Below are 115343 nucleotides of genomic sequence, written 5' to 3'. Positions count from 1 at the left end.
ACCAATCCCGGCCACCATAAAGCCAAGCTGATTATTGAGCGAGAAGGATAGAACGCGCCGCAAATCGTTTTCGATCACAGCAAAGAAAACCGGGAACATCGTCATTGCACAACCGATCCAAATCAGAAGGTCAGTCCCCGGGAACGCCCGCGCCAACGCATAGATCGCAAATTTGGTCGTAAAGCTGGCGAGGATCACTGTCCCAGTAATGGACGCTTTCGGATAGGCATCTTGCATCCACATGTGCAACATCGGGAAGCCCGCTTTGATGCCCATAGCAATAAGCAGCAACCACGCGCCCGGCGCGTCGAGGCCAATATAACCAAAGGTGAAATCACCGCCTTTTGAGCCCGCATAGATCACCGCGCCCGCCAGTAGCAAAACGCCGGACAGCACTTGAATAACAAGATAGCGAACGCCCGCCGCATAGGCATGTTGCCCGCCCTGCCACACCAGAAAGACCGAAGAAATCGCTGTGAGTTCCCAGAACAAGAATAAGGTCAGCATATCGCCGGCGAGAACCCCGGCAATCGCCGCGCCCGTATAAACGAGCGCCGAACTATCCGTGATCCATGACTTTTCATGCAGCGCGTAGATCGCATTGATCAAGCCCGCCAGACAGAAGAGATAACCCCAGACGACAGAGAGATTATCAATCCGAAGTGTAGTCAAGGTCACGCCGCCAATTTCAAACTGTCCCGCCAAAACTTCCGTGTTGTCGTAAATATTGAAAATCATCACGGCAGCAAAGACCGGCGCGGCAATGGCTAGAACTTTGCGCAATGAATTGGCCGGCATCAACGCGCAGACAAGTCCTGCGAGGATCACCCAGAGACCAGGGTTGATCTGGTAAAGATCAATCATGATGCGGAACCCCTGTCACGTCAGGATCAGTCGAGATGGCTGGATCAGGCAGACCGCCCTCCCCATAATAATTTTCCGGCTTCGCGAGCAAGCGAAACAGAACCGGCGCCATGAAAACGATAAAGCTATAAGCGAGAAACCCGAAGATCGCCCAGCTACCCGGAATGGGCCAATCCCCGATCATTTCGAACGGAGCCGGATGTTTCTGCGGATGAATGACTCCCAAAATGGAGGCGATAATCAAGCCCCCAAGCGGGAACCAGATGAAGTTCCGCTTCACCTTGGTATCACCAAGGAACAGAAATGGCTTGGCGGCGGGATGAACGTCATCCGCGTGATGCGGGTCGTCCAGATGGGTATTGGGAGTCGTCATAGGATCGGCTCCAAGAATTGAATAATCCACGGCGCCGCGAAGAACAGCACCAGTGTGCCGAACGCGGTCAACACGGGTGGGATAACGACCCAACGATGTTTACGGGCTTCCAGCGCGATGATGTCATCGGCAGCTGGATCCGCGGAAGGCTTCATAAAGCCGCGAATGGCAATCGGCATGAGGTAGAGAATATTGAGCAAGGACGAGATGATCAACGCGCCCATCAAAACGGCCTTACCCGAGTCGAGCGCCCCCCACATGAGATAGAATTTCGGCCACGAGCCGCCAAAGGGTGGAATACCAATGAGACTAACGGACGCGACAAGGAACGCCCCGAACACCCACGGCAATTTACGGCCCAAACCGTCGAGCTGGCTGACATTCGTGCGATGCGCAATTGTGTAAATCGCACCGGCGACCATGAAGAGCGTAATCTTCGCCCACGCATGCATCACGATTTGCAGACCCCCACCCAAGACTCCCCACGACGTCGCCAACATCGCGCCAAGCGTAATGTAAGATAGTTGCGACACGGTCGAATAGGCCAGTCTTGCTTTTAGATTATCCTGCCGCAATGCGATTACGGAGGCTGCGATAATAGAGAAAGCCGCAATGTAAGCGAGCCAACTCGAACTCGGTGTAATTTGGGTCAGATCAGTGCCAAACGTATAGACGACGACCTTGAGCATGGTGAACACGCCCGCCTTCACAACCGCCACGGCATGCAGCAGCGACGAAACAGGTGTTGGTGCGACCATCGCGTTTGGCAACCACGGATGGACAGGCATCAGCGCGGCTTTGCCAATCCCGAAAGCGAACAAGACGAGCAGAACAGACGTCGCCAACAAAGAGACATCCGGTCCAAACACACCGCCAAGAACAAAGTCCGTCGATCCCGCAATGACCTGCGTCCCAATAATGGCCGGAAGCAGAAGTCCCAGTGATGTACCCATCAGGATCAGCGTATAAATCGTCAGACCGCGCCGGGCTTTGGCGTCACCCTTATGCGACACGAGCGGAAAGGTTGAAATCGTCAGTGCTTCATAGAATATGAACAGCGTGATCAGATTGGCCGACGCGGCGATACCCATGGCCGAGGCAATCGCAATCGCGACGAACGTATAAAAGCGCGTTTGGTTTTGTTCCTTATTCCCGCGCATATAGCCCAGCGTAAACATGGAATTCACGATCCAGAGCGAACTGGCAATGGCGGCAAAGACCGCGCCAAGCGGTTCCAGCTTGAATTTGATTTCAAACATACCGGCAAAGCTGCCGATCAAAAGCTCTGGACGCTGCCCCGCAGACACAAGGTTGCAGAGATAGATGACATTGGCGAGCAGCAGCCCCCCCGCAATAAAAGTCACCGCTTCGCGTAGGTTTGGCGAGCGCCCGCCAACAATCGGAATGAGCACCGCCGCGGCGAGCGGGATGAGCATCATGAGCGCGAGCGCCATTTCAGGACCGTAGCTCATAGCCCGCCTCCGGGAATGAGGACTCGGGCCGCGTTCTCAGAAATATCCGTCAGGATGACATTCCCGCGCAGACCAATCAGAATGGACATCATTGCGAGGCCCACCAAGGGGATGAGCATCAAGATGGGCGCTTCGCGGCGAAGAACTTTACCGTCCTCACGTAAACATTCCGCGGGTGGTGGACTGAAATAGGCCACCATCATCATGCGGCCCATATAGAAAAGCGCGATGATCGACGTCACCATGATGACGGCGACAGCCCACCACCAGCCTTTTTCAGCCGCGGCTTCGGCCAGTGCGACCTTGGACACGAATCCGGCGGTAAACGGCACACCGATGAGACTGAATGCGAGAACGGTGAATGCGGCCGTTGTAATCGGCATAGTTTTGGACAGACCCGCCATATCGCTAATGCGGGTGATCCCGAATTGATACCACATCGCGCCGAGTGCGAGGAACAAGCCGCCTTTGACAACGGCGTGATTGATCAGGTGCAAATAGCTCCCGGCCAGTCCAGCCACGGAGAGAATGCCTATCCCGAGCAACATGTAACCGACCTGCGCCACAGAGGAGAACGCTAAGGTCCGCCGCGCATCGGTCTGGAAAAAGGCCTGCAACGAAGCGAAAATCATACCTGTGACAGCCAACCCGGTCACGACATAGGTCAACACCACTGCGACATACTCAAAGCTTGGGTCGAAGACGGTGAAGCAAAAACGGTAGAGCAGATAGAGCGCCGCTTTGGTCGCCGTCGATGCGAGGAACGCCGTCACCATCGTCGGGCTATAGGCATAGGCACCCGGCAACCACGTATGCAGCGGGAACATCGCGAGCTTTAAACCAAGGCCCACAACGATAAAGCCGAACGCCACTTGCGCGACTCGTGACCCGCCATCCAGATTTGCGAGAATAGCGCGCATGTCTTCCATATTCAGCGTTCCGGTTTCTGCGTAGAGGAAGCCAACGCCAATGACGAAGAACGTCGCGCCGATAGAGCCCAAGATCAAATAATTGAAGGCGGCTGTTAAAGCCCGGCGATCCCGGTTCGCGCCCATGGCGACAAGCGTATATCCGCTGATTGAACTCACTTCGAGGAAGACGAAGACGTTAAACGCATCGCCCGTGACAACCATGCCCATCAGCCCGGCAATGCAGAGCAGCATCGCGGCGTAGAAGGGTCCGCGTTTCTTAAGCTCCACTTCCGCATGGGTCGCAGGCTCCGCATAGACAAGTGAGAGCACGCCCATCGCAGCAATCAGGAGTAAGATCGGGGCATTGACCGCGTCCAAGCGCAGAGAAATACCGTGAGGCGGCGCCCAGCCGCCCATTTCATAGACGATAACACCAGCGTCTATTTGTGTTTGCAAGACAATGAAGGCGGTCGCGCAGACAGCGATAGCAACCAGTGTCGCCACGGCCCACGCCAATCGGCGAACAGACGGCAACAGCGCGACAACGGCGGCCATCAGCAAGGGCAGAACGATGGCGAATGCTGCACCATGAGTAGAGAGCCAGCTCATCATTATGTCGTCAATCTATCGTCAGTGGGCTGATCGGAGGCGTCGATACCTTCCAGATTATATTGGAAGTCCTGTGCGCTGATCTCGTCCATTTCTATGGTCTGATAGACTTCGCGTATCCGCACGCTTAGCGCCAAACCAATCGCAAGCGTCGCAACGCCCACAACAATCGCCGTGAGAATCAACACATGGGGAAGCGGATTAGAATATAGAATTTCGCTGCCTTGCCCCGGCAACGCATAATTGACGCCTGACGCGGCCAATTGAACCGTATCGATATAGGCGCTGTGATCATCATAGCCGGTCGGAGAACTGCTATCCTTGACCAAGATTGGCGGTTGTCCGCCCGAGACCTTGGCCAGCGTGATATAGAAGAGAAAAACGGATGTCTGAAACACGCTGAGCCCGACCAGTTTTTTGATTAGATTGCGCGACGCAAAAACGACATACAAACCCGTCATCATCAGGATAATGACGACGACATAATTAAAGTGTGAGAATAAGTAATCCAAAGCTACCAATCCTCATCACTAATTTCGGGCTGGCGAGAGCCGAACGCGTAAAAAATTGCGAGCATGACCGAGGTCACAGTTGTCAGAACCCCAAGTTCGATCACCAAAATACCCCAATGCTGCCCATGAATAGCGTCATGCGCCAGCACACTATAATTCAGAAACTCACCGCCCATCATCCACGCCACGACGCCTGTGCCGCCATAAAGCAACACGCCTAGGCTCATCCCGACACGAATGAGCGCAGGCGGGAACGCCCGCTTGGCTTCATCCAACCCGAAAATCAGCGCGTAGAGAATGACGGATACCGCCAAGATCACACCCGCCTGAAATCCGCCGCCGGGACCGTAATCCCCGTGAAATTGAACATAAAAAGCGAATAAAGCGATCAGCGGAATCAGGAATTTCGCGATAACGCGCAGAATGACGTGCGGATCACGGATTGGAGTATCGGGCGTCATAATGTGCCCTCCCCATATTGTGTGATCGAAGGCGGGACACCCGACGCATTGCGCGCGGTGCCCCCGCTCACCTCATCCGGCTCAGCGTGCTTCGCAGAGCCGGACGGCGCGGTCGCCGTCGAGAGGCGTCGCCCCTTCACATCGGCCCTGAAATGCCCAGCATTTCCGTTCAAACCGAGGAGCAACAACACGCCCAAGCCCGCTGCAAAAATCACGACGGCTTCACCAAATGTATCATAGCCCCGATAAGACGCGAGAACCGCCGTCACCACATTAGGCATGTCGACTTCTGTCGCTGTTTTGGCGAGATAATCTGTCCCGACATAGCTATTCGCAGCAGAGTTGGCGTCGCCATAGGCGGGTAAATCAGGAACCGCATATAGCATGGCTAAACCCGCAATAATGACCACGGCAAGCGGCCCCCACTGGCGGTTCATCGGAATAGGCTTTGATTCTCGGTCAGCCAGCAACATGGCGGCGAGCATCAACACGGTCGAAACGCCCGCGCCGACGGCGGCTTCGGTAAAGGCGACATCAACGGCGTCCAGCGTGACAAACCACGCCGCCGCGACGAGCGAATAGACGCCTTGCAACATGACAATCGCGAAGAGCGAGCGCATCCGGACGATGGCGAACGCGACGATCACGAGCAAAGTGAGCAAGCCGATATCGAGAAGTAATGTCGAGATGAGCGGGGATGCTGGGGCGGCTTGGATTGGTAGGGCGAGGATCATGAAAAGACCTCATCGGGGACAGAAAAATCTTCGGTATTGATGAAATCTGATCGCCACGTAGATGCACGTCCACGGCCGGAAAGTTCATAGAAAATAAAAATGCCCGCGACCCAAGGCATGACAATGCTCAACGTTGGGATCATCTCTAATACGTTGCCTGTACCAGAGCTCCAGAGCCACGACTCAAACCTACTCATGCCGTAAAAACCACACATTTGGATCAAGTCTATCACGCCTCATCCTCCAACGCCGGCGCGCGCCAGCGTCCGAGCAACGGCTTTTCGCCGGCTTTATATGCAGCGTATGCGACGGCGTGGGTGGCGGTCGGGGATGTGACGAAGAGGAAAAACGCGACCAGCAAAAGCTTGGCAATCACCTGCCACCCATCCGCCTGTAGGATCAAACCAAACAGGATCAATTCGGCGCCGAGCGTATCGGTCATACCCGCCGCATGAAGACGGGTATAAAAGTCCGGCAAGCGGATCACGCCGACCGCACCCGCCAGCACAAAAAACAAACCGCCCGCCAAGCTCATCACAGTCAGGACATTCCGTATAAAACTCCAGACGACAGACCAGTCGACACTCGCCGACGCAGCCTCATGGACTACCGGCTCCGCCGCCATGATGAGCTGTGCGAACATCACTGGACCTCCTCAGTAGAGACATCGGCAACGTCCCGCAGATCAACGGCTAGTGCTTTGTAACTAAAGAATTTTAAGACGGCGATAGTGGCAATAAAGTTCATCAGCGCATAGAGAAGCGCGATATCAATCCCATCCGGACGATCAATAATAAAACCGAACACACAGAGAAACAGGACGGTCTTGGTCCCAAAACTATTGACCGCCAATAAGCGATCATACAGCGAGGGCCCGCCAATCAGGCGCGTTAGCATCAACACCATCCCAACGATCAGGAACAGCGCTGTGGCCAGCATGATATAGGGCATAGGATCACCCATTAGACTCGTCCTCGCCAACGGCCCACGCCGAACGATCACTCATCTCTTCGAAATCCGCCGGATCGCTCATCTCGGAGAGAAGCGCATGAACGAGGATATAATCCTCTGCCATTTCCACCGCGACAGTCCCGGGCGTCAGCGTTATCGAGTTAGCGAACATGGTTTTCGCCAAATCAGATTTACCTGAGATCGGAATTTTCGTCATGGTCGGAGAAATTTCAAGATCGGGTGACATGACCGCTTTCACAACCGCGACATTGGCCTTGATGATTTCAACAAACAGCCAACCGAAATAAGCCAGTGTTTGCGGTAATGTTAGATAAGGAGCCGTTTCGCGATCTAAAATCCGCATCCTCGCACTCATCAACAACACGATCGCGATGGAGATGCCGCCGAGTGTCAGCAGCAAGGGTTTCGTAAATCCAGACAGCACCCACCACGTCGCAGCAAGCGCAAGGGTCAGAATTATGGCAAAACGAAACATTAGGCGAACCGTTATCAAAAGCTTACCCTGCGTTAAAGTGGGTAAAGCGGGGAAAATAGCCGCACCCGACTGAGTTGCTCCCCTGTTTTGGCGAACCCTGTGCATAAGTGGCAAGCGAAACGCGCCGACCTTGTCTATAAAGCCGATATGGAGCCCTCTCTCCGATCCTTGCTCGACTGGTACGAGCGTGTAGGCGTGGAAACGCCCGACATACCGCTCACCCGGTCCGTGCGGCGCGTTCAGGCGAAGCCTAAGCCGGAGGCGCGCGCCAAACCGGCCCCTAGCCCTAAGGCTTTTGCCGCTGCTGACCCCGCACCGATTGCCGCCACTTGTAAAACGCTCATGGCCCTAAAAACCGCCTTAGACACGTTTGATGCGGGCGCCTTGTCTGATGGGGCCCGCCAAGCCGTTTTTGCGCGCGGGAATTCGGACGCCGACCTCATGGTGATTGGGGAAGCCCCTGGCCGCGACGAGGATCAAGCCGGACAGCCCTTCATCGGCCGATCGGGGGATCTTCTTGACAGAATGCTCGGGGCTATCGGACTCAGCGAGGACGAAGTTTATATCGGGAATGTCTGCTTTTGGCGCCCGCCTAATGACCGCAAACCCACCCCTGAAGAACTCGACCTTTGTCGCCCGTTCGTCATGCGCCAGATTGCGTTAGCAAAACCCAAGGTGATCCTGCTCACAGGCAGCACTTCCATGCACGTCATGACAGGCGTCACCAGCATCATGAAGAACCGTGGACAATGGCAAAACCTCACAATTGAGGGCACGGATATTCCGACACTGCCGATCTATCACCCGACCTTTCTGCTCCGTCAGCCTGCGCTAAAAGCAGAGGCTTGGCAGGATTTACTAACATTGCGCGAGACGCTCGCCGCCTTATCGTGACAGCTGGCCTGTCGTTTGCTAGCCCGCCCTATAAGGTCCCTTCATGACACGTCTTATTGGAGTTCTTACGGTGAAACACCTTCTGATTCTTACGTCCGCGCTTTTAATCGCTTGTAACAATGACGCGGCAGAGCCTGTTCAAAAATCAGCCGACCCTGCCCCAGTCGCCGACACATTTCTGGCCCAAGTTCAGGCCGATTATCCGGTGACGCTGTCACCGGTTGCCGAAGGCGTTTGGGTGCACACGACGAATTATCGCCTCCCCGGCCAATCGCCGATTCCCGTCAATGGAATGGTCGTGGTCGATGGAGAAGACGTCATTTTACTTGATGGTGCATGGGGCGAATTGGCGACCGTATCATTGCTGGAAAAAATCCGCGCGGAAACGGGCAAGCCGGTCACAAAAATGATCGTCACGCATCACCATGCCGACCGCACCGCAGGCGTCGATGCCGCTGAACGCGAAGGCATCGAAGTCTTCACGCATCCCACCACACCGATGCTGGCCGCGCGCGCAGGATGGCCCGCGCCCAACACATCCGTCGCAGCGCTAGAAGCCCCGCAAGCGCGCATTCTCGTCGGCCGGGTCGAAGTCGCCTACCCAGGTCACGGACACGCGTCTGATAACCTGATTGCCTACCTGCCGGCTGAGAAAATTCTCTATGCGGGTTGTGCCGTACGCGGCGCAGGGTCAGAAACTCTTGGCAATGTCGAAGATGCGGACCTGCCGAAATGGCGTGACAGCTTGCTCTGGACCAAAGCTACTTATCCCGAGACACAAACCGTCGTTCCCGGTCATGGCAAAGGCGCGAATTTATCCCTCATTGATGCAACGATTGCCTTGATTGATGACGCGACGACGAACGCGGACTAACGTTCCGTTTTCCACGCCGCCAATCCCTCAGCATCATCCACATCCGTGAGTGTCCTGAGTTTTGCAATGGACCCGTTCAAGCGCACCTCAAGATCACTGAGTGTGTTCTCGCTCGACCAGCGGACTCCGTCGAACACGCTAGGTTTAAGCGGCGCGACAGCCCCCATAAGCCAAAACCCGCCATCGCTCGCCGGTCCAAATACGAACGGCGCTTTCCGCAATGCTTTGATCGCGTCGGCGATATCGCGCGCAGATATTTGCGGGCAATCTGTTCCGATGACTAGCACCGGACGCTTCGCGCCTGAAAAAACTTCCGCCAATCGCGGTGAGAGCGACCCCGTGGGTTGCGGTCGCTGCGGGATACCGTCCCACGCCGGGACAGTCCCAATCGCGCTGGCTGGCGCAACGTAAAGTGATGTGCCCCAGCGGGGGTCCGTAACATTGCGCAGGACTTGGGCGGACATGGCCCGGCAGACCCGTTGTGCATGTGTCGTCCCGATATCGCGCGCGAGACGGGTCTTAGCCGCGCCCATGCCGGGTTTTTTCGCGAAGACATAAAGCTGAGGACGACTCATTTTGTATAAGCTTTCAGAAGCTCAGACACGGTCGCACCGTGCTTATAGCGCCAGAGCAGTCCGAGATTACGAAGACCGCGACGCCACAGTCCATCCTGCCAATGTTTCGAGACGTCCGTCGTCAGCGCCAGTGGAAGCGGTCGCACTGTGGCGACTTTCTTCAATCGTTCGATCAACTCCACATCCTCGAACAACGCCATTTTGGCGTGCCCGCCGACCCGTTCGTAAAGCGCGCGCGAAATTAGCAGGCCTTGATCGCCGTAGGGAAGTCCGAGCGCCCAACACCGAAGCGCCACCATCCGGTTCATAAAGAGAGACTTCAGTCCTGACGCATCGGCCTTGAATCGAAAATAACGCGGCGCGTCCTGCTGCATGGCGTCATGCACGACATCGCGCCACCCGTCTGGCAATTGCGAATCCGCATGTAAGAATAAGTACCAATCGCCCGTCCCCCCGGACAGAGCCGCCAATTTCGCGCCCAGTTTAAGCTGCGCGCCGCGCCCGCGCACACCAACGGCGAGAACCGCGCCTGCGCGCACGGCACAAGTCAGCGTATCGTCCGTTGATCCGCCGTCGCTAACAATGACGCGTTGGCCCAGCAGCTGTGGTAACACGCGCATAAGGGCCTGCTCGGCCTGAAAGGTGGGAATAATGACGGTTAGCACACCGCGCACTTAACGACCTTGCACGCAAAGAAAAAGCCCGGTCACAGACCGGGCTTGATCATTTAAATGTCAACGAGCGACTAGTTAGCGCTTTCGAGCTCACGTTGGGTCATCGCTTCGAGTTCAGCTTCAAGCTCTTCGCGAGTCTTTGGGGCTGTCTTCTCGGTCAGATAAACGTAGCAGTAGCTGTCGTTGAAAGACGAAATTTCGTTCGGGAATGTGCCATTGTCGGAACAACGAATGACACCCATGCCCATGCCGTCATAAATTTGTGTCGCGGCTTCTTCGCCCCGAATTTGAATGAAACAGGCTGTGCCATCTTGAAGCGTTTCGACAGAACCGCCTTCATAGGTACAGCTGGCTTCGTCTGTGACGATACCTTCCGTTGACGGCGTATTGATTTTCTCAGCGGTTGCGAGCGTCTCTGCATCGGCTGTGATCTCTGGTGCGTCAGGTGTCGCAGCGTCTTGTGCAAAAGCGCTTGTTGAGAAGGCTAGTCCGGCAATTGCCAGAACTGCCGTGAGTTTCATATTAGGCATGGTTGTCTCCTGCGGAAATCCAGTTAGGACTCTGTATTCAATTTCAGTCGGCCCGGAAAGGCCTGCAAACATAAGGTTTTGCAGGTCCCGTGCCAAGGTTTACGAAGGTCGCCCGCCCCCATGAGTCCAGATCGTGCGCACTATGACGCCGTCAGGTCGCGCGGCTATGCGCGCATCTGCGGCGTGGATGAAGCTGGGCGCGGTCCCTTAGCGGGGCCTGTTGTCTGCGCGGCAGTCATCCTTCGTGCGACATCCATTCCCGTAGGGTTGAACGACAGCAAGGCCCTATCGTCCGTACGCCGTGAACGAATGCTGAACGCCTTGCTTGAGACAGCAGAAATTTCGATTTCCGTAATAGAACCGCCGGAAATCGATGAATTGAACATCCTGTGGGCGAGTATGGTCGGCATGAGTCGCGCTGTTCGGGACTTACGCGCCGACTTTGCCTTGATCGACGGGAATCGCCTGCCGCCCGATTTACACTGTGACGGAGAGGCCATCGTCAAAGGCGACGCCAAGAGCCTGAGCATTGCCGCCGCCTCAATCGTCGCGAAAGTCACACGAGACAGGTTAATGGTCGACGCTGACCGGCGCTATCCGGGATATGGCTTGGCACAACATAAAGGCTACCCGACGCGCGCGCATATGGCGGCCATTGAGCGCCTCGGCCCGACGCCCATTCACCGCTGGAGTTTTGCGCCCGTTCGAAACGCGCAGCGATGACGTGAAATCGGCTACCCGCAGGTAATTTCCTCGACATAGCCATCCCGATCGAGCGAAATCGTAAGGCGAGCGTCATTTTCAGGCCGGATTGTGATTCGATCTGTGATGTTTGCCGTCGTCGGCGCGTAAAGTTGCTGCCCGGCCTGATACGTCTGCACTTGGACATATGTATCGCCCATCATTTCCCCATTGAGGAAGTCATTCTCTGGGCCTTCGAAGACAGCCGGACGAATGATGCGTTTTAAACCCGGCAGGCCGGGAATATAAATCGCGCCCTCATTCACGCCCACTAAAGTCTGATACATTTGCGATTGGCATGTATCGACAGCGGGCAAGCGCGGGTTTGGAGTCGGCACGAGCCAGTCTGGCCGGACATATTGGCCTTGTCCCGGTTGCGGTTGAAAAGCGGCATTCGGCCCAACGGTGCTCATCGCGCAGGCCGAAAGGCCAAATATTACGGGGATGACGATCAGGCAGCGCATAATGTCCCCGGTGGCGGATCAGGGTTAACGCCTTGCTAACGAAGCTGTGACCGACTTGTGATCCCACAGCGAAGCAATATCAGCTAATAACGAATCGAGCGACGTCGGATTCCCCTCCCTTACCGGCCTCGCGATTACCCGAAGGGCGATGAACGGACCCCCCAACCGTTCATCGCCCTTCCCCATTTCCCTTCAAGTCATTACAGGCCCGCGCATGAGCGCCGTTCCTCCTATTCCGTGGCATGCCACCGTACTGACCCTCTATCCAGACGCCTTTCCCGGCGTTTTAGGGGCGTCAATCATTGGCGGCGCTGAAAAAAGCGGCCTATGGCAGCTTGAGACGGTTGATATTCGCGACTTTGCCGTTAATAGGCATCGCACTGTTGATGGCACTCCGGCAGGAGGCGGCGCGGGACTCGTTCTCAAACCCGATGTTTCTGCTAAGGCGATTGATAGTGTGGTCTGCCCAGATGATTCCTCTACTGGAAACATTCGGGATGACCGCCCGCTACTCTACATGACCCCTCGGGGCCGGCCCTTGACGCAAAAGCGCGTGAGGGAGCTTGCTGCCGGGCCGGGTCTTGTTTGCTTTTGCGGACGGTTTGAGGGCCTCGACGAACGCGTGATCGAAAGCCGCAATATGGAGGAAGTCTCCATTGGCGATTTTGTTCTTGCGGGCGGAGAGGTTGCAGCACAGGCCATGATCGAAGCGTGCGTGCGCCTACTCCCCGGAGTCCTTGGCAGCGCGGATAGCCTCGAAGAAGAGAGTTTTGAGACGGGCTTGCTAGAGTATCCACTCTATACCAAGCCCCGCGAATTTGAAGGTCGGGAAATCCCGGCCGTGCTAACCTCAGGCGACCACGGAGCCGTGGACCGCTGGCGGCGCGCACAAATGGAAGAGATTACGAAGGCGCGTCGACCCGATCTGTGGGCGGCGCATCTGAAACGAAAGAATAGCCCAGAGACCTAAGTCTCTTTGGCAAGAAAGTGAGTCGCTATGAACGTGATTGAAAAACTCGAAAAAAATGAGGCCGAGCGCCTTTTGTCATCGGGCAAAACTATTCCTGATTTCGCCGCTGGTGATACGCTGATCGTTCAGGTCCGTATTACTGAGGGTGAACGCTCCCGCTTGCAGGCGTTTGAAGGCGTCTGCATTGCCCGCTCCGGTGCTGGCATCCACGAGAGCTTCACCGTTCGCAAAATCAGCTACGGCGAAGGTGTCGAGCGCGTATTCCCAGTCTATTCTCCGCTCGTCGAAGATATCGAAGTCAAACGCCGCGGCCGTGTCCGTCGCGCCAAGCTTTACTATCTGCGCGAACGTCGCGGTAAGTCTGCTCGTATTGCTGAACGCACAACGGGTCGCGGCATGGAAAAGGGTCGGGCTAAAAAATAGTCCCCGACTTGGAATCGTCCCACGGGACGCGTCTTCCGGCTTAAGAAACATCGTATAAAAAAGTCCGCCGCTGGCGGGCTTTTTTGCGTTCCCACTTCGCCGTTTTATATTTTCACTCGTATAATGCGTTGCCGCTGCTAAACTCTTACTCAAATTCTGTTTTAAGAAGGTGAGTGTGATGAAAAAATGTTCCTTCACAATTGCGGTATCGATGGCAGCGGCGTTTCTTATCGTCAGCCCCGCACATGCCGATGGCTATCGCCTGCCGCCCGCTGAAATAGCTGATATTGTCATGAGGCCGCCAGCGCCATCCGTCAGCGTCTCACCGGATGGAAAAAACCTCCTTCTACTCGAACGGGAAAGTCTTCCGCCCGTATCGGAACTGGCGAAGACCATGGAGCGACTTGCGGGGCAGCGACTCGACGCGGCGACCAACGACAATTTCAACCCGCGAAACTTCGTCGGCCTGTCCCTGAAGGACATTGACACTGGCGCAGTGCGCAAGGTTGTTTTGCCGGACAACGCGGATATTGCCGATCAGAGCTGGTCGCCGGACGGCCGTTATGTCGTCTTCACCAATACAACGACCGATGGCATGTCGCTTTGGACTCTCGACACGCGTTCGGCCAAAGCGCGCCAAATTTTGAAAGACGGTATCAACCCGATTTTTCAGGAGCCACGCTGGCTTCCCGATGGCCGCCTACTTGTGCTGACCATTCCGAAAGACCGTGGCGACAAGCCCATGGCCTCACTGACACCCGCCGGGCCTGCCATACAGGATGCCTCTGGCGGTCAAGACGCACAGACGCGGACCTATCAGGATTTATTGAAGACACCCCATGACGAGGCGCTCTACACATGGCTGGTCGAGAGCCAGCCCGTGATTATGCGTCCCGACGGAAGCCGCAAAAAAACGCTTGGCACGCCGCGTATTTATATTGACGCATCCGCTTCGCCCAATGGCGATTATATCCTCATGGAATGGATCAACGAGCCCTTCTCCTATCAAGTCCCTTGGTCCCGTTTCCCAAAAACGACGGCGGTATGGACCATGGATGGCGAGGCCGCCGCCGTGATTGCCGAGCAACCGCTTGCCGACAGCCTGCCCGTGCAAGGCGTCGTCACGGGTCCGCGCAATATCGCATGGCATCCGACCGCACCGGCCACCCTGTTGTGGGCCGAAGCGCAAGACGGCGGCGATCCGCGCATGAAGACGGATCACCGTGACGCGCTAATGACCCTGTCTTCCCCGTTTACGGACGAAGCAAACCGTCTCCACACCTTCGAAGACCGTTTCTCAGGTTTTATAGGCTTGGACGGCGATGATGACATTATTGCCTATGACTATGATCGGGATACACGCGAAATTCGTACAGCGCTGATTGATGTCATGGGCTCCCATGCGCCACGCGTCATTGAAGTCCGAAACGTTCAAGACGCCTATGCCGATCCCGGCGATCCGGTTCGCACGCTGACCGAGTCCGGCTTTTCGGTCGCGCGCGTCCATGATGGCCAGTTGTTTTTGTCCGGCAATGGCGCATCGCCAGACGGGGCTCGGCCCTTCCTGCGACGGTTCGATCTCGCCACATTCGAGACGACAGAACTGTGGCGCAATACAGGTGAGGAATATGAATATATTGTCGATCTGGCGGCTGATGACGGCAGCGCCTTCGTCACCTATTATGAAAGCCCTGCCCTCCCTGGGAACTACCGCCTGCATAATTCTGACAGCACGCGCTTTCTAACGGATTTTCCTGATCCGCATCCGGAACTGACAGACATCAGCCGCGAACTTATCACCTATAAGCGCAAGGATGGGGTCGAGCTTTCATCGACACTGTATCTGCCGCCCGGTTATGAAAAGGGCGACACACTCCCTGTCGTCGTCTGGGCCTATCCACGCGAATTCAACGATGCGGCAACGGCGGGACAAGTCCGGGATTCGAAACATCGGTTCACGCGGATCGGTGGCTATTCACACCTCTTCTTCCTGACACAAGGCTATGCGGTGATGGACCGCGCCGCCATGCCGGTGGTCGGATCCGACCCTGAAACCGTAAATGACACATTTATCGAACAGATCGTAGATTCAGCCCAAGCCGCCGTTGACGAGTCCGTCCGCAGAGGCTTTGGCGACGGCGTTCAGGTCGGCGTCGGGGGCCATTCCTATGGCGCGTTCATGACCGCACACCTCTTAGCGCAAAGCGACATTTTCCGCGCCGGGATCGCGCGTTCAGGGGCTTATAACCGCACGCTGACGCCGTTCGGCTTTCAGGCGGAACGCCGGATTTTCTGGGATGCACCAGAGACCTATTTCAAACTTTCGCCTTTCATGTCCGCAAATTTGATCAACGAACCGATGCTGATGATTCATGGGGCCAAGGACAATAACTCTGGCACTTTCCCGCAACAATCCGAACGAATGTTCGCCGCTGTTAAAGGCACAGGCGGAACTTCGCGGCTGGTTATGCTACCGCATGAGGCCCACGGCTACCGGGGCCGCGAATCGGTCCTGCATACACTGGCGGAAATGGTCGATTGGTTTGAAACCCACGTGAAGAATGCGGAGTCGGACGTCGCCTCTGGAGAGGAATAAGAGGCGCGGGCGCGCGACCCTACTTCACTCCACTGGACTAAAAAGGTCGCTACATTGCGTCTTTCAATTTACGCCGCCGTCCCAGTTCCTCTGCAGACCCCGCCAGCCAAAACGGGTTGGTCAACCGTTCCGCCGCGACCGTCGTCGGCACGGTTGGCTCGCCGCGCGCGCGCATCGCTTTGGCGCGGTCGAATGCCGCCAGCACGTCGGCATTATCGCCATCGACACTCACGGCGAATTTAGCGTTGCTGAGCGTATATTCATGCGCGCAGTAAAGTTTTGTCTGTTCGGGCAGCGCCAATATCTTACTGAAACTGCCCCACATTTGCGCCGGCGTTCCTTCGAACAACCGTCCGCAGCCCATCGTAAAAATCGTATCGCCGACAAAGCAGGCCTCTGCGGCCGCGAGGTATAAAACGATGTGTTCATTCGTATGGCCCGGTGTTTCCATCACGCGCACGGGATGGCCGCCAAAATCAAACGTGTCGCCCTCGCCGAGCTTAATATCGATGCCGGGAATACGGCCTTCAATCAGGCCGGGACCATAGATCGTCACGCCAAAGCGGTCCTTGAGCAGCATATTGCCGCCCGTGTGATCCGGATGCCAATGGGTATTCCAAATTTCCGTGAGCGCCCACCCCTTCGCCGCGCACTGGCGCGCGATTTCTTCACCGTCCGGCGTGTCGATACAGGCCGTGCGACCGCTATCGGGGTCGTGGACCAGAATGCCGTAATTGTCAGAAAGACAGGGGAAGAGGTGGATTTGGATGTTAGACATGGAGTGGGTTTAGCGTGGTCGGAAGGATGCGCCAACCTCTCTAAACTCCCCCGTCCCGCCGACTCGATCGGCGGGCCCATGGCTTAAACTAAGGCCATCGCACTCAGGTCCAAGTTTGCGCCATGGACAGGCCGATCAAGTCGGCCTGAGGAGAAGGCGTTTAAGCCTTGCGCCAGCTCGTGCCGTCGGCGCTGTCTTCAAACACAATCCCGCGCGCGGTGCCTTCATCACGAATGCGGTCCGCTTCGGCCCAATCCTTCGCCTGCCGTGCCGCATGGCGGGCGGTGGCGAGAGCGTCGAACTCTGCGCTGTCGTCTTCGGACGCGTTGCCACGGAACCACTCTTCGGGATCGCGTTGGAGGAGACCGAGAAGATTTGCAGACTTTACAAAATTTGCTGCAGCATTTTCTTCCATATGAGTAGGCTTCGAAAAACCACTTATTTCAATTTGGGAACCAATTTTATAGTCCGTTTGACGAGAAAAGTTTATGAACTTTTTGAACGATGCGAAGAAACTAATTCCCTCAGCAGTATCAAGGTCGTTAAAAAGTCTTTCTGCAAATCTATCATCCACAAGAGCTGATCTATTGGGGTGGACGTCAGCATCTCTAATCGCTTTATACCACCCATCTAACTGCGCCTTACTCTCCCGCAGCAAGTCCTCGCTCCACATCAACTCATTCCGGTAATGGGCCTTTAACAGCGCGAGCCGGATCACCTCCCCGTCCCAGTCTTTCAGCAGGTCATGCACCAACACCACGTTCCCCACGGATTTGGACATTTTTTCTTTGCCCATGTTGAGGAATTCATTGTGAACCCAATAGTTCGCAAACGTCTTGCCGTTGCACGTCTCTGACTGCGCGATTTCGTTTTCGTGATGGGGAAATTTCAGATCGATGCCGCCGCAGTGAATATCGATGGTTTCGCCGAGCGTTTCTTTGGCCATGGCGGAACATTCAATGTGCCAACCCGGACGGCCCGGCACGGACGCGAAATCATGGTCGCTATATTTTTTCCAATCGACGAAATAGCTGGTCGAGACCTGTTGCTGGCTCCAGCCCGGTTCACCATCCGGCGACGGTTTCCACAGCACGAAGTCGGCGGCATTGCGTTTCGCGCTCACAACATCGACGCGCGCGCCCGCAAGGTTATCGTCCATCTTCCGGCCTGACAGTTTGCCGTAATCTTCGTCCTTGGTGACGTCGAAATAGACATGGCCATCGGCGATATAAGCGGCATCTTTCTCCAGCAGCGTGACGATAATATCCGCCATGCCCTGAATATGCTCGGTCGCTTTGGGCTGCACCGTCGGGGGTAAGCAGTTCAGCGCGGCGAGGTCTTCATTGTAAATGCGGGCGTATTTCTCGGTGATCTCTGAAATCGGAACGCCCTGCTCCATTGCAGACGCAATGATGCGGTCATCCACATCGGTCAGGTTGCGGGCGTAGCGCACATGATCGTCGCCGTAGATATGACGGAGCACACGAAACAGCACGTCGGCGACGACGGCGGCGCGGGCGTTGCCGATATGCGCGTAGGAATAAACCGTCGGTCCGCAATTATACATCGTCACGGGTTTATCCGTTGTCGGCGGGTCGTTTAACGGCACAAATGGGCGGACTTCACGTTTAAGTGAGTCATACAAAGACAGAGGGTGGGCTTGGTTCTGCATAGGGAGGCTCCCTATATTCTATCGCGATGGCTTGGAACCCTTATGATGAGACGGATTGGGAGCGCGGTTGGACCGAGCCGATCCCAAAACCGAAACACTCAGCCGTGGCAGGGCTGATCGCCCTCTTGTTGGTCGCCGTTTTTGTGTGGACTGCCCTCCTGCCCCAGCCCGACCCCGAGGCGAGGCTCAATCTCGTCGTCGAAGATACGGTTGCTTATGCCTATGGCGGCACCGACGCGAACAGTTTCAATGATATTCGGCGGCAGCTTGACGCCAATCCGCAAATCGACACGATCGTGCTCAAACATATTCCCGGCACGAAACATCTCGGCGAAAACACCCGCATCGCGCAGATGATCCGCGCGCGCGGCATCAACACTCATCTTGAACGCAATAGCTTTATCGCGTCGGGCGGCGTTGATTTGTTCCTCGCGGGGCAGCAGCGCACCATGGAATGCGGCGCGCAAATCGGGGTGCATAGTTGGCAAGACTCAGCTGGCGAAAGCCCGCGAACACTGGGGTTTGATCCGATAGAAGACCAGATGGCTCGCTTTCACGCCTCTCTTGATGTTGACCCGGCGTTCTACGCCTTTGCGCGCGATGCCGCGCCGCACAAATCCCTCTATTTTCTGTCGCGCGATGATCTGAAGAAATTTAATTTACTCACCGACGGCACGTGTGAGGGCCGACGGTGGTTCGGGTTTCTCGGCGGGCAATATTAATGCGGTGGGACCTTATTGGGCTCGGCGCGGCGGCGGCCGTGATTCTTGGGGCTATTGTTCTGCAACAGCCGAACCCTGATCTGCTTCGCTTTGATGTCGAAGGCTCACGCGCCTATGGCTATGGCTTCACCGATGGCCGATCCCAAGACGTCGTGAAAAAGCTCATGCGGCAGCACCCAGACGTCGAAACGCTCGTCTTTGTCTCTATGCCGGGCACACAAGACCTCACGTCCAATTACCATCTGGCGCGCAGCATTCGCCGCGCCGGATTGAAAACTGAACTGCGCGCCGATTCGCGGATTGCCTCTGGCGCGGTTGATTTATTCCTCGCCGGATCAACGCGTACCGTCGCTTGCGGCGCCATGGTCGGCGTTCATGCGTGGGGCACAGGCGGTTTTGACGCGCAAGACGCGTGGTGGGACAATCACCGCAATGCGTCGCGCGATTTTTTAACCGACATGGGGGTTGATCCAGATTTCTATGATTTCAGGACGGACGCCGCTGGATCCGAGGCTATACATTGGCTCACGCCTGCGGAGATCAATCGCTGGCGCGTGGCGAGCACGCCAATCCGCTGCGATCAATCGAAATAATCGTCTGAATATTTCATATCGGCGCGAACTCGGCGGCGGCTCTCGTCTCGCGTTTCAGGGTCAATATCGACGGGCTCAAACGCATTATACCCGATCTCGGCTAAGATTCTCGCCACAGCCACGCCCAATATCATCCAGCTCATGGCCAATGACCAAAAATCGCCAAAGTAAAAGTCTAAGGCGTAAACAACGAACTCCAGCAACCCCATATCCATCACGCCCGACGCCGTTGCCGTTGGCACGACAACAGAGAAGTAAAAGACGGTACATGCCGATCCGATATATATAAAGAATGCGGAGACGAGCGAGGCATGCTTGATATAGCTGATCCAGCCCAACGCCAAGCCGAAGCATATCCCCGTGATAAAAGCCAACATGGGGTTTGTTAGCAGTTGAGACTTTCCATATTTTTAACGCCGCTCAAACCCGCCATTAAAAATGCCCCGGCGCTAGGCGCCGAGGCTTTCAATCAGGTTCACATTTCTGCGAACGTTTTAGTGTTTATGGTGCGATTATTCGTCCAGATCGGGTTCGTATTCACCCGTAATCATACAGGTCATATCCGGCTGTGCCGTCGTGCCCGCCGGACAGGTCACTGTCGTAATTGTCCCTGCTGAGCCGGGAACAACAATCGCATTATCAGCGATCATGCCATCATCATCGGCCGCGCGAAATTCCTCGTCCTCAATGGTGTAATCTTCGACAATAATATCATCATCTGATTGTATACTCGGCTCACCGTCAGCTTGCAGAATTTCGCCAACCGTGTCGTTCACTTTGGACGGATGCATATCAGTCGTCATCTCGCCATCAATGTGCATATGACCTTCGGTTTTCATGTGCATGTCTGCTTTGGTGTCCATACTCATTGATTCCATGTGCTTTTTGCGCATTTCATCCATTTGCTTCTTTTTCATCATCGCGACGTTGTCATCGGTCATCGTCGCCGTGGCTTTGACTTTCATGTCAGGGTCGTGTTTTTTTTCCTGATGATTATCAGCCGCAAATGCGGGTGCGGCAATTGCCACAGCAGCGGCAGTCGCGAGGATCGTTTTCAAATAAGTCATTCGAGTCCTTTCAAAATTTTATGTTTCAAAAACAACCCTATATTGACTCAAAACTGAGCCGAATAATGCGCTGTCTTATCGGTTAAACAACGGGTTCACGGGCCAAAATGTTCCCAAACTGACCCGTAGCGATAGATAGCAGAATTCGATCACTTCCCGCAATCGCATAACGGATAGGCAGTTATTGCTTCTTACTTTGATCCAAATCGGTCCCTATATGGCCCCCATGAGCAAGCCGACACTGACATCTGTACCGAAAATCGACCGCCCGACCGCTGCCGCAGCGATGGAGGCCGTGCGCACCCTGATCGCTTGGGCCGGGGATGACCCGGATCGCGAAGGTCTACGCGATACACCGAAACGCGTAATCAATGCCTATAGCGAATGGTTCCGGGGCTATGACCTTGATCCTGCCGAAGAATTGTCCCGCACATTCGAAGATGTCTCCGGCTATGATGACATGGTGATCCTGCGTGAAATCGACGTAGAAAGTCATTGCGAACATCATATGGCGCCGTTCCTTGGCAAAGCCTGGGTCGCCTATCTGCCGACAGACAAAGTTGTCGGCATTTCCAAATTGGTCAAAGTCGTCGAAGTTTTTGCCAAACGGTTGCAGACACAAGAAACCATGACGGCACAAATCGCCGATGCCATTGAAGATGCGCTCAAGCCGCGCGGTGTCGCCATCATGGTCGATGCTGTTCACCAGTGCATGAGCACACGCGGTGTGCATCACCCGAACGTCTCGACCATCACAACACAATTCACGGGTGAGTTCAAAACCAACCCGTCCTTACAAGACCGTTTCTTGCGCGTTGTCGGGAAGTAAAAGCCGCCCGTTAGGACCGCGCCTATTGCTGGCATGCAACGTTTCAGTAAATAATGATGAACTGGCGTTGGGACTTTCTGTAACCTTAGTCGCTGTGCGACATTGTTGTGCGTTTCAGCCTGCAATCACCGCTACCGTATAGCCCCCAGCCCTCACTTCCCCTAAGAGCGCCCCATGAGAATTCTCCTTATCGGGTCAGGCGGTCGCGAACATGCGCTAGCTTGGAAATTATCACAAAGCGAGCAGGTCACAGAAGTGACTGTTGCGCCCGGTAATGCCGGGATCGCGGCCATCGCCAATGTGGTCGACGTCAAAGCCGACGATATGACCGGGCTAATCGCGCTCGCCCAAAGCGGCGCCTATGATCTTGTTGTCGTCGGGCCTGAACAGCCGTTGGCGCTGGGTCTGGTCGATGCGCTGGTCCTGCGCGACATCAAAGTGTTCGGACCTACACAAGCCGCCGCACAGCTCGAAAGCTCCAAAGCTTTCACCAAGGACTTATGCGACCGATATAATATTCCGACGGCAAAATACGGCGTGTTTACTGACGTGTCAGAAGCCAAAGCCTATCTCAAAACAATGGACGCGCCCTATGTCCTGAAAGCGGACGGCTTAGCGGCTGGCAAAGGCGTCGTCATTCCAGAATCGCTCGCTGAGGCAGAGGCTGAATTGGACGAGTTCTTCTCTGGTAAATTCGGCGATGCATCGACCACGGTTGTCATTGAGGAATTTATGCGCGGGGCGGAAGCGAGCTTCTTCGCCATTTGCGACGGCACGACCGCGCTGCCGCTCATCGCAGCGCAAGATCACAAGCGCGCCTTTGACGGCGACACGGGACCGAATACGGGCGGCATGGGCGCTTACACTCCCGCCCCTGTTTTCACTGACGCGGTCTTTGCGCAGACAATGGAGCGTATCATTCAGCCGACGATTGATGGCATGGCCAAGGACGGAACCCCCTTTACGGGCATCCTCTTCGCGGGATTGATGATCACGGACGAAGGCCCGAAACTTATCGAATATAATGTTCGGTTCGGCGATCCGGAATGCCAAGTCGTGATGCGCCGTATGCAGAGTGATTTGGTTGAGCTTCTGGTCGCGGCGGAAGCGGGAAGGCTCAATTCCGTCACGCCCCCCGCGTGGTTCACGGACCCTGTTGTCAATGTCGTACTCGCGGCCAAAGGGTATCCGGGTTCATACAAAAAAGGCACGATCATCAATGGCATAGATACGGCCAATGCGCGCGACGACGTCGTTGTCTTTCACGCAGGAACACGGCGCGGACGCAATTGCGGCAAATTGAAAGCCAATGGCGGACGGGTGCTAAACGTCACCGCGTCCGGCGAAACATTGAAAGAGGCGGTTGATCTCGCTTATCGTGTGATCCGTGACGATATTAAATGGTCGGATATGCAGTTCCGCACCGATATCGCCTATCAAGCTTTATAGGCTCGTATTCTCACTTCATCATGCCCGTGAAAATTGCCAAATCGCCTTGGCTCTGTGGGGATTGATCGGGCCTAACACTCCCTAAGTTCGTCCGGAATATGGTCGAGCGGCAATCCGTCTTTCTTAAAAATGAAGTAATCAAACACGGCACGCCAGGCGTCGCGTTCTGGTTCCGGCAACTGCCGTAATGAGAGTAGCGACAGGACGAAGGCTTCCATCGGTTCACGACTGATCTCAAGACGATCACACCACCAGAAATTCACAAGCACATTAAAATCTGACATCGCCCGAACATGGTGCTACCAGAGCGGCGGCATATAGATCGCATCGCCGGGCCCAAGCTCCATCGTGCGCGCGGAAGCAAGCGCCTCTGCAAAGCGCAGATATAGCTCAAAATCTGGCGCGTCGAGGTCAACCATACTGACCTGCGGTCCCGCCATCGTAGCTCAATCGGACCCGGGTAAAGATTGCGAACTTATTCCGGCGCAAACAACGTAAAGGCCCCTGTCCCCGCTCAAACCCGGGACCCCCTCGTTGACAGGTGTGGAGCCCATATAAAACGCATCGCCATTCGCCCCGACAGTAATCGATCCAAGAACGCCGAAAAACTCATCTTGGCTTGGTCAAAATTGAACTGACGCATATCGTCCGCTTAAAAAAACCGCCCACCAACTGACGGCTTCGCACGCATTACGGAAACATTGGCAGGACCAGCGCCGGCGCGAATTTAATCGCATAAATCGTCCGTATCAGTGGCTTTTGTAACAGCGGCCCAATGATTGACTACGCCGCGCATCACAATCGGTTACCCGGCCGGAACGATGTTATTGAGAAATGTCTCTGGCGAAATTTGATCAATCTCGGGCAATGTTCGCAACGTCGTAGCCTTCTGCCCGAGCCAAATTGAAATGCGTTTCAAAGCTCGGCGCAGCTTTTGCGCTGTGTGACTAGACGTGCGCCCTACTTTGCGGCAGCACAGCCACAACGAAGATCAACTCGAGGGGAATTTTATGTCTATTCTGAAACCGTCCTTAACCGCCGTTAGCGCGGCTGCCCTTATGATGGCGACTCCGGTTTTAGCGCAGGATGATGGCCATGAGGGCATGACCTATATCCATGCCGGAACCGTCATTGCCGTGCCCGGCCAAACACCGTTGCGCAATCAAACCATTATCATTGATGATGGCAAAGTCATGGGAATCGAAGCGGGCTTTCTTGCCGACGCGGACGCCACCATTATAGATCTTAAAAACATGACCGTTTTACCGGGCCTCATCGACAGTCACGTTCACCTACGCGCCGATAACGACAGCGGGTCACGCGAGGATGTTGTGAAAATGGAATCGGGCGATGTCGCGCTACAAGCCGCCGCTCATGCCAAAACAACGCTGATGGCGGGGTTCACTGCGGTCCAAGACGTTGGCGGCCCGAAAGAAATTTTCGCCCTGCGTCGCGCCATTAAGAAAGGCCTTGTTCCCGGCCCGCACATTCGCGCCGCTGGATCTTCAATCTCCGCGACAGGCGGGCATGGCGACTTTCATGGTTTCAAGGCAGATATTCTGGAATTGTACAAGTCCCCGACAATCTGTGACGGTGTTGCGGATTGCCGCCGTGCGGTGCGCCAAGCCGTTAAGAACGGTGCTGACGTCATAAAAGTGACGGCGACAGGCGGCGTTATGTCAAACACCAACGCGGGCACAGGCCAGCAGCTCATGGACGACGAATTGAAAGCAATCGTCGACACGGCCAGAACAATGGGCCGTAAGGTCACGGCGCACGCCCATGATAAAGGCGGCATTGATGCGGCCTTAAGAGCTGGCATCAATTCGATTGAACATGGGTCCTTCATGGACGCAGAAACCGCGGGTCTGTTCAAACGCAACAATGCGGTCTTAATCCCCACAGTCCTCGCCGGGAAAACGGTCGAAGAATGGGCCAAAGACCCGAATACATTTTTGCCGCCGAACTCAGTTGCAAAAGCCCGTCAGGTTGGCCCGGCCATGCAAGACATGGCCCGTTTGGCCTATGAAAATGGTGTCACCATCGCGTTTGGGACAGACTCGGGCGTTTCAAAGCACGGCGATAATGCCAAGGAATTTCAATATCTCGTCATCGCTGGGATGAGCCCCATGGAAGCGATCACAAGCGCGACCATCACAGCAGCCAAACACATCGAAATGTTCGATAAAATTGGCTCGCTCGAAGTCGGGAAATACGCTGATATTATCGCCGTTGATGGTGATCCCTTGGCTGACGTAGCCGAACTGATGGATGTCGATTTCGTGATGAAAGGCGGCATCGTTTATAAACATGACACAGCAGATTGATCCGGGGAATCAATCTGAATGGAATTGCGTAACCGCGCATAGCGGCGCGTTATAATATGAACGTCTTGCCTCTCATTGTTGTGGCGGCCTTCCTCACCGCCATCATTTCCGGCCTGTTCGGGATGGCGGGTGGACTGGTGTTCATGGGCATCATCGCGCTGTTCCTCGGTGTTGCCGAAGCAATGGTGGTTCACGGGGCCGTTCAATCAGTATCCAATAGCTACCGCGCTTTTTTACTGCGGGGCACCGTGCGGTGGGATATTTTGGGGTGGACGGCCGTTGGTGCGTTGCCTGCCGCGCTGCTGATGCTGTCCGTCAGTTTCCTTCCGTCAAAAGCGCAGCTTTATTTGGCGCTTGGCTTACTGCCTCTGCTTCTCTGGCTGCCCAAACGGTGGTTATCGGGCGATGCGCAAAAGCCGACCCATGCTGCTCTCTGCGGGGCGATGGTCATGGGTCTCAACTTATCAGCAGGTGTGGCGGGACCCGCGCTTGATTTTTTCTACGTCAAGACAACACTCACCCGCCAGCAGATTGTCGCGACCAAGGCCGTGACCATGTTCGCGTCCCATCTCGTCAAAATCGTCTATTTCGGCATTCCGCTCGCGCGCGGCGTCGGACTGTCAGGTCTTCCACCGTGGTGGGTGTTTGCGGCGGCCGTTCCCGCCGTAATGGCCGGAACGTTTATCGGCACACGTTTGCTCGCCCGGTTTTCAGATGTCGGCTTTAAGCATTATACGCGCATTCTCGTGACCGTGATCGGCGGGATCTATCTCTGGCGCGGTTTGGCTCTTCTCTGAGCGCTCAACGTATAGAGCGCGATCCCGATCAAGGTGATCGCGGTTCCAACCCCGTCCCAAAAACCAAACGGTTCGCCGAGCACGACGATTGCGGCAATAATCGTGGCCAGCGGACCGACCATCCCCAAGATAGCGACCGTCTGTGCCCCAATACGGGCAATGGCCATATTGATAAAGAAGCTCGGCAAGAGCGTACAAAAGAAAGCCAGTGCAAACGCCAGTCCCCACATCTCGCGCGGAAGGTCCAACGCCTGGATCATCCCGCTGGGCCCGCCGCTCACGACAATAAAATGAACCATCAGGGCGCTCGCCGCGCCGATCATCGCCAGACACGTAAAGACACGCGCGCCAATTTTGTCGACGAACCGGTTCGCGAGCAGCTGAAACAAAGCAAATAGAGCCGCACATAAGAGGACAAGACCGGCGCCCAGCCAGAGGTTTTCCGACACCGTGATATCGCCACCAATAAAGACGACGACTAACCCGCTATACGCCAGAGCAACGCAGGCGAGGCCCGCTTTAGTGATCCGTCCGCCGAAGAAAATCGCGCCAAAAATCACGACAAAGGCGGGATAGGTAAACAGAAGCAACCGTTCAAGCTGCGCGGTGATATGTTTGAGTCCCTGAAAATCCAAAAACGTACAAATATAATAGGCCAGCATGCCTGCCGCCATCGCGCCTGCCGTCTCGCGCCAGCCGATGCGGCCCTCCCCCGCGCGCCGCGCGATAAGCAGAATGATGATATAGACTGGCAGGGATAGCCCCATCCGCAACACCATTAACGTCACCGCGGGCAAATCCGGCACAATGCCGTAAGCCATTTTGACGAGGACGGCTTTCATTGAGAACAAAACAGCGCCGAGAATCCCGAGGGCCATTCCGAGACCGTCTCGTCGGGTTTCGGCACGAGTGAGCGCCGCATCCCCCTGAACTTCCCGAAATGACGCCTTCATTTTCGTCGGGCCCGGAAAAAGTCTCGTAATATTTGCGCAACAGCCTCCGCGCGTAGACCGGACGTGACCTCTGGGCGGTGATGACAAGTGGGTGAGCCAAAAAATTGCACGCCACTCTCCACCGCGCCGCCCTTGGGATCGGATGCACCGTAAACGACGCGCGTGATTCGCGCATTTGAAATAGCCGACGCACACATGGTGCAGGGCTCTAGAGTGACATAGAGCGTGTGCCCCGGCAGACGATAATTTTTGCTCACAATACAGGCTGACCGAATAGCGAGAATCTCCGCGTGTGCGGTTGGATCATGCTGCTTTATGGGGGCATTGGCCGCTTCGCCGATGATTTTTCCGTCAGGATCGACGATAACAGCGCCCACAGGCACTTCGCCTACAGCGGCCGCGGCTTGCGCAAGCGCTAGCGCCCGGTCCATATACAGACGATCAAGAGGCGCACTGTCACTGTCGTGGACGGTCATAGCGGCGCTGTGAGTTGGGACGGACCAATGGTCAAGCCAGAAGACAATTCCGAACGGATCGCCAAACGCCTCGCGCGGGCCGGCGTCGCGTCGCGCCGGGAAGCCGAGCGCATGATTGAGGCGGGTCGCGTCAGGGTGAATGGACGACTCCTAACGACGCCGGCGTTCACCGTAACCGCCAAGGACCGTATCGAAGTCGATAATGAGCCCTTAGCTGCCAAAGAGCCGCCCCGCCTTTGGCGCTATCATAAGCCGCCGGGCCTCGTGACCACCCACAAAGATGAACGCGGACGCCGAACCGTGTTTGAGGCTCTGCCCGAACACCTTCCGCGTGTGATCAGTATTGGCCGTCTAGATTTAACATCCGAAGGTTTGCTCCTGCTCACCAATGACGGGGAGTTGGCGCGCCAATTAGAATTACCCAGCACAGGCTGGTCGCGCCGATATCGCGCCCGGGCTTATGGAAAAACATCACAAGCTGTCCTCGACACGCTGATGGACGGGATTGAAATTGACGGGGTGAAAACCGGGCCCATCGAAGCGACAATGGAAAGCGAACGCGGCGACAATGTCTGGATTGATGTGATGATCCGCGAAGGCAAGAACCGCGAGGTGCGACGCGCGCTCGAACTGCTTGATTTGCATGTGAACCGGTTGATCCGTACCAGCTATGGTCCGTTCCAATTATTGGACCTACGTCGCGGCACCGTCGAAGAAGTCAAACGCAACGTCTTGCGTACCCAAGCCGGGCATTTAATCGATGTCCCGCTGGAGCAAGATCGCCACAAACGTAAACCCCCAAGGCGTGGCACGCATGCATCGGCCAAAGCCCGGAAAGATGTGAACGCTGACGGCGGTCAAAAACCGACAGGCAAAGACGCCACAGCGCAAAACGCTAAACGACCGCCACCAAAAAAAGGCGCGGGCGGACGTCGCACCGGACCACCCCGCACTCGTAAATAAGGATGACGCGAACATGAGAATTGTCTCAGGTGTTCATCGCGGACGCACGATCGCCACACCGGACGGACGCAAAACCCGCCCGACCAGCGATCAAACACGCGAATCGATCTTTAACATACTCGATCATGCTGAATGGGCGTCGCCACTCGACGGGGCTGTCGTCATGGATATGTTTGCAGGCTCAGGCGCTTTAGGCTTGGAAGCGATTAGCCGTGGCGCGGAGTTTTGCGTCTTTGTGGAGCGCCACCCTCTCGCGCTCGCGGCCATTCGCAAGAATATCGATCACTTCGATCTCGGCGACGAAGCGCGCATCCATCGGTTCGATGCAACGAAGCTAAAACTCGCACCCGGCAATCGCCCAAAACCATTCACGCACGTGTTTATGGACCCGCCCTATAATAAGAAAATGTGGCAACCCGCCTTGCGCCGCGTTGCGCCATATTTGGCAGATAAGGGCGTTGTGATTTTGGAAGACAGCCATGAGGCCGAGATCGAACCACGTGGATGGGACGTCATGTCTGATAAGATTTGGGGCACAACACGCACCTTGTTTTTGAAACAATCAAAGGCCTAAAGCCCCTTTAACGAGTTTGTACCCAATTACTGTTATGGTCACGTCTAAGGAGGACCAAGCCGTGAACGATCTCGTTGAACAACCTGCATTATTAGTCGCCGTTGAGCCACATCTGTTTATGGATTGGCAAACCGAAGACGATATCCGTCTCGCCACCCTCTCGCACTTCGGCTCGCCCTATTGCGAAGGCGACACGCCGCTATTTATTTAGGCTCAACGCCGCCCGAACAAACGTTCAATATCCGCCAGCTTCAGCTCCACATAGGTCGGACGACCGTGGTTGCATTGACCGCTATGCGGGGTGGCTTCCATTTGGCGAAGGAGCGCGTTCATTTCCTCGCCTGTCAAACGTCGTCCCGCCCGCACACTGCCGTGACACGCCATCGTGCCGCAGACATGTTCAAACCGCTCCTTGAGCGACAAAGCCTCATCATATTCGGATAGATCATCCGCCAGATCACGGAGCAGACCTTGCGCATCCACTTTGCCGAGCAGCGCCGGCGTTTCGCGCACAAGGACTGCGCCGACGCCAAACGGTTCTAAGATCAAGCCCATCTCGGCCAACTCATCCGCCCTTGCGAGCACACGCGCGGCATCGGACTCGCCGAGCTCGACAATATCGGGAATTAGCATCGTTTGGCGAACAACGCCTTCGCCGCGCATCGCGTCCTTCATGCGTTCATAGACCAAGCGCTCATGCGCGGCATGTTGATCGACAATGACGATGCCGTCGGCTGTTTGAGCGACGACATAGGTTTCGTGCAATTGTGCGCGCGCTAATCCGAGCGGGTAATCATTGTTTATGGGCTGCGCTGCCGCGGGCGTGATTTCGCCCGTCAGAGGGTCAAAGGCGGGCGCGACATAAGTATAGGCCGGGTCATGCACTTCGACTCGGGCGCTCTGCCCATCAAGCAGGGTCTGCATCCCTGGCGCCAAATGCTTGTCCGGATGGGCTGCGTAAGGCTGCGGCGTGTAATCGCGCTGATATTGATAGACGCCCTGCCCGGCTTGAATACGTCCCAACGCATAGTCGGAAACGGTTGTGCTGGCGCGGTGTCCGGCTTCAGCGAGCGCATGACGCAGCGCCGAGACAATCAGACCCCGCACAACGCCCGGCGCGCGAAAGCGTACTTCGGTTTTAGCCGGATGGACATTAACGTCGACTTGTTCAGGCGGAACATCAAGATAAAGCGCCGCCACCGGGTGACGATCCCGCGCCAGAAAATCCTGGTAGGCGCCCCGAATCGCGCCGAGGAGCAAACGGTCCCGGACGGGGCGACCATTGACGAAGAGGAATTGGTGCTGCGTGTTCCCGCGCGAAAACGTCGGCAATCCCGCATAGCCCGACAGGCGAATACCGTCGCGCATTTGATCGACAGGCACGGCATTGGCGCCGAAGTCCTGGCCCAGAACAGCCGCTAGCCGCGCAAGGCGACCGTCATCATCATTCGCTTGGCGCGGCAGCTTTAACGACGTGCGGGCTTGCGAGCCGGAGGTGAATCCGACGCCCGGATTGGCCATGGCGAGCCGTTTTACAATATCTGAAATCGCGAGTGATTCAGACCGCTCCGTCTTAAGGAATTTGAGCCGTGCGGGCGTGGCATAAAACAAGTCCCGAACTTCGATCCGTGTGCCCGGAAGACCCAGACGCGGCGCGGGACGGACTGAACTAGCGATGCCGCCATCGACTTTGATTTCCGCCGCTTCATTCGCGTCTGCGATCTGACTTGTCAGTGACAAGCGCGAGACAGAGGCAATCGACGGTAGCGCTTCACCGCGAAAGCCAAGACTCGCAATGTTGAGTAAATCCCACTCCCCAGTCTCGGAGGCGCGAAGTTTTGAGGTCGCATGACGCTCAAGAGCGACAGGAATATCCGCTGCGCTCATACCGTGACCATCGTCTGACACCACGATCAGCGTGCGTCCGCCATCTTCGTACCGAATGTCGATTTGTGTCGCGCCCGCATCAATTGCGTTCTCGACTAGTTCTTTGATGACCGAAGCGGGCCGTTCCACGACTTCGCCAGCCGCAATGCGGTTGACGGTCTGCGCAGGTAGTTTTTGAATGGACGGACGGATCATGACGCCCTGCCCTTAAGATGATTCAGACGTCGCCGCCACAGAGAGACACCGCATTGGGGAAACACTGCACAGGGGAGACACCAAACTGGGCCGCCAGAGGGCGACCCTGCAAAGCAATATTTTTTAAAGGCCGGGAAGTTTAGCCCGGGCCGGGCGCCGCGTGACAGTGACTTCACCGCCGCCCGTCACTTTACTGATCGATTCAAGGCGCTCCTGCTCTGAATCAGAATCAAGGGGAACGGGATTGCCATCGCCATCAAATTGCTGGCCATTGCGCCAGAAAAGGATGCGGTTAGACAGAGAATCAGATTTGCGCTCGACGGAATTTTGCCCATCAATTTTCAACCGAATTTCCTGATCCGCGCGGCCTGCACCGGCGCGCGTTAGCAAGACCAGCTCTCCACGTGTTGGCTCTGTCGGATCAACGTCGCCCAATAGCGCCTCGCGAGCCGCTTTTTGCGAGTAATTGTCGAGCAAAGAACTCTCGCCCGGAGAAGGCGGACGCAGGTTATATTCCGGCGGCACGATCAAAGGCGCATTGGTGAGAATGTTAAATTCGTTCGGTGCTTCCTTTTTCAAACCGAGGGTTTTGGAAGCGGAGGCGCAGCCTGACAGGGCAACCGTGGCGGCTGCGAGAGTCAAAAGGGCCAGTTTGGCTTTGGTCGACATGAAGTAAATCCCGTGACGTTCTATATTGGCCTTTAACGAGCCTGCCCGCTCTCGCCAAGTGAGCAGATCGTCATTTAGCAGGCGTGTCTGATGCGTGCGCTTTGCGCTCAGCCCTCCAGTCGCGGAACATGACGTAGAAAAGCCCGATAATTCCGACGGTAATCGCTGAATCCGCAACATTGAACACATAGTTGAAGCCGATATCTTCCGCGTTGATGAAATCTGTCACCGCGCCAAACAAAGCCCTATCAATTGCATTCCCGACAGCGCCACCGATCACTAACGACAGACACACCCGAGACAGCGTGTCTTTGGCCCCGGACAAAACATGCAGCAACACGCCCACCATAAAGATTGCGAAGATCAACAGACCCCACCGTTTCAGGGCAGAATCGCCTTGCATCAATCCCCAGCTCACGCCTTGATTACAGAGAATCGAGAGGTCGACGATCGGGCTGACTTCACGCGTGACGCGAATATAGGGGTCTATGGCACATACATTCATCGGCTGATCGAAGGCGCGAGTCGCGGCCCATTTACTCAATTGGTCTAAGCCCACAATCAGAGCGGGGAATAAAAGCCCCCAAAAGAGCGGGATACGGCGGATTATGTTAGACAAGCTCATAAGCGTGCGATTGCCACGCCGGGAAAAAGTCCGCAAGCACAGCCTGCCTCGCACCATAAGGAGCGCCCAAATTGCGCCTGCAATCAACTGTGTTGATGACCATTCTTTCATTGGCGGCAGAGCGGTGGCACGTTAAAGCCAATCTAATTGGTTGACGCCTGTTCGGACTGTTAACCTCCAGGGACTAGCACCCTTGCTTATGATGAGTGCGACAAAGGGATACTAACGACATGGTTCGCCACACCCGCCCGACACCGATCTGGTCTTCATTGCTTTGCGGCGCTGCGCTCCTGGTTGCTGCGCCTGCTTTCGCGCAAGTAGAAATCACGGACGCTACAACAACAGCGGTTGATACAGCCACAGCAGGCGACGGTGGAACCCCATCGGATCTGACAATTGCTTCGGGTGGCTCTGTCACTTTGGAAACCGCAGGCCCTGCTGTCACTTTGAATTCTAATAATGACCTGATCAACAATGGCTCAGTGTCAATTAACAATGTTGACGGCGCAACTGCCGTTTCGCTTGAAGGCGGCGCGGATCGTAACTTCACGCATTCCGGGTCGATCTCGGTTATTGAAGATTTCACACAAGAAGACACAGATGATGATGTCTTTGCCGACACACCGTTTGCATCAGGCACAGGCCGAACAGGGATTTTGATCTCAGGGGCATCTCCGTTTGAAGGCAATGTGACGATCGCCGACGCCGCGACAATTCTGGTCGAAGGCAATGAGAGTTTTGGTGTCGATCTTTCAAACACGCCGCTTGGCGCTGGACTAGACGGCGACCTGAGCCTTGGCGGTCGTATGAGTATCATCGGTGACAATAGCGCGGGCGTCCGCGTCGGCAGCGCGATTACGGGCAATGTCACCAATAACGGTCTCGTCGAAATTCAGGGTGTTAACAGCGGCGCTTTTGACATCGGTGCTGATATTGGCGGTGGGTTCGCCAATACGGGTATAATCACCAATAATGCTTTTCGGTTCCCGACTCGGGCGACATTTAACCCTAACGCAGTCGCCGACCGCACAGATTTTGGCGCAGAAGACTTAGGACAAGCCGCCTCTGCCATTACAATCAATGCAAATATATCTCGCGGGATCAATCTAACGCAACGAACCACCACCTCGACGGACGCGGATGGTAATGACGTTACAACGCTCATCAGTACGAGTAATATTTCGCACGCAAGTTCGACCCCCGCCATCCTAATCGATGGCGAAGGCACCCCCATCATGATCGGCACAGTTTCGGCCATCATTGACCCGACAGCGGACGGATTTGACGAAGATGAACTGTTCGCCTTCATCAACCTTGGTACGCTGGTATCGTCGGGCCTCTATGATGACTTTGATGCGACAGCCTTGTCGATTACGGATGCGACCTTGGAAGGCGGCATTCGCAACACTGGAACGATGCAAGTCGATACATTTGTTGGTGCCGTCGAACGGCCTATTGCCGGTGTCACATTGGGAACAGGCATGGCCCGAGTCATCGTGTTGGGCGATAATGCTATTGCGGATCGTCTGAATAATAGCGGCATCATCATTGCGCGTGCCTCAGAAGCGGTCGACGAAGTTTATTACGATGCAGAGAATATTCCCGTTCCGCGTCCTGTCGTTGCAACGGCCATTGATATTTCCGCGACCGCACAAATGTCGTCTCTGGAAAATGAAGGCACAATTTCAGCGGTGCTGATTGGCCGCAATGGCACGGCCACGGTTGTCCGGGATGCCTCTGGCACATTATCCAACATCATCAATCGCGGCAACATTGTCGCGCTTGCGAGCAATTCAGACACAGACGGTGACGAAGAAACTGATTTTACGCTGATCGCGTTTGATCTGTCGAACAATACGTCCGGTGTGACCTTCCTTCAGGAACGTCAGACTGACGATGATCTCGATGATGATTTGACACCGAATGATCCGAACCTGTTCGGCAATGTCCTCCTCGGGTCTGGCAACGATTCAGTGACCAGCACCGCCGGTGTGATCCGTGGCGATATTGATTTCGGCACGGGCGACGACATTCTTTCGCTGACGGATACGACCTATACGGGCGCCCTGTCCAATCAGGGCGGGCTTGTTATTGACTCTGTCAACTCCGCGATGACGGTCACATCCAGCGCACCGATTGCTATTACATCAGCGAATTTCGATGAAACATCGTCTTTCAGCCCATTGATCGATGGGGCGACAGGCCAAGCCGCGACGCTACAAGCGACTGGCGCGATCAACTTTGCCAATGGCGCACAAATTACGCCGCTTCTTCGCAATCTTATCAATGCGGATGTCCTTGGCGGTGTCGCTCCGACGTTCTCAATCGCCTCGGCTTCAAATTTGACCATTGGGGATTTGTCCGCGCTTAATTCGCAAGACGATGGCAGTTTCCTATTCGACACGGCCTATGCCCTGAACAATAATGATCTCGTCATTACCGTCGATCTGCGTGAATCGTCTGCGTTGGGCCTTGATCGCTCCCAAATCGGGATTAATCAATCCGCTTTCGGCGCGACCTTACAGGCCTTGCAGAATAATACTGATCTCGGCAATGAAGTCGCCAATCTCGGCTCCGCCAGCGAATTCTACGCGGCTTACAATCAATTGTTGCCCGAATTCGCCGCTGCAGCGCGTCAATTTGTGCTCGCCAATTCCGACGGTGCGACAGGCGCAGTTGGCAATCATCTTGATTCCGCGCGTCGGTCACAAGACAAACCCGGCGGCGCATGGATTCAAGAGTTTGCTTATTTCGCAGACCGTGAACTCGCCGGTCTTTCGGAACAATATCGCGGAGAAGGCTTCGGCTTTACTGGCGGTTTGGATACGGAAATCGGTCCTTTCCATGCGGTTGGCGTTAACTTCGGTTTTGCGTCGACGGAAGTGGAAGATGTCGTTGGCGTCGATGAGCCGCTGGGCGTGACTACGCTCCTCGCGGGTCTTTATGCCGGGTATGCCACCGGCGCTCTGGGTATTGACGCCTATGTCGGCGGGGGACTCAACCAGTTTGAGCAGAACCGCCGTGTTCAGGTCGGCGACTTTTTAGGGCAAAGCACAGGCGACTGGAACGGGACACATGTGTCTGGGTCGTTGCGTGCGGGCTATGATATCGAATTTGGTAAGCGCTACTGGGCCCGCCCCGTAGTCAGCCTTGATTATATGCGTTTGAGCGAAAATGCTTTCACAGAAACTGGCGACGTCGGCGTCGCCCTCTCTGTCCAGAAACGTACATCAGACGTTGGCTCGATTTCAGGTCTGTTTAACATCGGCGCTAAGTTCGATGGTGAACGTACGTGGATACGCCCGTCCATCCGGGTTGGCTATCGTAATGAATTTATCTCAGACCCCGTCCTGACCAGCTATAATTTTGCGGGTATAACCAACGCCGCAATGGCACAGACCTTGTCAGCGGATTTCCCATCATCCGGTATGTTGATCGGCTTCTCGCTCGCGGCTGGCTCTAGCTTCTCATCCGTTGGATTCGACTTCGATAGTGATATTCGCGACGGCTTCATCCGTCATACGGGTCGCATCGTTGTCAGACTGCTCTTTTAGTCCCTACCTTTCTCGGCTGATCGAACGGTTCGGTCAGCCGACAGAGCACACGGCGCACGACGCCATTGCGACTTTGGCAGGGGCTGACGCGGCCAATCTCCCTGAGCTTAAAGCCCGGTTTAACTTGGGCTGGGCCTATCTCGCGCTATCGCAACAGTGTCCGTTTAAAGACCTTGGTCGTCTACAAAGCACATTTGCGGATGGCGCCGTGGAGATCGCCCTACGCGCGGCTTGGCACGCTGAAAAATTGCCTGGGGAGCCCCAAGGACTTTTCATACTCGGGCTCGGAAAACTTGGAGGGCATGACCTCAATTTTTCATCTGATATTGACCTGATCGCCTATTACGACCCGGACGTCCTGCCCGTACCTGAATCCCGTGGACAAGCTTATATCACGAGCAAAGTCATGAAGCGGATGACCAAAATCTTGATGCCGCCGCACGATCCGGATTTCGTCTATCGCGTTGACTGGCGATTGCGTCCCGAAGCGTCCGTGACAGGCCTCGCCCTCAGCACATCGCGGGCGCAGGACTTTTACTTTTTCCGCGCCCTGCCTTGGCACCGTCTGGCCTTATTGAAGGCCCGGGTTATTGCGGGCGACAAAACCGTCGGCGACAGCTTTCTGGCTGACCTGTCCCCGTTCATCTGGCGACAAAATCTCGACTTCCGTGCCATTGACGAATTGGCCGAGCTGAAAACGCGGATCAACTTGGAACACCCCCGCATGAAGGTTGAGCGCGTTACCGCAACCCCGATCATGGAACACCCCTTAGGCTTTAACGTCAAACTGGGAACAGGCGGTATCCGCGAAGTCGAGTTTATTACCAACGCCAAACAGATGATTTGGGGCGGGAAACACTATGCGCTGCGAACAACCAACACGCTAGAGGCCCTGCAAGCGCTCAAAGATGAGGGATTATTTGAAGCTGCGGATACAGAGCGCCTGACCGCGGCCTACTGCGATCATCGGCGTCTGGAGAACGCGCTGCAAATGATGCGCAATGGGCATGAACATGTGTTGCCGCAGCAGGAAGCCGACTGGTCCGATATCGCGGCACTGATGGGGGAGACCCCCGCATCCCTTATGACCCGAACCACGGATCATCGCCATATCGTCAGCACACGGTTTTCCGCCATGTTCACGGTGACGCCCGACGCGTCTGATAAAACCGAGCCTGTGTTAGACGCCATGCCGCATCTGGATGAGGACACACAAGACATCGTCGATGACTGGTTGTCCGGCTTTCGGCGCTATAATATCCGCACCTCTAAACGGGCCCGCCTGAAGCCACTCGGTGCGGCCTTGGCCCGGCGCGTTATAATGTCTGACGTGCCAGATGCGGGTATCCGGCGCGTCGATGCCTATCTCAGCAGTCTATCACGCTCGGAACAATATCTGTCACTGCTCGCGGCCAATCCTGCATTGCTCGACGCGCTAGTCGGCCCGCTTCTCCATAGTCCGCATATGTCAGTTCTGCTGGCGCAAAGCCCGCATATCATTGACACTTTTCTGGCACCATTTCCGCCCACAATCGACTTTGTCCTCGCCGAACATGATTATGAAACGCGGCTGGAACGACTCCGGCGTTTCGTCAACGAAGGGCTGTTTCAGAATTATCATGCGTTCCTGACGGGCACAAAGGATTGGCGCGAATTAGCGGCGGCGCTAACCCAGCAGGCTGAGACTGTATTGGAGGCCGCCCTGAGTATCGCGCGCGATGACCTGAAAGCGCCCGACCTCGCGATCGCAGTCGTTGGGATGGGCAAGCTTGGGCAATCCCGCATGATGCCCCAATCTGACCTCGACCTCATCTTCCTGTTCGATGATGGTGTGGACCGCGATCTTGCGACCAAGGCCGTTCGCCGCTTGAGCACCATTCTAACCACCCCCCTACGCGAGGGTATCGCGTATGAACTCGATATGCGGTTGCGACCCAGCGGTCGGTCGGGCCCGCCCGCCGTCACCCTGTCAGCCTTTCGTCGCCACCATGAGGAATTTGCCCGGAATTGGGAGCATATTGCCCTCGCCCCAGCCCGGATCGTCGCTGGTGATCCGGATCTAGGTGCCAAAGCCGAAGCCATTATCGCAGACATTTTAAATCGTCCCCGCGATCAAGCGCAGCTGATCGCTGACGCCCATTATATGTGGAACAAGATTGTCGTTGAACGGATCAGGCCCGTGCCGACCAATCAGTTTGAAACCAAACTGCGTGACGGCGGCCTGATGATGGCTGATTTTTGGGATTCTGTCGGCAAGCTCGCCGAAGGCCCGCGCCTGCCTCGCGAATGCGATGGCTGGGCAGAGCTGCTGTACTGGGAACGCTTACTGGGTCTGAGCGGATTACGGGTAAAGGATGTCCCTGATATTTACGCAGCCTTGATGCCGACCAACTTGCCCGATCATCAAGCAAAATTGGAACAGCAAGTCAGACGCGCAGTCGATCATTATGGCCCGGCCAATCCAAGCGCCGAGATGCGGCCCGTTATTTGGACGACCTAACCGACGCGCGCTTTCCATTCTCTGTTATCCCTCGCTTAAAACCGGGCAAATGGCCTTGCCGGGTGGACGGGAACGGCCATAGTGGCTTAGCTGATTCACGCTTCGTTCCCCTTGTCGGACCCCATTATGGCTTCTGCCCCAAAGAAAGACCTCCTCTCGGACGCTAAGGCGGCCGCTGAGTCCGGTTATTCCGCTAAGGACATTCAGGTCCTTGAGGGCTTAGAGCCTGTCCGCCTCCGTCCCGGCATGTATATCGGCGGGACCGATGATCGCGCGCTGCACCATTTGTTCGCGGAAGTCATCGATAACTCAATGGACGAGGCTGTCGCCGGTCATGCGTCCCGGATCGAAGTCCATTTGGACGCCGATGGCTATCTGTCTGTGTCGGATAATGGTCGCGGTATTCCGATCGATAAGCATCCGAAATATAAAGATAAATCGGCGCTCGAAGTGATCATGACCGAACTTCATTCCGGCGGTAAATTCACCGATGGCGCTTACGAGACCTCCGGCGGTCTGCACGGTGTCGGCGTGTCGGTTGTCAACGCCTTGTCGGATGACCTCATTGTTGAGGTCGCCAAAAATAAGCAGCTTTATAAAATGCGTTTCCAACGCGGCAAAGCGGTGGGCAAACTTGAATCGCTCGGCGCGATTAATAATCGCCGTGGCACGACAGTACGGTTCCACCCCGACCCCGAAATCTTTGGCAAAACGGCCGCCTTCCGGGCCGCACGCCTGTTCCAAATGGCCCGCGCCAAAGCCTACCTTCAACCCGGCGTCGAAATCCGCTGGTCCTGTGATCCCGAGACCATCAAAGAAGGCGGCACGACGCCAACGCAGGCCGTGTTCCACTTCCCTGACGGGCTGAAAGACTATCTCGCGGAAACCATCTGCACCAAGCCAACCTTGACTGAAATCTTCGCTGGTCGATCCAAAAAAGACAGCGGTCATGGCCGCGTCGAATGGGCCATCACCTGGAGCCCCGCGGGCTATGGCGAAGCCGATAGCTTTATCCGGTCCTATTGCAACACAGTCCCGACACCGGGCGGAGGCACCCACGAACAAGGCATGCGCGCGGCGATTACTAAGGGTCTGCGCGCGCATGGAGAATTGATCGGCATGGGCAAAAAGATGAGCCATGTCACGCCGGACGACGTGATGTTTGGGGCTGGCGCGCTGGTCTCGGCCTTCATCAAACAACCCGAATTCCAAGGCCAAACCAAAGACCGGCTCAGCAATAGCGAAGCCACGCGGATCGTCGAGAACGCGATCCGCGATCCATTCGATCACTTCCTCGGCTCTAACCCGAAAGAAGCCCAAGCCCTGCTCGAGTGGGCGATTGAGCGCGCCGATGAACGGTTGCGCCGTCGCAAAGCCCGCGACGTCAAACGCAAAACCGCAACCAAAAAACTGCGCCTGCCCGGCAAGCTCGCCGACTGTTCGCAAAAGGGCAGCGAAGACACGGAACTATTTATCGTCGAGGGCGATTCGGCGGGGGGGTCGGCCAAACAAGCCCGTAATCGTAAGACCCAAGCGATCCTGCCGCTCAAGGGTAAGATCCTGAATGTAGAAAGCGCCACCAACGCCAAAATCCTCGCCAATAGTGAGATTAACGACCTTTGCACCGCGCTCGGTGTCGGTCTGGGCAAAAAATTCGACGTGGACGACCTGCGCTATGAGCGCGTCATCATCATGACCGATGCGGATGTCGACGGCGCGCATATTGCGGCCCTGTTGATCACTTTTTTCTTCCGTATGACACCGGGCCTGATCGAGGCCGGGCAGCTTTATATGGCCATGCCACCGCTCTATAAAATGAGCGCGGGCGGCAAGACCGTCTATGCGCTCGACGATCTGCAACGGGCCGAGTTGATGGAAAGCGAATTCAAAGGCCGGACCAAAGTCGATATTGGCCGCTTTAAAGGCCTCGGCGAAATGAACCCGTCCCAGCTTAAAGTCACGACGATGGACCCAGCCACCCGCACCCTCGCCCGCGTTGTCATCGACGAAGAGGACACAATGACGACTGAGAGTCTCATCAACACGCTGATGGGCAAGAAGGCGGACTTACGATTCGAATATATTCAAGAACATGCGCAGTTTGCAGATATTGAAGTCTAAGTCCCCTCTCTCTCAAGACGTGCGTCCTCGTCCCACCGCCCATCGTGGGGTCGGCATTCAAGCGTTTCGTGATGTGACACGAGCGCGGGTTCTACCCCGTGACGGGTAGAGCAATAGAGAACCGATTTACACGAAGGCAGAGCCCGCGCGCTTGGGGGCGCATCCAAACAAAGCCTTGTGACCCGGCAGATCTACATCACGTCCGGGACGGTGAGACAGGATGGCGGACTTTCGGTCCGGTCCTCTCTACCGATAAATCGGGTGCCCCTCTGACATTCAGGCGTTCGCCATTATGCCCCAGAGGCCCCAATCCATCATCAATCGCTTTGTCGAATGGAACCGCGCGCGCCGCATTACCTCGCCCACCGTCCAGCCCACCAAACCCCCGCCAGCCATAGAGCAATGCACTCTCTCGTGTCCGAAGCGGGTGAGCCTAAAAGATCATGGTTTGGGTAAGCGGGGATGAGGTTGTTTGGAATGCGGTGAGACTGGGCATGACGAGAGCCGCGAGCGTGGATGAGGTTCGCCAACGACCGTGCCAAGGGCCGATGCGGATCGACTGATGGCGAGAATGTTGGCTTTGGCGGCAGGATAAGCCACAAGACTGGTTATCAGAAAACGGAAGATTACCCCCAATGCATCCGTTAGCCGAGCGGCTTACTTGAGGCGATTTTAAGCCGCTCAGTTATGTATCGCGTCCAACAAAGTTTCAGCAGCCAGTCTCCCAAAACCGTTCGCGGCCTTTGGACTTGCGCCTGTTATTAACTGCCTGTCTATATTACAGGCACCATCTGCCTTTTTGTTTGTAATCGTAACGCCAAGTCCAGTCAGCTTTTCACCAAAGTACCACGGCATATGGCCTGGCATGTAGCCAATCGTGGGTGTTTGCTTGTCAACGCTGTCTGGGAAGGCCGCAATTTTATAACCATCATAAATAAAAGGTTCTTTGCTTACGCTATCGTGAGCGGCCAATAAAGCTGAAGGGCCGTGACAGATGGAGAGCGTGTAAAGGTCTTTTTCATGAACCCAACGCAACAGTTTTCCAAGATCAGCATTATCAGGCAAGCCTAGCATCGCGCCGTGGCCACCGGGTATGAAAACTCCAATATACGGAGTGTCATCAGTCATCGACTTTTTCACAAACTCAGAGAGATTTCCGGGGCGTTCAAATTTAGGTGCAAAGTCATTAAAGAGCGTTTTCACGGCCTCGTCTTTTTCTGGCATGGCCCACATTTCGATCTGGACGGGGCCTCCGGTTGGCGTGACAACATCAATCTCAAACCCGGCGCTCAATAAATGAAGCATGGGCAGCCCCATTTCGACAGGGTGATTTCCAGTCGAAAACTTCTTGCCGTTAGCCATGACCATATTGCGCTCTTCAGTGCAAACCATAAGGACGCGCAATTTTCCGCCTGAATAGGGATTATCATAGAGGCCTCCATCATAATCGGTCGTGGAGGATGTCGCCAGTTTTAAGGCCAATGGAGATGGGATAAACGCGCCATCACCGGTTGGGGTTGGAGAAGCTTTGATTAATTTCCGTAATAGGCTCATAGTGTTCGCATTTCATTTTATAGAGTTGGGTATGCCCCTACTGGCTATTGACCAACATGGTTTTCAAAGAAAATTAATCGATTTGCGTGACCATAGTCTTGCGAGACTTGCGCACTTTTGGCATATTCAACAACCAGTCACCTGTTGGGTCACGGTAGCCCAACGGTAAGAGGACAACCGAGCGCAGGCCACGTTCTTTAAGGCCTAGTATTTCGTCGACTTTACTTGGGTCAAACCCTTCCATGGGCGTGCAATCAACTTCCTGCTCGGCAGCAGCCACCATAGTAATTCCAAGTGCAATATAAGCCTGACGGGCAGCATGGGCATAATTGACTTCAGCGTCACGCGGCACATAACTGGCTTTCAAGTTTCCGTAATATTGACCGATCAAAGGCAAATCGCCCCGCTTTTCAACGTTCAACTTTGCGACCTCGTCAATACGCGCTTCTGTGTAATTATCCCAAGCGGCAAACACCAAAAGGTGCGAGCCATCCGTAATCGGCGACTGATCACTTGCGGCTTTGCTGATTTCGCTCCGCAGCTCGGGATTTGTGACCACGAGAAGTTCAAAGGGCTGTGTACCGCTTGATGTTGGCGATAAGCGGATGGCTTCGATGATAGTATCAAGTTTCTCTTGAGGCACCGACTTTGCGGCGTCCATTTTCTTGGTAGCATAACGCCAATTTAGTTGTTCAAGCAGGGTCTTGTTCGTCATTTCAACGTCCTATTGTTTGCACTTAAATAATCAGGTATGTTTTTGTTACCGACTATGTATTTAAAACCGAGTTCCTTCGCAAGAAGGCACATGTATGAACCTCGGTCACACAAAGGGAACCGACATGCTTGAGTCTAAAGAATGCCCTGATTGCAAACGCATCAACGAGGTTCTGACGCGCGTCGGCGACCGTTGGAGTTTACTCGTAATTATATCGCTTTCCGAATACGGAACGCTGCGCTTCAATGAACTGAAACGAAATTTGGGCATTTCTCAACGCATGCTCAGTCTGACACTAAAGAAGCTGGAGCGAGACGGCCTAGTGCATAGAACCTACCACCCAACGATCCCCCCCAAAGTCGAATATAAGCTGACACAAATGGGTAAGTCGTTTCGAGAACCTGTGAGCGCGATAGGGTCTTGGGCGCTCGATAATCTCATTAAAATAGACAAAGCCCGTGAGAAATATGATGTTACTGTAGGAAGCTAACCGGGAGCGAACCTGAAACTTTGAGTGTCCTACTTTGGGCGTTTTAAGACAGCCAACTAAGGTCCGCTCAGAGATAGAGCGGCTAGAGGTAAATCCGTTTTCCTGCCTGAAATCCCTCTTCCATGCACGCCGCGGGACTTCATCCCACTTTATCGCCCCCCCCCCCCTTAGAGAGAAAGATAGTCTGTTGAAATGCGCGGGCTGATGCTCCCTCTCGAGCATCGCCGTAAGCGGTTATTCTATCAGCTGATCCGCTAGAGATCGGAGCTCTTCGCGTTGCTCGTGATCACTCCATAAAAAAAACCCACCTTAAAGGCGGGCTTTTTCAGATAGTCTTTTAGCGGAGCGCTTATGCAGCGGCTTCGCTTTCGCCTGTCGCTTCGAGGCTAGCCGCAACCGCTTTTTTCATCGACTTGGCTTTGTCAGTCAGCTTTTTATTCTTCGTACCGGTCAGGAAGCCGTCAAGACCGCCTTTGAAATCGACCGTGCGCAGCGTTTTCGCCGCGATACGCATACGGTAATCTTGGCCCAGCGCGTCAGAGCGCAGGGTCACGTTGCACAAGTTCACTTGGAACCGACGCTTAGATTTGATGTTTGAGTGGGACACGTTGTGGCCGCTCATCGGGCCCGTGCCCAGGAGATCGCAAGTGCGGGACATGTGCTTGCCTTGTCGTTAGAACAGAAAACAGAAAAAAGGCCCACATATGTGGGCTATCAGGGGCGCCAATTAGGGGCAGAGTCGTCCGAGGTCAAGCCTGCTCATCATTTAGCACGTGCCAATAATACAGAACGAGACCGGACCTTGATCCCTTACCCCATACGCGCGCACCTGACCAAAGCTTAATTCAGATGAGCGTCTTGTTCATGGGCGCGACAGTCAGGACCGATTAAAGAGCGGGCATGAAACAGTTATTCCTCACCTCCGCCGTTATACTCGCGGCTTTACCCGCTCTGGCGCAAAGCACGCCCACCCCGGCGTCTGTCAGCTTGATTGGAGAGGGGCGGCATATGTCGGTCCTTAGTGAGCAAACCTTTGATGATACGCCCTATATTGTCCCGGCCGCGCCGAAAGGGGCCACCCAATTCGCGTTTACGTTAAAAGGGTATGTGTTCGGTATCCGCCTGATTAAGGCGACTTATCTCGGCTATGAGACTGAGCGCGATTACGCCGTCTACACGGACATGAAAACCTCTGGGCTGGCGGCGTTGCTGCAAAAGCTGGACATTTGGGCTGTGACACGCGGGTCAGTCAGCGAGGACGGATCCCTTCGCCCGGATTTTCATGTGCAACAGAATACGGATAAGAAGAATCGCCGCGTCGAAATGAATTACGACAATGCAGCGAAAAATGTCGATGTGAAGATCATTCCGAGGCTGGGCAGTCAGGGCGTACCGCCTGCGTCTCCTGAAGAACGATTCGCCGCCTATGACACGGTCACGGCGCTTTTGCAGATGATGCGGAATGGGCGTCAGGACGCGGAGGCTCTGTGCGAAGGCAGTGTGCCAATCTTTGACTCCAAACAGCATTATAATTTACGGCTTGCGCCTGTCGGCACGGCAAGCGTGAAATTCCTCGGCGAGAAAGACAAAACGATTCACTGTTACGCCTATTATGAACCCGTATCAGGATTCGACGCCGAAGATCTCCCCGATGCCGAAGAGGCGGGCACACCCGTCGATATCTATTTCAAATATTATCCGGAAATCGACATGCACGTGCCCGTGCGGTTCGCCTATCGGATCAGCAGCTTCAAAGCGATTATCAAAATGTCAGACATGATCTTCGTCACGCCGGACGGCGACGTCATCACACCCGAGAACGAAGACTAAAGGCGGTTCAACAAGTCCCGCACGGCCTCTCTCGTATACGGGTCAAAGCCTGCCGAAAAATGGGTCGCGAGCGGTATTTCGAGATAGGCTGCTTGCGGCAGGGCTTCGGCCAATTCCCGCGATAGGGCCACGGGCAAGACACGGTCACGGCCCGCGCCGATAATCAAGATCGGGGCCGTCACATTCGCGAGGGCCGCAGGAATGTCGTAGCGTAACAAGTCTTCGTCAAAGGTCACACGCAACGGGATGCTGTCCGGCGTCCATGCGGCGGCCACCGACCGAATACTCGGCGCTGTCGTTTCCAAAACGAGGCCCGCCACATGGTCTGTCTGGGCCGCTAAGTTTGAACAGACAAAACCCCCTAAAGAATGTCCCCAGTAAAGGATTGGGCGTCCTGCGGCCCGGGCTTCTATAAGCGGGACCAGCGCCGCCGTGACCCGCGCGACCGCATCGACAGTCGCCGCACCGCTGCTGTCCCCGTAGCCGGGGTAATCCCACAACAGGACCTGCCCATAGGGCGCAATCTTGGCGATATAATCGACGCCATGTTCATACCGATCCGACGCATTGCCAAAGCAGGATATGATCAAGGGGCCTGTATCCAAGCCAACTGTCGTCACCGCAATTGTCTCTCCCCCGAGGTCTATGCGCTCATGGGTCATGTTGATGAGCGTGTCTTCGCCTCGGATCGACAGCTCAACCCGGTCGGGTCGTTGGACAGGCATAAAGACAATGTTTTCATCAATGTGGAAGCCACGGTACAGAAACACGCCGACACCCGCTGCCAGCATCAGAACCAAGACAAACAAGACGATAAGAAATTTCTTCATGACAAAACTTCCGAGCTCAATAGCCCCTTATGTCATGAAAGACGTTGAAATAACGTCACCAGACGCGGCTTGACCTTCGTCATGAACATCGGGTTTCAATACTTACGGATTTGGATCATCGGGTTGATTGTGGGGATTGAATGGCGCGTCACCCTGACGGATAAATTCTAGCGGCTGATTGTCTCAATGCGAGGGCCGCTGCATCCGCCGCCTTGCTATCGCAGTCTCTGCCCCCAATGTGGCTCGCATGGCCTTTCAGCCGATTCTCAAGGGTATTTTAGGCCCCACTAATACCGGTAAAACCCATTATGCGGTGGAGCGGATGCTGGGGCGAAGCTCTGGCGTGATTGGACTGCCGCTGCGGCTGCTCGCCCGCGAGGTCTATGACAAGATCGTTGACCGCGTCGGCGCGGCCCAAGTCGCGCTGGTAACGGGCGAACAGAAAATTATCCCACCGCGTGCCCGCTATTATGTCTGCACGGTTGAGGCGATGCCGGTGAGCAAGAAGTTCGCCTTTGTCGCGATCGACGAGGTGCAGCTCATGGCCAATCATGAACGCGGCCATATTTTTACCGATCGTGTGATGAATATGCGCGGTTATGAGGAAACGCTTTTTCTCGGGGCTGAAACCGCGCGCGACGTGTTGCGAACCCTGGTGCCCGACATTCAATTTGATCACCGCGAACGGTTCTCAGAGCTGGAGTACGCAGGACCGACCAAGCTCAATCGTCTGCCCAAACGCTCCGTCATTGTCGCCTTCTCCGCCAAGGAGGTTTATGCCTTGGCCGAAGCCGTGCGTCGGTTCCGCGGCGGCGCAGCCGTCGTGATGGGCGGCCTGTCCCCGCGCACGCGCAACGCACAGGCCGAGCTGTTTCAAAGTGGCGAAGTCGATTTCCTCGTTGCCACCGATGCCGTCGGCATGGGGCTCAACCTTGATACCAATCATGTCGCCTTTGCCGGCCTGTCCAAATATGACGGGCGCAGACGGCGATATTTGACACCGATGGAGGCCGGACAGATTGCCGGACGGGCCGGACGCTTCCGGCAACATGGCACGTTCGGGACGACAGGCGATTGCCCCGAAATGGACGACACGTTGGTCGACCGCATAACCCGCCACCAGTTCGAAATGCTCAACTATGCGGAATGGCGTAATTCGGACCTCGATTTTAAGACTTTGGACGGTTTGGTTGAGACACTCCACATGCCGCGCCCCACCAAACGCCTGCGGCGGATCAAGGGCGCAACGGATGAATTATCGCTCGAACGGCTGATGGCGATCCCAGAGCTCGCGAATGGGGTCAAAGTCCCGGCGCAAGTTCGCCAATTGTGGGATGTGTGCCAAGTCCCGGATTTCCGCAATCTGACGATTGATGCGCATGTCAGGCTGTTACAGGATATCTACCGCACCTTAGTCAAAGGCGGTGGGCGGCTGGCCAATGATTTCATGGCGAAAAAGATAGCGCGCGTGGACGATGTCTTCGGCGATGTTGATGCGCTATCCGCGCGGCTTGCGCATATCCGAACTTGGACGTATTGCGCGGCTAAATCTAGCTGGATGTTTGACGCCGATCATTGGGCGGGCGAAGCACGATTGGTCGAAGATCGACTGTCAGATGCCCTTCACGAGGGGCTCATCGCCCGTTTTGTCGATCGTCGGACATCCACGCTACTCAAAGGAATAGGCTCGGGAGCCCTCATGGACGCCTCCATCAAAGACGACGGATCAGTTTTTGTCGACGGACATCATATCGGACAGCTCAACGGGCTGGCCTTTACGCGTGACGCCAATGCATCCGATCTCGAGGCCAAAGCGCTCGAAGCGGCGGCTGTCAAAGCCGTGGCGCCCGAAGTGGATCGCCGCCTGACGTCGCTCTCCTCTGGACAGCACGCCATTTTCACGCTTTCTGATGCGGGCGAAATCCTGTGGGGCGGCATGTCGGTCGGTCGGATCGCGAAGTCCGGCTCCGTGTTTACACCAGACGTCGAAGTCATTGGCGGAGAGCTGGGCAACCCCACGCTGCGCCAACTCGCCGAAGACCGGATGCGCGAATATTTACGCTCGGAAGTCACAACCCATCTTGCGCCGCTTAAAAAACTGAAAGAATTACAAGATCGCGAAGAAGTACTTGCCGGATCGAAAGGCTTTGCTTTTGTCCTGCTTGAAAACCACGGCTCGCTTGATCGTCGTCATCACGGCAAGCTTGTGCGGGATCTCGGCCTCGAAGAACGCCGCGATATTCGCAGCGTCGGCGTTCAATTCGGCCAGTATAATGTGTTTATGCCGGAGTTGATGAAACCGAAACCCGCCAAGTTGCTCTCGCTTTTGCTGGCTTTCGGCGCAGGCGGCGACCGCAAACCCTTCATCCCTTTTGCCGGCGTGACGTCAATTCCCAATGTCGGCGACTTTAAGTCTGACAAATTTGCGCCCAACGCGCTCGCGCTGGCGGGTTATAAGGCCGTCGGCCCCCGCATTGTGCGTTTTGACATTCTCAATCGCTTGGCAACGCAAATCCGGGACGCTCAAGGCCAATTTGAAGCCATCGCCGCTGAGAAACCCAAACGTCCGACCTTCCAAATTATGGCTGAAATGCTAGCCCTGCTTGGCGCCTCACTCGAAGAAACGCGCGGCGTTTTAACCGCGCTGGGCTTCAAACCGTTTACAGCGGACGCCCCACTTGAAAAACCCGCTGTTGAATCATCGCCGGAAAAAGCCGAAAGCGCCGAGACAATAGCCGAGACCCCCGCGCAAGACGGTGGCCTTCCAACCGCCGCTGCGGATGCTCCTGCCGATGCCGCCATATCAACGGATGATGTTCCGGGACAGCCAGACGCCAACCCGATCCTCACGGCAACCCCGCCAAAGCTGCCCAAACGCACTCGCGACCGTGCCCGTCCGGCCCTCAATATCTATGTCCCGCGTGAGCAGGGCGAAGACGGCAATTCTCGCGATGTCCCGAGCCTTGAATATTGGTCCCTACCGGCACGCCAAGCGCGTCCCCCGAGAAGCGACAATAAGGGCCAAAACAAGAGCCGTCGTGAACATAAAGGGCGTGGACCTAAGCCGTCTCGCAACAAAGACGAAACAAGCGGTTACTCGGCTGGCAAAGCACCACGTCCGCGCAAATCGCTTGAAAATTCGCCTTTTGCAGCCCTTGCCGCGCTTAGAACTGCCAAACCCGATTCGTCAGGCGATAAAAACTGAGCGACGAACCTGAAGACACGTGCCGGCTTGATATATGGCTCTACCGCACGCGTCTGACAAAGACGCGGAGCGAAGCGCAATCGATCATTGGCAAAAACCGTCTGCGCATCACACGCGGAACAGAGACGCTACGCGTGAAGAAACCACATTTCCAAGTGCGCGCCGGTGATACGATCTCTTTTACGCGAAACCGCGAACTTGTGACCGTTGAAATGGTCGATGTTGGCACGCGCCGTGGCCCCGCCCCCGAAGCGCAATCACTGTATATTGATCTCTTAGAATCAGATGGCCCGCAGCCTACTGGTTGACAGGCCCCGCGCCCCCCGCCAAAGCGCCGCGCATGACTTATATCGTCAAAGACGAATGCATTAAGTGCAAGTTTATGGACTGCGTCGAAGTCTGTCCGGTGGACTGCTTCTACGAAGGTGAAAACATGCTCGTCATCCACCCGGATGAATGCATTGATTGTGGCGTGTGCGAACCGGAATGTCCGGTCGACGCCATCGTCCCGGATACGGAAGACGAACCCGACGGCAAATGGCTCGCCATCAACAGCAAATACGCGGAACTCTGGCCCGTCATCACGCTCAAAAAAGAGCCGCCCGCGGATCGTGAGCAGTTCGAAGACGAAACCGGCAAGTTCGAGAAGTATTTCTCTGAGAAAGCCGGGACCGGAGACGAATAAGTAAAGCTATGACTTTTGCAGATCGTTTTCGTCCTTGGCACCGCCGCAATGCTTACCTTCTGCTTTTATTCCTCGCCGCGCATCTGATCACCCACGCGGCGGCGATATTTGGCGCTGACAGTCAGTCCGCCGTTATGGACATCGTGCGCGTCGTCTATCGCAGCCCCGTCATTGAGATTGTTTTGATCGCGCTGTTCGTGAGCCAAGTTTGCATGGGCATAGCCCTGGTCATACCGCGCATTCGACAATCCCAAAAAACGGCTTGGTCTTGGGTGCAAATTGTCAGTGGAATCTATCTGGCTGTCTTTATCCTCAACCATATTTTCTTGGGCGTGCTTCGCGGCCGAACCTATGAAGACGTCGATACAGGCTTCTATTTCGTGGCCGCCACAATGCTCAGCGCGCCCTATAATTATGGCTTCATCCCTTATTATTTCTTCGCGATTTTGGCCCTCTTCAGCCATTTGGCTGCCGCGTTGCATTGGGCAGGCCGTCCCCGTGCCGTGACGCTTAGCCTGATCGCCTTGGGCGCAGTGGTTTCGGCTCTAATTGTCAGCGCTTATGGCGGTCTATTCTACGACATCCTTTTGCCCGATGCGTATGAACGCTATATGCAAAATCTATTCTAAGCGGACGATCGCGTTTCAGGCACGGCGTTGCGCGTTTTTACCGGAACGCATAAATCGCCTATTCCGCGTCAATTCTCGCTTTGAAATAGTCGATAATTGCGGCGTAAAGCCCATCGCCTATTAACACATCCTCATAGCCTGCATCCAAATTGGGATTGTCATTGACTTCAATGACAAAGGGTTTGCCGCCCACCTCTTTCAAATCAACCCCGTATAGCCCGTCCCCGATTAGACCGGCGGCGCGTTGCGCCGCGTCCAATATAGCAGGCGGTACGTCGTCTAGTGGCACACAATCGACGGGACCAAATGATCCATCATCCGCATTTTCGACTGCGTTTTGAGGCGTTACAATGGCATGGTTCAATATCTGCCAATGTCCTCTTGCCATGTGGTAGCGACAGGCAAGAAGCGGCGTGCCGCCTAGCAGCACGATCCGCCAGTCATAATCGGACGGCATGAAAGTCTGCTTTAAGACAATCTCAGTCGTCTTGAACATCTGCGCACAGCGATCCTCAAACTCGGCTTGCGAGTTAACCTTGTAAACCCCGCGCGAAAAAGACCCGTCCGGCACTTTCAGTACCAGCGGGAAATCATCCAGACCCAGTTGAGGCAATTGGCGCTCCCGCTTGTAGAGGAACTCGCTCGGCGGCGTTGGAATATCATGCGCGAGAAAGGCTTCATGCAAATAGACTTTGTTGCAACACCGCCGGATTGACGCCGGATCGTCAATCACGATCAAGCCTTCGCGCTCGGCCTTTTCTGCCAAACGATAGGTGTGATCATTGACGGCCGTTGTCTCCCGAATAAACAGCGCATCAAATTCAAGGAGCGAGTCCGCACTGGCGCGCGTGATCAGCTCAACATAAACGCCCTTGTCGCGTCCGACACGAATGAAATTCTCCAGAGCCTCGGCATTGGACGGGGCATCTTCGGCGTCCGGATCATGTAGAATGGCCAGCCAGTAGCGTTCCGGTTTGGCCCGCATATTTTCGGACCAAGCGGAGCCAGAAAACTCATCCAATGCCACGTTAAAGGCCGTCTCCGCGTGCCTGTCAGCAATCTCCTGCAAGGGCATCACCCGCACAGAAGACACGATTGGGCCGGACGGCGATTGGGTGAACCCAATCCGCATGGCCGGTAGACGAAATAGATCGAACGCTTTGCGCGTGAACGGGTCAAGCACCAAGGTTTCGGCGCGCCCGAACCACACATCCAGATGATCCGCCCCGTTCAGGGCCGCGCGCGCCTCAGGCTCATTTAGAATTTTCGTCAGCTCGGCAAAACGAGCGCTGTGCAGTCGTTTCCATTGCGCGTGGATCACATCGGTCACGGCGGGTGTGCAGCGCTGCCCACGCGCATCGGCGAGCAGTGAGCAATAGTAGCCGGTGCTAAGATAACCGTAGCCATTACAGAGGTTAATCGTGCGCTGACGCTTATCAAGCGTATGGTTCTGCGCATATTTTCCAGCAATATACTCTGCGGGTGTGAGGATCAGGCGGCCCGGTTGCGCCGCGATGATCCCTTGAACACGATCGACAATGATAATTTGGGTCACGGGGGGCAGCGATGACACTGTTGACCTTGTCTGGCTCATTGGGACTTGCTCTTTATCATCACAAGCGCGTCCATGCCGTCTTGATAATAGGACTTTCGGCGCGCAGTTTCACGAAACCCAAGACGCTGGTAAAGGGCGATAGCCGTATCATTATCCGTTCTGACTTCCAGATAGAGGTTCGGCGCATGGGATAAGCGCTCGCACTCTTGTAGAAGCTGGCCCGCCAATCCACGACCGCGATGGGTGGGCGCAACGGCCAAACTATAAAGTCGATCATCCCGGCGCTGCGCATGACTTAACATCAGGATGTAGGCGGCAATATCAGAATGCTCGGCATCCACCGCGACGGAGACAATAGCCCTTGGGCTGGCAATATGATGGGCAAGACTGCGTCTGGACATCCGATCCCCGGAAAAACAACGCTCTTCCAGCTGGTATAAAGCGGTCAAATCCTCGCGGACTGCCTGACGAATTGTGCAAGATATATGTGGTGACAGAGGATGATGCCTAGCGAAAGGGTCTCGTGACCCGTTGAAAAACATTATAAAGCAAAAGCCGCGAAAAAGCTAAGCCGATAATGCCCTTCAAACTGTTACAGCCCGTTGAGTCGCTTTTGTTGGAAATTTGTGTTATACTGTTTTCATACACGGCGTTGAGCGTCTCTCTCCGATTGTCTTGGGCGGGAGGCTCGCGCCGTTATTTTTGATTGTAACACGGTCCTTTTGTGTGCCTTTGGCCACCGGACCCACAAGAAAGCATCCTCTTTATGGCTACGAAGAAGAGATCCAGTTCCAAGAAAAAGATCAAAAACGTGTCCTTCAAGGTCGGCCAACACATCATCTATCCCGCGCACGGCGTTGGTGAAGTGATTGGTATCGAGCAAGAAGTTATCGCGGGCTTTGACATCGAAGTTTATGTGGTGAAATTTGAGCAGGATAAAATGACCCTGCGCGTTCCGACGACAAAAGCTGGCAACTCCGGCATGCGCGCGCTGTCTAATGACCTTATTCTCAAAGACGCCTTCACGACCCTCAAGGGCCGCGCCCGTGTGAAACGCACCATGTGGTCGCGTCGCGCACAGGAATATGAAGCCAAGATCAATAGCGGCGATTTGATCCTCGTCTCTGAGGTCGTTCGCGATTTGCACCGGACCGAAGCCCAACCCGAGCAGTCCTACTCTGAGCGTCAGCTCTATGAGCGGGCGCTTGATCGTATGGTTCGTGAAGTCGCGGCCATCCGTAAAAGCCCGCGCGACAATGCGATGGATGACATCCTCGACACATTGACAAAAGCGCGGACCCGCCAAGCGGCCAAGGCTGCGGAAGCGGCCGAAGCGGAAGAAGAAGATAATGACAATGGTGAGAATGAAGCCGCGGCGTAAACCGTTCAGCTTACCCTCATCCTGAAACTGTGATGAAACCCCCGCTTGCGCGGGGGTTTTTTTGTGCGAAACTCACTTCGGTTATAATGACTAAGCTTGGAGACAGACACATGGCGAAAACTTGGATTTTACGCGCTGGAACCTGTCTAACCACTGCGGCTTTTCTGGCCGCCTGCGGCGGGAGTGGGAGTTCTTCGACATCCCCGATTTCCCAACAACCTACCCCCCAACCCTCTGGCAATACATGGACACAGGGTCAGTTCTCACCCGCCTCACAATTTAAGAATGAATGCGCCGCACCGCGATCTGGGTCAGATGCCAATGGCAACGCCTTCTCGGACGTCGCTGGCACGCTGTCTGATGAACTGTTTTGGCTGCGCTCATGGTCGAACGAGACCTATCTGTGGTATAATGAAATCACGGACCGCAATCCCAATGGGTTTTCCAACAAACTCAACTATTTCGATGAGTTGAAAACCACGGCGACCACGGCGTCGGGCAATGCGCGGGACCGGTTTCATTTCACCTATGACAGCGCGGAATGGCTTGATATCACCACATCCGGCAGCAGCTCCGGTTATGGCGCACAATTTGCGCTCGTGACCTCGAGCCCGCCGCGCGACATTCGGGTCGCCTATATCGAGCCCAACTCACCGGCCTCACAGGCGGGCCTCACACGCGGCGTGAAAATCCTCAGCGTTGACGGCGTCGATGCGATCAATGGGTCTGATACGGACACGCTCAATGCAGGCTTGTTCCCGACTACGGCCAGCGAAACTCATTCATTTGGCATTGAGCGCCTCGACGGCTCCCATGCGACGATCTCCCTCACCTCAGCGACTGTCACGCAAGCGCCCGTTAATGCCGTCAGCACATTCGATCAAAATGGCCGAACGTATGGCTACGTGCATTTCACCACATTTTCACCGCGAACGGCAGAGCTGGCGTTGTTTGAGGCCTTCGAACAATTACAGACCGCCAATATCGACGATCTTGTCCTCGATCTGCGCTATAATGGCGGGGGCTTGCTCGCCATCGCCTCGCAACTGTCCTACATGGTCGCCGGGCCCAGCCGGACGAGCGGATTGAATTTTGAAACACTCCAATTCAATGATAAATCAGGCGGCACAAACCCCGTCACGGGCCAGCAAATTAGTCCAACTCCGTTTTATAATACAGGTGTCGGCTTTACAGTGCCAAGTTCGCGCCAAGCGCCAACCGTGTCCAAACCCCGTGTCTTCGTTCTTACCACGTCGCGGTCCTGTTCCGCGTCAGAAGCCGTCATTAACGGATTGCGCGGCATTGATGTCGAAGTCATCCAAATCGGCGGACAAACCTGCGGCAAACCTTACGGATTTTATGCCACAGATAATTGCGGCACGACCTATTTCACGATCCAATTTCGCGGCGTGAACAACAAGAACTTTGGCGATTATGCGGATGGTTTCGCGCCGGCGCAGCCCGTTGGTACTCTGGGTGACGTCATGCCGGGATGCCCCGTCAGCGATGATTTCACCAAGCTCCTCGGGGATCCCACTGAAACGATGTTATCGACCGCGATTGCTTATGCATCGAACGGGGTTTGCCCGACTCCGACCTCTGTCTCGACGAAAACCGCGCAGGATCTAGCGGCCCAAATCAACGCCGACCCGGCGCTTGATCTTCGCAATGATCCGCGCATCCGCGCCCTCGAAATCGCGGCGACGCTCGGGGAAACGGCAGAGGATAATCAGCCATGATCCGCTCGGTCAGTATTTTGGCTTGCGCCGGATTGATGACGGGCTGCGCGACCTATGCGCAGACACCGCAATCCGCCGTCTATGGGGCAACCCTTCGCGACACGCCTGATAGTGCCACCCGCGATATGATCCGCACCTATGTGCGCGACGTCATCGGGCCGGACTATATCGTCGATATTGATGCACTCACCCGCAGCGATAAGCTACGCGCCGTTGATCGCGGTCGCGGCCACGTGTCCGGGCGACCTATTCCGGTGCCGGATGTGACATTTAAGCTCGAGCTCGTGGAAATGTATGAGGGTGAGCCCATTTGCCGGCTTGTGCCACAAGGCGAGATTGCCGATGCGCCCGTCCTCGTCATCCCCCCTGAGGTCGCGTGTCAGCTTCTTCCGTCCACTCTCTAAAGGAATTAGCTCAGGACTTCGATCCGGGCAGGATGGCTGGCCCAAATCATCGGGCCGTTGATCAGCTCGACCCAGCCGCGCACGCGTACCTGTGCGCCCTCTAGTGACACAGGGTCCTCGACCTTAAACCGCTTGCGATGTTTCTTCGCGACAGCAACGGTAAAATCAGTTCGGTAATCCGCACCGAAATTGAGATAGGCGCGCCCCCGAACATCGGCCGTACTGGTCACGATGCCTTCAACCAATTGCAAACTGTCGACATATTGCGCCAGCGCATTTGGCTCCGGCCCGCGCACAGCATAGGCCGGATCGGTCCATAGGCCCTGCGCCTGATCCCGCGCGAGGCCTTCCGCCTTATAAAGGGCATCCGCATCAATTTGCTCATCCGGCCACGTATAAACCCGCGCCAAACCCAAACGAACCATCGCCTCTTGCACCCACATATCCTCGCCCCCGTCAGGAGTCAGCGTATGCACATGCGCCAGCGCCCGATCATAGCGGTCACGCGGATCCCCGCCATAGGACAGGCGGACCTGAGCGCCTTGTAAAAGCGCGCGAAGCCCGTCTCTCGCTTGGTGTCCGAACGCCTCAACCCGGCCCGGCGCAACAACGCCCGCCAAACGCACGTTCAGACCAGAACTCAACGTCAGACTATGACCTGACGTCACAGTCGCCACACGATCGACTTCGCCGAGAACACGTTCACTCGCGCGTAACCCGCCCGTCAGTGACAAAGACAGAGCCCCTGCCCCGATCAATCCGGCGCGTCGCGTTATGGTATAGGGTGATCCCACGACGCAATCTTACGCTGTGCGCGCATGACTGTCGAATCTGGGAAATCCGGCTTGGCGATATGCGCCCGCTTCGCTACCTAGGCCCCACGATCCCGTAGCTCAGTCGGATAGAGCACCAGATTCCTAATCTGGGGGCCGGTGGTTCAAATCCACCCGGGGTCGCCATCATCACCCTCCCAACACCCTATAAATACCAGTAAAGACGGTGTTTACGGACCCTTCAACGTCTGTTTGTTTCTTCAACCCCACCATCACCCCACTTGCATCGGGTCCCCACACGCGCTAGATGGTCCCCACAGGGTCCCCACGAGAAGCCCTAAAGATACCCCGCGACATAACCAGCCGACTCGTTAAGGACCGTGAGCCGATGCCAAGACAAGATAGCTGCAACACAGCCACCATCCATCGGTTGAAAGACGTTGGCGATTATACGTTTGCGGGCGAGCAGGGGCTTGAACTGCGGATCACTAAGGCTGGGACAAGGACTTGGCGCTGGTGCGGGCGGGTTAAGACCAACGCCGCAGGGCAGTCACCCAAATGCAGCATCTCGCTAGGACACCTTAAGACCGCCGTGAAGGGACGCCCGTGCAATGACGACCTTAAACGAATTCGCAGCCTAGCAAAGACGTGTGCAGAACAGGCCGCAAGAGGTATCGACCCTAAGGCAGCGAAGCTAGAGGCCGTGCGCGCCGAAAACGCAGCCGAAGCCCTCAGGCTAAAGGAACAAGGCGAAGCGCTCACCGTCTCAGACCTTTGGGACTACTACCGTCAACCGAATGGAGCGCTATCGACACTCTCAGAGCGCGCCCCTGCGGAGGCCGAGAGTATCTGGCGCATCCACTTGCAAGAGCCCTTCGGCTCCACGGTAGCCGCAACCATCACCGCGCAAGACGTGAAGACGTTCTACCGCGATATTGAGAAACGAGGGAGGAGCGCAGACAAGCACCTCGCCTTGCTCTCAAACATCATGCGGGAAGGAATGGAACGTGGCGTGTTCGCCAGCAATCCATGCGCGGGGGCGAGCAAAGCCGTTCGAGGCCATAAGGCCAAGAAGGACACGGTCAAGTCTGCCATCCCAACCCAAGGCGAACTCGGTAGGATACTAGAGTTAGCTTACGAGAAGCGCAGGCTCTACGGCCTCCTAGTGGACTTCGCAGCGTCCACGGGCCTTCGCCAAATGCCAACTCTCGTTTGTCGCTGGGAGTGGCTGCGCGGCCCCGAGAGTGACCGTAGCGCCACCATCACAGTCCCCAAAGAGTTTATGAAAAGCGGGCGTGAACATGTTCTCCCACTAACCGAAAGGCTTTGGGGCAACCTCAGTCAATGGCGGACCCGTGGGAACGTCGAGCGGCTCAATGGATACGTATTCCCATCACCAAATGATCCGAGCGGAGGGAAGCCGATAGGCAAGCCGCGCCGATGGTGGCGAGACATCCTCACTGAGGTGGGCCTACCAAGCGCCAACTGGCACTCACTGCGGAAGTATGCAGCAACTGAAATGGCCCGCAATGGCGTTCCTGTTCACGTCGCTAGGCAGGTTCTCGACCATGCCGATATCTCCACCACAATGCTCTATTTTGATGAGGCAGACGATAGCGATTTGATCAAAGCAATGAACGCGGTTGGGTCAACTATCTCGAACACACCCCAAGAGAAGGCCGCACCCACTGTGGTCCCACTGCACGCCAAACCAGCCACCTAAGCCAAATCAATAGCCAAGGAACTCTCAATGTCGAAACGCCCCGATAAGAATGATAATAGACACCACAGCGACAAAAACATGTTAATTCTAACCATCGTCAGCATCGCGTTGCTTGTTGGGGCTTTCGTGCTCGCGGGAAACACCTTCGGCTGGAGCGGCCCCAGTCCATCTTCGGATTACCAAGACGAAGGCCCGCGATACAAGAACTGAGGCAGGTCCAGACCAACCGCAGACCACCGCCGTCCCCGCGATCCACCTTAAGCCCACTCAGGCAACCCCATTCCCTCGCCGGGATTATCCAGCACAACAACCAACAGAACTCCGTCGTGTCCTTCAAGCGCTTCTCAAACCTTCCTCGAGAGATCACATCGACCATTATAGATCGTGTGATGATCGCCGCTCAACCTCCTGAAAGATGCTTGAAGGCTATTGCGAGAGAGCACGCTCGACTGAACCGAAAGATGGACCGTAGAGAGCTCAGGTTTACCAAGGTTGAAACGTAAGCGTTTGGCGAACCCCGCCTTACGGTCCCGATGCGGTCCTGCAATAGTTCCCACTCAACAGTCGTAGTCGCAATCGAAGGAATTGTTTTATGGGCAAGCGGAAGGTTCGGCGTCAGTTTAGCGCGGATTTCAAGCGGAAGGTTGTCGCGCAGACTGGAACTGTCGGAACATCGGCATCCGCTGTGTCACGACATCAACGCCAACACGGTGCGCAGATGGCGCGATTATCCTCGGTATGCTGCTGCCGTGGAACTATGTTGGGGAACGTTAAACGGTTACGTCAAAAGCGACCGTTTTTGTCTCGTAGCTATTAAGGTCTGTCACAAAAACGCCCGTATTTTCTAATGTGCGAGTGTCTTACCTGAGGCGATTTTAGGACGCTCGTATAATATCTGCTACGATACGAAGCGGACAACTTCATTCTCCCACATGATTGGACTTAGTCAAAGTTGGGAAGGAAGCATAACAACCTCATTTGTGTCGCTCAAACTCACTTTAAACCGAGGATGCAAGGGGCGTTCATCCGCGAAGAATTCAAAGATAATTGTGTATCCATCTGGTTGAATGTTCGCCACCACCCGAACGATTTCAATATTACCTGCATTCTCCTTTTTAACAGCCTCACTAACCACTGATGGGACATGCACCCAGTCAATATCAGTCTGTTCTTGGAGGATTTTAGGGCCACTTTCTGTCAGCAGAACATCAACCTCCACTTGGAGTCCGTCTGGGTATGCACCTCCTACGTCGTAGTAAACTTGTCCTTCGTGATTTTTCCTCAAAACATATTTGATTTTAAACCCTCCTGGCCTGTCCATAACGACACCAATTACGCTTTCAGGCACATCTGAAAGATCAACTTTTGTGGCTGATGCTGTAGAAGATTGCTTAATCATTTTTGGTTCACAGGCGGCTATCGAGAAAATTCCGCTTATTAAAAAAAGAAATCTAAATATCATCATGTAACGCTTATATGCAAAAAAATTATCATTTGTCTAACGCCCACTTCTCGGTTTTGACGGTAATCAGCGAGCGTCCTTCTTTGAGCGACAACGGCCTCTCGCGCCAGTGGCTTAGATGAGGCGATTTTAAGCCGCTCAGATCCTTTACCTTGCCCAGCATTGTTTTCACGTCTTACGGTGGATGTCTTTGATCGTCCGCTCTCCGGACGTTGTTTTATTCTGTCTCATGCTTCACCCCGTTAGTATGAAGATGAACAAAAACTCGCGTTTAGCACAGACACCAATCTATCTCATTGGCGCTGATTTAAGAAAATGGAATATCTTGCCTGAGAGCTGTGAACCCCTCGACGTGGAAACAGTAATACCTAAAAATCAAAGGACGACCACTTCGATAGCACCACGAGCTTAACCTAAATTTAAACATGAAAACTAGCTTGGTTTAAATGGTTTTTCGATAAAGTTCGGGCTCAAAACACTTTCCGGTGACTAGACAATGTTAAGAAAATTCTTACAGAATTGCGATGGAAACGTCGCATTAATCGTTTCAATTGCAGCCATTCCGATTTTAATCGGCATAGGAGCCGCGATTGATTTCGCTCAACTGACATCACATAAATCTAATCTTCAAGATGCTCTCGACGGAGCCGTCCTTACTGCTGCCGCCATCGACAATAAGACCGAAGACGAACGCGCTTTGATGGGGAATCTATTTCTGACACAAAATACCAAGAAACTATGCGTTGATGAAGCCGACTTCTTTTTCGAGGGAGACATGGTGACGGCCAACGCGTCCTGCACGATTGATAATGCTCTGCTTGGACGCTCTGATCTGACCAAAAACACAATCAGCGTTTCTGCAATGGCTCAAAGGTCTTCTAGTTCGGGCGGTAACGCCATGTGCGTTATTGCTCTTGACCTGTTTGAAAAGAAAACATTGCTAGCAAGCGGCGGCACAACGTTAAACGCAAACCAATGCTCCGTTCAGGTTAACTCAGGCAACACCAAGGCCGTCGTCTTATCGGGGGGATCAACCCTTAATAGTTCCGAAAATTGTATTGTTGGTGGAGTTGAACAAGGCTTAAGCAACATGTCGCCCCAACCGACTGTCGATTGCGAACCTATCGACGATCCATTTGCGTCAGCCACGAAACCAGTTGTCGGCGCATGCAATCACGTGGACTTCAATGAAAACAGCGATACGACCCTTTACCCAGGGGTCTACTGTGGAGGCATGCGCGTCTCGAACAATACATTTACATTTATGCCCGGCCTCTACATCATCAAAAACGGCACATTTGAGTCCACGGGTGGCGCGACATTGCAGGGTGACGGCGTCACCTTTTTCCTAACAGGCACGGCGGAAGAGGCCGGCATCGTCTGGAGTGGGGGCGGTGCTTACGATTTCTCTGCGTCAAAGAACGGACCGTTGGCCGGTTTTGTTGTTTATCTCGATCCCAACGCGCTTAAAGATGATAAAAGCGTGATTTCCGGTGGTGGAGACGTTCGCTATGAAGGCGCATTTTACTTTCCGAAGCAAACATTACTAATATCAGGCGGCGGATCGGTTGCCACGCCCTCGCCGTTCACCGCCTATGTCGCCAATGTGATTAAGTATACAGGCGGGAGCAGCCTCAATATTAGAATTGATCCAGACGCAACCTCGGTCCCGATTCCTCAGGGGTTTTATAAGAATACGACCCAAGAAGCTCGCTTGATCAGATAAAACTTTGATGTGCCCCTGACTTTTTAGGCAGTGGTATCATCCGTACTGAGGAGTGTCTAACGTCTGCTAATGGGATGGACTTCCTTTTTTCAGTGCGTCCAAAATGGAGCGGAAAACAAGGCAGATTGAAAACATTAACAACGGCCTTCTTTGGGCGTTTTAAGCCGCATCGAATTCGCACTATACGCCACCGCTCTATAAGAACTGGCGGGCAACCCCCATATTCGCCCCATGAATCATAAATCGCTCTAGTTTGACCGCAGAGGGCGATAGAAGCGTATAAATGAGTAACCCCACATCGTTTTAGACTAACGCTCTCTACAGCTCTTATAGGGCCGTGATGTGCCCCTAGGTTGCCTGACGTTAGTCTCAACACCGAGGGAACGCTGGTTCCCGCTGCTGACCCTCAGGACATCCCGCAGGTGACGGAGGTTGAACCAACACCATCACATTCAATCCATCATCATCAAACATGCAGACAGGCGCATCGCAAGATAGCCAACGGCTATGAAGGCAGGCTCGACTCCCTCGAAGGTGCCGTGAGTTACTGGGTGGACGCCATGGGTCAATCCGTGGACGCCGCTCGGAAGCGTAAGGACGACCGAGATCACAAGAAGCGCATGGCGAAACACCTCGCTGGACAGATTTCAAAGACCTTCAAACCGAAGAAACGCAAGACATCGTTTATCGGCTAATATGGAGCCAAAATCCTTTTCCCCTCCTATTACAGGAGAACTCCCCCCGCCCCCCCCCCGGTTTATACTTAGGATACACCTAGGTTACCTTAGGAGGGAGACTGCAGTAGCTCCGCCAGATACCCGCAGTGGTATGATTACAGATACCACCCCCACACATCCCCTCTTAGGTAACTCCTAGGTAGGGGACAGTGGTCACACCACCAGACAACGACAGTGAACAACCATCACAGTCATTCCCCTCACACTCACCAACAAAGGCATACACTATGGATACCCTACGGTCCTACCGCAGGGGCCTCTTAGGCTTGCTGTTGCTATGTGTCGTGGTTCTAATCCCCAGCCGAACCTCAAGCCGAGACGCCTTCACACCTAACGCCACCAACGACCCAAGCATCGCCGCATGCACAGCCACGGCAGTCCACTAAGGTTACACCTTAGGATGCAACCGCAATTGGCAACCGCCAGACGTCTTCGAGACGACCGCCGTTCAACGGCAATCAGGTCATGTGTGATAATCATCACCTCATTACCTCCAGCGTCGCAGCGCTGAAAACTCCACAGTCGAACCAAGCCCCCAGAGGCGGACCGACTACCTAGGCCTCTGTCCGCAGGACAAGCCAAGACGACACCGGCAGGCCTCTAGGGTCAGCCGCTTGTCGATGAAGGGACTCAACAGAGACCTTCGACCATCGCGCCAGTGAAGTTCACTAGCACCCTCAATCTTCAATCTTACCGCAGCTCCTCTAGCAGGCGGCTCCGTGCGTTCTTCGCCGGACCTTTGCCCCTGCCCGATGGTGACATGCCAAAAGGCAATGAAAATGACTAAATCATATAAGACAAATCGCACACCTTACTTCACCGGACCAAACGTCTACGTCCCAATCAGTAACCGCTCGGACCGTTGGGCCATCATAGACCGCGTAGACTTCTACCACCTCCAACAGCGCATCATCGATGTCACGAAGCTACCTTGGTTCGTCAACCGCGGCGGCGGTGGCACCGAATACGTTCGAGTTAATATTCCCGGTGTTGGTGTCACACAACTTAGCCGCCTCATTATGGGTGAGCCGCCTCACAACCAGATTAAGCACCTGAACAGTGATCGGTTAGACTTTCGCAGGGCAAACCTCGGCCTCCTCGACTCAGAAGACGTCCGCCGTGTCTACAAGCAGCGCCTCCCGCAGCCACCCTTAGACAACGGCAGTGAGATCAGCGCGACGCCCGCAGGATAACCGCGCCGCCGTCAGACTCCCAACGCGACTCACTGAGTCACCTTCTCTAAATCCCCATGCTCTGCCTTGGATTTCCCACGCGCCCTCTCAGGGGGCCTCGTTGGGACTCTATGGGCGGAGTGTGGCTAGGAGCTATGCCAAATGCACTTCACCATTCTAGACACATCAAGCGTAACGAGCGCCCCAATGGGGGTCGACCATAAAAATATGCCACAAATCTCCGAGGGCCTCTTTAATAATAATGATGCTCAGGACAGCCCCCCCCGCACCCCCTCGGATACCGCAACGCCCTCCGTCGACACCAACATCCTTCAAGCCATGACCACGCTCGCCTCAGGGGTGACCGCAACCAACGCTCCGGCCCTGTGGGACCTACCAGACGACACGCTCATAACTCCTACGAACGCAGCCATGATGCTAGATCGCTCATCGGTAACACTAGCCAACTGGCGCAACGCACGCCGCAAGGGTCTTAGCAAGGGCCCCACCTTCCTAGACAACAACCGCCGCCCTCAGTATCGCGTCGGGTCTCTACGGCAATATGCGCAGAGTTGTGAGATATAGCCCAACGGGTCCCCACATGGTCCCCACCACACCAAGCCTCAACAGAAACGACGGTCGTAGAAGAACCTGAATAAGCCTTTAATTGTTATCATTCAATATGATAGCCACACAGTAGACCTCCCTCAACCGCGGCCGATTATCAGATTCCTAATCTGGGGGCCGGTGGTTCAAATCCACCCGGGGTCGCCATTTTCAAACTTTGGTTTTGAGCCGATGTTTATTCAGCCACGGAATCATTCGGCGCAGCACATCATCCTTATCCTTGAAATGATGTTTCAAGGCGGCCCCAACATGCAGGACAATCAAGGCGATGAAGAGTTTGGCTCCGATTTCATGGAGCAAGCGGAACCGCCCTTCGACCGCTTCGGATTCAGGAACACCGGGCATGTCAGGGAGTCCAACAAGGCCATAGAGCACAGTCGGGATCGGAAGTTCAGAGGCGCTCACCATCGCCCAACCGAGGAGCGGCATGACGATCATCAAAGCGTAGAAAAGCCCGTGTGTCGCGTGGCTGGCGTTACGCTGCCACAGCGGCATGGACGCGGGCAAGGCGGGCGGGCGGTGGGTCAGCCGCCACATCAGGCGCAGCGCTGACAGGATCAGCACGGTGATGCCGATGCTCTTATGCCATTGATAAATCGCAAAGCGGTTCGGCACCCATTCTTGGGTCATCAAGAGGCCAAATAGGATGAGGCCAATAATCATCAACGCGATCGCCCAATGCAGGACGATCGCGACTGTCGTGTAACGGTTCACGGTTGAGGCCGCTTGAGGCAAACTACTCAGCCTTCTGGAACTCAACTTCCATCACGAGTTGGACGTCATCACCGACATAGGGCACATAGTTGTCGACGCCATAATCCGAGCGTTTCATCAGGCCTGTGCCAGAAATACCGAACATATCAGCGCCGGAACGCGACTTCCCCGCCTTGTTGATTTTGCCGTCAAACGTAATGGGGCGGGTGATATCCTTGATCGTCAAGTCGCCGGTAATCGTGCCTGTGCCGTCCGGATTAATATCCAGGGACGTGCTGACAAACGTGATAGTTGGATAGGTTTCAACGTCGAAGAAATCCCCGCTTTTAAGATGATCATTAAAAGCCGGAACCATCGAGTCGATAGATGCTGCTGGGATCGTCACAATCAGGGATGAATTTTCAGGGGCGTCGGGATTGAGCGTGACAGTCGCGTCAAATTCACTCCAGCGCAGTACCGGGCGGGAATATCCCTGATGGTCGTAGGAGAACTGAATATAGGCGTGGCCATTATCTTCCGAATATGTCCCCGCCGAGAGAACAGAAAAATCAAAAGCTTCCGCCATTTCGACTTCGCTGGCGACCGCTGGAACAGGATCGTTTGCGGCCATCTCAACACCGTCTGTGTCAGCGCAAGCGATGAGGGCAGGAATGGCGGCAATCGCGATGAGGTGTTTCATAAGAGTCTCCGGTTTAATGATCCGTATAGCGACGACGATCGTAAGTTTCTAGCGTGTCCCGAAAAAGTGACCAGTCGTCGTCTTGGTCAATCGGCGCCCAGAGCGCACCAATCTGGTCATAGAGTAATGTGGCGGGACGCTCCGTCATCGGGCGTGGACCGGAGGGCGTGAGCGTGCGGTATATCCGCTTCCATTCCGCCCAGACGCTATCGGGATAATCCTGCAGAGGCGACCCGCTTTCTCCCCCCGTCCAATCATGGAAAAAGTTTGGCCAACTCGCCCGGCTTTCGCGCAAATTATCAAATGTGAGCTTAATGAAGGCCGACCCGTTCCGGGGAATATCGAGGCGCAAGCGGCGGAACATATGCCGGACAAGCGCGGTCTCATAATGATCCGTATAGACGTTTAGCGCGTCGATCAGAGCGTGATCCTCTTCAATGAGCGATAAGCTTTGCGCGAGTTGTCCGAGGTTCCATCCCATGGCTTCGGGCTGACGCGCAAACGCATAGAGGCCGTTATGATCGAAATAAGCCGCCGTGAATGTTGGATCATAATGTGGCAGGAATCGGTAAGGGCCAAAGTCAAACACCTCTCCCGTCATGTTCATATTATCCGTGTTCATGACGCCGTGCACAAACCCCGCCGCCATCCAACTCGCGACCAAATCGGCACTCCGGATGGCAACCGCCTGCAACAAATCGGCTGGCCGCGTGACGTCTGGGTAAAAATGTTGGCGACAATAATCGACGAGGGCTTCGAGATTATCCCGACGCTCATAAAAAGCCTGCCGTTGGAATGTGCCAAAACGAATATGGCTGTGTTGGAGGCGTGTCAGGACGGCAGAGCGCGTCGGCGACGGCTCATCATGCCGTTGCAAATTTTCGCCTGTCTCAATCAGGCAAAAACTCCGCGACGTATTCACGCCGAGATGTTCAAGATAACGCGTGGCGAGGACTTCACGCACCCCGCCGAGCAAGGTTAGCCGCCCGTCACCGCTGCGCGAAAACGGCGTCTGGCCCGATCCTTTGGTACCAAAGTCTAGCAGACGCCCGTCAGCGTCTAGGCATTGCGCGTAAAGAAATCCCCGCCCATCGCCAATGTCCGGATTATAATGGCGGAATTGATGCCCGTGATAACGTAGCGCCCGTGGCTCTGGGAGCGAGCCGTCGAATGGCTCGAACCGTCCGAACCGCGCCACCCAGTCGACATCATCAAGACCGATCGCGGCGGCGCTATGATCGTCTGAATAGCGCAGCGTGTATTGAGGAAATTGCGCGGGCGCGACGGGATCGGAAAAATCTTCCCCGAGGTCTAAAATCGCGTCTTCGGGATGGAACTCTATAGTCCCATCTCCGAGCCGAAATGCGTGTGAACGCTTTGATACCAGTCCTGTTTGCGCATCGTTTCCAGCCACGCGGTCAGGACCGGGAATGCCTCCAGATCAAGCTTGGCCGTAAATTGTGGTTCCATCGCCGCAACAAGGGCAATGTCAGCGAGGGTCAGACGGTCGCCGTGCAAATGCCCGTCACCGGATAGAGCGATTTCGACATGCGGTAGATTTGCCGCAAGGAATTTTTCGCCCAACGCGATGGAGCTCTCATCAGACGTCTCGCCAATCATGGGCGCGATGAACCGGTTAAACTGTACGCGCCCAACGTTGGCGCGAATATGGTGGACAATAAATTCCACCCATTGGTCGATGAGTGCTGCTTCGCGCAAATCTTCCGAATAAATATCGCTGCCCGATTGACGGGCCAAGTAACGACCAATCGCGCTACTTTCACCGATCGCCAAATCACCGTCGACCATCGCCGGCACACGCCCAAACGGATTGACGGCGAGATACGCATCCCCTTTTTGCTCTTGCGTCTGAAGGTTCACCATTTTGCGATCATGTTTCACACCCGCCGCCTCAGCCACGAAAAGCGGGTAAAGTGATGGGTTGGAGATCGGGTGAAAATAGAGTGTGGTCATGGGCGGGCTTTCTTGACTTGTGGCAGGATTGGGAACTGCGCGCGGACGAAATCCGCCGCCTCCATCGGGACTGTGTTGGCGCGCGGAAAGGCTTTGGCGAAATTGAGAAAGCCGTGCGGCATGGTCTTCTCGTAAAGCTGCACAACAGTCGTGCCGGACGCTTTGAGCTTCTCCGCATAAAGCTTGCCTTCATCACGCAAGGGGTCGAGCCCGCAAGTCAGCACATAGGCCGGCGGCATACCGTCGAGATCATCCTCAAACAACGGCGAGACTTTTGTGTCTTTCGCATCCGCCCCAGCGACATAATGATCCTGAATATATTTCAGCGCAACAGTGCCAATTTGCAGCCAATCTTGTGGTCCCGGATTGGCAGGTTTCACGTCAACAAGTTGCATCAACGGGTAGAATAAAACTTGCGCCTTAATCCGGTTGCGGTATTTTTGCGCCAACCACGCGGCGATATTTCCGCCCGCACTATCGCCTGCGACGACCAGTTTATTGCCATCAATACCGCGCGATTCCCCGCGCGCGTCTAGCGCCCAATGTAAAACGGTTTCGACATCATCTGGCGCCGCCGGAAACGGATGTTTCGGCGCTAAACGGTATTCAACCGCAAGCACACGACAGAATGAAGCGTTGGCCAAACGACGAATAATGCCTTCGTGGGTGTGCGTGTCGCACGAAACAAAGCCGCCGCCGTGAGCATAGATTATTGTTGGCCCTACAGTCGGAAGCGGGCCGAACGGCACAAAGAGCCTCACTTCGACGCCTTCGATCTCGAACGTTTCACAAACGCGGACCTCTGGCCCCGGCGTATCAAACCGTCGCGTCATGCGTCGGAAATTTTCTTGGAATTTGTCGAGGAACTGCTCGTCAGGCGTCAGCTTCGAAAACTGTTCAGACAGTGTTTCGGAGAGCGACTCAATCAATGTTCTGGGTGTCTTCACCACGCTTAGATAGCGATCAATCGTCGGCGACGTAAGGTGGCACAGGATCATATTGCATAGCGCGCGCCACATCGCGCGAAATCAGGCGGTTGTGGCGCGGCTTTCCCTCCCCGCGGTGCCACGCGACTTCATCGAAAATGAGATTTTCAACCTGTCTCAGGATGGATCGTAGCCACCCCTTTTAAGGAACTCACGTTCTTCCCGCGTGCTCTCTCGGCCCAATGTTGCATTGCGGTGCGGAAAGCGACCAAACTGCTCAATCACATCACGATGCGCTTTCGCATGGCGCAGTGTGCTGCCGCCATCCTCAAAACGTGAGCCAGACAGCTCGACGCAGCGGTTCTGCGCCGCCAAATCTTCCGCATGCATGAAAGGCATGTAAACGAAAGCGCGGCGCGCGGCAGGAATTTCCATATCCCAACCGTCATCAATCATACTCGCAGCCACGCCGAGCGATAGGGCGTCCCATTGGAAGGCCTCAGCCGCCCCCCGAAACATGTTTCGCGGAAACTGGTCCAGCGCAATGATGAGCGCCAAAGCCGAGTCTGGGTCCGTCCCCCACGTTGAATGCGGAAACGGCGCCGTTGCCAACATCTCCGACGTGTCCCCGAATTGGGTGATGATCTCCGCGTCAAACTCTGCCGTGCTGTTAAACCAGCGCGCCTTAACTCGGTCCGAGAACCAGAACTCGAGGATATCCGCCGCAGTCTTCAAAGTCGGATGGTCCCATTATTGATTTTCGCAAATATGTCCGCATCGACTTGTTCATAGGCTTTGGTCTGCGGGTTACAGTAATAGACGGGCTCGCTGATCCGGTCTGGGTCAAACCCGGCCTTGACCAAATTCGTCTTTTTAAATTTGAAGGTTGAGGTCGTCTCTGATTCTTGGCTCAAACGCAGGAAGACCGGCCGAGCATAGTGCGGCAATTCCTTATCGAGGAAAGCTTTCAGTTTTTTGAGGTCTGGCGTCGTGTCCGATACAATCGACGCCATGCCCGCACGGCCATCATAACCTGACACTTCGACACCATAGACGTTCGCCTGCGTGACACCTTTAAATCCGGACAACACGCCTGCCACTTCATTGGTCGCGACATTTTCAGCTTTCCAACGGAACGTATCGCCGACCCGGTCCATGAAATAGTAATAGCCGTAGCCATCACGTTTCATCAGGTCGCCCGTGCGGAACCACGCATCGCCGGGTTTAAACACATTGCGGAGGATTTTCTTTTGCGTCGCTTCTTTGGTTTCATAGCCATCAAAGCGAAAGCGGGCGTCATCTTCCCGAATTTCACCAATGACTTCGCCAACTTCATCATCATTCGCGCGCAAGGCAAACCCGTCAGACCCGCGCGGATTCTCACCCGTTTCGACATCATAGCGGATAATATCAATATTGAACTTCCACTTTAGATAGGACGGAACGCGGCCCACGGCGCCAACTGGGCCGTCCAGATTAATGAGGCTGACATTGCCTTCTGTCGCGCCGTAAAATTCTATGACGTGGGGAATGTTGAACCGAGCCACGAAGCTTTCCCACACTTCGGGACGCAGGCCATTGCCGATAATCCATTGAATTTTATGCGACCGCTCTAAGGGGTGCGGCGGCGTGGAGAGGAGGAAACGGCAGAGCTCACCCACATAGGTAAACATAGTCGCCCCATAATTGACGGCATCGTCCCAGAAGGTCGAGGCACTGAACTTCGGCAGAATGATGGATGCGCCCCCATTCGAGAACGCCGCGCCCATGCCCACAAGTCCGCCTGTCGCATGATAAAGCGGCAGCACGAGCATCATCCGATCTGACGCATTTGCTTTCGCGCCAGCCCCGAGACCGCGCATATAGTTTTGCGCTCGCACATGGGTCACTTTGGCCGCTTTAGGCAATCCGGTCGTGCCAGAGGTAAACATTTTCATGCCCTGCTCTCCGGCTGTTACGTCCCCCCGAACGTCTTTCGCCGGGCGGTTCGGAACGATATCAAGCAAAGCACCATCAAAGGGCTGCATAGAGCTAGGGGAATCCCCAAACGCGCCCCATTCTGTGAGACCATCATCAAGATCAGGCCGCGCGCTCTCCCAATTCTCTAACAAGTTGAGATCAATCAAGACATGAGACGCTTCACTAATATTGACGCAATGGGCGAGCGCTTTGCCCGCGAGTTGGAAATTGATCAGCGCCGGAATGACGCCGCGTTTGGTAAGGCCAAACCAGAGCGCGACATATTCCAATCGGTTGCTGACAAAGACAGCAACCGTATCACCGCGTTTGATGTTATTGACTTCGCACCAGCCGGCAACGCGGTTGGCGTAGTCTTCGGTCTGATCAAAGGTCCATGTCCGATCCCCTTCGATGAAAGCGATGTTCGGGCCGAACGCATCGACCCGCATTTCCAGTTCGTCCGCCAAAAGGTGATTTGACGTCGCATCGACTTGCTTGACCGATTTCAGCATCCGCAACATGCCCGACAAATATCCCGCTTCGCGTTTCAATGTAGACAGCATGATATTTCCCGAAATCTTAGTTATTTTACGACGTCCTTAGGCGAAATTTTGGCAAAGAAAAACCCCGCGTGGGAGGCGGGGTTTAACTCATTCGCATACGGATGGCCTCGTGGGAGCAAGACCATCATTTGGGACCCAATTTGCGCTATCGTGGGACTAAGCATCAGGTTCGTAACAAGACTTGCAAGGCGAATGCCAACCCTATCACGGTCGAGACGTGGCGATGCGAAATCCCTCAATATAGTTCGGCGGAATATAAAGCGGACGTTCTTCATAGACCGTTGTTCGCCCTGTGCGCGGATCATAGGTCACGTCGCGCAGGATCAATGTCAGGCCATCGAAGCGCGCCGCATCAAGACGCTCATTCGGGATAAATAAGACCAGCTGATCTTCCCGCGCACAGTCTCTTTGGGAACTGACCACGATCGCGTCATCATAGCCGTCGCCCGGAAACATATCATGCACGACGCGGGATTGCTCGCTGGGATCTGATCGTGGAATGGGTCGCGAGATCGGCACCTCTCGCCGTTTTGGCGTAGACCGAGGCCTTGGCGTCGGCGCGGGTCTTGTCGTTTGGACAGGTCTGGAAGTTGGGACAGGTCTGGGCCGTGATGTTGGCTCAGGCCTCGTCACTGGCGCAGGTCTTGTCACTGGCGCAGGCCTGGGGGTTGCGTCCCGTCGTCCTGACCGAGGGGTCGATGTTGGCGTGACAGTCCGAGCGCGCCGTGGACGCGGCGTCGCATCGCGGCGCGGAGTAGGCGTAACCCGACCGTCCGGGGTCACGGGTGTTATCTGCTCATCACGCCCGCGCCTATTCGTCCATGTGCGATCCGGTCTCGGACGATCTGCCCGCGGACGAGGATGGATCTGCTGCTCTCCATCAAGTCGTGGCTCTGAATGGGGATAATAGGGTGTCTGTGTGTCCGGTCGAGACCGCGGCCGAGGTCTCGGCGTGGGCCTAGGCGTGGTCCTAGGCGTAGATCTGGGCGTAGATCTGGGCGTAGATCTGGGATGTGAACGCGTATTCGGTCTGGGTCGTGAGCGTGGGCCTGTCCATCCGCGAGCCCCCCTTGTCCCAAATCCATTCCAAAGCCCTCCATAGCCGCCATACGCAAACCCGCGATGACCCCGATAGGTCGGGCGGATCCAAATGTGCCGGACGGCATTTCGATCATCATAGCGGTCATAGCGGTAGACCCGCTCTGTCACGCGGGCGGAACATTCCAGCTCACGACTATCGCGAAGGATAATCGGAACAGGCTCACCATTGAGGAAAAGCGCGTCGCGGGTCAGACCGAAACGACGATCTCCGGCATCCGTATAGAACAGAGAGATATCCAGCAAAGCGCCATCTGCGACAGCATCACCGTTGAGATCACGCGCGCCGTCTGTGCCGCGTAAGCTGACTGTGCCCGCCAGCGCCGCGTCTTCTTCAAACGGATCAAAGGTCGGCGCGAGATATTCTTTCGCGCCGGTGCGCGCATTATATCCCGTCGTGACATCAGCCGCGATTTGTTCGGGCGACATCTGCGTAAACTCGGTCTCAAAATCATCCCCAAACTGCGCGGAGGAGTAGGGCTCGCCGGTCATTTGCGATCCCGTTTCATAGTCCTGCGCCAAGACAGAGGGCGCGATCAGCAGCACGGTTGCGGAGAGAATAATTGAAAATCGGGTCATATTGTCCCCTTACACACGCAAGACTGAGGCCAAGCTGATCCCGATATTCACGTCGCGTTCATGCGTCTTCGACAGTTTCGCGTAACATCGCCGCAAAGCCCTCGCCATGCGTCCAATAGGGCGTAATCATCGAGAGGCTTTGATAAACCCCGCGATCAATCAGCGCTTTGGTTGGGCCTGATCCGGAATCTCCGCCTTTTCTGAGCTGGTGATATTGCAGCCAGAAGGTAAAATGCTGCGCCAGCCGCGCCGACAGTGACGCTTTCTCACTTTCGCCAAATTTCAAATGCCCGCCGTCTTCGAGGTCGGATAGAAGCGAAAATGCGGTCCGTTCTTTGAGCGCGAGTAATCGCGAAAACGGGCCTTTTAACTCTGGCAAACGGCCCAGTAATTCGGTTGGGTTGCGGTAGAAAAAGCGGAAATCCCAAATTTCCTCAAAGATAATATAAAGGAACACCCAATTATCTTGCATGGCCAGCGGCTCATTGACCGTGGCGGACAGGACTTGCCGCAACTCAACCTCAAAATCCGCGAATAGCTCGCGAATGATCGGGTCTTTGCCTTTGTAATGGTAATAGAGATTGCCCGGCGAAATTCCGATGACGGCCGCAATGTCGACCGAGCTCACTGCATGTTCGCCCTCTTGATTAAACAGGGCGAGCGAGGTTCGCAGGATCGTCTCCTTGGTTTTAGATCGCTCGGTCACCGTGTGACCTTAGCACACACTCAGGAGGATTTCTTAGCGGTTGTTTTGGCCGGGGCTTTCTTGGCAGCGGCTTTTTTAACAGGGGCTTTTTTGATTGGGGCTTTTTTAACAGGTGCTTTCTTCGTCCGCGTCGTGGTGGCGCGCGTCTTGGCCGGAGCCTTTGCGGGCGCCTTCGGCTTCAACAGCAAATCCAGTTTGGCTTCAATGCTAGTCAAGCGCGCTTCAATCGCGTCGTGACGATCATCAGAGCCATGCCGCGTCAAGCGGTCACGCATCGCTTGGATGCGGTCTTCAATCGCCAAGGTTGATTGAATATCATCGCCCAGATCGGACGCTTTGCCCGCCAGCTGTGCGCCTTTGACCTTCGCCGCCATTTCGATCTTCTCGCCTTTTTCAGCGAGGCTTTCAAATGTCTCGGACGTCTTACCTGACAGACCGCCGCTGAGCCCTTTGACCCGGTCGCGACCTTCTTCAAACGCTTTCCCGTAGGCGCCGACCCCCGCGAGCCAGATACGCCGCGCAACATCGGTTGTGTGGTTGGATTTCTTATCGGTCATGGTCGGCTCCTATTTGAAATTGGGATTTATGCGCGGGCAGCCTTACGATCATGGGCGTGATTATAGCTGGCCTTGACGGACGGCATTTCGATGGGGTCTGCATGTTCCATCGACATTTCCGGTTCGCCAAAGAAATCACGGATAATTTCGACCGTTTCATCGCGCCGCGTGAGCAAGAATAAATGTCCAGCCCCTTCAATCACTTCCATCCGCGAACGACGGTACACCGCATGCAGAATACGGCCATTAATGACCGGCACAATATGGTCTTTGTCGCCCATAATTATCAGCGTGCGCGCGCGAATCCGTCGCGCGAATGTCAGCGATGACCAACCAACCATGGCCGAGAGTTGGAACAAATAGCCCTTCACCGATGGCGGCACCATATTGATGGCAAAATCATCGGAACTACTGGCCGCGTCCCCATAGAGGGTCTCGAAATTCTTCTTGAGGTAGTCACGGTCGATATAGCGTTTCGGCGACATCATTTTGGACAGCGCCTTGGGATTACCCGGCACCATCGTCCAACCCGGCGTCGTTGCGCACAGGATCAATCGCCGCGTCATGCTCTTATTCTGCCACGCAAATTGCTGCGCCGGACCGCCGCCCCAGCTGACGCCGAGCACATCAACGCGGTGATAGCCGTTTTCTTCGAGGATTTTCTTAGCCGCTTTGGCGACCCACCACGGTCGGTAAGGAAACGTCGGATCGGGCGATCCGCCGACACCCGGCATGTCAAAGGTGATAATGTCGCGACCCGTAAACGTGTCCGCAAACAGCTGTGCAATTTCGAGGTTCGCGCCAATACCGTTGAAGAATAACAGCGGTGTCCGCTTGCCAAACCCCTTATCCCGGCCCGTCCAGATGGCCGTGCGGAGCTGTTGATTGCCCATCTTCGAGAAGAAGATCCGCGGCAGGTTCTGCGTAAACGGCATAAATATGGTCTTTCTTGACCCTTCGAACCGAAATCCGGCAGGCCATATCCCGATGGTCACAGGTCTGAACGCCCTGATCCATCATTCGTTGCACACTATGGCGTTCAGACCTCTTTGCAAAAGATAAATCGCAGACGCCGCGATGGGATTGGAATGGGGTTTCTAATTGCGGTTTGCGTCTCTGCGCACAGGTTTGCGTCCCCGTAAGGGGTCTAAGGCGCGCAGGCGCGCGCCGTCGCAAACCTTGCCGACAGGCATTCGTCCCCAAAGGACGAACATGCGATGTCTGAGAGGACGGCACGCAGCAAACACCCCCCCAAACGCCCACATCCAACCGCGCATCAAGGCCACGGCCACCGACAAATCGTGAAAAGCGACACGAGCGCGGACGGTGCTCCCCGATGGAAACACAAAAGGAATACCATTTTACAGCGAACAGCGTCCGCGCGCCCAGTGTACACACCCGATCAAACACGCTGTGACCCGGCGGCCCGTCTGAGCACACACCGGAGACCGTGAGACAATCCCGAGGCTTTCAACCCCGGGGCCGCCAACGATCCGATCAATCGAAGTCGCACCGTTTGAGCGATCCGTAGACCCCCAACCCGGCTCGTGAGCATTCGATTGTCGTCATCAGTCGCCTCGTCAGATGGACCCGTGTGCGCCTCATGACTTCACATACGAATCCGTCCACCAAACCCCGCCCAGAACTCTAAGAGTCCAACTGTGCCGAGGAGCATGCCTCCCCCGTGTCCAGCAGCGGTGAGTGGATTAGATCATGGGTTTTGTAGGGGGGGATGGGTTTTTCTACAAAGCATCCTTTTTGAAGCATCTCTCTTGGGAAGTTTTCACATGAAAGCAATCTAACCACATTGTTTTGCAAGGCGGCGACTCGCGACAACCCAAAAAATCCCGTACATTTGTGTCGAGGGAAACCCCCGAGATGGGATCCAATATCTGCGATCCCCGAAAAGGACTGGTTTATGAGAACAAAATTATTAGCAACGCCCTTGCGTAAGACAGTATGCGGAACCGGCGCATAGGGCATAAAAAAAGGCCGCTCAAAACCCTTGTTGACGCAAGGAAAGAGCGACCCCTGGTTCGGTGGTTTGTCTCGACCACTAAAGCGACCGAAGACCATAGCCAACAAACTAGCCTTCGAAAACTGGCATATGGGACGTCACTTCGCAAGAGACATCATTGACTAAGGAACTGCCAAATGGCTTCCCAACACCCCGGGCGTCCGTCACGCCGACTAACTTATGACGATGCTAAACAAGTCCGACGCATGATTGCTGACGGCTGGCTACAATCGCGCATTGCTGCGCATTTCGACGTTAATCCCGGTCGCATCAGCGAAATTAATACGGGCAAACGCTTTCCCAAAAAGGGAACGTTTGAATAACGTCAGCTAATTGTGATGCGGCTTTATGGCCGCATCACCCCTACTCCGCCGCCACCCCAACTTCCTCCGGCTCAACCCACCGCAGCACAGGCTTTCGCGCCGCTTGCGTTTCGTCCAACCGTCGCATTGGCGCATAGACCGGCGCTTGTTTGAACATCTCGACGTTGCCCGCTTTCGCCTTCTCCGCCAAATGGCGCATGGAGCCGATGAATCGGTCGAGCTCTTGTTTGCTCTCGGACTCGGTCGGTTCGATCAGCATCGCGCCGTGGACGACCAAGGGGAAATACATCGTCATCGGGTGGTAGCCTTCGTCGATCATCGCTTTGGCGAAATCGAGCGTATCGACGCCTGTGTCCTTGAGGAACCGGTCATCAAACAGGGCTTCATGCATGCAGACACCGCCGAACGCGGGCGTCATGACGTCCGATAGGCTGGCTTGCACATAGTTGGCGTTGAGGACCGCGTCCTCGGTCGCTTGGCGCAACCCGTCGGAGCCGTGGCTCATCATATAGGTCAGAGCGCGGCTATACATGCCCATTTGACCGTGGAAGGCGCACATGCGGCCGAAGCTTTTATCATCGGCATTTTCGACGAGGTCATAGCCCTCTTTGGTTTGCACGACATAGGGCACAGGCGCGTAGTCTTTGAGCGCGTCGGACAGCACAGTCGGGCCGGAACCGGGACCGCCGCCACCGTGCGGGGTGGAGAACGTCTTGTGCAGGTTGATGTGCATCGCATCGACGCCGAGGTCGCCCGGACGGACGCGGCCCACGAGCGCGTTAAAGTTCGCGCCGTCACAATAGAAATAGCCGCCTGCCGCGTGGATCGCATCGGCGATTTCGATAATATCACGCTCGAACAGGCCGCACGTATTGGGGTTGGTCAGCATGATGCCCGCGACATCGTCGGGGTTGCTATCAATCCGGGCCTTGAGCGCGTCGAGATTAACCCGACCATCGCCGGACGCCGGGATTTCATCGACGGTAAAGCCGCACTGCACAGCGGTCGCCGGATTGGTACCGTGGGCCGATTCTGGCACGAGGACGCGGCGGCGCTGCGTCTGGCCATCGGCGTCAAGCCGCGCGCGGATCGCCATCATCCCGCACAGCTCGCCATGCGCGCCCGCTTTGGGCGTTAGGGCGACGGCGGGCATATTGCAGAGCGTCATCAGCCAGTGCGACAGCTCACTCATCAACTCGAGCGCGCCTTGCACGGTCGCGATCGGTTGCAGCGGATGCACATCGGCAAAGCCGGGCATGCGCGCGACTTTCTCGTTCAGGCGCGGATTATGTTTCATCGTGCAAGAGCCGAGCGGATAAACGCCGAGGTCAATCGCGTAGTTCTTTTGGGACAGGCGCACATAATGGCGCATGGTTTCCGGCTCGCTGAGCCCGGGCAATCCGATGGGGCCTTTGCGGGCTTGATCGCCGAGACGGGACTTCGTGCCTTTGGGCTGCGGCAAATCAATCCCCGTCGTGGCGAGATCGCCCACTTCGAAAATGAGCTGCACCGCTTGGTTCAAGGCTTGGTTACCGGAGTGCGTTTTCGGCGCGAGGGTATTTGTGTTGGCTGCGTCAGGCGCAGTCGGGCGACCTTGATTGTTCATGATAACACCTCCTTCAACGCCGCCGCAAAGGCCGCGAAATCCTCAACGTCATTCGTTTCTGTCGCGCAGACCAGCAGCAGGCTCTCATCGCCATCCGGTTGAATCCGCGTCAGCGGGACACCGCCGAGGATGCCTTTGGCCGCGAGCGCATCGACGACATCATTCGCGGGCTTGGAGAGCCGCAGCGTAAATTCATTGAAGAAGGTCTCATTGACCAGCTCAACACCGTCGATACCTTCCAGACGATCCGCCAGATCGCAGGCCGCTTCGTGGTTTAGCGCCGCGAGACGCGTTATCCCGGCTTCGCCGAGCAGCGTCATGTGGATCGTAAACGCCAGCGCGCAGAGGCCGGAGTTGGTGCAAATATTGGACGTCGCTTTTTCACGGCGGATATGTTGCTCGCGCGTGGACAGTGTCAGCACAAAACCGCGCTCGCCATTGGCGTCAATCGTTTCGCCGCAGACCCGGCCCGGCATTTGCCGCACCAGCTTTTGCGTACAGGCGAATAGGCCAACATGCGGCCCGCCGAAGTTGAGGCCGACGCCGAGTCCCTGCCCTTCGCCGACAACAATATCGGCGCCCTGTTCACCCGGCGGGGTGATCGCGGCGAGCGCGACAGGTTCTGTAAAGACCGCGATAAGGAGTGCTTTGTGCGCGTGGGCTTTTTCCGCAATCGGACGCAGGTCGATAATCTCGCCAAACACATTCGGCGATTGCACGACGACGCAGGCCGTGTCGTCATCAATATGTTCGACCACATTATAATCGCGGCCCGGACGCGTTTCGCGCTCATCAATTTTGATGTTGAGCGTGGACGCCAGCGTTTGCGTCGCCGCCGCGTAATGTGGGTGCAGACCGGGCGCGAGTACGGCTTTGGGCTTTTTCCCACGCGCGACACGGTGCGCCATGACAACGGCTTCGGCGCAAGCGGTGGAGCCGTCATACATGGAGGCATTGGCGACATCCATGCCGGTCAGAAGCGCGACTTGGGATTGGAACTCAAACAAGCTCATCAGCGTGCCTTGGCTGACTTCCGGCTGATAGGGCGTGTAGGCGGTGAGGAATTCGGAGCGCTGGATCAAATGATCGACGGTCGCTGGGATATGGTGGCGGTAAGCGCCCGCGCCACAGAAAAACGGCACCGATCCGGCGGAGACAGATTTCGCCGAGAGCTTGCCCATATGGCGCTCAACCGCTTGTTCCGATTGGTGTTTCGGGAGGTCGACAAGGTCTGACAGACGCGCCGATTTCGGCACATCTTGGAATAGATCATCGATCGACGGCACGCCGATAACATCGAGCATCGCGGCGCGGTCGGCGTCTGTCAGGGGAAGGTAACGCATGTTAAATATCCTGTGAGCTGTCGTCTTGCATCAGACGATCAAACCAAGGTTTCAGAAAATAGGCGGCGGAAACGGCCACAAATGCGGGCGTCATGTGAGGCCATCGCAATCGTGGGGACTTTGTCATATCAACCCTTGCGGTCATCAACGGGAAGACGTTTGAAAATAAACAAGACTGTCAGCCCCGTCACAATGCCAATCGCCGCTGATGCCATCAGGTCGAGCCAACGCGGCTCGAGATAGACTAGACCCGCCAGCGCAGGCGCCGCGATCATGGCCGCAATCAAAGCAATGATGCGTAGGAATTTATGGTTCATGTTGCGACCTTCCACAGACGGACAGCGGCGAACGCGGCGAGACTGAGGGGCCGGACAACACGATCTATAGTCCCGCGCAATAGTCCTTATAGGCGTCTTCATCCATCAACGCGTCGAGCGCGCTTGCATCCGCCACCGTCATTTTCACGAACCAGCCGCCTTCTGTTGGCGCGGCGTTCACAGTTTCCGGCGCGGCTTCGAGCGCGTCGTTCACGGCGGTCACTTCGCCAGCAATCGGGGCGTAGACTTCGGACGCCGCTTTGACAGACTCGACCACGGCAAGTTCGCCGCCCGCGTCAACGTCATCGCCAACACCCGGAAGCTCGACAAAGACCACATCGCCGAGGGCTTTGGCGGCGTAATCACTAATGCCGACCGTTGCGACGTCGCCGTCCAATTTAATCCACTCGTGGCTTTCAGTATATTTCATCATGGCGAAGTCCTATTTTCCTCGGAAATAATTATGCGGAACGAAAGGGAGTTTGGTGACGGTTGCGGGCAGCGCTTTGCCCCGCACAATCAAATGCACCGTCGTGCCGGCTTTATTATGCGGCACGTCAACATAACCCATAGCGACGGGGCCACCGACTGACGGGCCGAAGCCGCCTGAGGTGACTTCGCCGATGCGGTTGCCATCGACATCTTGAATTTCAGTGTGACCGCGCGCGGGCGCGCGTCCTTCAGGTTTAATCCCGACGAGACGGCGTGTTTTGGTCTTCAGGTCAGCCGCAACACGCGCCGCGCCCTTATAGCCTTCGCCAGAGCGGCGGTGTTTTTGTACCGACCAGATCAAGCCCGCTTCAATCGGGCTCGTCGTGGTATCAATATCATTGCCATAGAGGCACAGGCCGGATTCCATACGCAAACTGTCGCGCGCGCCGAGGCCGATTGGCGCCACGCCGTCTTGCGTCAATAAATGGCCGACCAGCCGTTTCATATCGTCGTGATGGGCAGAAATTTCGACGCCGTCCTCACCCGTGTAACCCGACCGCGAGATATGGGCGTAAACACCGCCATCTGGCAATTGCAGCTCAAACTCGCCGTGGGTCATGAAGATGAGCTTGGCGACATCCGGGTTAAGGCGTGCGATAATCTCGACCGCTTTCGGGCCTTGCAGCGCGACGAGCGAGAGCGCGTCGTCTTTAATATTGATCGCAACATCGTCCGGCATATGCGTTGCCAAATGCGCGTAATCCGCATCTTTACAGCCCGCATTCACGACCAGATAGATCATGTGATCATGGCCCGGCATATTGATCCGGCTGACCATCAGGTCATCGAGGATGCCGCCATCATCATTCAAAAACTGTGTGTACCGTTGCTGCCCTGGTTCCAGATCAGATATCGACGCCGGGACGAGCGCTTCTAACGCTTTGGCGGCGGTCTCGAAGGTCTTGTCTTCGGCAACCAAAAACACCTGCCCCATATGGCCGACATCGAATAAACCTGCCGCTTCACGCGTGTGCAGATGCTCTCCCAAGACCCCCAGTGGATATTGAACGGGCATATTATAGCCCGCGAACGGCACCATCTTTGCGCCGAGGTCAACATGCAGATCATGCAAAGCGGTTTTTTTTAGATCATTCGCCATAGCCAAGCACTCCGTCGCGAAGAGTTTCGCGCCCTGTGCCACCTGCTGTCCTATCGGGCCTGAGAGATTTACTCCGTCGGCGGGTCCTCTCACCAAGCGGACCTCTTTCCAGCAATTTGACCGACCCGTGGTCCTGGGTGCCTGAGCGTTTCCGGCGGCGGTTGCGCCTTCGGCGGCGATGTTCAAGACACCGCTCTCTCCCACGGGTTGGAAGTGGGCGTGAAATGCGCGTTTAACGAGGCGGAGTCAATTGGATGAATAGATCAAACCCTTAATCACTCTGTGTAATATCGCCTCGCACAATTACTCAGCAAAAGGCGTCTCTATGTCCGGCAAGTCCAAAGAAGAAGTCGCGTTCGATATCCTCTCAAAACTCAAAGGCGTGGGCGTGTGGGGGGAAAACAACCGCGAAGCGATTCTCGACCTTTACGCGGAATGTTTGATCGCGACGTCAGGCAACAGACAGCCGGGTCCACCCCGATAAAAAATTGAAATAGGCGCCACCAATTCTCAACACCGAGTTAGACCTCCGCGCAGGCGGGGGTCAGTCAATCCGTCGGGTAAAGCCTGCCCTTACATTTTCTCCGGCACGTCCAGTCCGATAATTCCCAAGCCATGCTCTAACTGCTCAAGCGTGGCTTTCGCGAGTGACAAGCGTGACGCGCGTATTACTTCCGGAGTCTCGTCCACAAGGATGGGACAATTGGTATAAAACCGCGAAAATGCTTGCGCCAAACCATAAACATGGTCGCAAAGAATGTGCGGTGCGCGCTTTTCTGCGGCCAGCGCGATCGCTTTGGGATAGGCGTCTAGCGCAAGAACCAGCGCCACTTCGGCGGGGTCTTCTGGTATAATCGGACCGAACGCCGCGCCCATATCATCCGCTTTGCGTAAGATCGATTTAATGCGCACAGCCGCATAGAGCAAATAGGGTCCGGTTTTGCCTTCAAACGCCGTGAACCGTTCCGGATCAAAAACATAATTGGTCAGGCGGGCATTTTGCAAATCCGCGAACTTTAACGCTGCAAGCCCAACAAGTCGGGCGACTTCAGCCCGCTCCTCTGGATCAAAATCTGCGCCAATGCCTGATTCTGTCAGTCGCGTTTCTGCGGCTGTCTGCATCATTTCCATAAGATCTTCGAGGCGCAGAACGCCGCCGTCACGGGTCTTGAACGGCTTACCGTCGGTGCCGTTCATCGTGCCAAAGCCCAAATGCTCCAGCTGATCTTCGCGGAACCATCCAGCCTTCGCCGTCGCGCGGAAGATTTGCTCAAAATGTAGCGCTTGGCGCTGATCGACGACATAGAGAATAAGATCAGGATTGATCTGCGCCTTGCGATCAACCAGCGTAGCGAGGTCCGTCGTGTGGTATAGCACGGCGCCAGAGCTGGCGAGCAACATGACCGGCGGCATTTCTTTTTTATCGTCTTCGCGTTCAATTCGGACGATCAGCGCGCCGCCATCTTCTTCGGCCAAACCCGCATGACGCAGTTCTTCGACCATATCAGGGATCAACGGATCGACACAGGCTTCGCCGTTCCACAAATCAAATTCGACGCCGAGACGGCCATAGCCCTCTTTGAGCGCCTCAACCGAGACAGCGATGAAATGGTCCAACAGGGCGCGATACCCCTTGTGTCCGGCCTGCAGATCCGCGGTTGCAACGCGGGACAGTTCCATCCGGTCCGCGTCATCTTTCGCAGCATTGGAAGCCTGCGGGTATAGCCGCGCGAGGTCGTCCATCGTCACGGGCGATATATCAGGATAATTACCGTCATAGGCCTCATCAAAATAGATTAGGCTCGGCTGTTCGATTGCAAGCTCACTAATGAGATGACCCATTTGCAGGCCCCAATCACCCAAATGGGCGTCACCAATGACGGTGTGGCCGCGCGCGCGCATCAAGCGTTTCAGCGCCTCGCCAATGACGGCGCTGCGAAGATGGCCAACATGCATGGGTTTCGCGACGTTCGCGCCGCCATAATCAATAACGATCGTCAACTCGGCACCGGCAGAAAGACCGCGTATCGGGTCCTCAGAAATAGCCTGTGCGGTCTCAGCCAGCGCCTGTGCCGACGGGGTGATGTTCAAGAACCCCGGCCCCGCGATTTCGAGCGTTTCAATCAGCGGGTTATCCGCTAGATGGGCCGCCACTGCGCTCGCGACGTCACGCGGATTGAGTTTTTCGCCGCGCTTTTTGGCCGCGCCCGCCGCGGCCATAGCGCCGTTGCATTGATACGGGGCATCGCCCTTGCTGCTTTCAACCACCACTCCAAAGGTAGCATCGTGGCCCAAGGCCGCAAACGCCTCGCCAAAAGCGTCGGATAGGCGGGACTGCAATGTCATCAACTCAGCTCTATTCTTGTCCGGCACCCACACGGAAACGACGACCTTCGGCATTAAAGGTGCGCTGTTCAGTTGTGACTTCAAAACCAACGATAATTTCGAAGTTTTCTCCTGATGTCGTGTCATTGACCCGGGCAATCGAATAATCGTCGATCGATTCTGTAATCGTCAAACGGTCAACGCCGGCCGGGAATGTCACGCGTAATGGGAAGGTCTGTTTATCAATGACCGCGATGTTTTTGCGCGTAATCGCGACCCAATATTGATAGACGGCCTCTGATTGCGATGCCGCCGGACCGCGACCCAGCTCAAAGGTAATATCGACGCTCCCGGTGATTGGATTATCCCCGACATACCGGCAAAGCGAGCGGACCTTGGTGATTTGCCCGGTGAATCCGACATCCTCATAGCGTTGATTCTCGTTCCGAAACTCAACAATGCGCGCGGCATCGTAGAGTGCAAAAGCCCGTGGGCATGGCCCAGAGTTTCGGTCACCGGCCTCCCCTATGCTGAGAGCCTCGGCCGTGGACTTGCAACCTGCGAGTGACAGCGCACCGACAATCGCGAGAGTAATAATTTTTTTCATGAACGATCAACTGTGGTCATGGTCTGGCCGTATTCCCTACCGACCGTGGTCAGGCCTTGGCAGGGTCGCGACGCGTTGTTAGGACGTTGCTTAACCGCCGAACGGGGTCTGCGCAACACGTGGACACCGAAACACGCCGTACCTAACAGAGCTTTAAGACAAGGTCCGCATGAGCCCCGAACGTAAATCGAAGTCTGTCCTTCTGGCGAGCCCGCGTGGCTTCTGCGCTGGCGTGGATCGGGCCATCCAAATTGTTGAGGAAAGCCTCAAGAAATATGGCGCGCCGGTCTATGTTCGGCATGAGATCGTGCATAACCGTCATGTTGTGGATCGCCTGCGGGATCTCGGCGCCGTGTTTGTCGAAGAATTAGACGAATGCCCGGATGACCGCCCAGTCGTTTTTTCCGCCCACGGTGTGCCGAAATCTGTGCCCAAAGCCGCCGCCGCGCGCGACCTGAACTTCCTCGATGCGACCTGCCCGCTTGTCTCCAAAGTTCATGTCGAAGCGGAACGCCACCATAGTGCCGGTAAGCATATCCTGCTGATCGGTCATACGGGCCACCCAGAAGTCATCGGTACGATGGGGCAGCTCGCGCCCGGTGAAATCACCTTGATCGAGACCGAAGACGATGCGCGCAACTATCAGCCCACTGACCCCGACAATCTTGCTTTAGTCACACAAACAACCTTGTCCGTTGACGATACATCCGCGCTGATTGCGATCTTACAGTCGCGTTTCCCGAGCCTCGCCCTGCCTTTTAAAGAAGATATTTGTTACGCGACGACGAATCGCCAAGCGGCGGTCAAAGCCATCGCCACCGATTGTGACCTGATGCTTGTCATCGGGTCTGTCGCCTCCTCGAATTCCAAACGCCTCGTCGAAGTGGCGCTCACGGCGGGGACGAAAGAGGCATATTTGATCAGTTCCGCAGAATCGATTGACTGGGACTCTGTTGACCGCGCTGATAAAATAGGCCTGTCAGCTGGTGCCTCAGCGCCAGAATATCTCATGCACGGCGTATTGGCGGCGCTGCGCTCTCGATATGATGTAGATTTGCGTGAATTCCGCGTCACGGATGAAAACGTCATCTTCCGTTTGCCGCGTCAGCTTCTTCCTGAAAAAGCCCCCGCTGCATGAGTAATGATATTTTTGAGGCCGGCGATCTAGACGGCGCCTTAGTCATCTACACAGACGGTGCCTGCTCTGGAAACCCCGGTCCGGGTGGCTGGGGTGTGGTCATGTTCCATGGTAAAAAACAAAAAGAACTCAGTGGCAGCGCACCCGAGACGACCAATAATCGCATGGAAATGCAGGCCGTGATTGAGGCGTTGAAGGCGATCAAGCCGGGCTGGACCGGTAAAACCGTCCTGTATTCTGACTCGACCTATGTCCTAAAAGGGCTGCAAGAATGGCTGCCCGGTTGGAAAAAACGCGGCTGGAAGACAGCCGCCAAAAAACCCGTCAAAAATGAAGACCTGTGGCGAGACCTCGATGCGTTGGCCGCAACCCGTGACATCGACTGGCGTTGGATCAAAGGTCACGCGGGCGATTTCGGCAATGAGCGCGCGGACACGCTCGCCAGCGAAGCCGTCCCGGGCCGCAGCAAAAAGACCGCAAGAGCAAGAAAATGAAACATTGGCTTTTCGGATCAGCCATTCTCCTCGCAGCCTGTGCCGCCAACGGTGAACCCGCTCAGAGTGACGCGCCTCAGAATATAGCAAACTCACCCTCGCCGCTCCTACTGGTTGGGAACAAGGGCGAAGATACGGTCAGCTTTATTGATCTGATGAGCGGCGAGGAATTGGCCCGCGTGCCGACCAGCCACGGTTGGCCGCACGAAATTGTGCCGTCGCCCGACAAAACACAGGCCGCCGTGGTCAATTATCAAGATCATCACATCGACATTTTCGATCTTGATCGCCGTGTCATCGTCGAAACGATCGATTTAGGCGAACACACGCGCCCTCACGGTATTCAATGGCTGGATGACGGGCGGATCATTGCCTCCACAGAAGGCAACCAGTCGATTGTCGAAATTGCGCCGGATCGCACAATCGTCGGCATACAGACGAACGAGGCTGGCACTCATATGGTCAAAGTGAGCCCGGACGGGACCAAAGCCTACACAGCAAACCTCGGCGCGGGATCTATCAGCCTGATAGATTTAGAGACGGACACCCTCATCAAGACCGTTCCCGCTGGCGCGGGCACGGAAGGCATCGACTTGACGCCAGACGGCACAGAATTGTGGATTAGTAACCGCGAAGCCAACACCGTCATCGTTTATGACGCAGCAACGCTCGAGCAGATCGACAGTCTCGAGGTCGGAAAATTCCCGTTACGCCTGCAAATTTCTCCGGACGGCCGCTATGCCGTGACCTCAAATTTGCTAGATGGAAGCCTCTCGGTGATTGACGTGGAAACCCGCAGAATGCTTCGTACTATCCTGGTCAGCGGCGGCTCTAGCGCGGCGCAAGTCACGATCTTATTCTCAGACGATGGCGAACATATCTATGTCGCAGAAACGGGCGTGAATACGGTGGCGGATGTCGAATTTAAGTCTGGGGTCGTCGTGCGGCGATTGCCTGCGGGGCGTCAGGGTGATGGCCTCGCCATCATAACCCGCTAGCCGCTGACAGCTGTATATCGTCGGAAAATCGATAACGCAGGCCGATGGCTCCGGCGGGGGGATTGGCGATTTCGCTGGTGAAGACCAGACGTCCCCGCGCGCCGATTTGGGCCGGATCAGGTTCCACATACCACTGGATTAACCCCTGACCGTCACTATCGTGCAAGGTCAGTTCAATGAGTGGGACAGTTTTAGGCTTATTGGTCAAATTACGCACAACGCTCTCAACGCGGATAACAGGTTGCCCGTCGATCAAAATAGTGCGCGCCTGCGGCGGATCAATTTCCAATCCACCCGCCCGGACCTCAACCCCGATCATTTGATAGACCGACGCCATTTGCGGAATACGATTCACAATCTCCTGTCGATTAAAATACGCGATAATGGCCGCGACTATGACCAAAAGGATCGGAACCGCCCAGATAAAACGGATCGTCCTACGTCGACGATAAAGCTTTTTACGGTCCACATGATCGCGCATCATTACATCGGCGCCAACAGTCGGGGCGGGTTCCGGTTGAGACTCTTGCGCAACAGGCGAAACCGGGTCTGAGGGTGCTTCTGAAACAGAAGATACGGGGGGAGGAGCCGCGGCAACTGATCCCGTAATTATTGCGACAGGATCGGGGTCTAGCGATGATTCAGGCTCAGCCGTAAACGCGGGCTGATTTTGCGCCGCAATATTATCGGCAAGCGCCAGAGCATCTGGATCAGAAATAATCGTATCAATCACGTCCGGCGCAGGCACGAACCAAGTCGACTCGCATTTTACACACCGGACCGTTCGACCGTCGTCGCCAATACTGGCCGCGGTCGCTTTGTAACGCGTGCCACAATCCGGACAGGTAATAACAAGCGCGCTCACAAAACACTCCCATTGGACATTTCAACCCCCATATCAGGACAGAGTTGTCTCTTTTTCATCCAGCCCTCCCCCGAGTCGCAGCGACTTTGTCTTGATGTTCTTGACCAGAGCGTCGAGATTGTCCAGCGAACGCACCAGCCATCCTGTTATGGCTTCGTCACAGATTACCCGAATCGGCCCCATTTCTAACGAGACCTCAGACACACACCTATCTATGACTTCTACCGGCGCACCTACTCTTGATTTACAGCGTATCGGCTTGCGCTATGGGCGTGGGCCGGAAGTCCTGTGTGATGTTGATTTGACCCTACCGCAGGGCAGTTTCACTTTTCTGACGGGCGCATCTGGCGCGGGCAAATCGAGTTTGCTCAAACTGGCCTATTTATCGCTCAAGCCCTCACGCGGGCTGATTCACCTGTTTGGTCAAGATGTGTCGACGCTTAAGTCATCAGAGTTGCAAGTCTTGCGACGGCGGGTCGGCGTCGTGTTGCAGGACTTCCGTCTTATCGATCACCTCTCTGTTTGGGAAAATGTCGCCCTGCCCTTGCGTGTCGCAGGCCGCACACGGTCAGACTATATCCCTGATGTAAACGAGCTTTTGAATTGGGTCGGTCTGGGTCATCGTCGTAACGCTCTGCCCCCGACGTTGTCAGGCGGGGAAAAGCAACGTTGCGCCATTGCGCGTGCCGTTATCGCCAAGCCAGATCTTTTGATCGCGGATGAGCCGACTGGCAATGTCGATCCAGAAATCGGCGCGCGACTGTTACGGCTGTTTGCAGAAATGAACCGGATGGGCGCGACCGTGCTGATTGCGACACATGATCTCGGCCTGATTGAGAATGTCAGTGCCCGCACAATCCATTTACAAGACGGCCGATTGAGCGGCGGGCGGGTGCCAGCCAATAAATCGGGGCGCACGACATGATCGAACCGCTCGCAACGCAACAACCCTTATTGCCATCACGCCCTGAACAGGGGCGGGCCTTGCTCGTTGTATTGACCGTCATGGCGTTTCTGGCCGCGCTCGCCTTGATGTTTGCGAATGGCGCAGACCGTTTATCAGACCGCTGGACGGCACAGCTAACGCAAAGCTCGACAGTGCAGTTGCTGATTTCAAGTGAGGCACAACGCGAGACGCAAACGATTGCCACGCGTGACATTCTCCGCGCCGCTATACCGGAGGCCCGCCTGACCCTATTGTCGCGCGAGCAATCAGCCGCGTTAATCCAACCTTGGCTCGGCGACGGCACCTTGCCGCCCGATCTTCCCATTCCTGGCGTGATCCGGATCGACTCAGAGATTAAGCTCCCGATTGAAACCTTAGAGCGCCAATTCTCCGAAGCCAGCTTAAAGACCGTGATAGATGACCACTCTCGCTTTTCGGGACAGTTAAAACAGACCGTCGGACGTTTGGTGTTACTTGGTATCGGTCTCGTCGCGCTGATCGGGTTGGCGGCAACCGCTGTGAGTATGTTCGCGACACGCGCGGGATTAGCCGCACAACGCGATATCATCCATGTTCTGGTCCAAGCGGGCGCGACGGATGGCTTTATTGCGTGGCTATTTGTGGGACAAGCGGCACGGCGCGGTCTTGTGGGCGCAGCCCTCGGCGCAGGCTTCGCCGTATTTGTCTGGATTTTCATCTCTGTCGGGCCGGGGCAAGGCTCTGTCGGGTGGCGCGGTATTATGGACGGGTTCACGGATGGGGTTGCGCTCATCCTGCTCTGCACGGCCTTTGCGGTCATTTGCGCCATAGCCGCGGGGTGGTCGTCTTTGCGTCAATTGCGTGATGAACGGCGCCGCGCATGAGCCGCCGCACACACAAAAGAACGCCTCAGAAGGCTGCAAAACCGGGCCGGGGCAAGCGTCGGTTATTCGGCTTTCTCACGGCGCTTTTATTGGGCGGACTGGCCGGCGGATTCATTGCCTTTGCAAGCTATGTCGATAATTTAGACACGCCGATAGACTTGCCGAAGGCCGATGGGATCGTCGTCTGGACGGGCCTCGGGGGCGGCCGTCTAGAAAAGGCTGGCGCGTTGATGGAACAAGGGTTGGGCGAACGGTTGCTCATCTCCGGCGTTAATACGAGCCTCACGGAAGCGGTTGTCTCCCGCCTCGCGGGTTTATCTGACGACACCGCAGTCTGCTGCATGGATGTTGATTACGCTGCGCTCGATACACGTGGGAATGCCCGCGAGACGGCGGCCTGGGCCGAGGCGTTAGGTTATGACCATATTATCCTCGTCACATCCTCTTATCATATGCCGCGCGCGCAGGTCGAAATTGGTTACGAAATGGCGGGACTTCGGATCACGGCCGTTCCCGTCCGAAACGAATCCCGAAATCAATGGTGGAGCGACGGCGGACGCTTTCGCCGCCTCGCCGGTGAATATGGCAAATATCTTTTGGTCATGGCGCGTGGACGACCCAAAGGCGCTAATATGCGCGAACCTGTTCTCTCAGAGGATGAGCTCACCACCCCTCATGAGGTTGAACCTAGCCCTGTTGACTAAGCACGCGTTTGGTTGAGGCTGGATATTTTTCAAGCAGTCGTTTTGACCGCGTCGGACGCGCGCTCAGCATCCCCCCGCAATTCGGACAGACAGTCTTGAGCACCGACGCGTTGCAGGCCTCGCACCACGTACATTCGACGGAGCAAATCAGCGCGCCAGTTTCATCTGCGGGGAGGTCCACATCGCACCGCTCACAATTTGGCCGCATCTGCAACATAAGTCGTTCCTAGTCGTCCCGCCCAAAGTTGGGTTCATCTTGACCGGACTCAACGATACGGCGGCGGATGTCGCGCGTTTTGGCAAAGTGATCGAGCAAGGTTTCGCCGTCGGACCAACGGATCGCCCGTTTCAAGGCGGTCAAATCCTCAATAAACCGTTCGACCACGTCCAATGTCGCTTCGCGGTTACTGAGGAACACATCCCGCCACATGACCGGATCGGACGCGGCGATGCGGGTGAAATCTCGGAATCCACTGGCCGAAAACTTGACGACTTCATCGCCCGTGACGGTTTCCATATCCACGGCTGTGCCCACCAATGTGTAGGCGATCAAATGCGGCACGTGGCTGGTCGTGGCGAGGACGGTGTCATGGCGATCCGGGTCCATAAGCTCAACATTGGATCCAAGCGCCTGCCAGAAAGCGCTCAGCCGCGCCACGTCCGGGTGAGCGTCGTCCAAAGGCGTCAGGATACACCAACGATTTTCAAATAATTCGGCAAAGCCCGCTTCGGGACCAGAGAATTCTGTTCCGGCAATCGGGTGGCCGGGAATAACACTCACATCATCGCGCAAATGCGGGCGGATGGCCTTGATCATTGCGCTTTTTGTGGACCCTACATCGCTGAGAACCGCGCCCGGTTTCATGACGGGTAGGATACCGGCAGCGACCTCAGCAATTTTTGCGGGCGGCACACACAGGATGACAAGATCAGCTTTGGCAGCGAAGTGATGGGCCGGACCTTCCGCCACACCATCGGCAAAGCCCAAGCGTTCAACCGTTTCAACCACATCGGCCGATCGGTCCGCGACCCAGACCGTAAACACGCCCGCCTTGGATTTAGCGGCGCGCGCAATCGAGCTCCCGATTAAACCCGCGCCAATAATAAGAATGGAGTCAAACGACATGAAAACCCTAGCTTGAAACTGGAGGCGGCAGGTAGCCGATCACGTCGTTTCGATCCACCCCGTCTGCGCCATTCATTTCGTAGAGGCACAAGTCCCCGCTTTCGGCGCGAAGTGTCCCCTTGGCTTTACCGCGAATGGCGCAGAGCACGCGGCCATTCGCCAGATCGAGATCAATCGCCGCCACGGCGACGGCTTGCGGCCAACCTTGCCGTCCGTCTTTTAATTCGATGCGCGGCAAGGCGGCGACAATCTTGAAATCAGACATGGCCCCGCCGGGTGCGAGCGACGTCCACCAATTATTCATGCCACCCGGGGCCGGTACAACCGCAATCCCTTCATCGTCTCCATACGCGGCCGCGAGCGCAGCAGAGCTTGTCGGGTAGGAGAGTAGCGGCAAACTTCCGCCAAACCGGTCTCGGATCAGCGCCAAATTCGTCCGCGTATCGCCTTCGAGCGCAAAGTGCAGCCGGGTTGAGCCCTGCACAGAAATTGAGGCGCTCATTAATTCCGCCCAGATACGAGAGACCAGTGCGGGTGGCGTGTCCGTGCCCTGCGCCATCGAGACCAAATCTGCCACATGGCTATCTTCGCGGGCGGGCCGCCAGAGCTTCGCGCCTGCCTTGGCTTTGCGAACATCCGCAGACAGCGCCAATCGTTCAGCAATCAGCCCAAGCATCGCCCGGTCAACCCGGTCCAGTTCTCGCCGGACTTTCTCAAGATCGGAATTCCCGCTCATTCAGTTGTCTCCACACGCTCATTTCGCTCGACGGTCGGTTGCGCGGTGCTGCCAAATAGCGGCGCGCGCACTTTCGCTGTCTCCAGCCTGTCAGGTTCGACATAGAGCCGCCGGATCGCTTCGACCATCACCAATCCGGCCAAACCCGGACAGATTGTTTCGCCGAACCGCTCGAACCCTGACGCAATTTTTGGTCCCGATAGACGAGTCACGGGCGGCCCGTATAGCGCGCCCGCGCCGACGGTCGGGCTGAAACCCGCTGTGATCAACTGCGCGCGAAGTTGGTTGCGGGAAAAAGGACGCCCCGCGCCAAATGGCAAGCTATCGCGTTGTGCCCAGAGGCCAGAGCGACCCGCCGCGATCACCACGATCCGCCCTTCGGGCTGTGTCACGCGCCATAACTCGCGCAGTAAACCTGGTAGATCATCTGCCTCTTCCACCGCATGAACACACAGCACACGGTCAAAGGTCGCGTCAGAGAATGGCAGCAAAGTTTCATCTGCCAAACAGTCCATAACGCCGCGCGAAGAGCGGTGAGCGATCGCCCCCTGCCCTGACGGATTAGTCAGCACGATGCGGTTTGCGCTCTTGCGGTAGCTCTCAAGATACGGGGCAGTATAGCCAAACCCGAGCGCATTATTGCCCGCCAGATCAGGCCAGAGCGTACGCAATCGCCTTAACGCCATATCGCACGCCATCCGCCCGAGCGGTGTGGCGTAGAAACTCTCTAGACGTTCTGCGGACTCACGCATGGAGTGTGCTTAGCACGACCGTCTCAACCCGTCATGCCGCGCGAGACGGACTTGCGGGCGTATTGGGCTGATGCGGCGCGGGTCCGGGCCGACCAAAATAATAGCCTTGCAAATAATCTACGCCCAGACGCGCAAGAATTTGAGCATCGGCCCGATCTTCGACCATTTCAGCCACCGTTTCGACGGCGAAGGTTGAGGCTAAATCGACCATCATGCGAATGAATGCCTGTTTGTTAGCATCCAGCGCCACGCCGCGCACAAGACTGCCATCAATTTTGATGCAATCAGCCTCGACGGCAAGCAGGTTTCGGAAACTTGTATGTCCGGACGCAAAATCATCCACGGCAAAGCGACACCCCAACCCGCGTACCTCGGCGGAAAACCGCGACGCCTTTGCGGGATCATCAACCGCAAGCGTTTCCGTCATTTCGAGCGTAATCTGCTTCGTCAACGGGCCGAGTTTTCGCAGCTGATCAATATAGGCGACGCTGTGGGCGTCATTGCCAATTGTTCCGGCTGAGACATTTAAAGCGAGATGCAAACGGCTATCCGCTTCCAAAAAAGGAACCGCTTGTTCGAGGACAAAGAGATCAATCCGGTGAACCTCACCGGCCCCTTCTGCGGCTACGATAAAGGGAAACGCACTCGACAGACGTCCCGCACCGTCGCGCAGGCGCAACAGACATTCATGATGGTGAAGGTCTTGGCTCACCGCGTGAACAATCGGCTGGAAGGCCAGTTCTAACAGCGCTTCGTCTAAGGCTTCATAGACACTGGGTAAGCGCGTTTTCGTCGGTGCGAGGGGCGCATCATCACCGGATAATGCCCGATTTGTTATCGCCAATGCGCGCTCAACCGTGTCGAGCGGCGCGCGGGTCGATTCGAGTTCTAATGCCAGAAGGCCAAACGGAGTTTGGTATAGTTCGGCTGTGACCGCCGCGCGTAAGCGTAAGCTCAATGTATCGGGATCAGAATTGAGTGTCACCGCGGCGAAGTCCGGACCGTCTAAGCGCGCGACCAAATCTGGCGTCCGTAAAGCCGCCTGCATCCGATCTGCGGCCTGTTGCAAAAGTTGTTCGCGTAAACCCTCGCCAAATGTCGCGGTTAATGTCTCCAGATTGCTAAGGCGTAACCGTAGGAGGTGAACGGGAATACCGATCCGGCCTCCCAATCCAGCGAGTTGCGTGCCCCCCTCCATCAAAGCGGCCCGGTTAGGCAGTCGCGTCAGCGCGTCATGCCTTGCCCGCCACACGGTCGCTTCATCGCTTCGAACATCATCGGTCCGATCAATAATGACACCGCGAACCAGTGTCGCGCGACCATCGGCACACGCAACCGCTTCGGCCACTTCGCGCACATGGCGCGTCACACCCATTGTATCGCGTAAGGGGTAGTCCAATTGATAACGCGCCCCGTCATAGGTGAGTGAGCCGACCGCGTTTTGTCTGTCGCGCATATCTTGCCGTAGCATCCGACCTTCCCAGTCGGCTTGCGTCGTTTGTAGCGCACCAGGACTTTCGATTAGATAGCGTTCCAAGGCGGTGCGATCTGAAAAATCAAGATATCCGTCTTCGCCCATTTCAAAGGCGTAAGCCCCCGCCAGCGCGAGCGCACCGGACAAAAGCGCGGGTTCAAGCAAAGGGGAACGGGTTTGCCGTGCCATCGTCGTTGGATCTTTTGGCGTAGACCCCATCGTCGTCAATCCGCAAAGCCAGCATCGACCCCAAAGTCACGCCGCGCCGAGGCGATCGTGACCATGAAGCCGGCCAAAACATCCAACAGGGTCATTGTTCCGACAATGAAGAAGACCGAGGTCGCGAACGCGGGCATCAACAGAAACTGGATGAGGCAGATGATGAATAAGATTAACGAAAACGCGTGGTTCATCACAGCCGCTCGGCCTGTACCCGTCGATTTGATGAGCTCAAAGAAAAGACAAACCAGCGCTAAGCTGGTCAGCGCATGACCCGGTGTAATCGCCCAATTGACCCCACTTGCCATAGGCACAACAAGGAAATCCGTATCCAAACGAACGCGCATTTCGTCCACGCTGGACAAAGCCTGACCGGTCAGGGCGAGAAGATTATAAATGACGACCGGGACGGTCATCAAAGGAAAAACTGAAAGCACGCGCATCGTGCGGCCCCGCAAAACTTGGTTAACTAACCGTTATCCTGCGCGCAGACCCGTTAAGGGCGGGTAAAGACGTCTGCGCGGTCTTGCGCCTATATTTCGTCATAGCCACCGGACTGTCGTGCGCGACTAATGAGCCAACGGACACCGCGCAAATCCGCAATACTGACCTTTAATCGCCCGAAGTTTGTATATTTGCTTTCACCTTCGCCGCGCTCCCGATGATCAACATCACGGTATTCGCAGACATAGCCTTCACGCAGCATCAAGGCTGGCAGATAGCGGTGGATGTGATCAAAATAGGGTAGTTCTAAGAACGCCTGACGACGAAAGACTTTAAGCCCACATCCGGTATCATCAGCCTCATCATGGAGCAGACGTTTACGAACGCCATTGCCAATGCGCGACCCCAGCCGCTTGGCCACTGTGTCCTTGCGTTTGGCGCGCCGCCCGCCAACCATCCCCAATGTCTCAGGCGCGTCGTCTCTGATTATTTGCGCGTAAAGAGCGGGAATATCGGCAGGGACGTTCTGCCCATCTGAGTCCAGTGTCGCAATCATAGGAGCGCGCGCCGCAATGATAGCCGTGCGCAGCCCCCGGCTTTGTCCGGCATTCTTGCGGTGGGACAGCACACGCAGTTGAGGAAATTTAGTCTTTAGCGCGATCAATCGGGCCTGCGTATCATCCGTCGATCCATCATCGGTCACAACAATTTCGTGCGCGACATCCTTTAGCGCGGCGTCAATCTCCGTAATCAAGGGACCTAGATTACCGGATTCATTATAAGCGGGCAGGACGACAGCGAGAGCAGGCGGGGCGAGCTTAGATAGAGTGTCATTGGCCATGTCTTGCTTTGGCAGGCGTGTCGCTAACGAACAAGTGCGCAGTGCGGCTCTTGCTCTCAGCGACAGGTCAAGGCATTTGCAAAACATGCTCGACACCCCGTCAAATCGGCTTCGCGACCTTCTGTTTTTGACTCTCATTGGGTTATTCGCGTTTTTGCCCGGTCTCGCCTCAATCCCCCCGATAGACCGCGATGAAAGCCGGTATGTTCAAGCGACCGTCCAAATGGTCGAGACGGGGGCTCTCATTGACATTCGTTTTCAAGATCAAGCGCGTCACAAAAAACCTGCGGGCGCATATTGGGCACAACTCGCGAGCCTTGGTGCGACAGGACAAATTGACGATGTGAAACGCGGCGAACGCGCCATCTGGGCCCACCGATTACCGAGTGTTTTGGGGGCTCTGATTGCCATATGGGCGACGTATCTATGCGGCGCGGCCCTGTTTGGACGCCGCGAGGCAGTCATAAGCGCGGGCCTCCTTGCCGTCTCCGTCTCGCTTGTGTTCGAAGCCCATCTTGCCAAGACGGATGCGATGTTGGCCGGGGCCAGCGCTGTGGTCCTTTACGGTCTGGCGACACGCAGAGCCTGGCCGACATGGTTAGGCCTCGCGTTGGGAATGTTGCTCAAGGGGCCTATCCTGTTGGGTCTTGCCATCTTGGCCCTTGCCGTTGATGCGATCTGGAACCGATCCGCCGCGCGTGTCCGGTCCATTATGAAGCCTCTGCCGATCCTAGTCGCCCTCATGATGGCCGTGCCGTGGTTTATAGCCATCGGTTTGGAAACGAACGGCGCGTTTTTTGCCGAAGCGATAGGTCGGGATTTCGGCGGTAAAATCGCAGGCGCACAAGAATTCCACGGCGGCGCGCCGGGCTATTATTTAATCACGACACTATTCATGTTTTGGCCCGGCATTTTCGCCGTCCCGATTGCCGTCTTCTTTGCGTGGCAACAGCGCGCGGATCAGGACATTCGGTTGTTGATCGCTTGGCTTGTGCCAATGTGGATTCTTCTGGAGTTGGTTCCGACCAAACTGCCGCATTACACGCTCATCCTTTATCCGGCGCTGGTCTTGCTGGCAGGCGCGGGATGGGTGAAGCTTACGGACGCCCGTAAAACGAGAGTCGCAGGATTGACGCTCGCCGCCGTGATCGGCGGTCTATTATCTGTCGGTGTTGCCGCGACACTGTGGACCGCCACCCCCCCGATTTGGGTCGGAGTAATTGCGATAGGGATGATCGCGCTCGCCCTCTCGGCGGGTGTCTGCCTCCTCCGCCAACAGGACAAGCGCGCGCTCACCTTGACGGCTTTATTCCTCGGCATTGGATTTGGGGGCGTCATTGGTCACAGCCCCTTGATTGACCTCACGCCGCGCCTCGTCGCAAAAATCCCCGAAGGCATGCGCATTTCGTCCCCGGATTACCGTGAACCGTCTCTGGTTTTCCTGACTGACACGCAGACGCGATTAGCGCGCGCCGCAGAACCCGGCGATGCGCTTATTCTCGCGGACGATACCGCTGCCCCCGCCTGCGCTACGAAAGGCGAAACCGTTGCCGGGATGAATTACGCCAAGGGGAGCAACGTCAGCTTGACGGTCTTCCTCACGGAGAACTGTTCGGTCGCTGAGCTCTACCGCTGGGCTGTCGCGGACTAAGTGTTTAGTCCTTAGGCCTTAGGCTTTTGCGCGATGCTGATCGATGAGAACCGGGTTTCCATCGGGATCAAGCAAGGTGACATAATCCGGTCCGTCCCCTTTTGGGTCCGCTTCGCGGATAATATCCAAGCCCGCCGCTTTAAGCTTTGCTTGAATATCCCGAACGTCTTCGAACACGTCGAGCTCTTGTGCGCTCTGATCCCAGCCGGGATTGAACGTCAGCGTGTTCTTGTCAAACATCCCCTGAAACAAACCGATTTTAGTGTCACCATTGGCGAGAACCAGCCAGTTTTGATCAATATTTCCGCCCACTTCGGTAAACCCGAGCGCGGCGTAAAAGGCTTTGGATTTGTGGATGTCCGCCACGGCAAGACTGATACAAAAAGCACCGAGTTGCATAGTATTCTCCCTCATTCGGGACTTCTATAACACAGAATGGCGCGTTGGCCGGGTTAGCGATCGCGCACGGCCTTGCGTAAGCTCAACATGACGAAACGCGCGGCCAACATGACGGCCATAATTGGCGCGCACAAGATTGTCGCAAGTTTCACGCCGAACCCCGGGCCTGTCGTCCAGAAGTACCGTAAAAATCCCTTTAGCTTGTGCCACTCCACCCACAAACGCGTGACGTCAGACGTGGAGCCGTGGTGCATTGCGCGCGCGTTAGGAACGAAGATAACCGCACCCCCCGCCTGCCGGACAGCGCGGCAAATCGCGATGTCTTCAACATGCAGGAAATACCCCCCATCAAAGCCTCCGATGTGGTCGAACGAGGCCCGGTCCGTCATAATACTGGCCCCAGACACGGTTGGCATCGGCACCGGACCTTCGGGCAATGGGGCGTCATCCCGGTGGATGGAATGAAAACCCGGCAGATGGTGCAGAGGTGTAAAACTGGCCAGAGCAGAGGCGAAGTTTAGCACGCCGCGCCGCGCCCCGCGCTGTTCCTGACCGTTAGAATTTAGCAGCATTCCGCCCACAATCCACGGCGTTTGAGCGGCGGCCCCAGCCTCAGCCAATTTGCGCGCGGCGCCGGTTTCGATATTTGCATCGGGATTGAGGAAGAAGAGATTGTCACCGGTCGCTAGCGCTGCGCCGTAATTGCAGCCCCGCGCAAAGCCGACGTTGCCGTGACCTTGTAAAAGACGGACCATCCGATTGCGCTGCGCAATCCGAAATAATTGCGCGCGATCAGCGGTGGAATTGCCATTGTCGACAATAATCAACTCATGAATATCCGCGTCGTTACACACGGCTGTGATCGCTTCGATCAGCGCCGGACCCGTCATGTAGGACACCATGACGACACTGATCCGGATCTTTTTTGTCGGTGCGGTGCTATTGCTCATCGGTCGGCACTTCGTCTGGAACGTCGCACAATAACAGGTCGAGTTTCGTTGGAATCAGTAACACAAGGGCCAAACAGAGACCCAATAGTCCCCACCACCAATATTGCCACGCCCCCACAGTCACGGCGCTCGCCACGGTTGCGCTCATTAACATGCCAGAGACAGCCGCCCCTCGCCACGCATGGTCGCCCGTAAGGCGACGCAACGGCGCATAAAGGCTAACGATGGCCAACGTGAGCAAAAGCGCACCGATGGCGCCCGCTTCGACCCATGTTTGCAGACCAATATTATGCGGGTGCAATGACACGAACGGTACATCAACGCCGATGCGTGTCGTGAAAGCCTCTTGAAAACTGCGCGAACTATCGAGCCCCTTACCGATCCACGGCGATTCAGTGATGCGCGACAGGCTATAATCCCACATCCGTAGTCGATGGTCCCAACTCATCGGGAGGCGCGCCATCGTGCCCTCTCCGGCCATGCGGGACACGACACCGACAAGCGGGGCAAACACAATCGACGCCGCCAATGCGCTAAGCGACAGGCGCAGTCCCCATCGCGGCGTTTTATACCCCATGATAAAGAACGGCGCGGCGAGGAGCATAATCATCGGTACGATCGACAAGCGGTTCAACATAGTTCCGATCAGGATCAACGCGATAAAGGTGATGGTCGTCGGCCAAAACCGCCCCGGCGGTAAACGCGTAGCAAAGAACGCCAAGAGCAAGGGCAGTATTACGGCATAAGCGACATGGCCGCGACCAATATTCATCTCCGCATCACCCTGCCGCTGGTTCAAATCCTCTCCCACACCAACAGGGTCCAGAAACGTATTGATGCCATAACCCGACGCTACATCCAGCGCCAATATGGCCACGCCCGCGAAGGCAACGGCCATCAGGATTTGGCTCAGCAGGGTCCGTCGCCATTCGGTTCGCGTCAACAACAAGGCAGGCAAGGCCGCCGTCAACGCCACCTGTCCCGCAAGACGATAGGCCGTCTCTGGCCCAGCAGGGCTCCAAGCCGCGCTGAGTGACAACCAGCCAAAAAATAACGCAAAGGCAAGACCGGGGACAATGAGCGTGCGGCTATTCATCGGGACCACGTCCCGATGGACCAGCCAAACGAGCCATCCAACAGCCCCCAGAAGAATAACTAAGCCAGAAAACCCCAGCGCGCCAAAATGGATATAAACTGCGATAAAGCTAAGCCAAAAAACTAGCCAGACACTCGCAAATCCATCGATGAACCGTATGGCCTTCATTGTGTTCAAGAAACGCTTAGCGCTTAAGGTCCGGTGCAGTCGCCTCGATCGTCAATGCCGCAATCGCATCCTCAACGGTCACGATCTCTTGTCCTTGCGAGCCCAAACGACGCAACGCGAGTTTGCCTTCTTCGGCTTCACGGCGACCGACAACAGCAATGACGGGTATTTTACGATCCGCAGATAATTCACGAATTTTGTAATTGATCTTCTCATTGCGTGTATCCAGCTCGGCGCGAAGACCGGCGGCGTTCAACTGGGCGACAACGTCGGCGGCGTAATCATCTGCATCCGACGTGATGGTCGCGACAACGACTTGGACAGGACTTAGCCAGAGCGGGAATTTACCCGCATAATTTTCGATCAGGATGCCAAGGAAGCGCTCAAAACTGCCGAGCACCGCGCGGTGCAACATAACCGGCGCGTGCTTCGCATCATCCGCACCGACATAGCTCGCGCCGAGCCGTTCGGGCATGTTCGGGTCCAGCTGGATCGTCCCGGCCTGCCATTCCCGTCCAATTGCATCGCGCAAGACAAAGTCGAGTTTCGGGCCATAAAACGCGCCATCGCCTTCATTCAAGATGACTTCCAATCCGGACGCTTCTGCCGCTTCTCCAAGCGCTTTTTCAGACATATCCCAATATTCATCGGATCCGACGCGCGTGTCGGGACGGGTTGAAAAATTGACTTTGACATCATCAAAACCGAGGTCGGCATAGACGGATTTCAAGAGTTCGGTGAACGCTTTGACCTCGTCCGTGACTTGATCCAGCGTACAGAAAATATGCCCGTCATCTTGCACGAAACCGCGTACGCGCATGAGGCCATGCAGCGCCCCAGATGGCTCATAGCGGTGGCAGGAGCCAAATTCCGCGTAGCGCACCGGCAAGTCACGATAGGATTTCATGCCCTGATTAAAGACTTGAATATGACACGGACAGTTCATCGGTTTCAGCGCGAGAACTTTATCTTCTTCGGCGATTTCGGCGACAAACATATTCTCGCGATATTTCTCCCAGTGGCCAGATGCCTCCCAGAATTTGCGATCCATCAACTGCGGCGTTTTAATTTCCGCATAGCCATATTCGCGCTGGCGGCGGGCCATATAGGCCATCAGCGTTGTGTAAATCATCCAGCCGTTGGGGTGCCAGAATGCCTGCCCTTGCGCTTCCTCTTGAAAGTGAAACAGCTCCAACTGACGTCCCAAACGGCGATGGTCGCGCGCTTCGGCTTCTTCGATTTGTTTTAGGTGCGCGTCCAGATCTTCTTGGCTTGCCCAAGCGGTACCGTAAATCCGCTGCAGTTGCGGATTATTGCTATCCCCGCGCCAGTAAGCGCCCGCGACTTTCATCAATTTGAACGCTTTGCCGATCTTGCCTGTGCTCGGCAAATGCGGGCCACGGCAGAGGTCGAACCAGTTGCCCTGACGGTAAACAGTGATGGTTTCGCTCTCGGGCAGGTCCTCGATCAACTCAGCCTTGAACGTTTCGCCCATGTCGCGGAACATTTTAATCGCAGCGTTCCGATCCATTTCCTCGCGCACGAACTTGTCATTGCGATTGATGATGAATGCCATTTTCTTCTCGATAGCTGCAAAGTCATCCTCAGAAATCGGCTCCTCGCGGTGGAAGTCGTAATAAAAGCCATTTTCGATGACGGGCCCAATCGTGACCTGCGTGCCGGGGAAAAGCTCTTGCACGGCTTCCGCCATCACGTGCGACGCATCATGCCGGATCAACTCCAACCCTTCCGGGTCTTTCGCTGTCACCAGTTCGATTTTAGCGTCAGCGGTGATCGGCCGCGTCGCATCCAGCAACACACCGTCCAGCTTCACCGCCAAGACTTTCTTGGCCAGGCCAGAGGATATCGACTTGGCAACCTCAAGCGCCGTAACGCCGTCGTCATAGTCACGGATGTTGCCGTCAGGGAATGTTAAGCTGGGCATGGGTGAACGCGTCCGAAGAGTAAGTTAAGTCGCGCATGTCGCAAATAGGGGCGCAAGGGGCAAGAGGCCATGGAGGTTGAGCTATATGCGACTTCACATGAAAAACGAGACCCAATCAGCCTTATTTTTGCACAAAAATTCAACAATACGCGCCCGCAGCAGGGCATCGGCTGACTATTTCAGCTGCCCAATAAAACATAGCTTGCGTCAATTAATTTAAAAAAGAGGCGAGACTACGTCCAAGGCTCCCATTAATGCATAGATGGTGCGGCATTCATGGCTATTCTGCCTAATCCACAACCATGCGATATCACAATCGTCTTGAGACTTTGATCTAACCCAGTCTCGATCGAAACGAAATTAAACAGGACACTGATACTGTCCATCACACACTACGGAATTTTGAATTTTATGACTCGGAATGTAAAGAAAATCGGCGCCGCAACACTCGGCTTTATCATCACCTGCACATCGGCCATCGCGACAGACGCATTCGCCCGATAAATTACGGCAGGGCCTGTCGGTCCTCGCGCTTCTAAAAGATAAATGCGGAACCTCAGGCTCCGCAATACTTCAAGCGACTAATGGGGCGGGTATTTCGCCGCCGCAAGCCGTGTCTGGCTCGCACTAGACCTACTTGTGCCCTTAGCGCGGCGACGCACCTCGATGAATGAGACTGTCACTCGCATTGCCGACCCCTTGGCGTTCTCGCTCCGTTCCCCTATCTACCTTCTATGCTTGAACCCGTTCGAATGTCTGTCCACGATGCTCCGGCGCTGTGGACCCCGCATAAGCCGGCGCGTCCAGAGAAGTCGGAAGGCGGCAAGCGGTTTATCTTGAATTCGCCGTTCGAGCCCAAGGGCGATCAGCCCAAAGCGATTAAAGCGCTCGTGCAGGGCATCAATGACAAGGACCGCGATCAGGTTCTGCTCGGCGTGACCGGGTCGGGCAAGACCTTTACGATGGCCAAGATCATTGAACAAACGCAGCGCCCGGCGCTGATTATGGCGCCGAACAAGACGCTCGCGGCGCAGCTCTATTCGGAATTTAAATCCTTCTTTCCGGAAAACGCCGTCGAATATTTCGTGTCCTATTATGATTATTATCAGCCGGAAGCCTATGTCCCGCGCACGGATACGTTCATCGAGAAAGATAGCTCGGTCAATGAGCAGATTGACCGTATGCGCCACGCGGCGACCCGCGCAATTTTGGAACGCGATGATGTGATTATCGTCGCGTCTGTGTCCTGTATTTACGGGATCGGCTCGGTCGAGACTTACACGGCGATGACGATTGATTTGGCGCGCGGGCAAGCGATTGATCCGCGCGAGTTGATGACTCAGCTGGTCGGGCTGCAATATCAACGTAATGATCTCGCGTTTGCACGCGGGTCCTTCCGTGTGCGCGGCGATACGATTGAACTATTCCCCGCGCACTATGACGATACGGCGTGGCGCTTTGACTTCTTTGGCGATGAGATTGACAGCATCACCGAGTTTGACCCGCTTACGGGTAAAACAGGCCGCGTGATCGACACAGTCCGAGTCTATGCCAATAGCCACTATGTCACGCCGCGCCCGACCGTCCAAAGCGCCATGAAGGGCATTAAAGCCGAGTTGGACAAGACGCTAAAAATCTTCGAAGCCGAAGGCAAACTCCTCGAAGCGCAACGCATACAGCAACGCACTGAATTTGATTTGGAAATGATGGCGGCGGCCGGTTTCTGCAACGGGATCGAAAACTATTCGCGCTATCTCACGGGCCGCGCGCCTGGCGAACCGCCGCCCACATTGTTCGAATATCTGCCCGAAGATGCGCTGCTGTTCATGGACGAGAGCCATGTCGGCGTCTCACAAATCGGCGGCATGAGCCGCGGCGATGCGAACCGCAAAACGACCCTGTCTGAGCATGGCTTCCGCCTGCCCTCTTGCATCGATAACCGCCCGCTGAAGTTCGAAGAATGGGACGCGATGCGGCCACAGACCGTCTATGTCAGCGCCACACCCGCCAATTGGGAAATGGAACGCACGGGCGGCGTGTTCGTCGAACAAGTCATTCGCCCAACCGGCCTCATCGACCCCCCTGTCGAAGTGCGCCCTGTGTCCGGTGAGCATCACAATCAGGTTGATGACGTGGTCGACGAAGTCCGCAAGACGACGGCCAAAGGCTTCCGCTCGCTCGTTACGACATTGACGAAAAAGATGTCCGAAGACCTGACCGAATATATGTCGGATCAGGGCATTAAAGTGCGCTACATGCATAGTGACGTCGACACGTTGGAACGGATCGAAATCATCCGCGATCTCCGGCTCGGTGTGTTCGACGTGCTCATCGGGATTAACCTGCTGCGCGAAGGGCTGGATATTCCGGAATGTGCGTTCGTTGGCATTCTCGACGCGGATAAAGAAGGCTTCCTGCGATCCGAGACGTCGATGATCCAAACCATCGGTCGTGCCGCGCGGAACTCAGAAGCCCATGTCGTGCTCTACGCCGATAAAATCACCGGCTCGATGCAACGCGCGATGGATGAGACCGAACGCCGCCGCGTCCGCCAAGTCGCCCACAACACGCTACACGGTATCACCCCGCAAACCATTTTGCGCGGCGTCGCGGATATGGTCGGCGACAGCCAAAACGCGCAGAAAATCAAGGACGAACGCGACAGCTACACTCCAAGCGGCCTCAAGAAAAAAGGCAAACGCGGCCAAATGCTCGAAGCCGCCGAAGGCGACGAACCGTTCACCGGCCAGACAATGGGCGGCAACGCCATTGCGGTGGCGGCCGAGCTAGAGAAGCGCATGTTCGAAGCGGCTGAGAATTTGGAGTTTGAGGAAGCGGCGCGGTTGCGGGATGAGTTGGTGAAGGTGCGGGGCGCTTAGCGGTCCGGCCCCGCCGGAATTGTCAGTCCGGGGGACTGACAATAGCGCAGCGTCGCGAGCGGTTCGCGCATTCAGCGCGATTGGCTGCCAAAAAGGTCTTCAGAGAATTCGTAAAATCAATCGTCGGCAAGTTCCGCACGGACTCGCATGAGAATTTCACCAAGTAGATTTTGTCCGCGCCAGCAGTCTGGGTTAGTGATGTCCGGGTCGTTTTCAGCTAATCCAACGCCCCAGATTATATCTTTGGGATTAGCTTCGACGAGTATCGCATTCCCTGTGGCGAGGAGCTTCTTACGAAGCCCCTTGTTCTGCGTAAATTTTGCCCAGTTTCCTGCATGAACGATCTCGACTTTATTTGCGTCCCAATCTTGTTGGATAAATCCCCGAACCTGTTGGCCGAGACGCTTGTGATCGCTGGGGTGTTTTGCCGCCACTATCTTTTCTGCGATCATCCCGTCGCCGAACAAGGTGGCTTTTTTGTACATCATGAATTGCTCGGCATTGCCAAACGCAATTCCATCTACGGAAAAATTAGACGGGTGCCATTGGCTCAGAAAGCCTTTTAAAAATGGGCGAACACCACAGGTCATAAGCCCAACGTTATGCTGGGGTCGTCATTGAAAGCAAATGAAGTCGCCACGCGGATGTTGAAAATCAGTCAGCCGCGTGGCAAACGCTAAAAGTTTGAGAACCTAGCTAAAATCGTAAAAGCACAACTTATTGCCATCCGGGTCTTTGGCATAGGCGCCATAAAATTGACCCGGTATGCGGGAGCCCGGCTCTCCGTCGCACGTCGCGCCGAGTTCAAGCGCCTTCTTGTACATCGCGTCACAGCCGTCCTGTCCGCCACCTTTTAATGCGATCATGGTGCCATTCCCCGGATGCGGGTCGTTTGCGTCATACGGGACGCAGACGGCGATCATCGGTCCGCCCATGGTCTCGCCGATAAAGGCGATACGGCCACCATCAAAAAGCACTTTGTGACCAGTCAAGCTGGTATAAAATTCCTTGGCCGCGTCGATATCCCGAACGCCGATAGTTACATAACCGATCATAATCGCTTCCTATTGCAATGATTGAAGGCACGCATGGCAGATGGAACGCTGCCCGGCAAACCAGGCGCCATCATTCCACACATATGCTGACAGCCGGATCGGTAAGGACCGGGCGTTAATAGCGCGGGACAGCACTCGAAATAAGGTTCAGTGGTAACGCCGTTGTGTCTTTGGCTTGGCGCAACACGATCCGGCTTTGCACGTCTGAGATCAGGTCGATGCTGAGCAGGGTCTCGCGCAGGAAAGTCTCATAAGCGTGCATATCCGTCGTGACGATGCGGAGCATGAAATCTACGGCGCCCGTCACGACGGCACATTGGACGACTTCGGGCATGCGGGAGACTTCGCGCTCGAATTTTTCCATATTCGTACGGTTGGGCAACGAGAGTTTCACGGCGACGAAGACTTCGAAATCAAGGCCGAGCAGGCTCCGGTCGAGCAGGGTGACGCGGGCGCTGATGATACCGAGTTCTTCCATCCGCTTAATACGGCGCCAGCACGGCGAACTACTCAATCCGACCTGCTCACTAATCTCCGCCACAGAGAGACCCGCATTTCCTTGCAGAAGGTGCAGAATTTTGGCATCGATGTTATCAATCTGCGTAGGCGTTTTCATTGTCTATCCCCTGCCGCCATGCCGTTTGGCGAATTCGTTGAACAAGTTTTTTGTATTCCTAGCGCATCTTGGTAGGATTTGCCAACAATCTTGCAATTGTCGCAATGTATTTCACATAGTTTCCGCATAAACGGGCTGTCATTGGGCGTTTCCAACGTCAATTATGGATAAAGGCTTCACGCTACATGGCGAAACCAAGGTCAAACCAGTCCCGTCTGCATGTGCCAGAGCCCCCCTTTCGGCCCGGTGATTCTCCCGATTACAGTCATATTTCCGTTCCCACGATGCACACGCCGCATCGGCCTGACCCGATGTGCGACGATCATGAAACGGCGGAACATGCGCTAAAGCTCATCCGCGTGATGCGCTTCAATGGCGACACCGCCGGGGAATGGATCCCGAACCTGACGCCGGACATAAAGCGCAAGATGCTCAAAGACATGATGCTGACCCGCGCAATGGATGAGCGGATGTTCGCCATGCAGCGCCAAGGCAAGATGAGCTTTTACATGAAAAGCGCGGGCGAAGAGGCTGTGTCTGTCGGTCACGCACAAGCGTTATTAGACACGGACATGACGTTTCCGACCTATCGTCAACAAGGCATTCTGATTAATCGCGGCGCGTCCATGCTGGAAATGATGAACCAATGCTTGTCCAATTCCGGCGACCCCCTGCAGGGCAAGAATATTCCGGTGCTTTATTCATTTAAGAAGCACGGGTTCTTCTCAATCTCGGGCAATCTCGGCACACAGCTGATCCAAGCGGTCGGCTGGGCGATGGCCGAAGCCTATAAGAACTCTGACTCGATAGCGTCCACTTTCACCGGTGAAGGGGCGACGGCGGAAGGCGACTTCCATTATGCGCTTAACTTCGCCTCCACCTACCGCGCGCCCTGCATCATCAATGTCGTCAATAATCAATGGGCGATCTCATCCTTCCAAGGCATCGCCATGGGCGAAGGCGAAAGCTTTGCCGCACGCGGCACCGGCTATGGCCTTGCGACCTTGCGGGTCGACGGTAATGACGCGCTTGCGGTTTACGCCGTGACGAGTTGGGCCGCCGAGCGGGCGCGCAAAGGGGGCGGCGCGACGGTGATCGAGCATTTCACCTATCGCAAAGAAGGCCATTCAACGTCGGATGACCCCTCCAAATACCGCCCTAAGAATGACGCCGAAGTCTGGCCTTTCGGTGATCCTGTCAAACGTCTGAAAGACCACCTCATTAAACTCGGCGAGTGGGACGAAGATCAACACACGGCGTATGAAAAGGAGGCCAAACTCTTCGTGCGCGAAACCTACAAGCAAGCCGAAGCGCTCGGCACGGTCGATTCAGGCCCGCAAGTGGATGATTTCACCATGTTCGAACAAGTCTACGCCGATCCGCCTAAGCTGCTGTTAGAGCAAAAAGAGATGTTCAAGCGGGAGCTCGGATAATGCCACAAATGAGCATGATCGAAGCCATCCGCGACGCGATGGATGTCAAAATGACAGAGGACCCGAACGTCCTCACATTTGGCGAAGATGTCGGGTTTTTTGGCGGTGTTTTTCGCTGCACGGCAGGGCTGCAAGAAAAACACGGTTTGCACCGCTGTTTCGACACACCGATTAGCGAAGGCGGCATTGTCGGCATTGCGATCGGCATGGCCGCCAACGGGTTGCGTCCCGTCGCAGAAATTCAGTTCGCCGATTATATTTATCCCGGCTATGACCAAATCGCGAGTGAGGCAGCGCGACTACGCTACCGCTCCAACGGTGACTTCATTGCCCCGCTGACAATCCGCACCCCGGTCGGCGGCGGTATATTTGGTGGCCCAACGCACAGCCAATCGCCCGAAGCCCTGTTCACGCACATCTCCGGATTAAAAACGATTATTCCGAGCAATCCTTATGATGCCAAAGGCTTGTTGATTGCGGCGATTGAGAGCGACGATCCGGTTCTCTTTTTGGAACCAAAACGCCTTTATAATGGCCCGTTTGACGGCGATCACGAAAGCCCGTCTGTGTCTTGGAAAGGACACGAACTCGGTGAAGTGCCGTCCGGGCGCTATACTGTTGAGCTGGGCAAGGCGCGGCAGGTCACGGAAGGCTCCGACATTACCATCATCGCTTACGGCACGATGGTTTGGGTCGCCGAAGCGGTCGCAAAGAATATGGGCATTTCGGCTGACATCCTCGACCTTCGCTCGCTTATGCCCCTCGATATTGATGCCATTGAAGCCAGCGTCAAAAAGACCGGACGTTGCGTTATTTTGCACGAAGCCACCCGTACATCCGGCTTTGGCGCAGAACTGATGGCCTTGGTTCATGAACGGTGCTTCTACCACCTCGAAGCCCCGATCCAACGCGTGACCGGATGGGATACGCCTTATCCACACGCGCAAGAATGGGCCTATTTCCCGGGACAGAAACGCGTTACCGCGGCTGTTCGTGAGGTTTTGGAGGCCGCATAGATGGGCACCTATCGGTTTAAACTGCCAGATATTGGCGAAGGCGTCGTCGAAGCCGAAATCACGGCTTGGCATGTGGCTGTCGGGGACACCGTCGAAGAAGATCAACCGCTTGCGGACGCCATGACGGATAAAGCGACGATTGAGCTCACCAGCCCAGTCGACGGAGTTGTCCGCACAGTCGCGTGCGAAGACGGCGAAATTGTCGCTGTCGGCGCTGATTTGGTCGTGTTTGATGTAGCCGATAGTGATGCAAGCGCCGACGCCCCAACCCCAGACGCACTAAGTTCTGACGCACCGTCAGAAGTCGCGACCGCTCCCCCTGACGTACAGGTCGAATCCGGCACTTACGACTTCAAACTACCCGATATCGGCGAAGGCGTGGTCGAAGCGGAAATCACCGCCTGGCATGTCGCGGTTGGGGACACCGTCGAAGAAGACGATCCCATTGCCGATGCCATGACAGACAAAGCCACGATCGAATTGACCAGCCCGGTCAGCGGTATCGTCAGCGCAGTCGGGTGTGACGAAGGCGAAATCGCGTCCGTGGGCTCCGTGCTCGTGCGGTTCACGGTCGAGAGTGGCGGCAATACTGACATCGCGCCCGCACAAAATGACACAGCCACGAAGACACCCGCAGCCAAACCCTCTACGCCCGTAAAGACACAGAGCAGCCGCCCTGCTCCACAGACATCAATACGCGCCCTCGCCTCACCCGCCGTGCGCAAACGGGCCAAAGACGCGGGCCTTGATCTCGGCTCAGCGAAAGCCACGGGACCGTTGGGCCAAGTCACGCATGCCGATCTGGATGCACTCAACAGCGTCATGGAACCCGTTGAGGGTGAAACCCGGATCAAGGTCATCGGCCTACGCCGCGTGATCGCGACGCGGATGCAAGACGCGAAACGTCACATCCCGCATTTCACCTATGTCGACGAAATCGACATGACGGAATTGGAAGGCTTACGGAAACGCGTGAATACGAAATTCGCCGATGATCCGACGAAAACAAAGCTGACCGTTTTGCCTTTCATGATCCGCGCCCTCGCGGTGACCTTGCGAGACTGGCCACAATTTAATGCGCTCTATCAGGATGGCTCTGATGGATTGTCGGGCGGTCCCGGTAATTATGTCAGCCAGTTTAGCGATCTGAACCTCGGCATCGCCGCCCAGACGGATCTCGGCTTGGTTGTGCCTGTATTGCGCCGCGCCCAGACCCTCTCGATTTGGGAGTTGGGCACAGAAATCGGACGCCTAGCCGTCGGCGCGCGCGACAACAAATTATCGCCCGCCGATTTCCAAGGCGCGACGACAACCGTGACGTCGCTCGGCCCCTTAGGCGGGATTGTCACGACCCCGGTCATTAACCGACCGCAAGTTGCGATCTTTGGCCCGAACAAAATACGACCAAAGCTGGAAATGCGCGACGGTGTCGTCGTGGAACGGCTGGTCATGAATTTTAGCGTTTCGTGCGATCATCGCGTCATCGATGGCTATGATGCAGCACTGATGATCCAAGACCTGAAACGGCGACTCGAAGACCCGCTAGAAATGTTCCTGAATTAGGGCACGGCTCTAGCGGGCTCAACCCTCACACGCCTCACCGTAAGAAGGTCCGCCGATATGGCGGACGATGGCGCCGGAGTGCGGAAGCGGTCTTGCGCATAGCATCTGCAAAAGCGTTAAAACATCCGCAAACAAGACTTGCCGCCCTGCCCCCACACCCCTATATGGCGCGCCTTACCGTGGTGGGGTAGCTCAGCTGGTTAGAGCGCAGGACTCATAATCCTGAGGTCGAGAGTTCAAGTCTCTCTCCCACTACCACGCACTCAGCACTCTCGGCCTCCGATATGTGTGGAGTGAGAATAGCCCCTACTATCGGGGACTTAGCCAGATAAGACCTCACGGGAGAGGTCAAGAGAGACGTAAGAATCGGCTATTTTACGCCGATTATCTAAAGCGTCTCAGATCGCAAATATTTCCGCCGCAATATTTCTGACGGGATGCAGTTAACATCTGTGGGATTATGAGGTGTTAGTCTTCCATCCCAAGGAACGCTCTTTGGGCGGTCCAATCTAGGGGCAGGTTCGGGGACAGTCGGCGTAATTGGTCAACCGTCATATCGACGGGATGCTTCCCATCGATAATATCTCTCACGATAGAGGGCGCCAAAAATGCTAACATGAGTGTCCGACTAATATCGCCGCGATGAACATTTTCCGTTTCAGCAATGCTTCCAGTGGTCGGATACACACCACTCTTTAATCCCTCACACCAATGTCTCGCTGTCGCAACGAGCTTGATTAGGTCGGAGTCTGGATGACCAAGGGCTTGCCCTCCGATGATGAGTTTCGTCTCTATCCCGCGTCGCCTCATTTGAAGCGGATATTTCAGTGTGATGACGGGATCTCCACAGGCGTTGGTTTGTGTTTGAGAGGCTTCGGTAGCGGGCACGAGCATGTTGCGACGGAGGGTCAGTGTCATTTCGGTCTGGCTGATTTGGATACGACGAACCAGATCAATCAGCACGACTCTCTGAGTTTCTGAATGCTCGGCAGTGAGATGGTCAGTCAACTCAGCGGCATAGGCTTCTAGACTAGAGACATGATGCGGCGTGATATTTTTGAGACCTAGGACTTCCATGATGCGCGCCGTATCGGACAGAAGATCAGTGATCCGGCTCACGACAAGCTTTTCAATCTGTTTGGCCGGAAGCCGAAGTGCCGTCCCATCATCCATTTCGCCCTTGGAAAGCGCGGCGGAGATATAGTAACGATAGCGTCGACCATTGGGCTTCTTAGAATGCACTGGCGAGAGGCGCTGATCGTTCTGGTCATAGAGCAAGCCCGTCAGCAGACTGTTAGACGCAATGTTGATTGAGCGTCGCCGTTTCGGTGCATTGGTTTCTAATGTCGCCTGCACGGCTTTCCATAAGCCTATGTCGATGATGGCGGTATGCTGGCCTTTATAGACCTCATCTTTATGCTTGATCTTACCGATATAGACCGGGTTCGACAGGAGCTTGTAGAGATGACCTCGGCTGAAGGACTTGCCGCCAATTTGTGACTGCTTCTTCGTGATCCTCCGCTTGGTGACATAGCCATCCCGATCCAGCTCATGCTTAAGCTGACGGACTGAGCCAAGTTCTACATAGCGCGTCATGATATGACGAACCGTGTCGGCCTCTCCCTCATTCACCACGAGCTGCTTGTTGATATTGTCATAGCCCAGCGGCGGCAACCCACCCATCCACTGTCCGCGCTTCTTCGACGCTGCGATCTTATCCCGGATTCGCTCCGCTGTGACCTCCCGCTCGAATTGGGCGAAAGAGAGTAGAACGTTCAGTGTCAGCCGTCCCATGCTGGTGGTCGTGTTGAAAGCTTGTGTAATGGAAACGAAGGAGACGGCATGCCGATCAAAGACATCCACCAGCTTGGCGAAGTCCGCCAACGACCGTGTCAGCCTGTCCACCTTATAAACAACGACAATATCAATCTGTCCAGCTTCTATATCGGCAATCATGGCTTGCAGCCCCGGCCTTTCCATATGCCCGCCGGATATACCGCCGTCAGAATAGACCTGACCTGTGGGCGTCCAGCCTTCTCCCGCTTGAGACAGAATGTATGCGCCACAACTTTCCGCTTGGGCATCGAGCGAGTTAAACGCTTGGTCCAAGCCCTCTTCCGTCGACTTTCGGGTATAGACCGCACAGCGCTTCTTGGTCTCAGACATGAGCTCGCCCCGTCTCAGCCCGATGCCTTGTTGAGCCCAAAGAAGCGCGGGCCGGACCAGTGTGCGCCTGTGATGTCCTTGGCGATCGCACTGAGGGAGCTCCAGACCTTGTCCTTATAGACAAAGCCCTCCTCAATGACTGAGACTGTGTAAGGACGCCCATTCCATTCTCGCACGAGGCGGGATCCCGGTACGAGCGCTATTCGGGGTTTGGAGCGTATGGGCTTAGGTCCCGCATCCTCTGAAGAAGTAGATATTTGAAACCTGGAGCCTTGATCGCGCAAAGCGGCCTTCAAGACTTTCTGGTCAACTTTAGAAAGGTTCGGTGCATGTTTAGACTGCAGCTCATAGGACAGCGCGCGCAGCAGAAAGACACGGCTGGCAGATTTGGGCGGTGGGCAGTTTACGACCGACGTCCAGCGTTCCCCTAGCTCGGATCGGTTTAAAGCCTCCAGCTCTGCGAGGCCGTCCGCGACCTTGTCAGGGCGGCTCATGTGTCCACCTCATTCGATTGGATGGCGTAAACGCTGTCCTTGTTCGAGCGCTCAGTGCGAGTGATGGCATATCCGCGTTTGCGTAGGCCTGTCATTGTGGCGGACGTCGTATGGGGAAGCCATCCAAGGGCTTCGCTCGCCTTAGCGAGCGTCACGCCACTCTTACGCGACAGCATTGCGACCAGCTTGGCTTGTTTGGTGCCCTCGCGGGGTGGGGTGAGTTCTCGGGCCTTTGTCTGGGTTTGCGTGGTCATACTGGTCTCCGTAATCCGCACCCACACCGTGTGAGCGCTACTACCGAGACAAGACCCTCAGATCGGGCCGCAGGACACTACCGCGTGCTTTGCGCGCGAAGTCCAGTCGTTTGTTGGGTTAGGTCAAACCGAGATTCTAATGATACCTGATTTGTAATCAGGGGGTCCGTGGTTCGAGTCCGTGTGGGGCACCATTTTTCTCTTAAAAATCAATAATTTATACGATTTTTAGAGAATGCTATTTTGACCCTAAAAACTCAAGGTACCAAATAGGGACCAATTGCGGGTGAGTTTTGATGTATCACAGTGCATTTCTTTAATGTTAAAATTCAGACGCAACCAGTTTACGCGTCTGTAACGCTAATCGAACTAGTTTTATTTATCAGACCATTTTTGAATACTGCCCCCCCGGATACTATAATTTCGCCGTCAGTCTTCGGGAGGGATAAAGATGAGTGCCCTCTTAGAATGCGCAGTTGGTGTAAAAAATAATTTTCACTCGGAAAGCCAATGAAATTGTTATAATCTTTTTGCAAATGTTGAGTTGCCGCCTGAAAGGCTAATGTGAGATTTGTAGATAAATCAAAGTTTTCAAATGTAGCAGAAAGGCAAATAGGTCTTTCTGAGGCTAAATCTAAAATAGTAAAATATCTTCAGCTACAACCTTCAGTTCGTCGCAGACGCCGCCCCCCTGTCGATTATCGTGTTTTTCTCGAACTTTTACCAATTCTGCACAAAGCATTCTGTATGAGATGCGCATATTGCGAATCAAAAGTTTCTATTGAAACCGCTGACATTGAGCATTTTAGACCTTTATCAAATGCCCTCGATAGTGACAACACCAGTAGTTTGGAGCACTATGTTTGGCTGGCTTATGAATGGGACAACCTTTTACTCTCATGTGCAACATGCAATTCGTTAAAACGAAATCAATTTCCATTGTTGGGCTCTCGTGCGCCATTGGACAGTACGCCTTCTGTTAATGACTTAAGGGAAATGGAAAGATGTTTACTATTAGATCCTTGCTACGACTTCGGGTCTAAATATCTTACATTTTTGCGTAACGGAAAAATTATCCCGCGCGAAGATTTGTCGAAAACCGATAAACGGATCGCTGATACACACTTACGTATTATGCAGTTAAATCGCCAATTTTTGGTGACGGAAAGACGCACCTCTTTCGATAAAACTGTGTCGCGTTTGAAGTCAGGCGCATTGAGCCTTAAGAATACGATTTCCACAAATGCTGAGAAAATTAGCTTCAACCAGATTGATTCGACAGTCCATTGGGAGACGTTCATTTTTGACGCTTCAGTGGATTACCCAGGAGCAATATCAAAAATAGCGTTGAACGTGGTTCACAAAGCCTCTCCAAACTTTAAAGGGAATCTACGTGAGGCCTTGTCAATATTTGAAAATAGCATCTCAGACAATTTTCGAGATGACCCTTTGGGTAAAGAGTTAGAATATAAAGAGATTGCCGACGCATCTATTGTAAAAGTTACGACTCAATTTGATCCAATAAACTTAGATACCCTAAACGCACCACTCCAGAGCGTAACAATAAAGAACTTCAAGGCGATAAGTAGCATTGAGTTGGGTATTGTCAGCTTAAACGGCGACAGCCGCATTTCTAACAAATTGGCCCACGATTAGACGGCGATCAAATCACGCCACTCGCTGAGTGATGTATCACGCATCGCTTTGAAACGGGTCCGGCTTTCGAGATNCATTCGGCTTTGGGTCGATCGGTTTGGTCCTATATTCGCAAACCAAATCCGGTCGAAACGATCGGCTTGTCTGCGCGAACATACGCAATGGCAGTGGCATCTCGACGAGGTTTTCGTGAAGATCAACGGGGTCCAACATTATCTATGGCGGGCTGTTGACCATGAAGGCGAGGTTCTAGAGTGCTATGTGACCAAGAAACGGGATAAAATCGCGGCCTTACGGTTCATGAAGAAAGCGATGAAACGCTATGGTCCGCCCCGAAGGGTCATTACGGACAAGCTCCGGTCCTACGGAGCTGCTATGCGCGACATTGGTAATCAGAGCCGCCAGA

The 115343-nt window shown here is 55.4% G+C and carries 114 protein-coding genes, 2 tRNA genes, 1 pseudogene and 1 riboswitch (1 of these 118 running past the window's edge); of the genes and pseudogenes, 48 read left to right on the top strand and 69 right to left on the bottom strand.

Annotation, left to right across the window (positions count from 1 at the left end; translation table 11 throughout):
* From IE105_RS11220 to IE105_RS11175, 10 genes are all read right to left on the bottom strand, one after another.
* Nucleotides 1-864, bottom strand: partial view of a Na(+)/H(+) antiporter subunit D gene (locus IE105_RS11220; protein ID WP_189498486.1) — the beginning only. The gene continues 864 nt to the left of window position 1, outside the view; the window shows 864 of its 1728 coding nt (coding positions 1-864); the start codon lies at nt 862-864; its stop codon lies beyond the left edge, outside the window.
* A complete protein-coding gene (locus IE105_RS11215) occupies nt 857-1237 on the bottom strand; it encodes a hypothetical protein (RefSeq protein WP_189498484.1) in 381 nt (126 codons plus the stop codon). Before IE105_RS11215 ends, IE105_RS11220 begins: the two co-directional genes overlap by 8 nt.
* Entirely contained in the window at nt 1234-2709 is a 1476-nt protein-coding gene (locus tag IE105_RS11210; protein WP_189498482.1) for a proton-conducting transporter transmembrane domain-containing protein, read from the bottom strand. Before IE105_RS11210 ends, IE105_RS11215 begins: the two co-directional genes overlap by 4 nt.
* Nucleotides 2706-4232, bottom strand: coding sequence for a monovalent cation/H+ antiporter subunit D family protein (locus tag IE105_RS11205; RefSeq protein ID WP_189498473.1), 1527 nt, complete (start codon nt 4230-4232; stop codon nt 2706-2708). Before IE105_RS11205 ends, IE105_RS11210 begins: the two co-directional genes overlap by 4 nt.
* Entirely contained in the window at nt 4232-4741 is a 510-nt protein-coding gene (locus IE105_RS11200; RefSeq protein WP_233354119.1) for a cation:proton antiporter subunit C, read from the bottom strand. The genes IE105_RS11205 and IE105_RS11200 overlap by 1 nt, the downstream gene beginning before the upstream one ends.
* A 2-nt stretch (nt 4742-4743) precedes the next feature.
* Nucleotides 4744-5202, bottom strand: a complete 459-nt coding sequence (locus tag IE105_RS11195; protein WP_189498471.1) for a Na(+)/H(+) antiporter subunit B — start codon at nt 5200-5202, stop codon at nt 4744-4746.
* On the bottom strand, nt 5199-5936 hold the full coding sequence (locus tag IE105_RS11190; RefSeq protein WP_189498469.1) for a DUF4040 domain-containing protein: 738 nt from the start codon (nt 5934-5936) through the stop codon (nt 5199-5201). Before IE105_RS11190 ends, IE105_RS11195 begins: the two co-directional genes overlap by 4 nt.
* 229 nt (nt 5937-6165) lie before the next feature.
* Nucleotides 6166-6579, bottom strand: coding sequence for a monovalent cation/H(+) antiporter subunit G (gene mnhG / locus IE105_RS11185; protein ID WP_233354118.1), 414 nt, complete (start codon nt 6577-6579; stop codon nt 6166-6168).
* Nucleotides 6579-6899 (bottom strand): MrpF/PhaF family protein, encoded by a 321-nt coding sequence (locus IE105_RS11180; protein ID WP_189498467.1) that lies wholly within the window; start codon nt 6897-6899, stop codon nt 6579-6581. The genes mnhG and IE105_RS11180 overlap by 1 nt, the downstream gene beginning before the upstream one ends.
* Nucleotides 6892-7383, bottom strand: a complete 492-nt coding sequence (locus IE105_RS11175) for a Na+/H+ antiporter subunit E (protein WP_189498465.1) — start codon at nt 7381-7383, stop codon at nt 6892-6894. The genes IE105_RS11180 and IE105_RS11175 overlap by 8 nt, the downstream gene beginning before the upstream one ends.
* A gap of 99 nt (nt 7384-7482) precedes the next feature.
* Here IE105_RS11175 and IE105_RS11170 point away from each other — a divergent pair, with 99 nt between their 5' ends.
* On the top strand, nt 7483-8277 hold the full coding sequence (locus IE105_RS11170) for a uracil-DNA glycosylase (protein ID WP_233354117.1): 795 nt from the start codon (nt 7483-7485) through the stop codon (nt 8275-8277).
* Between the two features lie 43 nt (nt 8278-8320).
* Nucleotides 8321-9151, top strand: coding sequence for a subclass B1 metallo-beta-lactamase (bla, locus tag IE105_RS11165; protein ID WP_189498463.1), 831 nt, complete (start codon nt 8321-8323; stop codon nt 9149-9151).
* Here bla and IE105_RS11160 read toward each other — a convergent pair.
* The 3 genes from IE105_RS11160 to IE105_RS11150 form a co-directional block, all read right to left on the bottom strand.
* Nucleotides 9148-9726, bottom strand: a complete 579-nt coding sequence (locus IE105_RS11160) for a TIGR04282 family arsenosugar biosynthesis glycosyltransferase (protein ID WP_189498461.1) — start codon at nt 9724-9726, stop codon at nt 9148-9150. The two genes, bla and IE105_RS11160, sit on opposite strands and share 4 nt — an antisense overlap.
* Nucleotides 9723-10391 (bottom strand): glycosyltransferase, encoded by a 669-nt coding sequence (locus tag IE105_RS11155; RefSeq protein ID WP_267904681.1) that lies wholly within the window; start codon nt 10389-10391, stop codon nt 9723-9725. Before IE105_RS11155 ends, IE105_RS11160 begins: the two co-directional genes overlap by 4 nt.
* An 80-nt stretch (nt 10392-10471) precedes the next feature.
* Complete coding sequence (locus IE105_RS11150; protein ID WP_189498457.1) at nt 10472-10930, bottom strand: hypothetical protein; 459 nt, start codon at nt 10928-10930, stop codon at nt 10472-10474.
* Between the two features lie 120 nt (nt 10931-11050).
* Here IE105_RS11150 and rnhB point away from each other — a divergent pair, with 120 nt between their 5' ends.
* Nucleotides 11051-11653: a ribonuclease HII gene (gene rnhB / locus IE105_RS11145; RefSeq protein ID WP_189498455.1), complete on the top strand. Its 603-nt coding sequence runs from the start codon at nt 11051-11053 to the stop codon at nt 11651-11653.
* 11 nt (nt 11654-11664) lie between these two features.
* On the opposite strand, the gene IE105_RS11140 is transcribed toward rnhB, so the two are convergent.
* Nucleotides 11665-12135, bottom strand: coding sequence for a hypothetical protein (locus tag IE105_RS11140; RefSeq protein ID WP_189498454.1), 471 nt, complete (start codon nt 12133-12135; stop codon nt 11665-11667).
* Between the two features lie 214 nt (nt 12136-12349).
* Between IE105_RS11140 and trmD the strand changes: the two genes are divergently transcribed.
* From trmD to IE105_RS11125, 3 genes are all read left to right on the top strand, one after another.
* A complete protein-coding gene (gene trmD / locus IE105_RS11135; RefSeq protein WP_189498452.1) occupies nt 12350-13105 on the top strand; it encodes a tRNA (guanosine(37)-N1)-methyltransferase TrmD in 756 nt (251 codons plus the stop codon).
* 27 nt (nt 13106-13132) lie between these two features.
* Entirely contained in the window at nt 13133-13528 is a 396-nt protein-coding gene (rplS, locus tag IE105_RS11130) for a 50S ribosomal protein L19 (RefSeq protein ID WP_189498450.1), read from the top strand.
* 178 nt (nt 13529-13706) lie between these two features.
* Complete coding sequence (locus IE105_RS11125; protein ID WP_189498448.1) at nt 13707-16124, top strand: prolyl oligopeptidase family serine peptidase; 2418 nt, start codon at nt 13707-13709, stop codon at nt 16122-16124.
* Nucleotides 16125-16173: 49 nt separating this feature from the next.
* Here the strand turns inward: IE105_RS11125 and gloB are convergent, their stop codons facing one another.
* Together gloB and cysS are read right to left on the bottom strand one after the other, a co-directional pair.
* Nucleotides 16174-16902: a hydroxyacylglutathione hydrolase gene (gene gloB, locus IE105_RS11120; protein WP_189498446.1), complete on the bottom strand. Its 729-nt coding sequence runs from the start codon at nt 16900-16902 to the stop codon at nt 16174-16176.
* 160 nt (nt 16903-17062) lie between these two features.
* Nucleotides 17063-18574, bottom strand: a complete 1512-nt coding sequence (gene cysS / locus IE105_RS11115) for a cysteine--tRNA ligase (RefSeq protein WP_189498444.1) — start codon at nt 18572-18574, stop codon at nt 17063-17065.
* A gap of 26 nt (nt 18575-18600) precedes the next feature.
* Between cysS and IE105_RS11110 the strand changes: the two genes are divergently transcribed.
* Nucleotides 18601-19296 (top strand): hypothetical protein, encoded by a 696-nt coding sequence (locus IE105_RS11110; protein ID WP_189498442.1) that lies wholly within the window; start codon nt 18601-18603, stop codon nt 19294-19296.
* On the top strand, nt 19296-19889 hold the full coding sequence (locus tag IE105_RS11105) for an alpha/beta hydrolase (protein WP_189498441.1): 594 nt from the start codon (nt 19296-19298) through the stop codon (nt 19887-19889). The genes IE105_RS11110 and IE105_RS11105 overlap by 1 nt, the downstream gene beginning before the upstream one ends.
* Here IE105_RS11105 and IE105_RS11100 read toward each other — a convergent pair.
* Complete coding sequence (locus IE105_RS11100; RefSeq protein WP_189498439.1) at nt 19877-20266, bottom strand: hypothetical protein; 390 nt, start codon at nt 20264-20266, stop codon at nt 19877-19879. The two genes, IE105_RS11105 and IE105_RS11100, sit on opposite strands and share 13 nt — an antisense overlap.
* A gap of 135 nt (nt 20267-20401) precedes the next feature.
* The gene (locus IE105_RS11095; RefSeq protein WP_189498437.1) at nt 20402-20956 is read right to left on the bottom strand and encodes a hypothetical protein; all 555 of its coding nucleotides are present in this window, start codon (nt 20954-20956) and stop codon (nt 20402-20404) included.
* A gap of 226 nt (nt 20957-21182) precedes the next feature.
* Here IE105_RS11095 and folE point away from each other — a divergent pair, with 226 nt between their 5' ends.
* The gene (gene folE / locus IE105_RS11090) at nt 21183-21785 is read left to right on the top strand and encodes a GTP cyclohydrolase I FolE (RefSeq protein ID WP_233354115.1); all 603 of its coding nucleotides are present in this window, start codon (nt 21183-21185) and stop codon (nt 21783-21785) included.
* A gap of 174 nt (nt 21786-21959) precedes the next feature.
* Nucleotides 21960-23234 (top strand): phosphoribosylamine--glycine ligase, encoded by a 1275-nt coding sequence (gene purD, locus IE105_RS11085; RefSeq protein ID WP_189498435.1) that lies wholly within the window; start codon nt 21960-21962, stop codon nt 23232-23234.
* A gap of 71 nt (nt 23235-23305) precedes the next feature.
* On the opposite strand, the gene IE105_RS11080 is transcribed toward purD, so the two are convergent.
* Both IE105_RS11080 and IE105_RS11075 read right to left on the bottom strand, forming a co-directional pair.
* Entirely contained in the window at nt 23306-23518 is a 213-nt protein-coding gene (locus IE105_RS11080; RefSeq protein ID WP_189498433.1) for a hypothetical protein, read from the bottom strand.
* Nucleotides 23519-23533: 15 nt separating this feature from the next.
* The gene (locus IE105_RS11075) at nt 23534-23674 is read right to left on the bottom strand and encodes a cupin-like domain-containing protein (protein ID WP_189498431.1); all 141 of its coding nucleotides are present in this window, start codon (nt 23672-23674) and stop codon (nt 23534-23536) included.
* A 570-nt stretch (nt 23675-24244) separates the two neighbouring features.
* Here IE105_RS11075 and IE105_RS11070 point away from each other — a divergent pair.
* Both IE105_RS11070 and IE105_RS11065 read left to right on the top strand, forming a co-directional pair.
* Entirely contained in the window at nt 24245-25561 is a 1317-nt protein-coding gene (locus IE105_RS11070; protein WP_189498429.1) for a metal-dependent hydrolase family protein, read from the top strand.
* Between the two features lie 56 nt (nt 25562-25617).
* Entirely contained in the window at nt 25618-26358 is a 741-nt protein-coding gene (locus IE105_RS11065) for a sulfite exporter TauE/SafE family protein (RefSeq protein ID WP_189498427.1), read from the top strand.
* Here the strand turns inward: IE105_RS11065 and IE105_RS11060 are convergent.
* Complete coding sequence (locus tag IE105_RS11060) at nt 26328-27311, bottom strand: DMT family transporter (RefSeq protein ID WP_189498425.1); 984 nt, start codon at nt 27309-27311, stop codon at nt 26328-26330. The two genes, IE105_RS11065 and IE105_RS11060, sit on opposite strands and share 31 nt — an antisense overlap.
* On the bottom strand, nt 27308-27787 hold the full coding sequence (gene tadA, locus IE105_RS11055) for a tRNA adenosine(34) deaminase TadA (protein ID WP_233354114.1): 480 nt from the start codon (nt 27785-27787) through the stop codon (nt 27308-27310). Before tadA ends, IE105_RS11060 begins: the two co-directional genes overlap by 4 nt.
* A gap of 27 nt (nt 27788-27814) precedes the next feature.
* Between tadA and IE105_RS11050 the strand changes: the two genes are divergently transcribed.
* The 3 genes from IE105_RS11050 to IE105_RS11040 all read left to right on the top strand — a co-directional run bounded on the left by IE105_RS11050 (nt 27815) and on the right by IE105_RS11040 (nt 29535).
* Nucleotides 27815-28750, top strand: a complete 936-nt coding sequence (locus IE105_RS11050; protein WP_189498423.1) for a pseudouridine synthase — start codon at nt 27815-27817, stop codon at nt 28748-28750.
* A complete protein-coding gene (gene rsmD / locus IE105_RS11045; RefSeq protein ID WP_267904680.1) occupies nt 28635-29324 on the top strand; it encodes a 16S rRNA (guanine(966)-N(2))-methyltransferase RsmD in 690 nt (229 codons plus the stop codon). The genes IE105_RS11050 and rsmD overlap by 116 nt, the downstream gene beginning before the upstream one ends.
* A 61-nt stretch (nt 29325-29385) precedes the next feature.
* Nucleotides 29386-29535, top strand: coding sequence for a hypothetical protein (locus IE105_RS11040; RefSeq protein WP_189498419.1), 150 nt, complete (start codon nt 29386-29388; stop codon nt 29533-29535).
* 2 nt (nt 29536-29537) lie between these two features.
* On the opposite strand, the gene mutL is transcribed toward IE105_RS11040, so the two are convergent.
* From mutL to lspA, 3 genes are all read right to left on the bottom strand, one after another.
* Nucleotides 29538-31406 carry a DNA mismatch repair endonuclease MutL gene (mutL, locus tag IE105_RS11035; RefSeq protein WP_189498417.1) on the bottom strand — a complete coding sequence of 623 codons (1869 nt, stop codon included), beginning with the start codon at nt 31404-31406 and terminating at the stop codon, nt 29538-29540.
* A 123-nt stretch (nt 31407-31529) separates the two neighbouring features.
* Complete coding sequence (locus IE105_RS11030; protein ID WP_189498415.1) at nt 31530-32075, bottom strand: DUF3035 domain-containing protein; 546 nt, start codon at nt 32073-32075, stop codon at nt 31530-31532.
* A 70-nt stretch (nt 32076-32145) separates the two neighbouring features.
* The gene (gene lspA, locus IE105_RS11025; RefSeq protein WP_189498413.1) at nt 32146-32700 is read right to left on the bottom strand and encodes a signal peptidase II; all 555 of its coding nucleotides are present in this window, start codon (nt 32698-32700) and stop codon (nt 32146-32148) included.
* Between the two features lie 230 nt (nt 32701-32930).
* Here lspA and IE105_RS11020 point away from each other — a divergent pair, with 230 nt between their 5' ends.
* The 3 genes from IE105_RS11020 to parE all read left to right on the top strand — a co-directional run bounded on the left by IE105_RS11020 (nt 32931) and on the right by parE (nt 40875).
* On the top strand, nt 32931-36254 hold the full coding sequence (locus IE105_RS11020) for an autotransporter outer membrane beta-barrel domain-containing protein (RefSeq protein ID WP_189498411.1): 3324 nt from the start codon (nt 32931-32933) through the stop codon (nt 36252-36254).
* Nucleotides 36235-38754, top strand: a complete 2520-nt coding sequence (locus IE105_RS11015; RefSeq protein WP_189498409.1) for a [protein-PII] uridylyltransferase family protein — start codon at nt 36235-36237, stop codon at nt 38752-38754. The genes IE105_RS11020 and IE105_RS11015 overlap by 20 nt, the downstream gene beginning before the upstream one ends.
* Nucleotides 38755-38880: 126 nt before the next feature.
* Nucleotides 38881-40875, top strand: coding sequence for a DNA topoisomerase IV subunit B (gene parE / locus IE105_RS11010; RefSeq protein WP_189498407.1), 1995 nt, complete (start codon nt 38881-38883; stop codon nt 40873-40875).
* A 681-nt stretch (nt 40876-41556) separates the two neighbouring features.
* On the opposite strand, the gene hchA is transcribed toward parE, so the two are convergent.
* Both hchA and IE105_RS11000 read right to left on the bottom strand, forming a co-directional pair.
* On the bottom strand, nt 41557-42429 hold the full coding sequence (gene hchA / locus IE105_RS11005) for a glyoxalase III HchA (RefSeq protein ID WP_189498405.1): 873 nt from the start codon (nt 42427-42429) through the stop codon (nt 41557-41559).
* A 73-nt stretch (nt 42430-42502) separates the two neighbouring features.
* Complete coding sequence (locus IE105_RS11000) at nt 42503-43144, bottom strand: NAD(P)H-dependent oxidoreductase (RefSeq protein WP_189498403.1); 642 nt, start codon at nt 43142-43144, stop codon at nt 42503-42505.
* A gap of 94 nt (nt 43145-43238) precedes the next feature.
* Here IE105_RS11000 and IE105_RS10995 point away from each other — a divergent pair, with 94 nt between their 5' ends.
* Nucleotides 43239-43634, top strand: coding sequence for a winged helix-turn-helix transcriptional regulator (locus IE105_RS10995; RefSeq protein ID WP_189498401.1), 396 nt, complete (start codon nt 43239-43241; stop codon nt 43632-43634).
* Between the two features lie 349 nt (nt 43635-43983).
* On the opposite strand, the gene rpmB is transcribed toward IE105_RS10995, so the two are convergent.
* Nucleotides 43984-44292 (bottom strand): 50S ribosomal protein L28, encoded by a 309-nt coding sequence (gene rpmB, locus IE105_RS10990; RefSeq protein ID WP_189498399.1) that lies wholly within the window; start codon nt 44290-44292, stop codon nt 43984-43986.
* 242 nt (nt 44293-44534) lie between these two features.
* Here rpmB and IE105_RS10985 point away from each other — a divergent pair, with 242 nt between their 5' ends.
* Entirely contained in the window at nt 44535-45464 is a 930-nt protein-coding gene (locus tag IE105_RS10985; protein ID WP_189498397.1) for a DUF3108 domain-containing protein, read from the top strand.
* On the opposite strand, the gene IE105_RS10980 is transcribed toward IE105_RS10985, so the two are convergent.
* Nucleotides 45461-46294, bottom strand: a complete 834-nt coding sequence (locus IE105_RS10980; protein WP_189498395.1) for an alpha/beta fold hydrolase — start codon at nt 46292-46294, stop codon at nt 45461-45463. The two genes, IE105_RS10985 and IE105_RS10980, sit on opposite strands and share 4 nt — an antisense overlap.
* A gap of 247 nt (nt 46295-46541) precedes the next feature.
* Between IE105_RS10980 and IE105_RS10975 the strand changes: the two genes are divergently transcribed.
* The 4 genes from IE105_RS10975 (at nt 46542) to IE105_RS10960 (ending at nt 50813) form a co-directional block, all read left to right on the top strand.
* Nucleotides 46542-49499, top strand: a complete 2958-nt coding sequence (locus tag IE105_RS10975; protein WP_189498393.1) for a helicase-related protein — start codon at nt 46542-46544, stop codon at nt 49497-49499.
* A 134-nt stretch (nt 49500-49633) separates the two neighbouring features.
* On the top strand, nt 49634-49807 hold the full coding sequence (locus IE105_RS15400) for a hypothetical protein (protein ID WP_233354112.1): 174 nt from the start codon (nt 49634-49636) through the stop codon (nt 49805-49807).
* Nucleotides 49808-49839: 32 nt separating this feature from the next.
* Nucleotides 49840-50184 (top strand): ferredoxin FdxA, encoded by a 345-nt coding sequence (fdxA, locus tag IE105_RS10965; protein ID WP_189498391.1) that lies wholly within the window; start codon nt 49840-49842, stop codon nt 50182-50184.
* 8 nt (nt 50185-50192) lie between these two features.
* Entirely contained in the window at nt 50193-50813 is a 621-nt protein-coding gene (locus tag IE105_RS10960) for a hypothetical protein (protein ID WP_189498389.1), read from the top strand.
* Nucleotides 50814-50871: 58 nt separating this feature from the next.
* Here the strand turns inward: IE105_RS10960 and IE105_RS10955 are convergent, their stop codons facing one another.
* Nucleotides 50872-52407, bottom strand: a complete 1536-nt coding sequence (locus IE105_RS10955; protein WP_189498387.1) for a RimK family ATP-grasp domain-containing protein — start codon at nt 52405-52407, stop codon at nt 50872-50874.
* A complete protein-coding gene (locus IE105_RS10950; protein ID WP_373299086.1) occupies nt 52404-52817 on the bottom strand; it encodes a GNAT family N-acetyltransferase in 414 nt (137 codons plus the stop codon). The genes IE105_RS10955 and IE105_RS10950 overlap by 4 nt, the downstream gene beginning before the upstream one ends.
* Nucleotides 52818-53134: 317 nt before the next feature.
* Here IE105_RS10950 and IE105_RS10945 point away from each other — a divergent pair, with 317 nt between their 5' ends.
* The 3 genes from IE105_RS10945 to IE105_RS10935 all read left to right on the top strand — a co-directional run bounded on the left by IE105_RS10945 (nt 53135) and on the right by IE105_RS10935 (nt 55892).
* On the top strand, nt 53135-53749 hold the full coding sequence (locus IE105_RS10945; protein WP_189498383.1) for a CarD family transcriptional regulator: 615 nt from the start codon (nt 53135-53137) through the stop codon (nt 53747-53749).
* Nucleotides 53750-53859: 110 nt separating this feature from the next.
* Nucleotides 53860-55488: a S41 family peptidase gene (locus tag IE105_RS10940; protein ID WP_189498381.1), complete on the top strand. Its 1629-nt coding sequence runs from the start codon at nt 53860-53862 to the stop codon at nt 55486-55488.
* Nucleotides 55485-55892, top strand: coding sequence for a hypothetical protein (locus IE105_RS10935; RefSeq protein ID WP_189498379.1), 408 nt, complete (start codon nt 55485-55487; stop codon nt 55890-55892). The genes IE105_RS10940 and IE105_RS10935 overlap by 4 nt, the downstream gene beginning before the upstream one ends.
* Nucleotides 55893-55897: 5 nt before the next feature.
* On the opposite strand, the gene IE105_RS10930 is transcribed toward IE105_RS10935, so the two are convergent.
* Entirely contained in the window at nt 55898-56686 is a 789-nt protein-coding gene (locus tag IE105_RS10930; protein ID WP_189498378.1) for a thermonuclease family protein, read from the bottom strand.
* A gap of 88 nt (nt 56687-56774) precedes the next feature.
* Here IE105_RS10930 and IE105_RS10925 point away from each other — a divergent pair.
* Together IE105_RS10925 and IE105_RS10920 are read left to right on the top strand one after the other, a co-directional pair.
* A tRNA-Arg gene (locus IE105_RS10925) sits at nt 56775-56851 on the top strand.
* 202 nt (nt 56852-57053) lie between these two features.
* Nucleotides 57054-58388 carry a tyrosine-type recombinase/integrase gene (locus IE105_RS10920; RefSeq protein WP_189498376.1) on the top strand — a complete coding sequence of 445 codons (1335 nt, stop codon included), beginning with the start codon at nt 57054-57056 and terminating at the stop codon, nt 58386-58388.
* A 946-nt stretch (nt 58389-59334) separates the two neighbouring features.
* On the opposite strand, the gene IE105_RS10915 is transcribed toward IE105_RS10920, so the two are convergent.
* Nucleotides 59335-59853: a hypothetical protein gene (locus IE105_RS10915; protein ID WP_189498374.1), complete on the bottom strand. Its 519-nt coding sequence runs from the start codon at nt 59851-59853 to the stop codon at nt 59335-59337.
* 493 nt (nt 59854-60346) lie between these two features.
* On the opposite strand from IE105_RS10915, the gene IE105_RS10910 reads away from it, so the two are divergent.
* From IE105_RS10910 to IE105_RS10900, 3 genes are all read left to right on the top strand, one after another.
* On the top strand, nt 60347-61576 hold the full coding sequence (locus tag IE105_RS10910; protein ID WP_189498372.1) for a TadE/TadG family type IV pilus assembly protein: 1230 nt from the start codon (nt 60347-60349) through the stop codon (nt 61574-61576).
* A gap of 353 nt (nt 61577-61929) precedes the next feature.
* A complete protein-coding gene (locus IE105_RS10905) occupies nt 61930-62271 on the top strand; it encodes a hypothetical protein (RefSeq protein WP_189498370.1) in 342 nt (113 codons plus the stop codon).
* A gap of 821 nt (nt 62272-63092) precedes the next feature.
* Complete coding sequence (locus IE105_RS10900; RefSeq protein WP_189498368.1) at nt 63093-63506, top strand: hypothetical protein; 414 nt, start codon at nt 63093-63095, stop codon at nt 63504-63506.
* Between the two features lie 756 nt (nt 63507-64262).
* On the opposite strand, the gene IE105_RS10895 is transcribed toward IE105_RS10900, so the two are convergent.
* The 11 genes from IE105_RS10895 to IE105_RS10845 all read right to left on the bottom strand — a co-directional run bounded on the left by IE105_RS10895 (nt 64263) and on the right by IE105_RS10845 (nt 74802).
* Nucleotides 64263-64826 carry a cytochrome b gene (locus IE105_RS10895; RefSeq protein WP_233354110.1) on the bottom strand — a complete coding sequence of 188 codons (564 nt, stop codon included), beginning with the start codon at nt 64824-64826 and terminating at the stop codon, nt 64263-64265.
* A 22-nt stretch (nt 64827-64848) separates the two neighbouring features.
* Nucleotides 64849-65505 (bottom strand): YceI family protein, encoded by a 657-nt coding sequence (locus IE105_RS10890; RefSeq protein WP_189498367.1) that lies wholly within the window; start codon nt 65503-65505, stop codon nt 64849-64851.
* A gap of 13 nt (nt 65506-65518) precedes the next feature.
* Nucleotides 65519-66919, bottom strand: a complete 1401-nt coding sequence (locus tag IE105_RS10885) for a protein adenylyltransferase SelO family protein (protein ID WP_233354109.1) — start codon at nt 66917-66919, stop codon at nt 65519-65521.
* A complete protein-coding gene (locus tag IE105_RS10880; RefSeq protein ID WP_189498365.1) occupies nt 66844-67479 on the bottom strand; it encodes a glutathione S-transferase family protein in 636 nt (211 codons plus the stop codon). The genes IE105_RS10885 and IE105_RS10880 overlap by 76 nt, the downstream gene beginning before the upstream one ends.
* Nucleotides 67476-68408, bottom strand: a complete 933-nt coding sequence (locus tag IE105_RS10875; RefSeq protein ID WP_189498363.1) for an alpha/beta hydrolase — start codon at nt 68406-68408, stop codon at nt 67476-67478. Before IE105_RS10875 ends, IE105_RS10880 begins: the two co-directional genes overlap by 4 nt.
* Nucleotides 68409-68582: 174 nt before the next feature.
* The gene (locus IE105_RS10870; RefSeq protein ID WP_189498361.1) at nt 68583-69140 is read right to left on the bottom strand and encodes a DUF924 family protein; all 558 of its coding nucleotides are present in this window, start codon (nt 69138-69140) and stop codon (nt 68583-68585) included.
* Entirely contained in the window at nt 69137-70942 is a 1806-nt protein-coding gene (locus tag IE105_RS10865; protein WP_267904679.1) for a long-chain-acyl-CoA synthetase, read from the bottom strand. Before IE105_RS10865 ends, IE105_RS10870 begins: the two co-directional genes overlap by 4 nt.
* Nucleotides 70943-71131: 189 nt before the next feature.
* Nucleotides 71132-72604, bottom strand: coding sequence for a hypothetical protein (locus IE105_RS10860; RefSeq protein ID WP_189498356.1), 1473 nt, complete (start codon nt 72602-72604; stop codon nt 71132-71134).
* Between the two features lie 58 nt (nt 72605-72662).
* Complete coding sequence (locus IE105_RS10855) at nt 72663-73310, bottom strand: TetR/AcrR family transcriptional regulator (RefSeq protein WP_189498354.1); 648 nt, start codon at nt 73308-73310, stop codon at nt 72663-72665.
* Between the two features lie 20 nt (nt 73311-73330).
* Entirely contained in the window at nt 73331-73867 is a 537-nt protein-coding gene (locus IE105_RS10850) for a phasin family protein (protein WP_189498352.1), read from the bottom strand.
* Between the two features lie 26 nt (nt 73868-73893).
* On the bottom strand, nt 73894-74802 hold the full coding sequence (locus IE105_RS10845) for an alpha/beta fold hydrolase (protein ID WP_189498350.1): 909 nt from the start codon (nt 74800-74802) through the stop codon (nt 73894-73896).
* A 1219-nt stretch (nt 74803-76021) separates the two neighbouring features.
* Between IE105_RS10845 and IE105_RS10840 the strand changes: the two genes are divergently transcribed.
* The gene (locus IE105_RS10840) at nt 76022-76207 is read left to right on the top strand and encodes a hypothetical protein (protein WP_189498348.1); all 186 of its coding nucleotides are present in this window, start codon (nt 76022-76024) and stop codon (nt 76205-76207) included.
* 40 nt (nt 76208-76247) lie between these two features.
* On the opposite strand, the gene gcvPB is transcribed toward IE105_RS10840, so the two are convergent.
* The 5 genes from gcvPB to gcvT all read right to left on the bottom strand — a co-directional run bounded on the left by gcvPB (nt 76248) and on the right by gcvT (nt 81064).
* Nucleotides 76248-77813 carry an aminomethyl-transferring glycine dehydrogenase subunit GcvPB gene (gene gcvPB / locus IE105_RS10835; RefSeq protein WP_189498346.1) on the bottom strand — a complete coding sequence of 522 codons (1566 nt, stop codon included), beginning with the start codon at nt 77811-77813 and terminating at the stop codon, nt 76248-76250.
* A complete protein-coding gene (gene gcvPA, locus IE105_RS10830) occupies nt 77810-79156 on the bottom strand; it encodes an aminomethyl-transferring glycine dehydrogenase subunit GcvPA (protein WP_189498344.1) in 1347 nt (448 codons plus the stop codon). The genes gcvPB and gcvPA overlap by 4 nt, the downstream gene beginning before the upstream one ends.
* Before the next feature lie 128 nt (nt 79157-79284).
* Complete coding sequence (locus IE105_RS10825; protein ID WP_189498342.1) at nt 79285-79473, bottom strand: hypothetical protein; 189 nt, start codon at nt 79471-79473, stop codon at nt 79285-79287.
* A gap of 64 nt (nt 79474-79537) precedes the next feature.
* Complete coding sequence (gene gcvH / locus IE105_RS10820; protein WP_189498507.1) at nt 79538-79903, bottom strand: glycine cleavage system protein GcvH; 366 nt, start codon at nt 79901-79903, stop codon at nt 79538-79540.
* A gap of 12 nt (nt 79904-79915) precedes the next feature.
* Entirely contained in the window at nt 79916-81064 is a 1149-nt protein-coding gene (gcvT, locus tag IE105_RS10815) for a glycine cleavage system aminomethyltransferase GcvT (RefSeq protein ID WP_189498340.1), read from the bottom strand.
* Between the two features lie 118 nt (nt 81065-81182).
* Nucleotides 81183-81277: riboswitch (glycine riboswitch) on the bottom strand.
* Between the two features lie 112 nt (nt 81278-81389).
* Here gcvT and IE105_RS10810 point away from each other — a divergent pair.
* Nucleotides 81390-81548: a hypothetical protein gene (locus IE105_RS10810; RefSeq protein WP_189498338.1), complete on the top strand. Its 159-nt coding sequence runs from the start codon at nt 81390-81392 to the stop codon at nt 81546-81548.
* An 89-nt stretch (nt 81549-81637) separates the two neighbouring features.
* Here IE105_RS10810 and argS read toward each other — a convergent pair whose 3' ends face one another.
* Nucleotides 81638-83410 (bottom strand): arginine--tRNA ligase, encoded by a 1773-nt coding sequence (argS, locus tag IE105_RS10805; RefSeq protein WP_189498336.1) that lies wholly within the window; start codon nt 83408-83410, stop codon nt 81638-81640.
* Between the two features lie 10 nt (nt 83411-83420).
* Nucleotides 83421-83996, bottom strand: coding sequence for a hypothetical protein (locus IE105_RS10800; protein ID WP_189498334.1), 576 nt, complete (start codon nt 83994-83996; stop codon nt 83421-83423).
* A gap of 169 nt (nt 83997-84165) precedes the next feature.
* Between IE105_RS10800 and ispH the strand changes: the two genes are divergently transcribed.
* Genes ispH through IE105_RS10785 form a run of 3 tightly spaced genes read left to right on the top strand, consistent with a single transcriptional unit; the run spans nt 84166 to nt 86626 of the window.
* Entirely contained in the window at nt 84166-85134 is a 969-nt protein-coding gene (gene ispH, locus IE105_RS10795) for a 4-hydroxy-3-methylbut-2-enyl diphosphate reductase (RefSeq protein WP_189498333.1), read from the top strand.
* Nucleotides 85131-85628, top strand: coding sequence for a ribonuclease HI (gene rnhA, locus IE105_RS10790; protein ID WP_189498331.1), 498 nt, complete (start codon nt 85131-85133; stop codon nt 85626-85628). Before ispH ends, rnhA begins: the two co-directional genes overlap by 4 nt.
* Nucleotides 85625-86626: a YncE family protein gene (locus IE105_RS10785; RefSeq protein WP_189498329.1), complete on the top strand. Its 1002-nt coding sequence runs from the start codon at nt 85625-85627 to the stop codon at nt 86624-86626. The genes rnhA and IE105_RS10785 overlap by 4 nt, the downstream gene beginning before the upstream one ends.
* Here IE105_RS10785 and IE105_RS10780 read toward each other — a convergent pair.
* The gene (locus IE105_RS10780) at nt 86613-87491 is read right to left on the bottom strand and encodes an MJ0042-type zinc finger domain-containing protein (protein WP_189498327.1); all 879 of its coding nucleotides are present in this window, start codon (nt 87489-87491) and stop codon (nt 86613-86615) included. The genes IE105_RS10785 and IE105_RS10780 overlap by 14 nt on opposite strands.
* A 214-nt stretch (nt 87492-87705) precedes the next feature.
* Here IE105_RS10780 and ftsE point away from each other — a divergent pair, with 214 nt between their 5' ends.
* Genes ftsE through IE105_RS10765 form a run of 3 tightly spaced genes read left to right on the top strand, consistent with a single transcriptional unit; the run spans nt 87706 to nt 90004 of the window.
* Nucleotides 87706-88416, top strand: a complete 711-nt coding sequence (ftsE, locus tag IE105_RS10775; protein ID WP_189498325.1) for a cell division ATP-binding protein FtsE — start codon at nt 87706-87708, stop codon at nt 88414-88416.
* A complete protein-coding gene (locus tag IE105_RS10770; protein WP_189498323.1) occupies nt 88413-89300 on the top strand; it encodes a cell division protein FtsX in 888 nt (295 codons plus the stop codon). The genes ftsE and IE105_RS10770 overlap by 4 nt, the downstream gene beginning before the upstream one ends.
* On the top strand, nt 89297-90004 hold the full coding sequence (locus tag IE105_RS10765; protein ID WP_189498321.1) for a YdcF family protein: 708 nt from the start codon (nt 89297-89299) through the stop codon (nt 90002-90004). The genes IE105_RS10770 and IE105_RS10765 overlap by 4 nt, the downstream gene beginning before the upstream one ends.
* Here IE105_RS10765 and IE105_RS15680 read toward each other — a convergent pair.
* From IE105_RS15680 to IE105_RS10730, 7 genes are all read right to left on the bottom strand, one after another.
* Complete coding sequence (locus IE105_RS15680; RefSeq protein WP_189498319.1) at nt 89988-90221, bottom strand: DUF1272 domain-containing protein; 234 nt, start codon at nt 90219-90221, stop codon at nt 89988-89990. The genes IE105_RS10765 and IE105_RS15680 overlap by 17 nt on opposite strands.
* A gap of 9 nt (nt 90222-90230) precedes the next feature.
* The gene (locus tag IE105_RS10755; RefSeq protein ID WP_189498317.1) at nt 90231-91130 is read right to left on the bottom strand and encodes a prephenate/arogenate dehydrogenase family protein; all 900 of its coding nucleotides are present in this window, start codon (nt 91128-91130) and stop codon (nt 90231-90233) included.
* 7 nt (nt 91131-91137) lie between these two features.
* Entirely contained in the window at nt 91138-91866 is a 729-nt protein-coding gene (locus IE105_RS10750) for a chorismate mutase (RefSeq protein WP_189498315.1), read from the bottom strand.
* Nucleotides 91863-92618, bottom strand: coding sequence for a class I SAM-dependent methyltransferase (locus IE105_RS10745; protein ID WP_189498313.1), 756 nt, complete (start codon nt 92616-92618; stop codon nt 91863-91865). Before IE105_RS10745 ends, IE105_RS10750 begins: the two co-directional genes overlap by 4 nt.
* Nucleotides 92619-92649: 31 nt before the next feature.
* Nucleotides 92650-94281 carry an EAL domain-containing protein gene (locus IE105_RS10740; RefSeq protein WP_189498311.1) on the bottom strand — a complete coding sequence of 544 codons (1632 nt, stop codon included), beginning with the start codon at nt 94279-94281 and terminating at the stop codon, nt 92650-92652.
* A gap of 35 nt (nt 94282-94316) precedes the next feature.
* Entirely contained in the window at nt 94317-94754 is a 438-nt protein-coding gene (locus IE105_RS10735) for a hypothetical protein (RefSeq protein ID WP_189498309.1), read from the bottom strand.
* An 89-nt stretch (nt 94755-94843) separates the two neighbouring features.
* Nucleotides 94844-95596, bottom strand: coding sequence for a glycosyltransferase family 2 protein (locus IE105_RS10730; protein ID WP_189498307.1), 753 nt, complete (start codon nt 95594-95596; stop codon nt 94844-94846).
* Nucleotides 95597-95681: 85 nt separating this feature from the next.
* Between IE105_RS10730 and IE105_RS10725 the strand changes: the two genes are divergently transcribed.
* A complete protein-coding gene (locus IE105_RS10725; RefSeq protein ID WP_189498305.1) occupies nt 95682-97247 on the top strand; it encodes an ArnT family glycosyltransferase in 1566 nt (521 codons plus the stop codon).
* 18 nt (nt 97248-97265) lie between these two features.
* Here the strand turns inward: IE105_RS10725 and IE105_RS10720 are convergent, their stop codons facing one another.
* From IE105_RS10720 to thrS, 4 genes are read right to left on the bottom strand one after another with little or no spacing between them, the layout of a single operon-like run.
* Complete coding sequence (locus IE105_RS10720) at nt 97266-97646, bottom strand: VOC family protein (protein ID WP_189498303.1); 381 nt, start codon at nt 97644-97646, stop codon at nt 97266-97268.
* A gap of 53 nt (nt 97647-97699) precedes the next feature.
* Nucleotides 97700-98596, bottom strand: coding sequence for a glycosyltransferase (locus tag IE105_RS10715; protein ID WP_189498301.1), 897 nt, complete (start codon nt 98594-98596; stop codon nt 97700-97702).
* On the bottom strand, nt 98586-99860 hold the full coding sequence (locus IE105_RS10710) for an O-antigen ligase family protein (RefSeq protein WP_233354121.1): 1275 nt from the start codon (nt 99858-99860) through the stop codon (nt 98586-98588). The genes IE105_RS10715 and IE105_RS10710 overlap by 11 nt, the downstream gene beginning before the upstream one ends.
* Nucleotides 99861-99876: 16 nt before the next feature.
* A complete protein-coding gene (gene thrS, locus IE105_RS10705) occupies nt 99877-101805 on the bottom strand; it encodes a threonine--tRNA ligase (RefSeq protein WP_189498297.1) in 1929 nt (642 codons plus the stop codon).
* Between the two features lie 752 nt (nt 101806-102557).
* On the opposite strand from thrS, the gene uvrB reads away from it, so the two are divergent.
* The gene (gene uvrB / locus IE105_RS10700; RefSeq protein ID WP_233354107.1) at nt 102558-104684 is read left to right on the top strand and encodes an excinuclease ABC subunit UvrB; all 2127 of its coding nucleotides are present in this window, start codon (nt 102558-102560) and stop codon (nt 104682-104684) included.
* Nucleotides 104685-104800: 116 nt separating this feature from the next.
* On the opposite strand, the gene ybiA is transcribed toward uvrB, so the two are convergent.
* The 3 genes from ybiA to IE105_RS10685 form a co-directional block, all read right to left on the bottom strand.
* On the bottom strand, nt 104801-105274 hold the full coding sequence (gene ybiA / locus IE105_RS10695; RefSeq protein WP_189498293.1) for a riboflavin biosynthesis intermediates N-glycosidase: 474 nt from the start codon (nt 105272-105274) through the stop codon (nt 104801-104803).
* Between the two features lie 102 nt (nt 105275-105376).
* Entirely contained in the window at nt 105377-105739 is a 363-nt protein-coding gene (locus tag IE105_RS10690) for a VOC family protein (protein WP_189498291.1), read from the bottom strand.
* Nucleotides 105740-105854: 115 nt separating this feature from the next.
* Nucleotides 105855-106355, bottom strand: coding sequence for an Lrp/AsnC family transcriptional regulator (locus IE105_RS10685; protein WP_189498289.1), 501 nt, complete (start codon nt 106353-106355; stop codon nt 105855-105857).
* A gap of 185 nt (nt 106356-106540) precedes the next feature.
* Between IE105_RS10685 and IE105_RS10680 the strand changes: the two genes are divergently transcribed.
* From IE105_RS10680 to IE105_RS10660, 4 genes are all read left to right on the top strand, one after another.
* Nucleotides 106541-107788: a thiamine pyrophosphate-dependent enzyme gene (locus tag IE105_RS10680; protein ID WP_189498287.1), complete on the top strand. Its 1248-nt coding sequence runs from the start codon at nt 106541-106543 to the stop codon at nt 107786-107788.
* Nucleotides 107788-108804: an alpha-ketoacid dehydrogenase subunit beta gene (locus IE105_RS10675; RefSeq protein ID WP_189498285.1), complete on the top strand. Its 1017-nt coding sequence runs from the start codon at nt 107788-107790 to the stop codon at nt 108802-108804. The genes IE105_RS10680 and IE105_RS10675 overlap by 1 nt, the downstream gene beginning before the upstream one ends.
* On the top strand, nt 108805-110367 hold the full coding sequence (locus IE105_RS10665) for a 2-oxo acid dehydrogenase subunit E2 (protein WP_233354106.1): 1563 nt from the start codon (nt 108805-108807) through the stop codon (nt 110365-110367). It begins immediately after the preceding gene.
* 181 nt (nt 110368-110548) lie between these two features.
* Nucleotides 110549-110625 (top strand) — tRNA-Met (locus IE105_RS10660).
* 210 nt (nt 110626-110835) lie between these two features.
* Here the strand turns inward: IE105_RS10660 and IE105_RS10655 are convergent.
* From IE105_RS10655 to IE105_RS10645, 3 genes are read right to left on the bottom strand one after another with little or no spacing between them, the layout of a single operon-like run.
* The gene (locus IE105_RS10655) at nt 110836-112533 is read right to left on the bottom strand and encodes a recombinase family protein (RefSeq protein WP_189498283.1); all 1698 of its coding nucleotides are present in this window, start codon (nt 112531-112533) and stop codon (nt 110836-110838) included.
* Between the two features lie 14 nt (nt 112534-112547).
* The gene (locus tag IE105_RS10650) at nt 112548-113027 is read right to left on the bottom strand and encodes a DUF2924 domain-containing protein (RefSeq protein WP_189498281.1); all 480 of its coding nucleotides are present in this window, start codon (nt 113025-113027) and stop codon (nt 112548-112550) included.
* Nucleotides 113024-113281, bottom strand: coding sequence for a DUF3489 domain-containing protein (locus tag IE105_RS10645; protein WP_189498279.1), 258 nt, complete (start codon nt 113279-113281; stop codon nt 113024-113026). Before IE105_RS10645 ends, IE105_RS10650 begins: the two co-directional genes overlap by 4 nt.
* A gap of 564 nt (nt 113282-113845) precedes the next feature.
* Here IE105_RS10645 and IE105_RS10640 point away from each other — a divergent pair.
* Both IE105_RS10640 and IE105_RS15535 read left to right on the top strand, forming a co-directional pair.
* Nucleotides 113846-114937, top strand: a complete 1092-nt coding sequence (locus tag IE105_RS10640; protein WP_189498277.1) for a retron system putative HNH endonuclease — start codon at nt 113846-113848, stop codon at nt 114935-114937.
* A 75-nt stretch (nt 114938-115012) separates the two neighbouring features.
* Nucleotides 115013-115343: pseudogene (locus IE105_RS15535) on the top strand (IS6 family transposase); the annotation flags it as partial.

The organism is Algimonas arctica, from assembly GCF_014652695.1.
GTDB lineage: Bacteria > Pseudomonadota > Alphaproteobacteria > Caulobacterales > Maricaulaceae > Litorimonas > Litorimonas arctica.
The sequence above is the reverse complement of the archived record's forward strand: the minus strand, read 5'-3'. Positions and strand labels throughout refer to the sequence as shown.

What these genes read in the sequence shown, in the direction of transcription:
- IE105_RS10910 (WP_189498372.1), top strand. Translation starts at nt 60,347, where the DNA reads ATGTTAAGAAAATTCTTACAGAATTGCGATGGAAACGTCGCATTAATC.
- IE105_RS11050 (WP_189498423.1), top strand. Translation starts at nt 27,815, where the DNA reads ATGGTCAAGCCAGAAGACAATTCCGAACGGATCGCCAAACGCCTCGCG.
- IE105_RS11110 (WP_189498442.1), top strand. Translation starts at nt 18,601, where the DNA reads ATGGCTTGGAACCCTTATGATGAGACGGATTGGGAGCGCGGTTGGACC.
- mutL (WP_189498417.1), bottom strand. Translation starts at nt 31,406, where the DNA reads ATGATCCGTCCGTCCATTCAAAAACTACCTGCGCAGACCGTCAACCGC.
- IE105_RS10900 (WP_189498368.1), top strand. Translation starts at nt 63,093, where the DNA reads ATGACTAAATCATATAAGACAAATCGCACACCTTACTTCACCGGACCA.
- IE105_RS10915 (WP_189498374.1), bottom strand. Translation starts at nt 59,853, where the DNA reads ATGATGATATTTAGATTTCTTTTTTTAATAAGCGGAATTTTCTCGATA.
- IE105_RS11205 (WP_189498473.1), bottom strand. Translation starts at nt 4,232, where the DNA reads ATGATGAGCTGGCTCTCTACTCATGGTGCAGCATTCGCCATCGTTCTG.
- gcvT (WP_189498340.1), bottom strand. Translation starts at nt 81,064, where the DNA reads ATGGCGAATGATCTAAAAAAAACCGCTTTGCATGATCTGCATGTTGAC.
- thrS (WP_189498297.1), bottom strand. Translation starts at nt 101,805, where the DNA reads ATGCCCAGCTTAACATTCCCTGACGGCAACATCCGTGACTATGACGAC.
- fdxA (WP_189498391.1), top strand. Translation starts at nt 49,840, where the DNA reads ATGACTTATATCGTCAAAGACGAATGCATTAAGTGCAAGTTTATGGAC.
- ispH (WP_189498333.1), top strand. Translation starts at nt 84,166, where the DNA reads ATGAGCCCCGAACGTAAATCGAAGTCTGTCCTTCTGGCGAGCCCGCGT.
- IE105_RS11100 (WP_189498439.1), bottom strand. Translation starts at nt 20,266, where the DNA reads ATGTTGGCTTTTATCACGGGGATATGCTTCGGCTTGGCGTTGGGCTGG.
- rnhB (WP_189498455.1), top strand. Translation starts at nt 11,051, where the DNA reads ATGAGTCCAGATCGTGCGCACTATGACGCCGTCAGGTCGCGCGGCTAT.
- rplS (WP_189498450.1), top strand. Translation starts at nt 13,133, where the DNA reads ATGAACGTGATTGAAAAACTCGAAAAAAATGAGGCCGAGCGCCTTTTG.
- IE105_RS10645 (WP_189498279.1), bottom strand. Translation starts at nt 113,281, where the DNA reads ATGACCACGCAAACCCAGACAAAGGCCCGAGAACTCACCCCACCCCGC.
- folE (WP_233354115.1), top strand. Translation starts at nt 21,183, where the DNA reads ATGAGCAAGCCGACACTGACATCTGTACCGAAAATCGACCGCCCGACC.
- IE105_RS11105 (WP_189498441.1), top strand. Translation starts at nt 19,296, where the DNA reads ATGCGGTGGGACCTTATTGGGCTCGGCGCGGCGGCGGCCGTGATTCTT.
- IE105_RS10655 (WP_189498283.1), bottom strand. Translation starts at nt 112,533, where the DNA reads ATGTCTGAGACCAAGAAGCGCTGTGCGGTCTATACCCGAAAGTCGACG.
- IE105_RS11070 (WP_189498429.1), top strand. Translation starts at nt 24,245, where the DNA reads ATGTCTATTCTGAAACCGTCCTTAACCGCCGTTAGCGCGGCTGCCCTT.
- IE105_RS10755 (WP_189498317.1), bottom strand. Translation starts at nt 91,130, where the DNA reads ATGTCGTTTGACTCCATTCTTATTATTGGCGCGGGTTTAATCGGGAGC.
- IE105_RS10750 (WP_189498315.1), bottom strand. Translation starts at nt 91,866, where the DNA reads ATGAGCGGGAATTCCGATCTTGAGAAAGTCCGGCGAGAACTGGACCGG.
- mnhG (WP_233354118.1), bottom strand. Translation starts at nt 6,579, where the DNA reads ATGTTCGCACAGCTCATCATGGCGGCGGAGCCGGTAGTCCATGAGGCT.
- IE105_RS11075 (WP_189498431.1), bottom strand. Translation starts at nt 23,674, where the DNA reads ATGGCGGGACCGCAGGTCAGTATGGTTGACCTCGACGCGCCAGATTTT.
- IE105_RS15680 (WP_189498319.1), bottom strand. Translation starts at nt 90,221, where the DNA reads ATGTTGCAGATGCGGCCAAATTGTGAGCGGTGCGATGTGGACCTCCCC.
- IE105_RS11160 (WP_189498461.1), bottom strand. Translation starts at nt 9,726, where the DNA reads ATGAGTCGTCCTCAGCTTTATGTCTTCGCGAAAAAACCCGGCATGGGC.
- IE105_RS10935 (WP_189498379.1), top strand. Translation starts at nt 55,485, where the DNA reads ATGATCCGCTCGGTCAGTATTTTGGCTTGCGCCGGATTGATGACGGGC.
- tadA (WP_233354114.1), bottom strand. Translation starts at nt 27,787, where the DNA reads ATGACCGTCCACGACAGTGACAGTGCGCCTCTTGATCGTCTGTATATG.
- IE105_RS10650 (WP_189498281.1), bottom strand. Translation starts at nt 113,027, where the DNA reads ATGAGCCGCCCTGACAAGGTCGCGGACGGCCTCGCAGAGCTGGAGGCT.
- gloB (WP_189498446.1), bottom strand. Translation starts at nt 16,902, where the DNA reads ATGTCTAACATCCAAATCCACCTCTTCCCCTGTCTTTCTGACAATTAC.
- IE105_RS10685 (WP_189498289.1), bottom strand. Translation starts at nt 106,355, where the DNA reads ATGAAAACGCCTACGCAGATTGATAACATCGATGCCAAAATTCTGCAC.
- IE105_RS11080 (WP_189498433.1), bottom strand. Translation starts at nt 23,518, where the DNA reads ATGTCAGATTTTAATGTGCTTGTGAATTTCTGGTGGTGTGATCGTCTT.
- cysS (WP_189498444.1), bottom strand. Translation starts at nt 18,574, where the DNA reads ATGCAGAACCAAGCCCACCCTCTGTCTTTGTATGACTCACTTAAACGT.
- IE105_RS10960 (WP_189498389.1), top strand. Translation starts at nt 50,193, where the DNA reads ATGACTTTTGCAGATCGTTTTCGTCCTTGGCACCGCCGCAATGCTTAC.
- gcvPB (WP_189498346.1), bottom strand. Translation starts at nt 77,813, where the DNA reads ATGAACAATCAAGGTCGCCCGACTGCGCCTGACGCAGCCAACACAAAT.
- IE105_RS11000 (WP_189498403.1), bottom strand. Translation starts at nt 43,144, where the DNA reads ATGACGAACAAGACCCTGCTTGAACAACTAAATTGGCGTTATGCTACC.
- IE105_RS11020 (WP_189498411.1), top strand. Translation starts at nt 32,931, where the DNA reads ATGGTTCGCCACACCCGCCCGACACCGATCTGGTCTTCATTGCTTTGC.
- ftsE (WP_189498325.1), top strand. Translation starts at nt 87,706, where the DNA reads ATGACTTCTACCGGCGCACCTACTCTTGATTTACAGCGTATCGGCTTG.
- IE105_RS10860 (WP_189498356.1), bottom strand. Translation starts at nt 72,604, where the DNA reads ATGACCCGATTTTCAATTATTCTCTCCGCAACCGTGCTGCTGATCGCG.
- IE105_RS10945 (WP_189498383.1), top strand. Translation starts at nt 53,135, where the DNA reads ATGGCTACGAAGAAGAGATCCAGTTCCAAGAAAAAGATCAAAAACGTG.
- IE105_RS11065 (WP_189498427.1), top strand. Translation starts at nt 25,618, where the DNA reads ATGAACGTCTTGCCTCTCATTGTTGTGGCGGCCTTCCTCACCGCCATC.
- IE105_RS10800 (WP_189498334.1), bottom strand. Translation starts at nt 83,996, where the DNA reads ATGAAAAAAATTATTACTCTCGCGATTGTCGGTGCGCTGTCACTCGCA.
- rpmB (WP_189498399.1), bottom strand. Translation starts at nt 44,292, where the DNA reads ATGTCCCGCACTTGCGATCTCCTGGGCACGGGCCCGATGAGCGGCCAC.
- IE105_RS10995 (WP_189498401.1), top strand. Translation starts at nt 43,239, where the DNA reads ATGAACCTCGGTCACACAAAGGGAACCGACATGCTTGAGTCTAAAGAA.
- IE105_RS10920 (WP_189498376.1), top strand. Translation starts at nt 57,054, where the DNA reads ATGCCAAGACAAGATAGCTGCAACACAGCCACCATCCATCGGTTGAAA.
- IE105_RS11175 (WP_189498465.1), bottom strand. Translation starts at nt 7,383, where the DNA reads ATGTTTCGTTTTGCCATAATTCTGACCCTTGCGCTTGCTGCGACGTGG.
- IE105_RS10765 (WP_189498321.1), top strand. Translation starts at nt 89,297, where the DNA reads ATGAGCCGCCGCACACACAAAAGAACGCCTCAGAAGGCTGCAAAACCG.
- IE105_RS11150 (WP_189498457.1), bottom strand. Translation starts at nt 10,930, where the DNA reads ATGCCTAATATGAAACTCACGGCAGTTCTGGCAATTGCCGGACTAGCC.
- trmD (WP_189498452.1), top strand. Translation starts at nt 12,350, where the DNA reads ATGAGCGCCGTTCCTCCTATTCCGTGGCATGCCACCGTACTGACCCTC.
- IE105_RS10890 (WP_189498367.1), bottom strand. Translation starts at nt 65,505, where the DNA reads ATGAAACACCTCATCGCGATTGCCGCCATTCCTGCCCTCATCGCTTGC.
- purD (WP_189498435.1), top strand. Translation starts at nt 21,960, where the DNA reads ATGAGAATTCTCCTTATCGGGTCAGGCGGTCGCGAACATGCGCTAGCT.
- IE105_RS10770 (WP_189498323.1), top strand. Translation starts at nt 88,413, where the DNA reads ATGATCGAACCGCTCGCAACGCAACAACCCTTATTGCCATCACGCCCT.
- rnhA (WP_189498331.1), top strand. Translation starts at nt 85,131, where the DNA reads ATGAGTAATGATATTTTTGAGGCCGGCGATCTAGACGGCGCCTTAGTC.
- IE105_RS11140 (WP_189498454.1), bottom strand. Translation starts at nt 12,135, where the DNA reads ATGCGCTGCCTGATCGTCATCCCCGTAATATTTGGCCTTTCGGCCTGC.
- IE105_RS10690 (WP_189498291.1), bottom strand. Translation starts at nt 105,739, where the DNA reads ATGATCGGTTATGTAACTATCGGCGTTCGGGATATCGACGCGGCCAAG.
- argS (WP_189498336.1), bottom strand. Translation starts at nt 83,410, where the DNA reads ATGACATTGCAGTCCCGCCTATCCGACGCTTTTGGCGAGGCGTTTGCG.
- IE105_RS10735 (WP_189498309.1), bottom strand. Translation starts at nt 94,754, where the DNA reads ATGCGCGTGCTTTCAGTTTTTCCTTTGATGACCGTCCCGGTCGTCATT.
- gcvPA (WP_189498344.1), bottom strand. Translation starts at nt 79,156, where the DNA reads ATGCGTTACCTTCCCCTGACAGACGCCGACCGCGCCGCGATGCTCGAT.
- IE105_RS11190 (WP_189498469.1), bottom strand. Translation starts at nt 5,936, where the DNA reads ATGATCCTCGCCCTACCAATCCAAGCCGCCCCAGCATCCCCGCTCATC.
- IE105_RS11060 (WP_189498425.1), bottom strand. Translation starts at nt 27,311, where the DNA reads ATGAAGGCGTCATTTCGGGAAGTTCAGGGGGATGCGGCGCTCACTCGT.
- hchA (WP_189498405.1), bottom strand. Translation starts at nt 42,429, where the DNA reads ATGAGCCTATTACGGAAATTAATCAAAGCTTCTCCAACCCCAACCGGT.
- parE (WP_189498407.1), top strand. Translation starts at nt 38,881, where the DNA reads ATGGCTTCTGCCCCAAAGAAAGACCTCCTCTCGGACGCTAAGGCGGCC.
- IE105_RS11125 (WP_189498448.1), top strand. Translation starts at nt 13,707, where the DNA reads ATGAAAAAATGTTCCTTCACAATTGCGGTATCGATGGCAGCGGCGTTT.
- IE105_RS11030 (WP_189498415.1), bottom strand. Translation starts at nt 32,075, where the DNA reads ATGTCGACCAAAGCCAAACTGGCCCTTTTGACTCTCGCAGCCGCCACG.
- IE105_RS10980 (WP_189498395.1), bottom strand. Translation starts at nt 46,294, where the DNA reads ATGAAGAAATTTCTTATCGTCTTGTTTGTCTTGGTTCTGATGCTGGCA.
- IE105_RS10710 (WP_233354121.1), bottom strand. Translation starts at nt 99,860, where the DNA reads ATGAAGGCCATACGGTTCATCGATGGATTTGCGAGTGTCTGGCTAGTT.
- IE105_RS10850 (WP_189498352.1), bottom strand. Translation starts at nt 73,867, where the DNA reads ATGACCGATAAGAAATCCAACCACACAACCGATGTTGCGCGGCGTATC.
- IE105_RS10730 (WP_189498307.1), bottom strand. Translation starts at nt 95,596, where the DNA reads ATGGCCAATGACACTCTATCTAAGCTCGCCCCGCCTGCTCTCGCTGTC.
- gcvH (WP_189498507.1), bottom strand. Translation starts at nt 79,903, where the DNA reads ATGAAATATACTGAAAGCCACGAGTGGATTAAATTGGACGGCGACGTC.
- IE105_RS10725 (WP_189498305.1), top strand. Translation starts at nt 95,682, where the DNA reads ATGCTCGACACCCCGTCAAATCGGCTTCGCGACCTTCTGTTTTTGACT.
- IE105_RS11180 (WP_189498467.1), bottom strand. Translation starts at nt 6,899, where the DNA reads ATGGGTGATCCTATGCCCTATATCATGCTGGCCACAGCGCTGTTCCTG.
- IE105_RS10745 (WP_189498313.1), bottom strand. Translation starts at nt 92,618, where the DNA reads ATGCGTGAGTCCGCAGAACGTCTAGAGAGTTTCTACGCCACACCGCTC.
- IE105_RS10845 (WP_189498350.1), bottom strand. Translation starts at nt 74,802, where the DNA reads ATGCCGTTTACGCAGAACCTGCCGCGGATCTTCTTCTCGAAGATGGGC.
- IE105_RS10675 (WP_189498285.1), top strand. Translation starts at nt 107,788, where the DNA reads ATGCCACAAATGAGCATGATCGAAGCCATCCGCGACGCGATGGATGTC.
- IE105_RS10985 (WP_189498397.1), top strand. Translation starts at nt 44,535, where the DNA reads ATGAAACAGTTATTCCTCACCTCCGCCGTTATACTCGCGGCTTTACCC.
- lspA (WP_189498413.1), bottom strand. Translation starts at nt 32,700, where the DNA reads ATGAGCTTGTCTAACATAATCCGCCGTATCCCGCTCTTTTGGGGGCTT.
- IE105_RS10785 (WP_189498329.1), top strand. Translation starts at nt 85,625, where the DNA reads ATGAAACATTGGCTTTTCGGATCAGCCATTCTCCTCGCAGCCTGTGCC.
- IE105_RS10665 (WP_233354106.1), top strand. Translation starts at nt 108,805, where the DNA reads ATGGGCACCTATCGGTTTAAACTGCCAGATATTGGCGAAGGCGTCGTC.
- IE105_RS10680 (WP_189498287.1), top strand. Translation starts at nt 106,541, where the DNA reads ATGGCGAAACCAAGGTCAAACCAGTCCCGTCTGCATGTGCCAGAGCCC.
- bla (WP_189498463.1), top strand. Translation starts at nt 8,321, where the DNA reads ATGACACGTCTTATTGGAGTTCTTACGGTGAAACACCTTCTGATTCTT.
- IE105_RS11195 (WP_189498471.1), bottom strand. Translation starts at nt 5,202, where the DNA reads ATGACGCCCGATACTCCAATCCGTGATCCGCACGTCATTCTGCGCGTT.
- IE105_RS11210 (WP_189498482.1), bottom strand. Translation starts at nt 2,709, where the DNA reads ATGAGCTACGGTCCTGAAATGGCGCTCGCGCTCATGATGCTCATCCCG.
- IE105_RS10955 (WP_189498387.1), bottom strand. Translation starts at nt 52,407, where the DNA reads ATGAGCCAGACAAGGTCAACAGTGTCATCGCTGCCCCCCGTGACCCAA.
- IE105_RS10740 (WP_189498311.1), bottom strand. Translation starts at nt 94,281, where the DNA reads ATGGCACGGCAAACCCGTTCCCCTTTGCTTGAACCCGCGCTTTTGTCC.
- IE105_RS10940 (WP_189498381.1), top strand. Translation starts at nt 53,860, where the DNA reads ATGGCGAAAACTTGGATTTTACGCGCTGGAACCTGTCTAACCACTGCG.
- IE105_RS10715 (WP_189498301.1), bottom strand. Translation starts at nt 98,596, where the DNA reads ATGAGCAATAGCACCGCACCGACAAAAAAGATCCGGATCAGTGTCGTC.
- ybiA (WP_189498293.1), bottom strand. Translation starts at nt 105,274, where the DNA reads ATGACCTGTGGTGTTCGCCCATTTTTAAAAGGCTTTCTGAGCCAATGG.
- IE105_RS11095 (WP_189498437.1), bottom strand. Translation starts at nt 20,956, where the DNA reads ATGACTTATTTGAAAACGATCCTCGCGACTGCCGCTGCTGTGGCAATT.
- IE105_RS10720 (WP_189498303.1), bottom strand. Translation starts at nt 97,646, where the DNA reads ATGCAACTCGGTGCTTTTTGTATCAGTCTTGCCGTGGCGGACATCCAC.
- IE105_RS11215 (WP_189498484.1), bottom strand. Translation starts at nt 1,237, where the DNA reads ATGACGACTCCCAATACCCATCTGGACGACCCGCATCACGCGGATGAC.
- IE105_RS10825 (WP_189498342.1), bottom strand. Translation starts at nt 79,473, where the DNA reads ATGAACCATAAATTCCTACGCATCATTGCTTTGATTGCGGCCATGATC.
- IE105_RS10810 (WP_189498338.1), top strand. Translation starts at nt 81,390, where the DNA reads ATGTCCGGCAAGTCCAAAGAAGAAGTCGCGTTCGATATCCTCTCAAAA.
- IE105_RS10840 (WP_189498348.1), top strand. Translation starts at nt 76,022, where the DNA reads ATGGCTTCCCAACACCCCGGGCGTCCGTCACGCCGACTAACTTATGAC.
- IE105_RS10975 (WP_189498393.1), top strand. Translation starts at nt 46,542, where the DNA reads ATGGCCTTTCAGCCGATTCTCAAGGGTATTTTAGGCCCCACTAATACC.
- uvrB (WP_233354107.1), top strand. Translation starts at nt 102,558, where the DNA reads ATGTCTGTCCACGATGCTCCGGCGCTGTGGACCCCGCATAAGCCGGCG.
- IE105_RS10880 (WP_189498365.1), bottom strand. Translation starts at nt 67,479, where the DNA reads ATGACCACACTCTATTTTCACCCGATCTCCAACCCATCACTTTACCCG.